Origin of the sequence: Leptospira bandrabouensis, assembly GCF_004770905.1 — a bacterium.
GTDB lineage: Bacteria > Spirochaetota > Leptospiria > Leptospirales > Leptospiraceae > Leptospira_A > Leptospira_A bandrabouensis.
This window is the reverse complement of sequence record NZ_RQHT01000014.1, coordinates 576,716-692,058: the sequence shown is the minus strand read 5'-3', so window position 1 is coordinate 692,058 and position 115,343 is coordinate 576,716. Positions and strand designations below refer to the sequence as shown.

Below are 115,343 nucleotides of genomic sequence, written 5' to 3'. Positions count from 1 at the left end.
GAACAAGATTGATTCGAATTTGGTACTGGTGGGAGGCTGCAAATAGAAACTCATAAAAGTTCTGGTTGGAAAGTAATTTATATTTACTTCGGAGAGAACGAAAACCGTCTATAATTTGACTTGGAACAGAATGGATATGTAAGGACTCAGATAAAAAATCCAAAATGGACTTTGCCAAATCTTCATGGGAAGAAAGTCTCGGGTCATGGATTTCTTCCTTCGCTTTGAAGAGTTGGTTCTTTAAGTGAAATACCAAAAGACTTATGAATTTTAACATGTGAATTGAATGCGAACCTTAGACTGCACTTGACAAAACTTTGTTCTAGGTTTTCTAATTTCAACTAGAGGTTTTTATGAAAATTTTTAACTCCACTTTGGTACTAATCGCACTATGTTTGTCCGCCGAACTGATCGCACAAGAGAATTGTACGTATGAGTATGACCCTAGTCAAACCTCCTTAGAATGGACAGCGTTCAAATTTACAGAAAAAACAGGTGTTAAAGGTAAATTTGATTCTATCAAAGTGACTGGGCAACAAAAAGACAAATCGAAGTTTGGTGCAGTGAAATCAATTCAATTTCAAATTGATACTTCTTCGGTTAATTCAGGTGTACCTGACCGAGATGGAAAAATCAAAAAATTCTTTTTTGGCTCTGTGAAAGGAAATAAAAAAATTTCGGGAAATTTTTCTGAGATAACTCCGGGAGAATCAGGTACTGCAAAATTGAATTTGCGGTATGGAAATTCTAAAACCACGATACCTGTCAATTTTGTTTGGAAAGAAGACCTTGTCGAACTTATTGGAACTGTAGATGCGATTAGTCTTGGTCTTCAAACTGGACTGAATAAGCTGAACGCAGAATGTAACGATTTGCACAAAGGATCGGACGGTGTGAGCAAACTTTGGCCAACGGTTGACGTTAAGGTAGTTTCTACTCTAAAGAAAGTTTGTAAATAATAAAGGATACATAAATTGATTCTTTAAAATTCCAATAGAATGCCGTTATGGATCCAATTTGCATCGATGGATCGATAGTTGCATTCTCATTAGACTTCAAATCCTAATGGCTGCATTTGATGCGATTCAAAGAATCTGATGATATCAAATGATTCATAAAAATGAGAAGGTGATTCCATGAGTAAAGAAATCGAAACCTACAATCAATCGCAATCCCCGATCGATACCGAAATTTGTAATCTTCTATATCAGGAAATTAATCTACATCTACCGAAAGCTCTTAAAAAAATTTGGCATTCTCATCCCGTTTGGTTTTTGGATGGGAATCCTATTGTTGGTTATAGCAAATTAAAAACGGGCATTCGTCTTTTATTTTGGAGTGGGCAAAGTTTTGAAGAAGATGGGCTCACACCGGAAGGTAGTTTTAAAGCCGCCGAAGTTCGTTATACGGATGTGAGTCAAATTAAGAAAAAAGATCTAAAACGTTGGCTCGGTAAGGCCAAAAAAATCCAATGGGACTATAAAAATATTGTGAAACGAAAAGGTGTATTGGAAAGGTTGAAGTGAATTTTTAGATTCTGTCCCGATCAGATATATGTGATTTGTTTATAAGAGTTTATCAGAGTTCCAAATTTAAAATTAGAAAATTGGATTTGATTTTATAAATTCCGCCAGCGCATAACAGCGAAAATTTCCCAAAGGTTCACAAATCTTTAAAAAAACTATAAATACCTCTAGTTCTGTTCTAGAAACTGGTGAATTCCGTTCAAAATGGTTTTAGAAAAAACTTAGCTTTAAAAAAGACTCGAAATCAGATTTGTATTAGTGTTATTTTTGCTTATAGAATGTCGACCAGGGAGCCAAAGAGATTCATGTCGTTACAATGCCTCACAAAAAAAGGACTATTGCGAATTTTTATTAAATAGTGCGTTCCTATTAAATGGAAACGTAAATCAATCTAATGTTCCGAGAGCTGAACTTGCAAAGAATGCAGCATTACTTGAATGTTTTAAATATTATAAAGCCATTGGGGACTGTAAAGAAGAGGAAAAGCAGTTCATTCCAAGTATTTATGGATGAAAGAAAATGACAAAAATGATCTGTGGAAATCGCAAAATTCGAGAATCAAAATCCATTCTCCATTTCGGATATTATGAGTTTTTTACGATATGAATAGAAACATCATGATACTCCTATCTTTGATCTCCTTGGTTACCAATTGTAAGTTAATTGTTGATTCCGAATTTGTTCCCAATCCCAAACCCCTGCGCCAGCGATAGTAGCGGAAATCCTTTCCGTAAACTGATTGATTTTGATTTAATCACAGATCGGAAAGATTGGAGCGGATAGCGCGGTCGTTATTAAATCTGATTTTGGTCGACTAACGGATTCGAGGCGCCCGGAGAGGAGAATTAAATTTTTTTTTAATGATTCCACACATAATGGGAACATTTAACTGGGATTTTTTAATGCAGGGATCACAACTTGGTCAATCAGCGCTATGAATAGGTTTTTGTCTGGTGGTTTTCGTTCGATGAGGGCTCGGTAGGTCGCCATTGAGTTTAAGACTTTACAAACAAGTTCTATATTTGCTTTTTTAGAAATTTCTCCGCGTTCCATTGCGCGTTGCATCAGAGTTCGGTTCACTTCTGTCCAAGGGCCAAAAATTTCTGTAATTCCTTTTTTTTCAATTTCTTCATCTGACCAAAACGTACCGAGTCCACCTAATACGCGTAATTTTGCATTTGCTTCCTCCATTGAATGTGGTTTGAGAATGGCTAGAAAATCATTTCGCAGAGAACCGGTATCTGGAATTTTTTCAAGTTCTAACTGATTACGATTCATCCAAATCAAAGCATCTTTGACAAGTTTGACTTTAGAAGGCCAACGGCGATAACAAGCTGCCTTTCCTGTTCCAACCTTAATGGCAATTTTGTCCATAGTCATACCATCAAATCCTTCTTCTGCAAGCATCTCAAGAGTGGCATTTAAAATGGAGGTATCCAGTGAGGCGTCTCGTTTCCTTCCAAGGACGGGAGTTTGTTTGGTTGGCTTTGAAACAGTTACTTTTTTTTTCTTATCCATCGGTATAATATGATAACCTACAAAATCTTTTTAAAACGATACAGAATTATATTTTTTTCACTAATTTGAAACGAATTTTATCGCTCCTAGTTTGGCAATAGCATTCTGCCTGAAAATCTTTCTTTTTTTCTTGACAGCGAAAATAGAAATTATATCTGTCCAATTACGGAACTGATTAGTTCCGGTACTATTCGGTTTCGTAAATGCCGGCAGACAAAAGACCGTATAGCAGAAGGACTTTCGTGAGTAGAGGTATAAATCATGGAAACAAAGGATAAACGCCTTGCACTTGTATCAGGGGCAAATCAAGGGATTGGTTACCAAGTAGCCAAAGTGTTGGCAAATAGTGGAATGACCGTTATTTTGGGCTCACGTGATTTAAAACGTGGGGAGAAAGCTGCCAAAGAAATTGGGTTAGGTAGCATTGCTGTCCAATTAGATGTAACAGATCGTAAATCGATCACAGATGCTGCGGAATATATAAAAAAAGAATTTGGCCGCCTTGATGTACTTATCAACAATGCGGGAATCTCAAATACAAGAATGCAAAGGTTAGGTTTATCGATGGTTGAATATATGGATTCAGCAAAGGCAAGTATGGCCTCGATAGATGAGATGCGTGTGGTTTGGGATACAAATGTATTTGGCGTACTCGCTGTATATCAAGCAATGTTACCGCTTTTAAAAAATTCCAAAGATGCTCGTATTGTCAATGTATCAAGTACCCTTGGTTCTATGAATCTTAATGCAGATCCTAACTCGGGTTATAGTTCATTTTATAATCCTGTTTATGCAGTCTCAAAAACAGCTCTGAATGGAATCACACTTTCGATGATGCTCGAATTAAAAGAAACAGCCATTAAGGTGAATTTGGTATCTCCCGGTTTTACAAAAACGGCTATGACTAACTTTGAAGGTTATGAGAGCCTTGAAGATGGTGCGCGGGAAGTTGTAAGAGTTGCCTTACTTGGCCCAGATGGACCAACAGGTACTTTTACAACATGGGATAATGTCCATGTTCCTTGGTAAGATTCAAAGTTTGTAGGCACCCATTCACACTAATGCCAGTTTTTTTGGGTTTTAGTGTGAATTTCGTGTATTATTAGGACTTTGGCACAGTTTCAAATTTTGGAAGAGACAAATCTAAATGATCCCAAACATAACCTCGTTTTGTATATGTGACCGCTTGTGGTTGGTAGAGGGTTGGGTCATCTAGACTCGTTGCGTGGATAGTAAAAAGATTGGGCATGGCAGAAAAGGTCATGTAAACTGGTGAACCACATTTCGGGCAAAAACTACTGGTTTTGGTATTGCCGCTATCTCCCACCATATCAAAGTTAGCTGTTTTTCCTTCCAGACTCACAGATTTCCGAGATGGAAATGTGAGATAGGATCCATGTCCTGTTCCGCTTATACGCTGGCAGTCGCGGCATTGGCAATCGTTCATAAACATTGGTTTTTCGTTTATTTGATAACGAATGGCGCCGCAAGCGCAGCCGCCTGTATAAATTAGATCCATCATATTCTCCTTAAGTTTTATATTCCAAAAATTGTTTGTTATGTTTTTATACTATGATTTTGGGATATGTCCTGCCAAGGGGAGACCGGATTCCAAAAATGTTTTGAGGTTGGAAAGAACACTTGGCCATCCTGCGGAGATTCCAGCAAACATTTGTGAATCTAGATCTTTATGAGTGACTACCAAACGGACAAGGCCGTCAGAATAAGGTTCGATATCAAATGTTACATGAGAGTGTTTGGATTCGTCATCGATATCCTTTGGCCTTGACCAGGAGATGACTAACTTGTTAGGTGGGTTTACTTCCAGAACCTTTCCTATAATGTCTACAGTTTTTTCCTCATCCATCTTAACATGTTTCCATTCAGAGCCAACCTTCCACTCGGATACATTGATATGAGCAGGGTTTTTTGATAATGGATCAGACCAGTATTTACTTGTAACTTCCGGATTTACGATTGCATTCCATACCTTCTCAGGTGTGCTGAGTATATAAGTAACATAAACAAAGTTATGTGGTTCCATGGTTCTCTCCTTCGAGTTCTGTTTTTAATTCGTGTAAAAAAGTTAAACGGTTCTCTTCAAATTTTCTAACCCAACGTGCATATACCTCATGAATCGGCACTGGGTTTATGAAATGGAGTTTTTCACGGCCCTTCCATATAACCGTCACCAAATTGGCTTTGATTAAGATTTCTATATGTTGGGTTGCCGATTGCCTTTGCATGTCAAGTTGCTCGCAAAGCGAGGAAAGTGTTTGTCCATTGTTTGCATAAAGAAGATCCAAAACCTTCCTGCGATTTGGATCAGCCATTGCCTTAAAAACCTGATCAGCTCCCTCAACTTCCTTTGGCATACAAATATTATTATGCAGGTAAATGCCTGCATGTCAATGATAAAATTGGGAAGCTGGAAAAGGGTATTTGTAATAATGAATGATATGTGTGATAAGGATAGGGCTAAGAAGGAAATTATGTCACATTTAAGTGCAATTTAGGTTTAGATTATTGCGTGATGCATTGAGTAGATGAAGGGAAGGAGGAAATGGGATATAGCAGTAGGTTAAGAAATAAATATGCGAATGAGTAATAGTCGGCGGGATGGGAGTGCGCGGCTAATTGCCATTCGGATAACACGCGCAAAAGGGTTGTTAGCGGAATATTATATTAGAGAAAATCCAGCAATTGAAGGATTTCATAATATCAAAGTATTGGATGACTCTGGTGATTTTTGGCCAGGTGCTGGATGTGACCTAAAATATTATCGAAAAAAAGTAAACAAATCTATTGATGATGATAGTTTGGATTTAGAACATTGCGATTGACTAGAGCCTCGCGAAAACTATAATAACTAACAAGATGTTTGTCAAGTTAGACGCTAGTTGCAAACGGAAGTCATCGATTACTAGTTACTAACAAAGGCATTGGTCCAAAAATTCATGTTCTGAGGATCTCTGGACTAACGAGCGCAGCGACAACAGAAACTGCCTGTCACCTGATTAATAACGGTTCAAGTTCTTCTCCAAAAATTAATGGAGCTTGCAATCTAAATATGTCTTGTAAAAAGCAATAAAACATTACATTCTTCGTTCATATTTCAGGAAACGGAAGCATTGAATTTACTTTTAGTAGTTTTTGAACATTATCGGAAAAAGAGAAAAGATTTTTCCTTCGACCATTTTAAAATGCAAGTTGATCCTTTTTTCAAGTATTGGATGGTGATTTTTTTGTTTCAGCTGGTTATATTAAGTTACGTGATATCACCAAGCATAATATATTCTTATTTTCTGACTCAAGGGACAACTTTTTTGCAATTTTTTTCCATAACTTCAATAAGAGGGATTATCCGTATTTTTATTGCCTTTGGCTATATATATATATTACCATTTATCTGGACAATGCAGGTTGAAATTATTGAATCTATCCGAAGGAGGATACATGGCTCTTGGTAAATCAAAAACTATCTTATTGATTCTTTTTTTAGTTTTTTAATTTGGCGTGTCTTTCATTTTACTGAACAAAACTTTCAGCAATCCCCAAATTGGAAGATTAGAAACACCTATAGAAATCTTAGACTTTGCGGTAGATAACATCAATGCAAAAGTGCCAATGCTGCTAGACGAATCCACTCGCTTAGATTATGAAACTTCCACTACAAATTTAGAGCTAATTTATAATTATACAATGATTTCCGGTGATCCGTTCGAAATTTAAAAAGTGGATTAATCTTATGGAACCCACAATAAGAAAGAAAATTTCAACAAATAGTGATTTGAAAAATTTTAGTGACAATGGCATTGTAATTATCTATTCATATTTTGATAATGATGGTCGTGAAATTGCTAAGATAAAAATGAAGTAGAATTTACTGAGCCTCGCCAAAACTATAATAGCGAACGAAATGGTCGTCAAGTTAGACGTTAGTTGCAAACAGGAACGATCCTTCAGACAAAAAACAAATGGAAGACATCGATTTCTTGTTATTAGCAAAGACTTTATTCCAAAAATGAGTGTTTCGTTGGTAGCGAGGATATAAGAAATTCTTCTCTTTTATAGAAGAGATTATTGAATCAAAAGCTAACAAACAATAGTAGAAAACCAAAGCATAAAAGAGATTTGTCATTCTTAATCGCTTTTCTTCCAAAAGTAGTTGTGGTAGAGTCCACCTAACACGATAGCAGATTCTAAATGGCAGTTTCCGTCTCTTGGTTTGTGTAGGATCGGTTAGGGATGGGGTTTCCAGGGGAGTCGTGCAGTATTTAATTGCAATACAGATAACCACTTGTCTATTGGGGGTTAAACGCAATTCGTATAGCCGCGCGACATATTCTACAAGTTTATTTGTAGTTCGTATAAATGCCAAGTTGGGATTGGCTGTCAGTATCAACTTGGGACCAACTTATTTTTGTTAACTATACTTAACATTTGGTGTCTAACGATTTCCCTCTTTTCACCAAATGTAAGTTAATGGATGAATGCAAATTTGTAACTAATTTCAAACTCCCTGCGCCAGCGATAGAAGCGGAAATCCTTTCCTTAAACTGATGGATTCTGATTGAATCACAGATCGGAAAGATTGGAGCGAATAGCGCGGTCGGTGGTAGAAAAAAATATCGATCGACTAACGGATTCGAGGCGCCCATTCATCGTTGATAATTTTTTTTATTAAAGTGCTGAGGTCGTCATGTATGTGTAACTATGGATGACACAAGCTCGCGAGTCAAAATAGGAATCCTTTTAAGGCCAGGTGATCCCTTCTTTTTTCAATAATTTTAAAAAATCCGATTCTGATACTAAAGTCACGCCGAGTTCGGTTGCTTTTTCAAGTTTGGAGCCGGCACCAGGGCCGTAGAGAAGGTGAGTGGTTTTGGAAGAGACTCCAGATACTTTTTTGCCGCCGTGTTTTGTGATGAGATCCATTGCTACATCTCGAGGTTGGAAGTTTTCGAAACTTCCTGTCACACACCAACTTTGACCAACAAATGGTTGTAAGTCGCTTTTTTCGGTTTCGTCTGCTTGGAATTTAAGGCCAAGTTTAATGAGAGTGTTTACTAGTTTTAAGGTTTCTTTATCTTTTAAGTGAGCGAGTAAAGCATCGATAGTGCGTGGGCCAATGCCGTGAATTGATGTTAGTTCCTCATTTGCTGTTTTGGATTTGGCTAAAGTGAGAAGTTTATCCCATGAATCATATCCATTTTCAATGAGAATTTCGGTGACCTTGGGTCCAACTTCGTTTAGGCCAATCGAAGGTAAAGTGAATCTGAAATCTTTTTCTTTCGATTTTTCTATGGCATCAAAGATGATTTTGACTGACTTTTCACCAAATCCATCTAACTCTAGTATGGTGTCTTTGTATTTATTTAATGTGTATAAATCAGGAATGTCTTTGACCCAACCTTTTTCAAAGAAAATTTGAATTTGTCTTTCCCCGAGTCCTTCGATATTCATTTGTTTTTTGGAGCAAAAGAATATAAGTTGGTTTAGTTTGCGTTCTGGACAATTACCATTGGTGCAGAAAAAATCAACAGAATCGTCTACCTTTGTTAGTTTAGTTTTACAGGCAGGACATTCATTAGGTAAAACAAAAACAGATTTGGGTGGAACCGTTACTTTTTCCACTGCGGGTATGATTTCGCCGCGTTTGGAGATTAATACTTTTGCACCGATTCCTGCACCAAGTTGGTCGATATAGTCTTGGTTGTGTAAGGTGGCGTAGGTGACTGTTGTACCTGCAAGTGAGATAGGTGTGACTTTGGCACGCGGTGTGATTTTTCCTGTTCTACCAATGGCAAAATCGATTTCTTCAATGGTGGTTTCTTTGAGTAAAGCATCGAACTTGAATGCACGGGCCCAACGTGGAGACTGGCTTGTTTCCCCTAAACTTTCACGTAAGTTGAGGTCATCGAGTTTGATGACAAGGCCATCCACAGGAAAAGGCATTTTATCTTTTTTCTTTCGGAATGATTCAATCTCTTGGATTAGATTTTTTCCTTTGATGATTGTGGAATCAGGAGCCAACGGAAACTTTTCTTTTTTTAATAAAGTGACGATGTCTTTATGTTTGTTAATTCCTTTTCTGGAGGAAGAAAAATATACATCATATACGTAGATTCTTAACGGGCGTTTGGCGACCTCAAGTGGGTCTTTTTGTTTGATAGAACCTGCAGCCAAGTTCCTTGGGTTGGCAAACTTACCGCCATATTCTTCATTGAATTCTTCAAAATCCGCAAAGGTCATAAAAATTTCCCCACGGACCGATAGGTTTAAAGGTTCAGAAAGTGATTGTGGTATGGATTCGATGGTTTTGACGTTTTCGGTAACAATATCTCCGATTCCGCCAGAACCCCTCGTCACACAATGAGTGAGTTTTCCATTTTCATAATATAACAAGATGGAGGCGCCGTCAATTTTCCATTCAAGGGAATAAAGTTCATCGGAGCCAGTTTTTTCCAACCATTCGGAAAGTTCTGTTTCATTATAGGTATTTTCTAAAGATAAAACAGGGACTTTGTGTTTGAATTTGCTAAATTGTGGGGAGAGGTCAGATCCTACTTGTAAAGTTGGTGAGGATTCAACCACCAAATCGGGGTTAGCTTTTTCAAGAGATTGTAACTCTTTGACTAAAAGATCAAACTCTTTGTCTGAGATTTTAGGAGTATTTTTTTTATAATAGAGATCATTGTGTTTTTGAATCTCTTTGCGAAGTTCTGCAACTCGTTTGGCAGGATTTTCTTTCTTAGGCAATCAGTAAACTCCTGCTTGCATATATTGTTCTGGATCTGTTTTTCCTTCTTCGGATATGAATATTTCATAATGTAAATGTGGGCCGGTCACATTTCCAGTAGCTCCCACTTCGGCAATTTGTTCGCCAGCTTTCACTTCTTGTCCTGTCCTTACATAGATTCTTGAACAGTGACCATATAACGTACTAAAGCCGAAGTCATGTTGGATGATGACATGATGTCCATATCCTACATTGGAATAAGTAACACGCACTACACGTCCTGGTGCAGAAGCATATATGGGAGTCCCGGTTGCATTTGCCATATCTAAACCGTCGTGGTATTCCCAATAACCAGTAGTAGGTGATTTTCTCATTCCAAAGGGAGAGGTTAGATTATAAGAATACATTGGGTTAAAGAGAGGAGTGCGGGATAAAATGTCTGATCGTTGGAATAAAAATTGGTAATTGGCTTCCACCAAACGTTGGTAATTATCCATCCGATGTTTTAGTTGCCTGAAGTCATAAATCTCGCTTAAGTACTTACGACCGACATCTAATTGTTTGTCTTCTTTTTCTTCTTTTTGAAGAGATTCCACTGCTGATGTTTCGATCCAATCTTCGGTGGGTATTTTTAAAAGTTCGTCATCTTGTCCATCAATCAAAGTAAAGAGTTCTAACATGTTTTCATTCAGTTTAGAATACTCTTCTTTCATTTCCTCCAATTGGTTGGCATGGGCAATGTATGTATCGAAATAAGTTCCGTAAATTTTGGAGAGTTGGTTGATTTGAGTTTGGGTGTTACTGGAACGAACGATTCCGAAAATAGCAAGACTAAGGAGTCCGACTGTCAAAGCCAAAAAAAATAAAATGGTAAAATGAGAAATTTGAAAGTGGAAAGAACTATCGTATCCGTGAGGAATGACAAGAATGGTCATCCGTTGGTGACCTTTTTCTTTCACCTTATCAATCTGTTTCTTGATTTTCGGATTGTCCTGTGAAAAAACAGACGTAATCTCTTTAATTTTTTTCTTCATGACGAACCGTGCGACCTACATAAATAAGACGCTCCAATTCCTCTCAAGGGTCAAGTGGAAATCCCTATTTCTTGGGTTTGCTTTGATTTTGGGAATTCTGGTTTTTGTCGCATTGGCAACGAATTTGCGGTTTTGGTATATTTACCAAACCTCAATCCATTCAGACCAACCGATGGAAATCCCTGAAGCCGAAGTGGCCATTGTTCCTGGTGCCGCTGTTTATGGAAAAACTCCCTCACCGATTCTTATGGACCGGCTTGTTTGTGGATTGAATTTATATAACTCAGGTCGTGTCAAAAAAATCTTACTTTCAGGGGATAACGGACAATCGGATTACAACGAACTTCGACCTATGTTGGAGTATATGTTAAACCACAAAGTAAAACCTGATGATATTTTTGTGGACCATGCAGGTTTTCGAACCCTAGATACCTTGATCCGTGCCAAAGAAGTTTTTCTCGTAAAGAATGCGATTTTCGTGAGCCAATCTTTCTTTTTGCCCAGAGCCATTTATTTGGGTAAAGAGTTAGAATTAGAGTTATACGGTTATGAATGTAATTTAAGAACTTATAAAAAAGAAACTTATTATTCGTTTCGCGAGTTTTCAGCAAGAATCCTTGCATGGTGGGACATCCAGTGGGACACTCCGCCAAAATATTTAGGTAAACCCTATCCCATCCAAGGAAGTGGCATTTCTACCTGGAAAGGTTCGATTCCGGTATCTTCACCTAAGTAACGTTAACCTTTTTTTGATTCATTCTAAGGTTCAGACAGGTAGAAATTTTTTTTTAGGGTTTAATGTTTTTAATCGAAGCAAATTACAAATTTTTCTGCTATATTTTATGATCAAAAAATTTGGATCCTCTATTTACATTGGTTAATTTTGGGATATTCTGTATTATATGAAAAAACAAATTTTTTTGTTTATTGTTTTTCTTTCCTTTTCCATCGTAAACGCACAATCGATTCCCTTCCCACAACAAAACAACAAATCCCAGGTCACCAAAGAATCACTGAAAAAAAGAAGAAATCTCTTGGAATGGCATCAATTGGCTGGGTTAACCACCTTAGCACTTTGGCTTGCCACAAATTTGGAAGGGGATAAAGCATCTGAGACTTTATATAGAAAATCAGATCAGTTCGCACAAACTCTTTTACTCACAAATCCACAGTATGCAGTGAATGATCCAATGTACTTGGTTGCGATGAGCCCCTTAAACCGACATAGCATTGCGGCCGATTATTTTCTCTTAAAGGATCCAACAAACAACGCAGGATTGTATTTAGCATTAAAGGCAAATGAGGAATGGGAAACTAAACACTCCGCTGCCATGCATAAAAATTTAGCGATGGCTACTTTTGGAATGTATGCCATTACAGCGAGCCTTGCTTTTTTTTCTCCCTCTAAAATCGAATCAGAATCAGAGAATGAAGATGATGGACCTAAAATTTACAGTCCCATTTTTGCTCACAAAGCAATGATCCCCATTCATTTAGCATCTATGCTTTTGTTACCAGGGTTAGGTGCTCGCATTGAAAAAGAAGGTCCCAGGGCAGCTCATCAAATGGAGCAAGTAGGTTGGACCGGATTTGGTGCTATGTCTATTGCATTACTTGTCATTACATTTTGAAGTAAAGTTTAGTTAAGGAAAGGTTAAGTCCTATGAAAAAGATATTAATTTGTTTTGTGATTTTATTCTTTGGAGCAAATATTTTTGCAGCAGAAGTGACAAAAAAGAAAATAGAGTTTTATGTAGAACATACTACAAAAAATGTAACGGGTGTTTGTAATGAAATTCAAATGGACCAACCTAACATCCAAACTTCGGGAAAAGGTTATAGTTTAAAATCTCCTTTTGAAATCAAAATCCCACTTCTGAAGATTTCATCTGGTGATGCAAATCGAGACTCCCATATTCAGGAAATTTTAGGATATCCTGATACTCCAAACATAATCGTAAAAATTGAATCAGTGCAACCAGGAAAGGAACAAACTTACATAGTGAAAGGTAAATTAACCATTCACGGAAATACTAAAGATTTTTCCTCCGAGGCAGTGGTAAAAGAGGAGAACTCCACATCCATTCAGGTAGAAGGATTTGTTTTGGTTAAATTTTCCGAATATGAATTAGAAAATCCATCCCTACTTTTTATGAAGGCAAAAGATGAGATTCGTGTTAAATATCAGTTTGAGATTCAGATGAAATAATAGAAGATAGATAAGAATTATTATTCTTAATCTAAGTTATTTAATCTTTAATTTCCTATTAGTTCAACCAAACGATTGTATTTTAAGATAATTCGTTTGGTCATCTCTTCTCCTTTTTTATTGATATCGGGGTGATATTTTTTTAAGAGTTCTTTGAATTTCTTTTTAACATCGGTAATGGAAGCACCAGGTTCTAAATCAAAAAAAGCCAATAGATCTTTGAGTTCGGTAGAAACCGTTTTTACAACTTTCTTCTTTTTCTTTTTTGTTTCTCTAAATCTACCATATAACTCGTAATAGGTTCTGTCTCTAAATTCACGAGTGATGTCTCGGAAATTTAGAATTTTTGTGGGGATTAAACTTTTTAAATATTCGTATAAAAATTCTTCGGCTCCGTATTCAGGATGGATTTCGAATTTTTCTAAAAATTGGTGGATGGTACGTCTGACAAAAAAATCGATTTCGAATTTATCCATCAAATAGGAATCAACAGCATCATCATAATCCACAGTGGCTGCAGTTAGAAGTAATAATAGTTCCGTGTCTAATTTATGGTTCGCAACTGTTTTTTGAATGAGAGTTTTATAAGATTCGCGAAGTTCATATAACGGACGTTCACTAAAAAAAATTCCCCCTTTCAGAAATTCTTCAGCCACTTCATCCAATTCCAAACTCCAAGCAAGAAAATCGATAAGGAGGTCTCCATCCACTTCATGAAATCCGCCGGATAGAGCCATTTGGGGTTTTGTAGATTTGAATTGATAGACTTTGCGGAGGCATTCTTCCTTTCTGATTTCTAAAAGTTCAGAAAGACGGTCGTAGGATAAAAACCACAACATGGATTCAGAAACGTTCTGCAACTCGAAGATCACATCGTGCAAAATTTGTTTGGATTTTTTTGCTTCTACTCTTTGGACCATACAGAATCGACTCTAGAACCAATTTCAAACCGGGGCGACTTTTTTGCTAGTGAATCCTATTCCTTTTTTTGAACTGGAAGAATGAACCACCATATTTCAGAACATCCATCTTTACAGCCGTTCGATATTTCCGAATACAAGGGAGTTCGAGGTAAAAATTTTTATGATATGGACCCCGCCTTACAAAGAATGGTTCATCGATACTCAGAGAATTTTACCCCAGACCATAAAAAAGCAATGGAAGATCATATCCGAAAATACGGGGAACTTGTGGGTGGGGTTTTGGATGAACTTACGGAAGAGTGCCATAAAGAAGGAAAATATGGAGAGGTTGTAAAGTTTGATAGAACAGGAAAAAGAATCGATTTTATCAAATATTCAGAAGAACAAAAATTGGCGCGAAAAATTTCTTATGATCATGGAGTCGTCAATTTAGACTTCCATCCTGATTGGAAATATGAATTCCCGCATATTCATCGCTATGCGCTGACCTATTTAATGAATATGAATGGAGAAGGTGGTGTGGCTTGTCCTTTGGCAATGACTGATGGAATTATCCTCGCACTCAAAAAAATTGGAACAGAAGAACAAAAGAAAAAATACCTTCCCCTTGTTGCAGGAAAGGGAAGTCCTTCTCATTTTATGGCAGGACAATATGTAACAGAAAGAGTAGGTGGCAGTAATGTTTCTGCCAATCGTACCATTGCTAAAAAACTTCCGAACGGCAAATGGGAGTTAACCGGTGAAAAATGGTTTTGTTCGAACCCGGGAGACCTTTGGGTCACAACGGCAAAGATGGAAGGAACCAACACCGTTGGTATGTTTCTTGTTCCTAGGATTAAAGAAAACGGGGAACTGAATGGACATCATATCCTACGGAAAAAAGATATCATCGGATCTCGAGGAAAACTTACTGTAGAAATTATTTATGACAAGGTAGAAGCCGAAGAGTTTGGTCGCCCAGGTCATGGACTTGTGAACCTCATTCGTTACATCATCAAAACTTCTCGATTGCATGTCGGACTTGGTTCCAGTGGAAACGCAAGAAGGTCAGTGATGGAAGCATCTGAATATGCAAAGTTTAGAACCGCTTACGGGAAAAAGATTTTAGAGTTTCCTTCTTTTACAAAAACCTTAGCGGAAATGCAAATTTTACAAACAGGAAATTGTTTTGTGAACTTTCGTTCGGCTAATTTATCAGAAAAAGATCATGATGCGGCAGAGATTACCGTTCCGCTCATGAAATATAAATCATCTTCCCAAGCAAGTTATATCACACAAAAAGCAATCTTAACTTTAGGTGGAAATGGAATCATTGGAGATTTTTCTCCTCTACCTCGTTTGCATAATGATTCCATCATCAATGAAACTTGGGAAGGAACCCATCTCATTATTACGGACCATTGTTTGCATGCTTTACAAAAACCAAAGGTTTATACGGCCTTCCAATCTTTGTTGGATGAATTAACAAAATCTTCTGGAAACCATCAGGAATTAAAAAATGCATTCGAAGTTTTCCAAACCAAACGAAAGGAATTGGAACACATGATTAAAAACGAGTCAAAAGATTGGAAAGATATGAATCGAGTTTATATTGCTGATGTAACCTATCAAGTATTCCTACTGGCTGAGTTTTTAGAACAAGCAGCTTATGACATGGCAAACAAATTACCTACTAAGTATTTATATTTTGCCAATGGGTATGCCGAGATGGTGCGGGATGGACTCGAAGCACCAAGACAAAAAGAGGGAGTTTTCTTTGATCCTAAAGCCATGGAGACCTTCCTTTCCTTTTAAAGTATGGAAAATTTTTTACTGTTAGGAATTTGTTTTGGATTGGGGTTGTTTTTCCGAAGACTTCCTCAGTTTCCTGAATCCACGCCCAAGGTTTTAAACGGGTTTATCCTTTTTATTTCTTTACCTTCTCTTGTTTTGTATCATGTCCATGAACTAAAAGTAGATGTTACTTCTCTTTTGCCTTCTTCTATGCCTTGGGTGGTTTTTGGGATAGCGGTTGTTTTTTTTCTTGGATTGTACAAACTAAAGTTTTTAAAGTTTCATACTGCAGTCTGTTTGGTGTTAACTGCTGGGCTTGGAAATACATCCTTTGTGGGTTTTCCATTACTTGAAACATATTTAGGCAAAGAATCTTTAGGTTACGGAATTTTGGCAGACCAATTGGGAACCTTTATGGTTCTCAGTTTTCCTGGAATCATTTTGGCTTCGATTGCTATGGATGGAAAATGGGACTTAACCACTCTCGTGAAAAGAGTATTGGGATTTGCTCCTATTTATGCTTTGTTTATTGCTATTCTCACCAGGCAATTTCCTTATCCGGATGCGTTTAAGCTTGTTTTACTTCGATTAGGTGATACTCTCACTCCTCTTGCTTTGGTTTCCGTTGGTTTTATGTTGGATATGCGGACCATTGCAGGCCATGGTAAGGTATTGGCTTTAGGTCTTGGGTTTAAACTTATTCTCGCACCAATCATCGTGTATTGGATTTATTCTCCATTAAAAGAGGATACATTACTTTTCCAAACGATAGTTTTGGAATCGGCAATGGCTCCAATGGTCACTTCTACAGTGATCACAATTGAAAAAAATATTTCACCTCATTTAGCAAGCCTTATGTTGGGAATTGGAATTCCTATTTCCTTTGGCACCACATACGTTCTTAACTTTTTGTTGAAAGGAAACTACATTTGAACCTAAAATTTTTACTTTTACTCATCCTCGCGATGGTCTCTTGGGGAATCTCTTGGCCCATCGGTAAAATGATCGCAGGAACGGTTCCAGTTTCGGTCTTAGTATTTTGGCGATTCCTTGCTACTTTTCTTTCTGTGATTCCTCTCCTTGTTGTGATGAAAATTCCCTTTAAACTCAAAACTGGAAAGGATTATTGGAATGTTCTTGTTGGCGGTATCATTTATACTTTTTACAATCAGTTCTTTTTTCTGGGTTTAAAAAATGGCCTTCCGGGAGCAGGAGGAGTCCTTGTCACTACCCTCAACCCTATTGTAACTTTTTTCATTGTTGTGCTTGTACAAAAAAAACGAATTTCTAAACGCCAAGTCATTGGATTGTTTTTTGGATTTATTGGTGGACTTGTAATTTTACAAGTCTGGAAGATAAGTATCGATTATTTATTGTTATCTGGTAATTTATTCTTTTTGTTATGTTCTTTTGTTTGGGCAACACTTTCTCTCAATAGCCAGTCCACCGGAAAATCGATGTCTCCGGTGACTTATAGTTTTTATGTTTATGCTGTGGGATCTATCATTGAACTTCTATTTTGTTTTAATGATCCGAGTTTTTGGAAAGTATGGGAGGAAGGGTTTTCCTTCTGGGCTTCCATTTTTTATTTAACTGTGATCTCTACTACCTTTGGAACCACTGTTTATTTTTATGCAGCAACTAGACTTGGTTCCGAAATTGCGAGTAGTTTTATCTTTATTGTCCCTCTTTCTGCCTATTTGAGTAGTTATTTGATTTTGAATGAAGTGATACAAATTCCTGTGATCATCGGGGGAGCCTTGGCCATCCTCGCCGTATATTTAATTAATTCGAAACAAAAGAGAAAGGAACCAAATCTTTGAAAAAAATTACATCTTGGAAAAAAAGATTCAAAATTTGGTTATATAACTTTTACCCACCTTACGTAGGAGCTGGGATTCGCATTAAAGAAATTGCTCCAGACTTTTCCTATTTTCGTTCAGAAATGAACTTGCGTTTCTATAACAAGAATTATGTGGGAGTTCATTTTGGTGGATCCTTATATTCCATGTGTGATCCATTTTTTATGTTAATCCTTTTAGAACGATTAGGATCGGACTATATTGTTTGGGACAAAGCTGGAAATATGATTTTTGTCAAACCAGGAATGGGGAAGGTGATCGCCGAATTTCGAATCCCTGATTCAGAGATAAAAAGGATTAAAGAGGAAATCGAAGTTAAGAAAAAAGGGGATTATCTTTTTACCACGGATGTAAAGAACGAAGCGGGAGAGACCATTGCAAAACTAGAAAAGACAGTTTATATTCGCAAACGGGGAAAACTCCCCGTTCAAAATGGATAAATAGTAAAAAAGAATACTTTTTTACTATTTCGTATCTTCCCGTTTAGTATTTTTTGTCTTCATCTTCTGGGATCATACTTGCATAGTATGAAAGTAACGCATCATTTTTGGAATGTACGACTCGATTGGATTCCTCAATCATCTTTCGTTTTTCCAAAATCTTTTTACCTTTTTCCCAAACTTCATCGGCATCTTTGATGAGATAATTCCCATTATGGCGAGAAATAAAATCTTCGACTAACATTTTACTTTGTGTTAGTTCGACAGAAAAATCATTCTCTACCAAAATTTTTGCAACTATTTGATTTGGTAAAATTTTATGATACTGTTTCCAACCTTTTGTAATGCGGTAACTAAGTTCCAATGTTGGATCTTCTGTATGTGCATATTCAGAGATCGGAATTGGATCACAAAACTCTACATATACATTGGAACGTTTAGCAAGAAATCCCGCCATACCCAACTCTTCTGGAATATTGCAAAACTGGTTATCTTCCGGAACAGTTTCATAGGATACAGAAATTGGTACGATGACTATCTCTGTTCCTGAACTACGGAATGCATTCACAGCAGTTGTGAGTAATCCCGTTTTAACAGGAACAATTCCTCCTGTCCTCGAACGAGTTCCTTCTGGATAAACAAGAGATGGAATTCCTTGTTCTAACATCACCTGTGAATACAGAGTAAGACATTCCAAATACAAACTGTTTCGTGTTCGTTCACGATCGACTGCATAGGCACCAAGTGACTTTAACATCCATTCCCAAAAAGGATTGGACATCAAATTAATGCCTGCCGCATAACGAGGAACAGGTAATCCTAAGTGAAATAAGGAATAAGCAACTTCCACTGAGTCTAAATGAGATCTATGTGTAGGAGCATACAATAAATTGTATTTAGAAGACAGTGCTTTTACCACTTCCGTTTTTCCACCGATATGAGGAATCATCGATCCTTTTAGAAACCCACCAGAGAAAAGGCGAATTGGAGCAACAAATCTAAGGATGGATTCTCTTACGGTTGGGCTATAGTTATCTGCAATTTCTGTGACATAGAAACGAACGAGTTCCTTAACGAGAGCATTTTCTTCATCTTTTTGGCAATTTTGGAATCTCTGCCAAATTTCAAGTTCTGATGCAAACTTAACCTCATCTAACTTTTGTTTTTTGCGAGTGGCTTTGGTAAGTCTTTTTTGCGTAGATTCAATAACGGCTGAAGATTGTTTTTTAACACGACCAACAGTACCTGGGACATTGCTGATATGTTTGATAATTCGATCTACAAGCAAATTTTGAAAATCAATTCCAGATGTTAAGTTAAGTCCTACTTTCTTTTGAACCACCAGTGGAATGTTTTTCGATTCTGTTTTTTTACCGCAAATCAAATCAATTAAAGCATCTGGTGGTTGTTTTCTTGTTAGAACATCAAATAGAGTTCTGTGTAAGGTAAACGGCAGACGAATTTCATTGGCAAGTTCAATCAGAATACTAAGTGCATAAGTTCCTTCCACGTTATCATGCCATTTAGTAGATTCTCTTTCGATAAAGGATCTTGGTGCAAAGAATATCTCAATTCTATCTTTGATACTTAGTTTTTCACCACCTGACAAAAGTTCACCGACAATCTTTTGTCCAAATCCACGGTTTCTACTTTTATTACTAGTAGCAGTTGTTATAAAATCGGCAAGTCCTGATCTTCCCATCACTGTGTCGGGTCTTGCACCATAACGCATGGCAAGGTCTCTCACTTCCTGAAATCCTACAGATAAAATTTCTCCAAGTAAGTTTGCACCATAACGAGGGAGGAGAGAAACAATGCCGCTAGCAATGGCCATTGGGTTTTTAGCAACACCAACAATTTCCATTCCTACAACATCATCGGTAACTGATGTATTGATAAAATTTGAAGTGAGGACTTCGGCAAGAAACTCCGATGTTTCTTTTTCGTAAGATCCAATGTTAAAAAAACTAAATTTTTCTTCTAAAATTTCTCCAAGGAGGGAAGGGCCATTGGCTACGGCAACGGATGAATTCGAAAAATTTCTTTCTTTTAGATAGTTTTGTAAATATTGCGAATAAGTAATGAATCCTGTTTTTTTTCTATTTTTGGAATCCAATATACCTTTGGTTAAAAATGAAAACACATAGCTATTGTTTGGTTCTAAAACATCCAAAAGGGAATGGACACTATCTAAAAAAGACCGGGAAGGGACGGCAATATGGAAAACCCAGTCATCTCTTCCAAAAGAATCTAAACTGGAAACAATATCAATATGATCGGGAAGATCTACTGTTTTTCCCATAATCTCTGTTTGACGGCGTTTCTTTAGAACCTCTACAAATTCTTTGTCTGGAATCCAGAGAGTGATAGGATCAAACTTTTGTGCCAGTAAGGAAGCCATAATAATACCCATTGGGCCACTTCCGAGAACTGCATGTTTTAAGTCGTTATAGGCTATTTGCATAAAAAATTAACAATACGAATCGAAGAGAAATCTCACTTTTTTTGTTTGCTTGAAACGATTCGAGTCTATCGAAAAGGTATCAGGAGAGTGTAAATCGTCAAGTCACAATGATTCGAGCTGGTATTGTATTTTTAAGTCTGTCCATAATTCCGGCCCTATTTGGCTGGTATCAAATGTGGCTTGGTCTTTCTGGTCCGCAAGAGGTCAATTTGGCGATTGCTCTCGTAGTTTCCTTTCTTTGGGTGACAGAACTTTTTCCACTCTACGTTACGGGTTTTTTAGTTCTATTTTTGGAACTTGTTTGGTTACTTCCGACTTGGGGACCGGGAGCACCAAAAACGATTACTTTTCTTTCCTGTTATTTTTCAGAGACCATTTTACTTTTCTTAGGTGGATTTGTGATTTCTTCAGCAATCACCTTTTATGGTTTAGATTCTTCGATTGCTAGGTTTGTGATCCAAAAAACAAAAGGTTCAGCCTTTTTACTGGTTCTTTCCTTAGGTTTTGCTACCGCATTTTTGTCCTGTTTTATGAATAATACTGCCACAGCAGCCATGATGCTTGGACTTGTTTCCTCTATGATGAAGTCTTTAGAAGATAATAATCCTTTACGGAAATCACTCCTTTTTATGGTTCCATTCTCGGCCAATTTGGGTGGGATCGGGACACCTGTTGGAACACTTCCCAATGTCATTGGAATTGGATATTTACAGGAAAGAGGATTGGAATTTGGATTTTTGAATTGGATGGGATTTGCTTTTCCTGTATTCATCCTTTCCGTTTTGGCACTTGCTATACTATTGTACATTGTGTACTTAAAAAAGGATCAATCTAGAAATTCAATTTCTTCCATTCAAGTTTCAGTGATCGATGATTCCCTTTCCAAACGAGATAGGTCCATAGCTTTGGGGATTATTTCGATTACGATTCTAGGTTGGATCACCTCTGATTGGCACGGGATTTCTAACGGCACTGTCGCCTTGTTTCCTGTAATTGTATTTTTTGGATTTCGACTATTGGACTTAAAAGAATTTCGTAACCTTTCATGGGATGTATTAATCCTTATGGGAGGAGGAATTGCACTTGGGAAAGCTTTTGAAGAAACAGGCCTTGCAAAACATTTTGTCGAAGTTTTTATGTTAGGCGATTCTGGTCAATTTGGTCTATTTTTATTTTTTTCCTTACTTTCTTTGGGGCTTTCTTGTTTTTTAAGTAACACCAGTGTCGCCAATTTAATTTTGCCAATCACTATGGGTCTTCCCTCGCATCTTATTTTACCAGCTGCCATCGGTGCTACCATAGGGGCTTCGCTTGCCATGCCACTCCCCGTTTCGACGCCACCCAATGCTTTGGCCTTTAGTTATGGTGGAATCAGAAGTATCGAGATGTTGAAGGTAGGGGGTATCATATCCGTGATTGCATGGACCTTATTTGTGTCCATTGGAGGGTTTATGTTACATATCTTGGAGATTGTCGATTTTTCTAAGTTTTAAAAAAAAGACTTTTCCTCTCTCAAACTTCTAGTACTTTACTTTCGAATTATGCGATGTATTCGGAATTTTAGATTTTTCTCCGTATTTGTACCATTTTTTCTTCTCTCCTGTTACAACTATATGAGTGAAGATGTTCCTATCATTTTAAGGCCAGAATTCAAACAACCCATTGCGATTCTTACCATCAAAGTGTCCACTCCAGAAAACGATAAAACCAAAAGAGAAATCACAAACATTTATACAAAATATTTAATGGAAACAGGAAATTTCGGACGAGTGTTATCTGATGGAGTGAGAGCGAATCACCACATTGATTTGTATACAAGTGAGGTGAATGAGTATGAACACTTTTGGATTTCTTCCATTTCCACCTTGTTTATGTTAGGTACTGCTGGTCTTTTGCCATCCATATACTCCAAAGAAAGAGTTTTACATGCAGATTTTTATCTTAATGATAAGCTGGTTGGTCGTGAGAAATATAGGCAGAAACATTCCACCTTATTTGGGGTTCCTTTTATGTTTATTTGGGAAACTGGAATTAAGGAAGCTAAGACAATTCAATTTAACAAAGAAAAAAATCTTATACACAATGTAGTACAAGATTATAATCGTTACTTATAGGAGACTTTATGAAATTTTTTGCACATTTAAAATTAACAAATATTCAATGGAAATGTTTACCTTTGATTTTTGTTTTAAGTATATTTACTTTTGTTTGTAAAACTCCGGACGTAAAAAAAACTCCTGTTGTTGAAGTTAAAAAGCCGGAACCAGTAGAAAAGGTAGTAGAGGCACAAGATCCTAATTTAGCATTTTTAGAAAGTATCGAAGATGGAAGGGAACTTCCAGATTCAGACAAATGGAAAGTAGAACAATACGATGCATTTACGGAAGATACTTTTCCTTCATACGCTCCCGCAAACGCTAATATCGATTTTTCAAAAGTAGATTATCCTTTATTAAATGCGGCAATTTTTTATGTAACTTCGAAAGAAAGAAAATCACTTGGCCTTCGTCCATTTAAGTATTCTGAAAAATGTGAACAGGCTGCTTTTGGACATGCACAAGACATGGTCACTTATGATTTTTTTTCTCATACCAGTACAGTAAACGGAAAAGAAACCTTACGTGATCGTTTAGATTTGGTAGGAATTTCAGATACTTATTCGGCTGAGAATATCATTAGTTCTTTTGGAATTCAATACCAAGGGGGACGTGCCGTTTTTACACCAATACAAAATGGTGGTCCATTTTTTAGTTATACAAAAGCGGGGACTCCCATTCCTAACCATACTTACTTAAGTTTAGCTAAATCTGTTGTTGAAACTTGGTTTAATTCACCAAGCCATAGAAAAAATATTCTTAATCCTGAATTTACTTATATGGGTGCCGGAACTTACTTCTACAAAGACAAAAAATTTTACGACATAGACAAAGTAAAAGCGGTTCAAGTATTTACAGCGAAACCTTAATTTTCCTTTTCAATAATAAATAAAAATAAACGTACAAAAATGGAAATTTATATAGGTTAGATAATTATTGAACCTGCCATTTTTTTTTAAGTTTGAAATAAGGAAGATGTCTTTTTGGAAATCAGCGAATATGATTTTTTAGCAAAATTTGCAGCAAATTTATTTGAATCTAAATATTCGCTGATTGCCTCTTTTGACAGAAACGAAATTTATTTCAATGTGAGTTATGGAATTCCCAAGAATCAAACTCTTGGCTTAGTCTCTCTGTCTTCACAAGTTCTTGAATTAACAAAAGACATTGTTATCATAGAAGATTTCACTAAAGACCAAAGTGTAATAAATTTTCAGAAAGCCAAAGTAGATTTTAAATTAACATTTTTTATTGGCATTCCCTTCTTTCATGAAGATGGATCATTATTAGGCATAATCTCTGTATTGGACAATTGTTCCAAAGAAGTCAGTTCCAAACAAATTGAACTTTTTCGTGAGCTATCCGAGAGAGTAAAGATGTTGTTATGTGAAAAAAATGCGTCTGTAAGTTTACAAACCAATGAATTAATTTTATTTAAAAATACTCCAAGTGAAAAATCGTTATCTGTTTTCGGAACAGAGCAAGCCATTAATGAAATCAAAAAAATGGAAAAAAGTCTACGGATTAGTGAAGATGCTTTTCGAGAAAATTTTGATAATGCAGCCATTGGGATGGCCTTACTCGATGAAACCGGTAGATGGCTAAAAGTTAACAAAAGAGTTTGCGATATCTTAGGTTATTCTGAGTCAGAATTTATGAATCTTACGTTTCAAGACATCACACACCCTGAAGACTTAAATGCAGATTTAACTTATCTTAAGGAACTTATCTCAGATAAACGAAAATTTTACCAAATGGAGAAACGGTATTTCCGGAAAAATGGAAACATCGTGTATGTTATTTTGGCCGTTTCTGTAGTAAAAAATGAAGATGGAAAAGTAATCAATTTTATTTCTCAAATTGTTGATATTACAGAACAAAAGTTAGTTGAAGATAAACTAAAACAAGCTTTAGCAAAAAATCAGGCAATATTAGATGCAAGTACTCTCGTATCAATCATTAGCACAGATACAGATGGAATGATTAGTGGCTTTAATCGTGGAGCCGAAAAGATGTTAGGTTATGATTCTGAAGAATTAGTCGGAAAACATACTCCAAAAATTTTACACATTGACAGTGAAATCGAAGAAAAAGCCAAATTACTTTCCAAAGAATACAATCGAACGTTTGTTGGATTCGAAATATTTACTCACTATGCAAATATTGAAAAACCAATTACCTTGGAATGGACCTACAAGAGAAAGGATGGATCCACATTTCCAGTTTTATTGTCTGTTACAGTTGTAAAACAGAACGATCAAATTGTAGGTTATCTTGGCATCGCTGTTGATATTACTGAACAGAAAAAAGCTGAAGCAGAGATTCAATCTTTATTAGACATTACCAAGGAACAAAACCATCGATTGAAAAATTTCACGAACATTGTGTCACATAATTTGAGTTCACATAGTTTTGGAATTAGCGGAATGATGGAAATTTTGCAAAACTCCTTCCCTGAGTATTTTCAAAATGAAATGATGCAGTTATTATTTGGAGCCACAGAAAATTTAAAACGGACGATAGAAGATCTGACTGCAGTTATTAAAGTAAATTTAACTCAAGAAAATTATGAATTTGTGGATCTTGTTAGAATCATACAAAAAAATGTCGAAAGTTTGAGTTTCCAAATTATAGAATCAAAGTTAAAAATTGAAATCAATTTTCCGAATCAATTATTGGTTCGCGGGATTCCTGCTTATTTAGATAGCATTGTGCTAAATTTGATTACCAATGCCATCAAGTATAAATCGAATGATCGAAATAGTTATTTGAAAATATCAAGTTTCATAAAAGAAAAAATGATTGCGATTCAATTTGAGGACAATGGCCAAGGGATTGATCTAAAGAAACATGGTGATAAGTTATTTGGAATGTACAAAACTTTTCATGAAAACAAAGAAGCCAGGGGAGTCGGATTATTTATTTCAAAAAATCAAATAGAGACCATGGGAGGAAAAATTGAGGTTGAAAGTACAGTAGGAGTTGGTACAAAATTTACTGTATTTTTACCCTATGAATGAAATCAATTTAGCCTGCGTTGTGGAGGATGATCCTGTTCATCTTTTTTTGACAAAACAAGTCATCACCCTTTCCGGTATGGTAAAACAGACCGTAGTTTGCCAAAATGGGAAAGATGCATATGACATGCTTGTCTCTCGAATTTCTAGTTCAGAATCTTTGCCTGATTTGATTTTATTAGATTTGAATATGCCAATTTGGGATGGTTGGCAGTTCTTAGATGAAATCTCTGCTCTTTCGTTGGATCAAAAAATAACCATATATATCGTCACAAGTTCTTCTGATGAGGACGATTTAAAAAGAGCAGAAAAATACAATTTACGAGGAAATTATATCATTAAACCGATCACCATCGATAAACTAAGAGAGATCATTTACGAAATGAACTAAAGTTTGGTTGGTTTCGGTGGGAAGTCAGTAGGTATATGGAGACCATTCAAGGAATGGTTTTCTCTTAAGGAACGATATAAAAGTTATTTTTACTTCAAAGCCATTTTCACTATAATTTCAAATTCTTTTTTGGTTACTGGTTGGATCGATAACCTTGATCCTTTTTGAGTTACCACCATTTTCTCAAGGCCCTTTGTATTACGCAGAATATCCAAAGGAATTAACTCTTTAAATTTGGTATGAGGTTTTAAGTGGACTCCATACCATCTAGGTTCAGTTCCTTTTAATTTGGGATCAAAGTACTTATGGTTGGGATCAAATTGGTAAGGGTCTGGGCTTGCTTCTTTTGCTACTTCTGCAATACCTACAATTCCCGGTGGATCGAGCCTACTATGATAAAATAAAACCAAGTCACCTAATTTCACTTCGTCACGAAGATAATTACGTGCTTGGTAATTTCTAACACCTTCCCAATAAGAGAGTTTTTCTCTTATTAGGTCGTCGATGGAAAATACATCTGGTTCTGTTTTAAAGAGCCAATATTTCATCTATGTGTTTAAGCAGAATATGCTGGTTTTGTTGTCGAAGATCCTTTTCCTTTTTTAGATCCTAATCCCGATTTGGAATCAGAGAACTTATCAAAAGAAGGTTGAACAATATCAGTTAGTTCTTGTGCATCAATCGTTTCTTTTGCAAGAAGGGCTTTGGCAATGGCATCCAATTTCTTTTGGTTCTTTTTCACCAAATCACGACCTTTGTCGAGACAAGTTTGGACGATACGTTTGACTTCTTGGTCAATCATTGCAGCAAATTCTTCCGAGTAAGGTTTACTTGTATGCCCATAGTCTCTTCCCATAAATGGAGAGGTTTCCCCTGAACCGTAATGTATAGTTCCTAGTTTTTCAGACATTCCCCATTCACAAACCATACGACGAGCGATGTTCGTTGCTTGTTGGATATCATTAGAAGATCCATTGGAAGGATCACCAAAGATCAGTTCTTCGGCAATGTATCCACCCATAGACATCACAATGCGATCCAAACAATAGTTTTTGCGATAAGAATGTCTGTCCTCTACAGGAAGAGATTGAGTAAGACCAAGGGCACGTCCACGTGGGATAATGGTTACTTTATGAACTGGTTCGGTATACGGCAGTAAGGTGCCAAGTAATGCGTGGCCTGCTTCATGATACGCTGTCATTTCTTTCTCTTTATCAGAGATAAACATAGACTTACGTTCTGGTCCCATCATCACTTTATCACGAGCTTCTTCTAATTCTTCTTGGGTCACACGTTTTTTGTTACGACGTGCGGCAAGGAGGGCTGCTTCGTTGATGAGGTTGGCAAGATCCGCACCTGTAAATCCAGGAGTTCCACGTGCGATAGAGTTAAGAGATATGTCAGAAACTAAAGGAACTTTTTTAGCATGGACTGCTAAAATTTCTTCACGACCTTTGAGATCTGGAAGGTCCACAATCACTTGTCTGTCAAAACGACCGGGACGAAGGAGGGCTGGGTCAAGGACATCGGCACGGTTTGTAGCCGCCATGACAATCACACCTTCATTCATTTCAAATCCATCCATCTCGACTAACATCTGATTGAGGGTTTGTTCTCTCTCGTCGTGTCCACCACCGAGGCCTGCACCACGAAGACGACCAACAGCATCAATCTCATCGATAAAGATGATACAAGGTGCATTCTTTTTTCCTTGGTCAAATAAATCACGGACACGAGAAGCTCCCACACCCACAAACATTTCGACAAAGTCAGATCCAGAAATGGAGAAGAATGGAACTCCCGCTTCACCAGCAACCGCTTTTGCCAGTAAGGTTTTACCAGTTCCTGGAGGACCCACAAGCAGAACACCTTTAGGAATTCTTGCACCAATGGCTTGGAATTTTTTTGGATCTTTTAAAAATTCAATAATTTCTAGTAATTCAACTTTTGCTTCTTCACATCCAGCAACATCGTTAAAAGTCACTTTGACTTTTGGATCCACATTCATCTTGGCACGAGACTTACCAAAGGTAAATGCTTTGTTGCCAGAGGCTTGGAGTTGGCGCATCATAATGAACCAAATAATACCGAGAGCAAATAACCATGGAATGATGCCAGAGACAACACTCCAAAATTTATTTTCTTCTGTAGATTTCGCAGTAAAACTAAGACGTGACTTACGAAGTTTTGTCACCAAATCATCGTTTACTTGTGCTACGTTTGTTTTGAAAAGTTTTGGTTTGTTGTCCTTACTATTTTCAGGAATATACCAACCTTCAATGAGTTCGCGATCAATGATGATTTGTTGTTTGGCGGAAGTTTCCTTTCCATCTTTGGAAGTAATTTTTCCAATTGGCTTTTTCCCTTCGATGGGTTCCACCATATTCAAAAAATCGGAATAACTGATTTCGTCGGGTTTACCGGCGAAGTCCTGACCTTTATAAACCGTTGCCAAAATGACAAGGAATACGAGTAAAAATAGAAATACGGTTTTGATGTTTTTATTCATGTAAAGACTTCTCGATGATTAGACTGAAATCAAAGGTGATATTTCTGAATCACTTCGTCAATATCCCCCATGGATATGGAACGAATCGCCGCTTCGGCGTCATTGATGATCTGTATCAAACTCAGGTTCTCTAATGGCTCAAAATCTTCACGTAAAAATTCTTCTCTTTTTTTAGGATCGAAGCTTGAATTAAGAACACCGATCCGAATTCGTATAAAATTGGGGGATCGTAATGAGACAGAAACCGAGTTGACCCCAGGGTTGACGTCATTTTCACCACCTTTGGTGACCACAATTTGGCCGAGTTCTAACCCGACGTCCTCATGGATGACAACGATGTCTTTTACCTGGATTTTTAAAAAGGAGGCAATATAGAGAACCGACTCACCAGAAAGGTCACTGAAGGTTTGTGGTTTGAGTAAAACCACTTCGTCCCCTTCGAAGTCACCACGACCGATGAGCGATTTTTTCTTTTTAGTTTTGATTTCGATGCCAATGTTATTCGCTATGACATCGAGAATCTTAAAACCAATGTTAGATCGATTGTTGTTATATTTATCGCCAGGATTTCCTAGCCCTACAATTAACTTCATTGGTTCTTAAAAGTTGTTCTTACTTCTTAGCCGCTTTTTTAGCTGCTGGTTTGCCTTTGCTATCTGCTTCCGCTTTTTCAGCACGTTCAGCAGCAAGGATCGCTTTTGTTTTGTTACAAGAAGCAACAATCGGATCACCATTCACAAGAATTTCCCAAGAAGCAGGGTGTGGTAACTCGGAAACTTTAATCATATTTCCGATATCTAAACCGCTTACATCTAAAGTAATTACGTCAGTTAAGTCTTCTGGAGTAGATTTAACTTTGATTTCGTGAACTAAATGTTCGAACTGTCCACCTGCTTTAGAACCTTTAGCAACACCAGTTGTTTTGATAGCTACTGTTGTAAGAATCTTTTTACCAGGAGTTACTTTAAAGAAGTCGATATGGCGGATTTGGCCAGTGTGTGGAAATCTTTGGATTTCTTTTACGAAAACTCTTTCTGTTTTACCATCAAGTTCGAGGTCAATAAGAGTTGCCTTACGAATTCCTGAGTCGATGAGTCTTTGGATTTCTTTTTCGACAACACTTGCCGATCTTGCTTCACCGTTTCCGATGATGTTTGCCGGTACTAAACCTTCCACACGCATTCTTCTAGCAGGACCTTTTCCTTTAGAAGTTCTTGTTTGTGCTTTGATACTGATTTTTTCCATGATTATGTTCCTTAAAGTTATGAAAACAGACTAGAGATTGATTCTTCGTTATGAATCCGCTCGATGGCTTTAGCAAAGAGTGGGGCGATGGAGAGCGTTTTCAAGTGATTTATTTTTTTGGTCTCCGGAATGACGATAGAATTTGAGAGCACAATTTGTTTGAAGTTGGCTTCATTCAATTTGGCAGGTGCTTCTCCGGAAAGAACTCCGTGAGAGGCACAACATAATACCGATTTTGCTCCATTTTGATACAATGCAGTGGCTGCTTTGGCAATGGTTCCACCTGTATCAATCATATCATCGAGTAATAAGCAGTTTTTATCTTTGATTTCACCAATGACATGCATCACCACAGACTCGTTAGCTTTTGGTCTACGTTTGTCAATGATGGCAAGAGATCCGTTTACTTTTTTGCCAAAGTTACGTGCTCTTTCGGCTCCACCAGAATCTGGCGAAACAATCACAAGGTCTTCCATATTAAGAGAGTTGATGTACTCAGCAAGGACTGGTGAAAAATACAAATGATCCACAGGAATACGAAAGAATCCTTGGATTTGGTCAGCATGTAAGTCCATTGTGAGAACACGATCTGGACCAACAGTTTCGATTAAATCGGCAACCATACGAGCAGAAATCGGAACCCTTGGTTCCACTTTTCTGTCTTGGCGTCCATATCCATAATAAGGAATGACTGCAGTGATTCTACGAGCAGAGGCTCTTCTTGCGGCATCAATAATGAGTAAAAGTTCCATCAAACTGTCGTTTGCTGGAAAGCTAATGGATTGTACTACGAATACATCACGTCCACGAACGTTTTCTTCGATTTTTACAGAACTTTCTCCATCGGAAAATCTTTTGACTGAGATTTGGCCGTTCGGAATGTTTAAGTGTTTACAAATTTCCTCGGCAAGAGGTCTGTTTGCATTTCCAGAAAATACAACTACTTCGCTGGGATTCATACTCCAACCAACCCTTTATCTATATATTGTTTTGCAAGAGCCAAATCATCAGGAGAATTGATACCGTGGCTTTCTAAAGCATTTGCCAAAGTTTTTGCACCGACCTTTTTCCCCAAAGATCTGAAAATTTTGATCACATCTGTCAGGTAATATTCTTTTTGTGCGTTGTCGTTGCCGATTTGTTTTAAGGCAGTAAACAAATCTTCTGTATTAAAACAGTAAGTTCCTGTATTTACTTCGTTAACGGCCTTTTCTTCAGGACTTGCATCTTTTTCTTCTACAATTCTTAAAAGGCTGCCATCATCGGAAGAACGAATGATACGACCGTATCCTGTTGGGTTTTCCATCTTAGCGGAAAGTACAGTCGCAGAATATCCATTGGCTTTGTGAAGCTCTATGAGTTCGGAAAATGATTTAGCTGAAATAAGTGGGGCATCGCCGCAAGCAACAATCGTATAACCAGTGTATGGTGCTAATTGTTTCTCTGCAGAAATCACTGCATGGCCAGTTCCCAATTGTTCGGTTTGTTCTGCAAATTCCACACCGGGAAATGATTTTGCGATATCGGTAACGATATCTTTGCGGTAACCGACAACCACTACCTTTCGGCCTATGCCGGCGGATTCGATATTTCGAAGAACGTGAATTAAAAGTGGAGATTCGTTCAGTACAACCGCAACCTTGGGAAGCTCACTCTTCATTCGAGTTCCTTTCCCCGCCGCCAAAATAACAGCAGTTACAGTATTATGTAGGTTCATCGTTCGTTCTATCGGATCTTTTAAAACTGGCTGGCCTGCTAGGATTCGAACCTAGGGAATGGCGATACCAAAAACCGCTGCCTTACCGCTTGGCTACAGGCCAGTTTCTAAAAAGAGAACGTTCGAAATTCCATATCAGGAAATCGATTAGAGACAATGGAAAGGGCTTCGTCTCTTTCCCTATCGGATGGATAAATGCCGTAAAAGCAAGAACCCGAACCTGATAAAGAGGCATAGACTGCTCCCGACTCATAGAACCCTAATTTCAATTCCTTTAGTAAGGGTTGGGTCTGAAAAGCGATTTTTTCAAACTCGTTCTCGAGCCTGTTTTGCAGGTATGCCCAATCCCCGACCTGAAGACTTCGAATTAAATCCTCTGCCAGAGATTTCCATACTTGGGAACCATAGGGTTTTTGTAAACTTTTTTGAAGGCCTGCGTACATAGAAGCTGTAGAAAGTCCGAAGGGTGGAATGGCCAAAATCCCTGTCCCTTGGCTCACAGTTATAGGTTCGAGCACCTCACCGATCCCACTCACAAAACAAGGGGAGGATTGGAGGAAAAAAGGGACATCGGCCCCAACGGATTTTGCCAGGGAAATCTCCTCTTCTTTGGAAAGTTGGGTCCAAGGAAAGATTTCCTTCAGGAAAAGCCCGGCATTGCTACTCCCGCCGCCAATTCCCCCTTCGGGAGGTAGGTATTTTTTTAGATAAATCGAAATGGAAACAGGTTCCCGAAGGTGGGCCGAAATTTTTTGGAAGGCTTTATAAAGAAGATTTCGAGTAAAATCACCTCTTTCCGAGACTTCTTCAAACTTGGAATGCCGATACCCATGAAGATAATTTTCCGATGTTAGGTGTATTTCCGAATCGGGAGAGTTTGTATTGGCAGTGATTTGGATTTTCATCGGATCCCCAAAACTAATAGGGACAAAGACACTCCGTATTTCGTGAAGTCCATCTTCCCGTTTATAGGGAATCATCAAACCAATGTTAATCTTTCCCTTCGCTATGGTTTCCAAATAAAAATCCTAAGACTGAGTGGTAAGGTTTTGTTTCGATAGTGCGATGGATTGTAAATGAAACCGAATGGATTCTTTAATTTCCAGAGGTTCGGAAACTAGGACAGATGTGCCGTATCCTAAAATAGTTTGAATAAACCAGTTTTGATCTCGGATCGGTGCTTGGAATTCTCGATATAAAGTATCCCCGATTTGTTTTTGGTTTCCTGTTGTTTGTAGGTTAAGTTTCAATCCTAAATGGTAAGAAGCAGAATCAGTAATCCATAACTTTGCATATGTATTGTTTTCTTTATCGTTACCGAACAGTTGTTTAAAACCCTGCAGAAATTCTTCTGCGGTATCAGGAAGAGTTGGGTATTTTGTATCTGCTATGACAATATTTAAAATAAAATCCAAACGAAAGGATCGGAATCCTTCTTTTGTTAAATCATAAGCCAAAAGATAAGAATCATTTTCTTCCCACAACAACCAAGGAGCCAAGGTTCTAGTTTCTTTTTCCTTTGTATCTCTTTTCCAATAAACAATCGTTAGTGTTTTTTTGTCATTTATCGCTTTTATGATGGTTTCTTTTGTTTTTTGATAAGGTGACCAATCACCGGAAGGAATGACCGAATCAATTTTGTTTAAAATGGAACGATTGAGTTCGGAGCCTTCTTTAGTTTTTTGGGAAACCAGAAGAGATCTAAGAAATGACCATTCTTTTGGAGAAAGAGGGAGTGCGGAATCAACGGCAACGGGGAGTCGTATTTTTACTTTCTTCCCATCAAAATCTAAATCCACGGCATCGGTCGGTGAATAAGGATACATCTCAATCATATACAGTTCCCCCAAATCTTTTTTGAGGGCTGCGATTGATTTGTGACCCGTGACACTTTGAATTTCCTCTAACCCAAGCCCTTCCGGATGGGAAGCCAGAAGGCGGATTAAATTTAATTTGGAAGCGGCCCGAGCAGTGGATGGATTCATTATGCTTCTAGAATTACTTTTAATTCCTTTGCATTAGATGCGCATAATGATTGTTTTTCGATATTTTTTGCTTTTAAGTGTCCACCAGTAAGTCTTTGGCTCACAACACTTGGTCCAAAGTCAATGATGGTGTTAATGGCACTGTCATTGAAAATAGGAGCAATCGCCAAATCCCAGTAAAGTGGCTCAATAAGGACCATTTTAAAAAGGATGTCTCGAAGGTTTCCGTCTTTTTGTAAGTTGTGACCATCAAAGATACTATATACAGGAACTTTTAGATCAGCACCAGTGTATGGGAAAGGAACCACAGATGCATCTTCTGCATTGAATTTATCAAGTGATGTTTCCATAAATGGGCAATGGAAAGGTGCAGTTGTTTTCAAATAAACAAACTTAAATTTCTTTTCGTCCATTTCCGCTTTCCATTGTTTACGGAATGCAAGAAGAGATGAAGGAAGTGCAGAAAGAATCATGGAATCTGGAGTGTTGTAAAGAGAAATGAAAACTGTGTCTTGACCTTTGAGTCCAAGAGAATCATTAGTTTTTTTCACTCTTTCTTCTAACTCATCTTTTGTGTAACCAATCACTGCAACCATAGGTGCTGGGTTTTTGTCACCATTGGCTTCATTTTCTTTTACTACTTCTTCTGAGACTACAAAGTTAGGATAAACTTTTTGTCCGTTAAATCCTAAATAAAAAACAAATCTTAAAAAATCAGAATATGCATTTAGGAAATCAGCTCCGTCTTTTCCTAGGCCAACAAGGGCAGAGGCAATCACCCCTTGGCTATGTCCACTGGCAGCACCGGTTGCTTTGATCAGTTCCGCAGTTGGATAACCACGTTTTGAAACCAAAACGTAATTAGCAATTTGAGTCATAAAGATTCCCGGAACAGAAATCGGTGCGCGAGCTAAATAATCTTCAGAAGGAGCGCCGTCTGGATTTTCAATCCAAGATTTGAAATCAAATCCTTCATTAAGGAGTGGACTTTTGCCATCACGAGCAGCAATTTCAGCAATGGTTTTGAAACTTGTTTCGAAAAATTCTTTGAGTTCTGGTTCTGCGTATAATTTTACGAGTTCTTTGAGATAAGGTGAACCCTGTCCTCCAAATTGAAGGAAAAATTTTTGTGAATTTTGGAGGGTGGCAGTAAGGAGTTTGGCCGATGTCATTTAATCTTCCTGAGATATGATTTTTCTGTTACCGTACAGATCGGACTTCCTAGAACAAGGAGAAAATTCCGTAGAGAACCTGGCAGGAAATCCCAGGTTTCTTATGTAAGATTTAAAATTAAGCGGCTTTGCTTTGTTCGAGATTGGATTTAATGCGTTCGTGGTCTAGGGCAAGAAGGACAGTATTTTCGAAATAGGTAGAAAAATCGATTCTTCCAGACGAATAGTCTTCGTGGAGAAGGGCTAAAAGAAGATAGAACATAGATCCTCCTGGTGGTTCCGAATCTATCAATGTGACATAATTCGAAAAGTCTTTTTCGGTCAAAGAGTTACCTTGAATGTCGGTCGGTCTGGAATTTTTTGAAGGAAAATAATCACAAAAGGTTTGGATTCGGGATTTCCTCTTTACAAAGCACCAATTTCTCGTTTCTTACGAGCGTATGTTTGTCACCCTCGCTCCCATCGATTATCTGATTCTTTTGGTTTTTGTTGGATTTATGGTTGTGATTGGGGTTCTTCTCAAAAAGTCCATGAACCAATCGAGCGATTTTCTTCTGGCAGGTCGCATGATTCCCAGTTGGATTACGGGAATTGCCTTTATTTCTGCCAATATCTCTGCCCTTGAACTTTTAGGAATGAGCGCCAGTGGTGCCGAATATGGGTTTTTGACTTTCCATTTTTATTATTTAGGGGCGATTCCAGGGATGATTTTTCTCGGGATCTTTATGATGCCTTTTTATTACTCCTCAAAAATCAGAAGTGTTCCTGAATACCTTCGTTACCGTTTCAATCGACCGGCGCATTTGCTGAATTCACTGATCACTTTACTCTCTTTGGCTCTTGGTTCTGGAATTTATCTTTATTCATTGTCTTTGGTTTTTGAAACCATGTTTGGTTGGAACCCTCATCTTTCTATTCTGTTTAGTGCAGCCATTGTTTTGGTTTATACATACTTTGGGGGTTTAAGTTCATCTATTTATACAGAAGTCATGCAATTTTTTTTAACGGTTCTTGGTTTGTTTCCTCTAGTGATTATCGGTTTAACAAGGTTAGGTGGTTGGGATGGGCTTATGCAAAAAATTCCAAATTCACACAAACATATGTGGCATGGGCTTATCAACGGACAGAATGAACTAGGTTGGGATTTGTTAAGTGTTACGGTGGGACTTGGATTTGTATTATCTTTTTCTTATTGGACTTGTGGTTTTACGGAAGTGCAAAGGGCAATGGCTGCAAAAGATTATAGGGCAGCCAGAAGAACTCCACTCATTGGAGCCATGTTCAAATTGTTTTTACCTTTTTTAACCGTAATACCTGGGTTAATTGCACTAACAGAATTTTCTAAAGAAATGAACGGTGAATATAATAAAAGTTTTTTAATATTATTAAAGAACTTTTATCCTTCGGGAATGTTGGGTCTTGGGACTACAGCACTCCTTGCTGCTTTTATGGCTGGTATGTCTAGTTCCATAACTGCAATGAATACTATTTTTACTTATGATATTTATCAAACATACATTCATAAAAATAAAGAAGATGAAGATTATTTAAAGATAGGAAAACGTTCCACCATGTTTGCGATCTTTTTTGCAATTTTTGCATCTTATATTGCCATGCAGTTTGAGAATATTATGAATTATATTCAGTTACTATTTTCCTTTTTTAGTGCTCCGCTCATTTCTATATTTTTGTTAGGAATGTTTTGGCGGAGAGCTTCCGGATGGAGTGCGTTTTACGGGATGTTACTCGGAACGGGAACTGGGCTTGTTCATTTTCTATTATATTCATTAGAAGTAGTATATTACAAATCGGATATGGTTTCTAATTTTTATGGAGCTATTTATTCTGGATTGGTTTGTTTTGTGACAATGGTGATCGTGAGTTTTATCGAGAAGGAAGATCCAAATAAGGACCTTAAAGGTTTGATCTATTCCGATAGAGACCAATCCAATCCCTTTTGGGATCCAAGAATTTTAGCCTGGGGTGTTGGACTGATTGTCCTCCTTGCTGGTTTTAATATCATTTTTGCATAAAGATTTATAGGAACGTAATAAAATAGTAATTGAATGAGAGTATCAATTTACTATGTTTGTTGCAGTATATACCAAGCCTATGAAGCCAAATCATTACACAGAAATTCCAGCTACATTCGAAATTCAATTGGAACAACTTAAGGATTATGATTCTAAGAAACATATCAGTGCCAGGGGGATTATGTTTTTTCACCCTTATGACATTGAGGTGCCTTCCATTATGAAAATTTCCTTAAAAATGATTTCTATGACCGGTTCTATTGACTTTCTTGTGAAAATATTAAAGTGCCAAAAAGTAGAGAATGAACCTCTATATGAAATCCATTGTAATTTTTATGACACAAATGCCGAAAAAGAAGACGAAGTGTTGAGTTTTATCAGTAGTTTTTAATTTCATAAATTAGAAACTATCGATTAGAGAGTTCCCCCTTTTTCGATTAGATACTGAAAACTCTCTTCAGAAAAGGATTTATCCTTTGGCCCGTACTGCATAAGCCACCTGGTTGGTGGCAAAAAACCATCAGTTTTCAGGGCATATCCCCCACCTAACAACCCACCAATTTTAGAACGGAGTTCGAAATGTAGATGTGCCGGATAATTGCCACCAGCATCTCCAATGGTTCCAATCCATTCTGTTTTTTTTACCAATTGTCCTGGTTCAACGTCAATGGTATGAAGGTGAGCATAAACTGATTCTAAATACCAAAACTTTCCATTTCCTACATTGTGATAATGGACAACCCGAACCACCTTTCCCCAACCACCGCCATAGTCGGCAATTTCGGAAACCACTCCATTCCCAAAGGAATAAACAGGAGCCGCATAATCACTATCACCTCCCGTCATTGCATTCCAATCTTCGCCTAAATGTTTTCTACCACCAAACTTTCCATTTTCGGCTCCGAACTTTTGGGCTAAGTAATATCCTTCTGCATACTTCCCCCCTACAGGAAATTCAAAGTCTGTGGCTTGGAAAGTAGGATAACGTTTTAATATGGGAAAGGGGTCTGTGGTACGGACTTCGCCTGAAGATTCCATCCAACCGAACAAAGGGTTTCCTTGGTAAGAATAACCTTTAGAAACACAACCTGTCCCAAGGAGAGAAAGACAGATTGTGAAAAAGAAAGGAAAATAAAAGTTATCTGCTGCGAACCAGTTTCTTTTTAGAAGATCTCGAAGGTTTAGAAGAATCATGACGTCCTTCCGAAAGGAATTCCGCTCGTGCTTCGATTGGCAAATGGTTTCCGAGTTTTGCCGATCTTTTTTTGCCCATTGCCATTTCTTCTTTCATCTCATAAAGGAATGAATCGTAATCCACTTGGATGGTGTGGCGTGTGCTACTCACATACCTTTTTTGCATTTTTGTTTGGTCGCGTTCGATGGCCTTTTCCATATCCTCTTTAGAAGGTAATACATAATTTCCAGTAAGATATTGGCTTATCCATTTTCCTTGGCATTCTGCGAGTGGCATAATCGCACCTAACGGTTGCATAAGGCCGACAAAAAACAAATTATTAATTCCTGGTTTGATCATTTTGTAATAAAGAGGAATATAATTATTTGGTGCTGATAAAAAATCTTCATCAAAGAAAGGAAACTTAATATTGTAACCCGTACAATAAATGAGAACATCTGCTTCTTCTTCGGTTCCATCGGCAAAGGCGATTTTTTTCCCTTTGAGTTCTGTGATGACTGGCTTTGGTTTGATATCCCCTCGTCCTAACCTAACAAGCAAATCTTGAGAGATGGTTGGGTGGGCGGAACCAAATTTATGATCTGGTTTTGGCAAACCAAAGTCTTCCATTTTTCCAACCCCAAAACGAATGAGTAGGTGAGCAAGTGTTTGTTGGATAAAAAAAGGAACCCAATGTGGTGTGTATTCGGTTAATTTATCTAAAGGTTTTCCAAAAAGATAATTGGGAATGACGTAAGCACCACGTCTTGCCGATAAAAAAACTTTTTTGGCAACCCCAGGCCTCGAAAGTTCCACAGAAATATCCATCGCACTATTTCCCATTCCTAGGACGACTACGTTTTTTCCTTCGCAGTTAACAGGTGTTTTTGGATCAACATAGGAATGTGAATGGATTACTTGACCAGAAAATTTCCCAGGGAAGGCAGGATCCGGCCAACGTTCACTCCAGTGATGCCCATTGGCAACGACTAACGCGTCATAGTATTTGGTTGGTCCTTTTTCGGGAGTGATTTTCCAAAGTCCGTCTTCAGTGCGTTCTGCTTTTTTGATTCCATTTTTGAATTGGATGTGTTTGCGAAGTCCAAAGTGATCTACATAAGATAAAAAATAATTTTGAATAGGTTCGTGATTCGGGTAGTCTGGGTAATTTTTTGGCATCGGAAAGTCGCGGTATTCCATACGATCCCGGTGTGTGTTGATATGAAGGGATTTGTAAATATTACTGAGACCATTGTCGTTTTTGTAACGCCAGTTCCCACCTACATCACTTCCTTTTTCGTAACAATCAAAAGGAATTCCATTTTCCTTAAGTGATTTAATGACTGTTATACCGGAAGATCCGGCCCCAATGACGCAAACTTTAGGAAATGCCATAGTATTTCTCTCACAACTAAAAATAGACTTAGGGAGAGATTTTTACAATATAGAATGTCTTTATCAAGACGATTTTACATTTCCATGTAAAAAATTAGTTTTTTCAGTAAATGTTAGTTTAATGGCATTAAACTTTGAATAGGTTCTCTAAAAACAAATACGAAAATAGCTAATTTATTTGCCCTGTGGTGTTTCCAAAAAAGAACGAATCTCTGTTTCCAAGTTGGTGATTTGAATTTTGGTGATTTTACCGGCTTTTAGCTGAATTAAGGTTAAAGATCCTTTTGTTCTTGGAAAGGGATCTGCTACTTTTTCTTCTCTCACCAAACGAAGAGTATACGGATAGGATTTCATTTTTGGAAGTGCTACAAATTTAGTGATGAGGCTAGGCATTTTATGAATGTCTGAAATAATCACTGCATGTCTTCCTTCCAAATATCCTTTACCTTCTTTTTCTAAAATGGGATGGATGATTTTACTGGCATCCATATCAGAAATAAAGATGACCTTCGTTGTCTCAAGAGGAATGGGGCTTGGTTCTTCCCATTGGTTGGTATAATTGATTTCAGGAAGGGTATTTCCAAGAACCAATGGTGGAGTGGTTGGTTCCTCGGCAAAAAGAGATAAGTTGAAAATAAGGATGGGAAGAAGGATTAGATATTGAATGAAATTTTTGAAAAAGGACTGAGATTTAAAGTTCGAAACAAAGTTATTTTTAAAGATTTGGACTTGGTACATAAACATGTAGGTTGCACTGGCAACCTTCTCCTAAAGGCGATATAAATATTCTAAAACTTGTTCTTTTGTCATCTTACTGGCGTTAGAGAATTCTCCTCCTTTGGTAGAGGTAAGAATTTTTCCTGTTGGGTCAATGACAACGAGAGCAGGGATTCCATTTTCAATCGGGTTCCCTAGTTTTTCATTTAGACTTAGGTTTTTATCAAAGCGGCCCACGTCCACTTTTAGGATTAAAAAATTCTCTGTGAGTAGGGCCTTCGGTTCTGGTTCCCGAAAAATTCCCTCCAACGCTCTGCAATCGGGACACCAGTCAGCACCAAAAACCACGATGAGTTTTCGGTTTGAGTCCTTGGCAATCGCCAGACTTTCTTCGTATTGAGAAAGTATTATGTCACTTTGTTTGGAACAATGGGAAAGGCTTAGGAAGGAAGATCCGAAAAAAAGGAGAGTGAAAAGAATGTGAAACTTGCGTTCCATAAAAACGGTGCGGAAGAAATCTTCCGCCAATCTTATTTCTTAGCGATTTCTTTAAGGATTTCTTGTCTTTTTTTATCTTTCTCAATATGGGAAAGAGACAACCAATCACGTTTCAATTGTTTTTCTGAAACACCTTTGAAGGTTGCATATTTGCCGAGAATTTTTGCTGTTTTTGCGTTCATGCCAACCAGATTCTTTTGCCTCTCCTTTCTGTCAATGCGAACCTTGGTTGCTGTTTCATCCTTGACCCCTAAACTCTTTACGAAACATAGTAAAGTGCAAGAAATCCAAAGACCCTATGAAATCACAGCTACCTGACCGTTACGATCCCGAATCTGTAGAGCCCAAATGGATAAAAACCTGGGAAGAAAAAAAAACCTTCGCGCCTGACTCTTCTCGCAAAGAAACATTTTCGATCGTCATCCCTCCACCAAATGTTACAGGGAATTTACACATTGGTCATGCACTCAATCATACCATCCAAGACATCATCATTCGTATCGAACGTAAAAAAGGTAAAAATGTAGTTTGGGTTCCTGGAATGGATCACGCTGGAATCGCAACACAAGTGGTTGTGGAACGTGAGTTAGGAAAAGAAGGAAAGTCTCGAACTGATTTTACTCGCGAAGGATTTATTGAAAAAGTTTGGGAATGGAAAGCACACTCCGGTGGAATGATTGCCAAGCAACAACGGTTACTCGGTGAATCGGTAGATTGGTCACGCGAACGATTTACGTTTGATGAAGGTCTTTCCAAAGCAGTCATTAAAGTATTTCGTAGTTTGTATGATGAAGGATTGATTTACCGCGGTGAACGGATCATCAATTGGTGTCCTGTCACGAAAACTGCAATTTCAGACATTGAAGTAGAGTATAAAGAAAAACAAGGCAAACTCTATCATATCAAATATCCAAAAGCAGAATTTAAATCGAAAGATCCAAAAACCCTTACCAAAGGGGAATACATCGTTGTCGCAACCACAAGACCCGAAACCATGTTTGGTGACGTGGCAGTTTGTGCCCACCCAGATGATGCACGTTATACGGATTTAAAAGATAAGTTTGTATTTTTACCAATTGCGGGTAAAGAAATCCCCGTTTTGTTTGATTCCTTTGTAGATAAAGAATTTGGATCGGGGCTTGTGAAAATCACTCCGGCCCATGACATCAATGACTATGAAGCGGGACTTCGTTTGAAACTCACTCCAATCAACATTATGAACTTGGATGGGACTCTCAACGAACATACAGGTAAATACAATGGACTCGACCGGTTCGAAGCTCGCAAACGAGTTGTGGAAGAGTTAGAAGCCAATGGTTATATTGAAAAAATAGAAACCCATATCCATAGTGTGGGTCACAACCAAAGAGGTGGTGCGGTCATCGAACCGTTGTTATCGACTCAATGGTTTGTAAAAATTGAATCTCTTGCAAAACCAGCTATTGAAGTTGTGAAATCAGGAAAGGTGCAATTCCAACCAAAAATGTGGGAAAAAACATACTTTGAGTGGATGGAAAATATCCGCGATTGGTGTATTTCTCGCCAACTATGGTGGGGTCATAGAATTCCTGCGTATTATGCACCAAACGGTGAGATGGTGGTGGCTGAATCCGTCGAAGAAGCGGTATCTTTATTTTCTAAAAAAGGAATTTCAGTAACCAAAGAGACCATCAAACAAGATGAAGACGTTCTGGATACTTGGTTCTCTTCCGGGCTTTGGCCTTTCACGGTTTTTGGTTGGCCTGAAAATTCGGAAGAACTCAAACAATACTATCCTACTTCCGTACTCGTGACTGGATTTGATATCATCTTCTTCTGGGTGGCACGGATGATTATGAACGGTCTCAAATTTATGGGGGATGTTCCTTTTCAAAAGGTTCTCATTCATGGCCTTGTTCGTGATAAAGATGGTAAGAAGTTTAGTAAGTCCCTTGGAAACGTAGTCGATCCTTTGGACATGATGACTAAATACGGAACCGATTCGTTTCGATTTTTTCTCGCAGCCGTTTTACCAGAAGGAAAGGACATTCTTTTCGACGAATCGCGGTTAGATGGTTATAGATCTTTTTGTAATAAAATTTGGAACTCAAGCCGGTTTATTTTTATGAACCTACCGGAAGAGTTCGAGGCTAAAGAACCAGAACTTAATTCTTTAGAAGATACTGACCTTTGGATTTTGAATGAGTTTGATCGGATGCTTAGTAAGTATGAAAAAGCTTATTCCGGTTATCTATTTTTCGAAATGGCAAATGCTGTTTATGATTTTGTTTGGGGATCGTTCTGTGATTGGTATTTGGAATTAACCAAAGCTCGTGTGTATGGAAATGTAACTCCCGAATCACAAGAGAAAGCGCGGTTTGTTCTTGTCAGTATATTAAAAAAATCACTCGGACTTCTCCATCCGTTTATGCCTTTCATTACGGAAGAAATTCATTCCTTACTTGAGACTACCGAACTTGCAAAAACTGAATTTCCAAAACCGTATGGAGTTTCTGATTCCGCACCAGCTGTGGTTCGAATGGAACTGGTGCGAGAGATCATCACAAAGATCCGAAACATGCGCGCAGAACTCGGAGTTAAACCTGAGAAAAAATGTAAGGTTATCATCAAGTGCGGCCATAAAGAATTAAAAGAAATGATGGAACGAGAAATTAAATCCATCCTTCAACTTTCTAAAGCAGAGAGTTTGGAATTTTTAGATTCTTATGAAGCAAAAAATACAGATTCCGTAGGTGCTTTTTCGATTGGAGAAATTTTTCTTCCTTTAGAAGGTATTTTTGATTTTGAAAAAGAAAAACAACGATTGGAAAAAGAGAAAAAACAAATCCAATTGGAAATGGAAAAGTTGGAAAACAAAATCAACAATCCATCGTTCTTAGAAAAAGCAAAACCGGACGTCGTAGAAAAAGAAAGAGAAAAGTATAATACCTGGAAAGAGAAACTAGAAAGTACGGTAAGGGCTTTAGAAAAAATTGGATCATAAATTTAAAGTTTTACTCATTGGAAGTGGCGGAAGAGAACATGCGTTAGCGGATGCTATCTCTAAATCAAAATCATTGGAATCTCTTAAGGTGTTTCCTGGGAACGGTGGTTTTGCAAAAGATTTATTATTGGATGCAAATGATATATCCATCACTGATAAATCCAAATTTTTTGATTATCTAAAATCTTCAGGAACCAACCTTGTTGTCGTTGGCCCAGAAGATCCTCTTGTCAATGGACTCTCTGATTGGTGTGCTGAAATAGGTATCCCTTGTTTTGGACCTTCTGCTTATTGCGCGCAAGTGGAAGGAAGTAAACACTTTGCCAAAGAAATGATGAAACGTGCCAAAGTTCCTACTGCCTCCTTTGCTGTATTTACAGATCATGAATCTGCTTGGAGTTATGCCCAAAAAGAAATGTTACCCTTGGTTGTCAAAGCGGATGGCCTTGCTGCTGGAAAGGGTGTCACTGTTGCTTTCGAAATGAAGGAAGTAAAACAAGCATTAGATGAAATATTTTTAGAATCAAAGTTTGGGGAAAGTGGGAACAAGGTAGTTTTGGAATCCTTTTTAGAAGGCGAAGAAGCATCTCTCTTTGTCATCACTGACGGAGAAAGGTATATGTGCCTTCCTGCGGCCCAAGACCACAAACGAGCTTATGATGGAGACATTGGTCCAAACACAGGGGGGATGGGTGCTTATGCACCAGCACCGATTGTGACAGATGTTGTTCTATCTAAAGTTAAGGAACTCGTCATTGAACCAATGTTAGCTGAATTTCGCAATTCGGGCCATCCTTATAAAGGACTACTTTATGTTGGTCTTATGATTACCAAAGAAGGAAACCCCAATGTAGTGGAGTTTAATTGTCGTTTCGGAGATCCAGAAACGCAATGTGTACTTCGTTTGTTGGATGAAGATATTTTACCTATATTTTATGCTTCAGCGGTAGGAAATCTCCCTGAGAGAAATCTAAAACTAAAAGAAGGATCCTCTGCCATTGTGGTGCTTGCAGCGAAAGGATATCCGGACGCCCCACAAAAAGGGATGCCTCTGGAGATCCCACCAAACGAAGGGAATGTGGTGGTTTACCATGCGGGAACGAAAAGCCAAGAAAACCAAATTTTGGCAAATGGTGGACGAATTCTCGGAATCACTTCTTTTGGAAATTCTCTAAAAGATGCCATTTATGATTGTTATGCGTTTTTAGGGAAAATCAAAGCACCAGATACATTTTATAGAAAAGACATAGGAAGGCGTGCTCTCTAATGCCATTTAGTATCTCTGGTAATTTTAAAAATTGTGAACGTGTTAGCCTTCGCAATTTTGAAAAACATCTAGGGATTATTTTGTCTGAAAATCAAACCCAACTCCAACAACATCTTATGATTCGCCGTGCGCTTCAAAACTTAAGTGGATCTGTAAGTGTGCTTTCGGGTCTTAGTCGTCAGGAGTTGTTATCTTTTATTTTTATCTTAACTCAGTTTGGTGATATCATTCGTTCGGAAACTCCACCGGAATACTTGCAATTGGAATCCATTCCTTATGTGATTGAATGGGCTAAAGGCCACTATATGATCCCGATGGAAATTTTAGAACATCTGGCTCATGAAAGGATATTCAAAGACCAAGGTTATTTGTTTGCACTGATACCTGCTTTATCCATCAAAGAAAAAAAATCTTGGATTCGTTGGATCGGTGTGGATTTTGAAAAGGGTGGAGACCGGGATTTAAATTTTGAAATTTATTCCCAGTGTCGTGTTTTGCAAAAACCTTTTCTTGGTAAGTCGCTTGTCCAAGAATCGGAAATTCGTTTGGAACAAATTTGGCCCAAAGGTAAAAACGAATACATCGATTGGTTTTATAAAGGTCTTTCTACTTTTTATTATTCTATGGAAGAGATGAGTCGAAAAGAAAAGGATCCTTTTTTACTCCATGTCATTGAACTCATTAAATCAGGTAAATTCATACTCAAACGTTTACCTGATACTTACGGAAAAGAATCAAGTTATTCTCTTGTGGGAACTGTAGAAGGAAATACTCCGCAACTCAGAGAAACTACATTCCAATGGGAAGTGGAACGACTTCGTAAAGATTCTCTATTTTAAAACTTCCACTTCGGATTTACGCATTATGGATAGATCACTTAAAGACTTAAAAAAACAAACATCAGAAATGATTGAGACTTTCCAATCCTATTGGACGGCACAAAATTTCCAAGAAGACTATGACCGTTTATCCTCACTCATTGAAAAAGCAAACGATCCCAAGTTATGGGATTCACCTGACCAAGCAAAAACAGTCACTCAAAAACGAAACGAGTTACAACTGAAGTTAGATCCTTGGTTGGATTTAAAAAAGGAACTTCTCGATTTTCCTGATTTGATTGAACTCACATCCGAAGAAATGGGTGAGGCAGGTTTAAAATCATTAAACGATGATTTTGATCGCATGTTTGAAACATTCGAAAACTTGCAAATGTTAGATGCCCTTGCCGGCAAAGATGATGGCAAAGCTGCTTTTATCAATATCCATCCAGGGGCTGGTGGAACAGAATCCCAAGACTGGGCAGATATGTTACTGCGAATGTACACAAGGTTTTGTGAACAAAAAGGGTATCGTGCGGAACTTGTGGATTACCAACCAGGCGAAACTGCAGGTATCAAAAATGCTACGTTATACATCCAAGGGGACCATCCCTTTGGTTATTTAAAATGTGAATCCGGAGTCCATAGACTTGTTCGGATCTCTCCTTTTGATTCTAATAAAAGACGACATACATCCTTTGCTTCTGTCTATGTAACACCGGAAGTCGATGATGACATCCAAGTGAACATTGAAGAAAAAGACCTTCGTGTGGATGTGTATCGTTCTTCTGGTGCTGGGGGACAGCACGTCAACACAACAGACTCTGCTGTGCGAATCACACATATCCCTACAGGTGTTGTGGTCTCATGCCAGATGGAACGGTCCCAAATCAAAAACCGTGACACGGCGATGAAGATGCTTCGTGCTCGTTTGTATGAAATGGAAAAACAAAAAGCGGAAGAAGAAAACGCTAAAAAAGCGGGTGAAAAACGTGATATCTCTTGGGGATCGCAAATTCGAAGTTATGTGTTCCATCCATACAATTTGGTAAAAGACCATAGAACCGATTTTGAAACTGGAAACGTCCACGCAGTGATGGATGGAGACTTAGAAGATTTTATCATTGCTTACTTAAAATACCTGACAAACCAAAAGGCAAACGCAAAAGTATAACCAAATGTCTGTAAAACAGGATATTTCCGGTACTCTAAGGAAAATCCAAAAAGAAATTCAACAACTTCCGAATATTACGGATCGATTGAATTTCATTTTGGATATGACTCTGACTTTGTTTGGAGCTTCTACCGGTAGTATTTCGATTATGGACCAGGAAGAAAAAGTCCTCACCATTGTGGCCGCAAAAGGGATGGATTGGGAGAAAAAAATTGCTGCCAAACTTCCATTCAACTTGGGTGTTACGGGTCGCGCGGCTTCCACTAGAGAAATTATCTATGTTCCCGATGTAACTTTAGATAAAGACTATGTAAAACTCATTGAAACGGTTCGTTCGGAACTTGCCATCCCTCTGTTAACAAGAGATTCGACAGTTGGAGTTTTAAACTTAGAATCGGATAAGGTAAATTTTTTCTCATCCGATATCATTAACCAAGCCACACTATTTGCTTCTCAATTAACAATTGTTATTTTGGAAGAACGAATAGCCAAAGAAGCTTTTGAAAAATCCAAAAGAGAAGAAGATCCTGTTGAAGAAATTCTTGGTTATGATCCGAGTATTTTATTTTTAAAACATAGGATTCGTCAAGTGGGGCCCTCCGATACTTCGGTGATGATCATTGGAGAAGAAGGGGCTGGTAAAAAACTAGTCGCCAAAGCCTTACATTATATTTCTCAAAGAAAAAATGGTCCTTTCCTGACTGTAGATTGTTCGGGACTTAGTTATGAATTATTGGAAGCTGAGTTATTTGGATCCCAAAGTGGAAAAATTTTTAATCCAGGAAAATTGGAACAAACCAACGGGGGTTCCTTATACATTGAATCCATTGGGGATTTACCAACCAATTTACAAACAAGGCTCTTTCATACCTTAAGGGATAAAACGATGCCGAATCCTTCGACCAAAAAGAAGGACGAAGTTTTAAATATTCGGATTTTTACAGGTAGCAAAAGAGATTTATTAGAAGATATCCAAAAAGAAACTTTTTCTATGGACTTGTATTACCGCCTAGCGGAGGTTCCATTGCGTGTGCCTCCACTTCGAGAAAGAAGAGGAGATGTTCCTCTTTTGGCACATCACTTTTTATACCAATATAACAAACAGTATGGAAGGAATAAAACTTTTTCAACAGAAGCATTAAAAGCACTTACAGGAATGCCTTGGAGTGGGAATGTTAGACAATTACAAAGTGTGATTCAATATGCGGTTCTTGTCCCACCGGAATCGGTTTTGGAACCTCATTCATTTCTGCAAGATGGGAAAAGGGAATCGGAAGTTTCACCCAAAGTTCAAAATTTTGGAGTAGGAACAGAGATACTTTCTCCTTCTGAAAATCTTTCTCTCAATATAGCCATTGAAAAGTTAGAGGCTATTTGGATCAAAGAGGCCTTCCAACGTGTCTCCACACAGGAAGAAGCAGCCAAACTTTTGGGAATTAGCCGTGGTTCTTTACAGTATAAGATTAAAAATAACCAATTTCTGGACGGATTCAACTCCTAAAGTCCAGAAAAGAATGGATAGATTGGCCAACTCTGTCGATATGATTACTAAGGAGCTTTCACGTGGCAGATAGTTATTACCGTACCATCAGTGGTAAACATTATGATAATGAATTGTTAGAAATCGTTGAGAAAGCAACCAAACGTAGCAAAGCTCCTATTGGCAAAAACATCGCAAAAACCTTATTTGATGCCATCAAAGACGGTGGCGATTATACAGATGTGGAAAAACGCACTGTTAAATACATTCGAGACAATTTTAAGTTTAGCCCCGAAGCAGATGAATACCTTCGTTCCGAAATTCGTAAATGGGCAGCAAAAATCTCGGTTCCTGCTGCAAAGAAAAAATCAGCGACCAAATCATCCGTAAAAAAGGAATCCAAAGTTAAACGAAGCTCAGTCCGTTCCGTAAAGGCTTCGGATGAAGGATTCACTCCTTATGTAGATAGTTATGAATTTGGTGATTCCTCACCAGAGGAAATCGCACCAACGCCTGAATACAATGAACTAGTTGCTTTGAATAAATTTCAAATCACACCAAAACAAAATCGAATTGGAAGAATTGTTTTACTTGGTCTGATAATAGTATTTTTTATTGTTCTGATTATTTTTGGAATCCGTAGTTGCAATCGTAGTTCGAAATCGCAAACTACAACTGCCAGTCAAAATTCCAATCTTTCGCAAGAAACGGGAACTCGCTCTTTGGAACGAGTGGAATTGTCTCCAGGGAAAGTTTCGAACCAGTTTGAATCCAGAGCTTCTGCCATTCGTTATATCAATGACTTACAAATTCGTTTCATCAAACAAAGTATGCAAACTGAAGAGAGTGCGAGTGATAAAATCGCAACCTTAGCAGAAGCATTAAAGGCCTATCCTGGGATTCGTGTTCGAGTGAAAGGACATACATGTTTTATTGGTGAGATGGATGAAAACAAAATCCTATCTGATGAACGTGCTAAGTTTATCTTTGATGAATTAGTAAAAAATGGCGTCAGTGCGACTCAACTCGACTATCGCGGGTTTGGTGAAACAGCAGAAATTGAATCCAATTCTACAGAAGCAGGGCGAATCAAAAATAGAAGGGTTGATTTTACTGTTTTATCGGTAGCCGAATCACCGAACTAGTTACAACATTCGATAGAGCGATTTTGTGAGCATCCGTTTGGTAGACTGAACGGATGTATACAATCCCTCATACAATAACAAAGATTTTTTTGCCACAGCTAACCTGGGATTTTCTTTTTCTTCCAAAGTTAAATTGTCATCATAACCTTCCGTGATAGTTAAAATAATCCTTTGGATTCCTAAACTTAAAATTTCATTCAAACCTTTTTTTCCAGAAACCTGTTCATCAATTGAGTCCATTTGTTTGATGTCTTCTGCAAAAGTTTTGGGATTGATTTGGTTTAATTTGATTTGGTTATAAATCCGCTCTGAAACAATAAGCCCTCGTTTCACAGTGGATGCAAAATCTAATAGACTTTCTGTTGTGGACTTTATCTCTGATACCAATTGTTTTTGATCGAAAAAAGGAATTTCCGTTTTCAATTGAGCATGGATTTGATTTCGAACAGTTTGTACTAAATTGATTTGGATTTTTATTTCGTTTTCATCACTCTTAAAAACTTTTTCAAATTCGGAATGAGGGATTCCTTCTAGTTTGGCACCAAACTTGGTGAGATTGGTCCAAGGATTTTCCTTGGCATGGTCTTCGAACCATTTTTTAAAGATTAACATCTTTTCATTGGTGATATAGGTCTCACCCAAGTTTCCTGTTACTTTTTTTTGGGGCAAAGCAAACAGCTGTTTGTAGTTATGTTTTTCCCTACGAAACTTTCTAGATTCTAAATAGTTCAATCGTTCTTCGAGGACTGCTCCTTTGGAATGAGCAAGACCTTTGGTAAAACTCAAATCTTGCCCCACTAAAAAAACATATTTTGCTCCCATAAGTGTGGCAAGACTGGCTGCATTGGTGGAAACAGAGCCGCCAAAAGGAACTGATCCAATTTCGCCATTACCTGTTCTTTCCAGTAGTCCAATCAAAGGAAAGAGAGAAGAAGTCACAAAACCCTTGTTAGGTCCTTTGTCTAATCGTAAACTTAAATAAGTAGATGTGGGATCAAAAATAAGAATCCCATCTCCAGAATAATCTTCCAAGTATTGGCTATTTAAGGCCTGTGGGTCGACAGAAAAAATCAAATCAGGATCAACACCAAAAGAGGTGAGGATGGGAAGAGCTGTATCTACCGCAAGAAGAAGAAATTGGTTTCTATATTTTGTTAGTTCCGGTATGGATTCGGATAGGCTTGGACCTGCCCCGCAAACCACAATAGAAATTCCTTCTGCAATTCCAAACAGATCGGAAATAGGACGAAATTTAGATAATTCGGGAAGATTGTAACAAATATTTTTAGCCCAGATTTTTTCAAACCGAGTGAGGGTAGCAAGGTTCACATCTTTTTTGTGAAACATCTGTTCGGCGGTATGACGAAGTTTTAAATAATCGGATTCTCTCCATTGCCAAGAGCCGCGATGAGGAACAAAACTAATAGGATGAGTTCCCTTTCCTTTGACAGCCTCGGAGAGTTGGTCTTCTAATCCTTCTCCTGTGATGAGGATTAGGTTTCCTTCTAATAATGGTTTGGAAAAATCAAAAATTTGAAATGCTTCCTTAATGAAAAACTGATGTGGTTCCATCCAAATGATGGTTACTTTTTCTCTTTCTATGAGGTAAGGAAGGATATATCCAAGGCCAGCACCAAACAATAAATAAATGCGTTCGCTACCGTCATGAGGAAGTTCTGTGGCAAATCGTTCTGCTTCTTTTTTGGGATCAAACCGGCTATGGATCCAAACTCCATCTAATTCTAAAGTTGGATCTCCCGTCTTAGATTTTGTTAGTTGGTAAGAGAAATTGGATTCGGAATCTAATGAATTCGTAGGCTCGGATGGATTTTCTAAATTTAGAATTGATTCTGCTACCTGGGATGGTAGTGCCGCTAAATTTTTTTCTAAATTAGATTTGTTCACTTAAGGTTCCAAAACAATTTTGATAGATGAGTTTGGTGTAAGTGAAGTTCCTGCTTTTGGTTCTTGCGATTTCACAAATCCAGATCCTTCCAATTTATATTCTAGTTGCAGTTGTTTTACAATTTGAATGGTTTCGGACGCAGTAAATCCGCTAAGATCCGGCATCACTTTGGGATCGAGTTTATAAATTTTATTTCTTTCACCCTTCAATCGATACACAAGTGCTTTCTCACTTTTTTCCACAATAGGAATGATACTTTCCACCACTTCACGAAAGACAGGTGCTGCAATCCCACCACCCGTATGGGCCTCTCCCCCTGGTTCATCAAATACAATGAGACCCACATACTTTGGTTTCTCTGCGGGAAAAAAACCAAGAAAACTCGCAGTAAAAAGACCGGCTTGGTATCCCGCACCTGCTTTTGCTTTTTGTGAAGTTCCCGTTTTTCCCGCAATAAAGTAGTTTTCTAAATAGGCTTTTTTCCCTGTTCCTTGCGAAACTGCTTTCCCCATTGCATTTAATGTTTTTTTGGCAGCCCCTTCTTTGATTCCGAGTAGTTCATTTTTAATCGAAAACTCATGCACCAGTTCTCCATAAGAATTGGTAATTTGTGAGACAACCGAAGGTTCAAATAAAATCCCACCATTCACAACTGCGGCTGCAGCAGTGATGAGTTGGATGGGTGTGACAGAAAGGCCTTGGCCTATGGATAAAAAGTAAGGTGTACTTTTGTTCCATTTGTTTAAGGGAGGTAAATATCCTTTGGCTTCGTGGATGGAAAAGTTAGTTCGTTTTCCAAACTTAAATTTTTCCATATAATTGTAGTAAGTTGCTTCATCAATTTTTTGTGCTGCTTTGATGATTCCTACGTTACAAGAGTATTGTAAAATTTCATCCAAATTGACATGACCATGATTGTCAGTGCATCGAATGATGGTTTTTCCAATTTCAATATAACCGGGACAATGGAATCTTTCATTGGTGAGGATTTTTCCTTCATTCAGTAACATAAGGGCAATGAAAATTTTCATTGTCGATCCAGGTTCATACACATGGCGGATGGACCAATTGGTATGAGATTCCAATGGAAAATCTTGGAAGTGGTTGGGATCAAAATTTGGATAAGATGCCATCGCCAAAATTTTTCCTGTTTCCGTATCCATAATCATTCCGATTCCACGTTTTGATGCAGTTTGGAGAAAAGCTTTTTGTAAGGATTTTTCCAATCGGTATTGAATAATGCTATCGATTGTTAGGTGGATATTGTTTCCTTTACTGGACTCCGCATCGGGAGTGGATAACAATTCTAAATTGAATAACATCTCAAGGCCTGAGAGTGCTTTGTCGTCATCATAACCAGTAAAACCTAGTAAACTTGCGGCCAAACTTCCTTGTGGATATATTCGTTTGTATTCTTTTTCCACACGAACACCAGGAAGAGACAGAGCTTTGATTTTTTCTGCTTTTGAGAGTTCAATTTCCCTTTTTAATAAAAAGTAATTTTGTTTATCTCTTATGGTATCAATCAGTTTGTTTGAAGGAATTCCAAGAATTGGGCCTAACTCTTGTGCGGTGAGTTCGGGATCATAAATATTTGTGGGATCAATTCCAACGGTTGCAGATTCACGAGAAATCGCAAGTTCAATCCCTCGCCTGTCGTAAATGGTTCCACGTTGCACATACTTACTTGATTTTAGATTGATGATATTATCGTTGAAGTATGTGAGATAAATCACACGGAAGAGTAAAATCCCAAAAAGGGAGAGAATAAAAAGAATAATATACTTAAAACGTTGTTTGTATTCTGTCATCGTTAGAAATAGAAAATTACTTTGCCTTTGATTTTTTCAACAGGGACAAGTCCAAACGAACGGGAGTCTGTTGAATATTGTCTGTTGTCACCTAAGAGGAGATAATAATCAGGTGGAATCCTTCCTTGTTTGTCCATGGCAAGAAAAGGTGAGTTATGACGATTTAGAAAAATAGATGTACTCGGCTCACTTGTATAGGTTCCTTTCGGAAGATAGTTTTCTAATAACTCTTTCGAATCGATAAGCACACGCCCACCTTCAATCGAATAAAATTCTCCTGGCAAACCTATCACTCGTTTGACGACAAGCTCATCCTCTTGGCTCACAAATAAAACCAAATCCAACTTTTCAATTTTAGGATCTGTATAAAGGAGTGGTGTTCCAAAAAATTTGGCAGAAATGGCAAATCCACCTTTCCAAACAAAAACCACAGACCCATGTTCTAAGGTTGGATACATGGAATTTCCTTGGATGGAATAAATTTGGAATAAAAAGATTCTCAAAAATAGTAGGAAACATAGGAAAAGAAAGAGCAAAATCCCTCGGCGAGTGTACCGTTTGAATTTGACCCACCAGCGGGGAGAATGTGTTTCTGTTTCCATATCCATCAAAAAACGATAAAAATCATTCGTGCATTTTTCCCCTTTCTCAAGAATGGAAAAGGAACTTTCCGTAAATCTGAAGCCTAGAGAAGTCTATGTCACTTACAAAATATCAATTCCGAGCACAGTTTCGTTGTACCAATGAATCTTGTGGCAAAACCTATCCCCTCCACCAAGTGATTTATTCCTGCGAAGCTTGCGGGGAACTTTTGAATGTCGAACATGATATAGACAGTCTCAAACAAGTTTCGGCAAACGAATGGAAATCAGAATTTGAAACTCGGTTCCGTTCGAGCCAATTCCCGAATGCTTCGGGCGTTTGGGGGAAAAAGGAATGGGTCCTTCCTGGAATTCAGGATGAAAATATTGTGACTTCAGGGGAAGGAACTACTCATTTGTATGACGCATCCCGGTTTGCCAAAGATTTGGGACTAAAAAGCCTTCATGTCAAACAATGCGGAGTCTCGCATACCGGCTCTTTTAAAGATTTAGGAATGACGGTTCTTGTGAGCCAGGTCAAACAAATGATTGCGGACGGTGTGCCCATCCAAGCGGTCGCCTGCGCATCCACAGGAGATACCTCGGCTGCCCTCGCATCTTATGCGGCTAAAGCCGGAATTCCTTCTATCATTTTACTTCCAGCTAACAAAGTTTCAACGGCGCAGCTCATCCAACCCGTTTCGAATGGGGCCCTTGTTTTGGCACTCGAAACAGACTTTGATGGTTGTATGGCCGTGGTGAAAGAACTCACGAAAGAAAAATCCATATACCTTGCAAACTCAATGAATTCACTGCGAATCGAAGGGCAAAAAACCATTTCGATTGAGATCACACAACAGTTAGGTTGGAAAGTTCCGGATTGGATTGTGATTCCTGGGGGAAATTTAGGAAATGTTTCGGCCCTCGGAATGGGATTTGAAATGATGTTGGAACTTGGACTCATTGACAAACTACCAAGAATTATTTTGGCACAAGCAAAAAATGCAAGTCCGCTGTATGAATCGTTTAAGAAAGGTTTTGCGGACTTTTCTCCTGTGACTGCGGAAAAAACTTTAGCCTCTGCGATCCAAATCGGAGATCCTGTTTCTGTCAAAAAAGCCATCCGTGTTTTAAAGAAGTTCAATGGGGTTGTGGAAGTTGCCACAGAAGAAGAGTTGGCCAATGCCGCCGCACGTGGTGATTTATACGGATTGTATAATGATCCTCACACTGGTGTGGCTCTTGCTGCACTTTTGAAATCGGTAGAATCAGGTGTGGTGGGGAAAGGTGAGTCGGTGGTCGTGATCTCCACAGCGAATGGACTCAAGTTTACTGAATTCAAACTCGCATTTCATGAAGGGAAAATCCCTAACATCGATGAGAGACTCAAAAACCGAATCCAAACTTGTAAACCGAACTTAAGTGGAGTGATGGAAATCCTAGGTAAACAACTGAAGAAATGATAATTCGCTAGACAAATCCCCTACATGTTGGCAAATTTTTTCAGTTTACCGGTATGTCTCAAGAGATCCAACTAACTCCCCAGTTTTTCTCCTCTGTGGATCATGCTGTGGAGTTGGGAAAAAAGATCTCTATGATCACTTATGTGATGGGGGATATTGGTGAGGCAAAACTAAAATACATTCTGTACCGTATTTTGAGTTCTCTTGGTCGTGAAGACTTGATGGAACTCTTTTATACCGCTGCTAAGGAACTCATTGTCAATTCAACCAAAGCGGCAATCAAACGAATCATTTTTGAAGAACTCAAACTCAACATTCAAAATTTGAAAGATTATGAAGAGGGAATGAGATTTTTTAAATCTAGTTTGAATGAAAGAAAGTTTCCTTCTTATAAAAAGAAAATGAGGGAATCTGGACTTTATGTAAAGATCACTTGTATTTATAAAAAGGATAAAATCGACCTGGAAATAAGAAATAATTTCCCATTATTGCCTGTTGAGGCCGAACGAGTAAAAGAAAAGTTTATTAATGCGAAAAAGTATGATAATCTATTCGAGTTCTTTATGGAACACGGTGATAGTACGGAAGGAGCAGGGATGGGAATCACAATGGTAGAAATATTATTGTCTCAGTCTGGCTTTGATCGTCGATTGCTCTCTATATATTCATCAGAAAGGAAAAAGGAAACAGTGGCGCGTGTGGAAGTACATTTAAGTGGATTACCTAAATCTGCTGAGACACAAGAACAATTGTTTATAGAATAATGTCCGAATTAAACTCAAAAGCTGACCAACTCAAACGACAAGCCGACCTTATGGGTCTGACAAGAGAAGCCGTATTTACGGATGAACAAGCCAAGGAAGTTCTTCAAGGCAAAATTACAGATGGTTATCTTGTAAAAGTGAAAATCGATTTGGACAGTTTGAACGGAATGGTTCTCATTCTAGTTTCTTCCATTCGAAAACATATCATGGAATTGTATGCTGTCGTAGGAACTTCTCCCACCTTTCGAAGGATTCGTACCTTTGCCGACCATGTGCAAATCTCCACGGACTTAGGGGATATTGGAAAATCTGGCGGTTATGATCCTGCGATTTCTGAAAATATCGGACGTGCCGTTCACCGAGCATTCACCAAAGAGAAGTTAGAAGAACTTCTTCCACTTTGGCAAAAAAAAGATCCTTCTCATATTTCTGAACTTTTGGAAAACCCAATCCTTATGGCTACCAAAGGTAGAAATATAAAACTTCAAGCAGAGGTGGACAAATTATCCACTGCAAAGTTTCGATATGAAAACCCAATGAAGGGTGTGATTTTACCCATTCCGAAACCTGAAGATGAAGCCGCTGCGGCACAAGAAGTTTCTGTTCCTGGAATTTCCACCGAACCAGCAAAGGGTGAACTCTCTTCATTAGAACGTCAAATCGCGCAATATAGAACTTCCTTCCCAAAAGAATTGAATATGAAAACGGTGATTTCCCCAATCAATGGTGTAGAGTTTGATAACTTAATGGAAGGTATGGAAATTTTATTCCGAGTACCTACAGAAACTCCAGAAGGACTAACTAATGCACAAATCCTTGGACTCATTGATGAAGAAGGAAAAATTTCTAAAGACCCAGTCGTTGGTAAATTTTTAGGGATTGCTGGAAACAAATCAGAATATCATATTTTTGCCGAAGGCCCCAACAGGTATTTACTGCATTCTATAGAAGAACACCCTGTAAAAGTTGCCATTCCAAAACCGACAGCTATGACAGGTGGAACAAACAAAGGACCTGCGGGTCAAAACACTAAGAAAAAAGTCGGAAATGCACAGGCCCAAGATTCAAAATCATCGGGAACCAACTTATTTATGTTAATGGGTGCTTTTGTGACGATTGTACTTTTTGGAGTATTGATATTTGTGATGGTGATCTTGTAAGAGATCACCCAGCCACTACAATATTTACAAGTTTCCCTTTTACATAGATTTCTTTTTTGATTTCTTTACCTTCCCAAAATGGTTTTGCCTTTTCTACGGCTTTGGCAAGAGACAAAACTTCTTTTTCTTCTATGTCACGAGGGGCAAGGAACTCTCCTCGCATCTTTCCATTCACTTGCACCACAATCGTAATATTGGCATCTACCAAATACTTCTCTTCCCATTTTGGATATGGATGGTAAGCGAGTGATTCTTTATGACCAAGTTTTTCCCAAAGTTCTTCGGCTAAGTGTGGGGCAAAAGGGGAGAGTGCGAGAACAAACGGTTCAAAAACTTTTCTGGGTTTTCTAGGATTACTTGTGAATTCATTCACAAAAATCATCATTTGTGATACGGCTGTGTTGAAAGAGAAACTATCGATATCGTCTTTTACTTTTTTAATTGTACGATGAAGTGTTTTGAGTTCTGCTTCATTTGGTTCGATATCTTCCACAAAGAAAGATTCGTTTTCCCCTGAATGAAAGAGTCTCCAAACTCGATTTAAAAATCGAAAGACCCCATCCACTCCGTTTTTACTCCAAGGTTTGGACATCTCAAACGGACCCATAAACATTTCAAAAAGGCGAAGTGTGTCGGCACCAAATTCTGAAACCACATCATCAGGGTTGACTACGTTTCCCCTGGACTTAGACATTTTTCCTTTGTCTTCCCCAAGAATGAGTCCTTGGTGGACTAGTTTTTGGAAAGGTTCTGGAGAAGAAACGTGACCCAAATCAAAAAGAATTTTATGCCAGAACCTAGAGTATAACAAGTGTAATACTGCATGTTCTGCCCCACCTACATACACTTCGACTGGCATCCAAGCTTTTTCGAGTTCTGGATCAATGAGTTTCTCGTTGTTTCTTGGGTCGATATAACGTAAGTAATAATAACAAGAGCCGGCCCACTGCGGCATGGTATTGGTTTCTCTTTTTCCCACTTCACCTGTTTCAGGATCTGTATATACTAGCCAATCTTTAGCTAAAGCAAGTGGAGACTCGCCAGTTCCCGAAGGTTTGAATTCTTCTAAGTCAGGGAGTACTAAAGGAAGTTCTGATTCAGAGAGGGCTTTCGGAGTTCCATCAGCAAAGTGAACGAGCGGAATGGGTTCCCCCCAATACCTTTGTCTTGCAAAAAGCCAATCCCTGAGTTTGAATTGGATTTTTTTACGACCAATTCCTTTTCCTTCGGCCCAAGTCGTCATCGTTTGGAAGGCATCTTTGTAAGATTTACCATCTAACTTAACTTCTGTGGAAGTAGAGTTAATACAAACCGATTCTTTTGAATCAAAAGCAAGGTTCGGTTCCATTTTTCCATCGATCACTTGTTTGATGGGAAGTTGGAACTTCACAGCAAAATCGTAGTCTCTTTGGTCATGGGCAGGAACGGCCATAATGGCACCGGTTCCATAAGAAATTAAAACATAATCGGAAATATAAATCGGAACTTGAATCGTGGAATCTGTTGGCAAACTTGCATAAGATCCCGTAAAAACTCCAGTTTTATCTTTATTGAGTTCGGTTCTTTCTAAATCACTTTTTAAAGAACAATCTTTTTGGTATTTTTCGACTGCGGATTTTTGTTCTGCCGTGGTAAGCTCTGCCACAAGTGGATGTTCTGGAGCAAGGACAAGGTAAGTAGCACCAAAAATCGTATCAGGTCTTGTTGTATAAACAGTGATGTCTTTGGAAACGCGCGGAACATGGAAACTAAGTTCCAATCCTTCGGATTTTCCAATCCAGTTTCTTTGCATTTCCAAAGTGGAAGTCGGCCATTCACAAAGAGCAAGATCATTTAGCAAACGTTCGGCGTAAGCTGTGATACGCATCATATATTGGCGCATGGGTTTTCTTTCCACAGAATACCCTTTGGAGGTCCATTCTTCCACTTCTTCATTGGCAAGAACAGTTCCCAGTGCCTCACACCAGTTGACGGGGATATTGGCCTCATACACTAAGCGGAAATGGGATAAAATATCTTCTTTTTCTTTGCGGGATTTGGCCTTCCAATCAGCAGCAGAGAACTGAATTCCTTTTGGGAGTTCTTTTCCTTCAAAAAACACGGATCCTTCTCTTTCGAAGGTTTGAATTAGTTCTGTAATGGGGAGTGCTTTGTTTAACTTTCTGTCAAAATAGGAATTGTAAATTTGCAAAAAAATCCACTGGGTCCAACGGTAATAGTCAGGATGTGTTGTGGAGATTTCTCTTTCCCAGTCATACGAAAGCCCAAGGCTTTTGATTTGGCGACGGAAAGTATCAATATTGTTCTTTGTTGTGGTGCGAGGGTGGACTCCAGTTGTCATCGCATATCGTTCTGCGGGTAGACCAAAAGCGTCCCAACCCATAGGATGGAGGACTTCAAATCCTTCCATTCGTTTGAGTCGTGAAATGATGTCGGTAGCTGTGTATCCCTCAGGGTGGCCTACGTGTAGGCCAGCGCCACTTGGGTAGGGAAACATGTCTAAACAATAGTATTTAGGTTTAGTTGAGTGGGCGTTTGTGCGAAAGGTCTGGTGGTCGTCCCAGTGTTTTTGCCATTTTTGTTCAATATCTTGGAATGGATAATTCATCGACTAACGTAGAGAAAGTGTAGTAATTCTACTTTCTCACGGAGTCGATGATTTTTACAAGCTTTTTGAAACTCTTGGAGAGACAAACTTTACAGAGATTGTACTGATAAAGGTTAGTGACGGATCCACATTCCGCACAAGGTTTAAGATTGTTGATTTTCACATTCATAAAGTCTGCAGTATTTATCTTTGTATTGCATTCGAGCATTCTATATTTACCTGTATGAGTCCGCTTATCGACAGTGCTGTTCATAACTTCCGAAAAATCCCAAAAAAGGGGATCGGGCAAACACTACGATGAAGTTACTTTATATGAAACCCGCCCTTTGGGGTCAAAAAAAATTAGGATGTACGCTCAAAAAGATAAGTAAAAATTTGTCAGAATTTTTTCTAATCGGTGCAATATAGTTGGAACGAAAATGAAAATTAAAAAAAATATAACTGTTATGGAAAAAATTGAAAAATCATTGTTAGGTGGTATTTTTTCTGGTAAATGCCCGTTATTAGTCATGTGTATTTTGTTAGGCGATAAAATCTTTGGGGGAAAAACCTAGTGTTGGAATTTAAAAATGTGTTCAAATCATTTCACAATGAATCGGAAACGATTGATGTGTTGAAAAATATTTCATTTCGCATTGAAACGGGTGAATTTGTAGCGATTATAGGCCCATCTGGTTCAGGTAAATCAACACTACTTGGTGTAGCAGCCGGTCTAGATAAACCAGATTCAGGGGTTGTGGCACTGGATGGAACCGATGTAACAAAGGAAAATGAATCTAATTTAGCTGATTTACGTGCAGACAAAATTGGTTTTATCTTTCAAAACTTCCAATTACTTCCAGGCCTAAATGCCATTGAGAATGTAGGGATTCCATTGTACTTAAAATCGTCACTCTCTGAGACAGAAATTTTAAAAAAATCAGAAAAAATATTGGAATCTGTGGCTATGTCTCACAGAGCCACTCACTTCCCAAAACAGTTGTCAGGTGGTGAAGAACAAAGAATCGCTATCGCTAGGAGTTTTGTGAACGATCCAAAGATTATTTTTGCAGATGAACCAACTGCCAATTTGGATTTTAAAAATAGTAAAACTGTTTTAGATCTTTTATTATATAGAAACAAAGAACAAGGCACCACTCTTGTTGTGGTCACACATGATCCTGATGTGGCAAAACTGGCCGATCGTGTTTTGGAGATGAAAGATGGGGAAATTATTTCGGATTCAAAGAAAAGTAAGATTTCTAAGTCTAGTTCTTCCAAAAAACTGACTGCAAAAAATACCACCAAACAAAAAAAAACGAAAGTTACTTCTAAGCAGGTGCGTCGATGAAAGCATCTTTGTTTCGATTTTACCTGAAACGTGAGCTCTTTTCTCGGTTTCGGTATTCACTGCTTATCGTTGTATCCATCACCCTTGGTGTGGGATCTGTGATTGGAATCCATTCCTACAAAGACAATACGGCAAATGCCATTAAAAAAGAGGCAAAATCAATTATGGGGGCCGATATTGCCCTCCAATCCCCCCAAGAAATCACAAAAACAGCAGAAAATTTGGTAAATACAAGCCTACCAAAGGGTTCCGAGACCAGTGCCTCCATCCAATTTTTATCCATGATTTCCAATGAATCGGGGGAAGAAAACTCTCTTAGTTTTGTCAAAGCGGTAGAAACCAATTACCCTTTCTACGGGGAAATGAAAACCGAACCAGAAGCTGCTTATCGCAATCTAAAACCAAACCAAGTTTTACTCGATAAATCGCTCGTAGAAAATTTAAAACTCAAAATCGGCGACCGTGTTCGTTTGGGCGATAGTTTACTTGTATTAGCTGGTGTTGTGGTAAAAGAACCGGGTGCTGTGGGTTCATTCGTAGGATCTGCTCCCGGTTCCATCATTTTGCGAGATACTGCCAACAAAACAGGACTTGTGCAACGAGGCAGTCGGATTCGTTATACAATCTATGCGAAATTTCCAGATAACATTGACAGTTTGGGTTGGAAGGACAAAGAGTTTGAAGCTCTCATCAAAGAAGATTTAACCATCTATCACAATACAGAAGTCAATTCGGGATCCCAACAGTTTATCAAAAACACATTTGATTATATGGCACTTCTTGCCTTGGCAGGATTCTTTTTAGGAGCCATTTCTGTTTATACAGCCGTTCGCACTCGGTTACTTGAAAAACGAAATGAAATTGCGATCCTTATGTGTCTTGGTGCCAAACCAAATGCCATTTTACTTTTGGTTTTTGCTGAAATTTTAATTCTTTCGATTTTCGGAACCACTCTTGGGTTAGTCCTTGGGTATGGAATCCAATCCATCTTACCGGATATCAGTGGTCTTATGTCTGTTGAATCAGGTATTGTTTTAGGATTCTCTTTTTCTTCTCTCCTTTGGAGTTTGGTGCTTGGAGTTGTATTACCACTCCTTATCTCCATTCCCCTTGTCTTAGAAACAAGATCTGTGAAACCACTGGCTGCTTTAAAAGAAGTGGAATCACAAACCAGTGGAAAACTTTCCACATCCAAATGGCAATTTGGATCTTTCCTTTTGATTTATCTTTTGTTTACGAGTCTTGCTGTCCTCGAAACAGAAAGTATCTTTAAAGGAATTTTGTTTACATTGGTATTGTTAACCTTACCAGTTCTTGTGTACGGATTGTACATCTTCCTTGGGTTTCTTATCACAAAAATATCAAAATGGGGTTGGTTATCCAAAGAATGGAGCCTTGTGACAAAAAAAGTCACACGTAAGTCGGGAGCCCTTAGGCTTTCCATCATAGGACTTGGATCGGCGCTTTTTATCCTCACCTTATCACTCATATTACAAGAAAGTTTGTTGGAACTGAGTGGGGCCCGTGAGATCGAACGTAGGCCCAATATGTTTTTATTGGACATCCGAGAAACTCAGAAAGAGGACCTTCTAACGGCGATTAAAGAATTTCCTGTGGAGAAACAATTTTTGGCTCCAGTGATTGGAGCAAGACTTTCCAAAGTGAATGGCGAACCCATCAAAAAAGAAGATACCATCAAAAACGCAATGGATCGGAATTGGCGCGCCACCGCACGGACTCGGGAATACTTTTTGTCCTATCGGGATGAGATGTATGATACAGAAGAAGTGACCAAAGGTTCCTGGTGGGACAATGCAGGGCGCAATGAAATCTCCGTAGAAAGGGATTTTGCTGGATATTTGCAGGCGGGAGTGGGCGATGAACTGACCTTTAATGTCCAAGGCCGTGAAGTTTCTGGAAAAATCTCTAATTTACGTTCGGTGAATTGGGCCGATATGAAACCAAACTTTGTAGTTCTATTTTCCAGAGGAATTTTGGAAAAGGCTCCGCGCTTTTATATCGTTTCCTTACTTATTGATTCTGGGGAAAGTAGATACCAATTGCAAAAGGTCATCGTAAACCGATTTCCGAACATCACAGTCATTGACACAGAAAAAACTATCCAAGCCTTTATGGGAATTTTGGAAAAAGTGACGCAGATGATGGCACTTATGACTGCTTTTATTTTAGCTGCTTCCTTTGTTCTCGTATTTACAACCTTATATGCCAGCCAATCCGAAAGAAAACGGGAGTTTGCCCTTTTGCGAGTCATTGGAGCAAACAGTCGTTTTATGGTAAAACATTTCCTGCGTGAAGCCTTACTTGTTTCTGTGATTTCATTTTTACTAGGACTTGTTTATTCCGTTGTATCGAATGAAGTTCTCAATCGTTCCGTTTTGGAGCTGAGAAGTGTGTATCCTTATGGACAACTGAGTTTGGTATTTTTTGGAATTTGTTTAGTGACTGTGAGTTTGTATGGTTTAGGACTTTTTAGTTTCTTTCGAATGCCAACGAAGACGGTTCTAAAAGAAATCAAATAAAGAGAAGATTGGATTTAGAAATTAGATCCTTTCTCTATGCATTCTTGCGTAATCCATTGAAGAGAATTTAACTTAAGAAACATTTTTTTCTATAGTTTAAAAACAAAAAAGCCCGGAGTGTTAAGCCGGGCTTTCTCATTGAAAGAGATGTTTTCGGGATTATTGTGCTACCGAAATAACCTCATCTCGGTTGATTACGTTAACAATATGTTTGTATTCAGGAGAATCTTTTCCATATTTTAACTCAGTGGCACGTAATAAGTGAACGTTCTTTTTGTAACGATACTTGAAGAGCATATCATCTGGACCTTTTGTCTTTTTGATCATGTTTTCTTCGAAGCTATATGCACTTGCAAGATACTTGTGAGCAGGGTATTCTTTCTCGTTGTCATCGATTTCGATGTAAAGTTCAAGAATTGGAATACACTGAGGAAGATTTTGAAGGTCATACTCAGCCATTACCCAAGAACGATAAACATCAGAAAGAAGTCTTTTAAACTCAGGTCTTTCTCTTAAGTCAGGGTTTTTGATTTCATCAAGGTGGTTGATCGATTTAGAGAAGTAGTTAAGAGCGTCTTGTTTCGCTTTCATTTTTTCACGATAAACAATACGTTCTTCTCTAGATTTACGATCTACTTTTTGCCAGTACCATTTTTCATCTAAGCGTTTCTTTTCCGCTTCTTCTTTGCGGAATTGTTCTACCCAATCTCTATTTTTCATAATGGTGTTTACACCGGATTGGTAGTTAGAAAGAGCCAAACGGAATTGGTTGTTTGCGAAAGTTTTAGAAAGTTGGTGTAACTCTTGGAAAGTTTTGTTATACCCTTTATAATCAGGATTCTTCCAAAGAGATTCCTGTTCCATAATTTCTTTCTTTCTCTTTTTTTGGTCTTCTGTGAGTTCTGCATCGTCGTTTTCAGGAACGAGCTCGCCTTTGAGAAGTTCGTCGACTTGATCTTTAGCCGCTTGGCTTTCTTGAGCGTTAGCAGGCTGAGTTTGTGCGAAAAGCACACTGAAGCCGGACACCAGTTGGAGAATAAGGAGATACTTAATAATCTTCATAGTCGTGTGACCCTTTTGTCTCTTTCAATATTTTGAACAAATAGGTTTATCTATTTCTTCAATGAAAGTATCGGAATGGCAAGAGTCAATAATAACGAATTAATACGGAAAAAAACCTAATTGTTAACTTTTTCTTCCGATTCTCTTTGATTTAAAGCGACATAAGTCCTAAATCTCCTAAAAAATCTCATTCCTTGACAGCTTAGTGAATTCGAGAAGATTGCTCCTTGGAGATGAATTTATCCGAAATTACTTCCATCCGAGACGGAAATCCACAGTGTAAAACCTGTGGCGGGGTCGGAATTACCTTAGCAGAACATGTTCGTGGCTCACGTTCTGGGGCCCTAGTCCTTTGCCATTGTATCGGCAGTGACTGTAACACTTGTGAGTCGAAAGGACAAGCTCCCTTTATGACTTTTGACAGGAAGTTGGACAAAATGCTCCCTTGTGTTTGTCATAATGCCAGGTTTTCCCTTCGCAACTTAGAGAATTTAGTCGAAAAAGCCAACATTCCGGCAAGGTATCGGTTCCAATTTTTGTCTACAATCGACATAGGAGACACGGCAAGCGACCCTGATATGTCTTTTATCATTGCTCACGACTGGGCAAATGAACTAGTCCATAAATTTAAAAATGCAGATTTCACTCCGCAGGGGTTTTATCTTTGGGGTGGGACTGGTTCAGGGAAAACACTCCTTGCCTGTGTGATTTTAAACGAACTTATTTTTCGATATGGGATCACTTGTAAGTATGCTAAGGTGAATAAAGACTTTCTGTCTGCTATTCGAGATACTTACCAGTCCGATAGCGAAACACATGGGCAAGAACGTTCCATCGAAAGAGAATTTGCCAACGTGGATGTTCTCGTCATTGATGACTTCGGTGTCCAAAAGGAATCCGAATTCAACAATCGAAAGTTATACGATCTCATCGACAGTCGTTATGAACAAGAAAAACTCACTCTCCTGACATCGAACCATTCACTCATTGAATGGAGAGACCGAGGCCAAGGTAGAATTTATTCGCGGCTCATGGAAATGACCAAAGAAATTGAACTCAAGTGTCCTGATTATCGCACTAAGTTTGTAAAGAGGTAAGATTATGAAATATTCCAACATTGCCTTTTTGTCTCTGGGTTCGAACATCGGTGACAGGCACCATTTTATGGACCAGGCAATTTGGGAAATTTCCACCTTACCAGAAGTTCAAATTTTAAAACAATCCGAACGATTGGAAACTGCTCCACTCGAAAACACAAACCAACCTTACTTTTTAAATCAAATTCTAAAGGTAATGGTTTCTTCTGCTTTCACTCTTCCTTGTTTACTCGATTCTCTCCAAGCTATCGAGGACAAACTCGGTCGTAAACGTAGGTCTTGGAAAGGCCCAAGAGAAATCGACATCGATATTCTTACCTACGAAGCGGTTGTAATGAAAACAGATTTTTTGCATTTGCCTCACCATTCGCTTTATTCAAGACCATTCATCAAACAGTTGTTAACTGATATGGGAGAAATTGGAGTGTATGCACTCTTTTTGGAACTAAACCATGAAAAACATTATTCTACAGTATAAAAAAAAATACGATGCGGGTGAACCTATCTCTGTCATCACTTGTTACGATTATACCTTTGCGACACTTTTCAACAGAACAGAAGTGGATTGCCTCCTTGTCGGTGATTCTCTGGGAATGGTGATCCAAGGAAATCATTCGACTCTTCCTGTCACTTTGGATGAGATCATCTATCATACAAAAGCAGTTTGTAAGGGAGCGCCCGACAAAACCATAATCGCTGATTTGCCGTTTTTATCTTACCAAACATCGATCGAAGAAGGGATTCGTTCTGCAGGCCGTGTTTTAAAAGAAACCAATGCTTCTTGTGTGAAACTGGAAGGAGATTCCGACTTTATCATCGAACTCACAAAACGAATGACGGAATCAGGAATTCCGGTTTTTGCTCACTTGGGTCTCACTCCACAATCGGTGCACACTCTTGGTGGTCACCGTGTCCAAGGAAAAACAGAAGCCGCTCGTTCCAAAATGGTTCGTAAATCCAGAGAACTTGCTGAAGCAGGCGCCTTTGCTTTGTTACTCGAAATGGTGCCCGAATCTCTCGGAAAAGAAATCACAGAATCCATTCGCATTCCGACCATTGGGATTGGAGCTGGAAAATACACTTCGGGCCAGGTGCTTGTGATGCAGGATTTGCTAGGCCTGAATGAAGACTTTCATCCTAAGTTTTTAAAGAAGTTTGGGAATCTCAGTGGGGCAGTAAAGGATGCGGTGAATTTATACCACCGTGAAGTTTCGAAACGTGAGTATCCGTCGGAAGCCCACGTTTTTTCAGACACATAGGTGGTTTGAAGGAATTTACTAAGTCAAAATAATCCTATTTTGTCTTAGTGTAAGTTTGATTCGTCTGAAGAGAGGTTGAAATACTTAGTCTCTCTCAAACGAACCGAACGAAGAATTTGTTTTCCTATTTTCTCTTTCTAGCAGCTTCTGCCAATCTTTCGAACATAGGAACCGTTGTTTCCCAAGAAACACAAGCATCTGTGATGGACTGTCCATAGGTCAGAGGTTTGGCATCGATGGACTGGTTTCCTTCTTTTAAATGACTTTCGATCATCACACCTAGAATATGTTTGCTGCCTTTTGCAAATTGTTCTGCTACGGCATCAATCACAGCTGGTTGTTTACGAAAGTCCTTTTGGCTATTTCCATGGGAACAATCGATCATCACTTTGGAGGGAAGACCTGCTTTTTCAATTTGCGCACCCACTTCATTGACTGACGCCTCATCGAAGTTAGGCCCTTTGTTTCCCCCACGTAATATCACATGAGTGTCTTTATTTCCTGCGGTGCGAAAGATAGCACTACTTCCTTGGTTGGTCACAGAAAGAAAATGATGGCTGGAACTTGCGGAACGAATGGCATCCACAGCGATCTGAACATTTCCATCGGTTCCATTTTTAAAACCGATAGGTGCAGAAAGTCCAGATGCGAGTTCCCTGTGGACTTGGCTTTCAGTGGTTCTCGCACCAATCGCACCCCAAGCCACTAAGTCAGCAATGTACTGTGGTGAAATTACATCTAAAAATTCTGTCCCACATGGGATTCCCATATTGTTAAGATCTAATAAAAGTTTACGAGCAAGTTGGAGCCCTTTGTTGATATGAAAAGATCCATCTAAATCGGGATCATTGATGAGTCCTTTCCAACCAACTGTGGTTCTTGGTTTTTCAAAATAAACTCGCATCACAATCAGAAGTTCTTTTTGAAACTCTTCAATTTTTGGTTTGAGTTTAGATGCATATTCCATCACCGCACCAATGTCGTGGACAGAACATGGTCCTACTACAACTAACATGCGCTTGTTGTCTTTTCCGTGGATGATATCAGAAATTTCACTTCTTGTACGGAGAACTACATCGGAGGCTGCATCCGTCAATGGAAGTTCTTCCATGATGACCGAAGGTGGGATAAGACTATGTTGTTCTAAAATTCTTAAATTGGCTGTAGGTTTCATAATTAATACTTTTGCATGGAAGGATCGACTAAATCGGAATAAGCTAAAGTTCCTCCGGCTACGTTTTTATAGGACTTAAATCCTGCTTGGGCTAAAATTCCACAGGCCATTCCTGACCTTCCACCGGAACGGCAATACACCAAAATTTCTTTGTCGATTTGGTTTTTTAATTCTTCGATTCGAGCTGCAAGTTCGCTTACAGGAATGAGTTTGTCAGTACCAGGAACTAAAGCAATTTGTTGTTCATTTGGGTTTCTAACATCCAATACAAAAAAATCATCTTTTCCTTCTGCACGCGCATCCAGACGTTTTTTAAAACTCACTACATCGATTTCCGGTACCATTATGTGACTCCACCCATTTCCTCTAGTTCTATCGTTATATCCTCCCAACGTTTCGTAAGGAGGCTTATCTCTCTTTTAATATCGTTATAAGTGTCCATTTCCAACTGAAAACTTCTGTTTTTAAAGAACTCTGGATCCTGTAAAAGTTCCTCTTTGTCCTTTTTATTTTTTTCCAGTCTCTCTATTTGGACTTCCAAATCGGCAATTTCTTTCTCTAATTTCTTTCGTTTGTTTTTGCTGGCTTGCGGATTGGCCTTTTTTTCTTCCAATTTAGATTTGTTAGAAGTATTTTGGGCCGGAGATTCCGTTTCCTCTTCCTTATGGAACTTGAGGTAATCATCAAAACTACAATTTAGATTTTGCAAAACTCCGCCGGAAAGTTGGAAGGTGCGGTTACAAAGTCCCTTCATAAAGTCGGGATCATGGCTAATAATGAGAAGGCTTCCTGGAAAATCAATGAGAGCTCGTTTGACTGCTTCCCGGATCACAATGTCCAAATGGTTTGTGGGTTCATCCAAAAATAAACAATTGGAGGGGTGGTTGACGAGGAGGGCCAACCGAAGCCGACTTTGTTCTCCACCTGATAGGTGTTTTACGGATTTAAAAACTCCATCCCCAGGAAAGGCAAAATGCCCGAGGAGGGTTCTTGCCCTTTCTTCACTGAGCTCCGGATATTTTTTTAATACAGTTTCCACTAGGTTCAGGCTTTCATCTAAATCTTCCCCGTGCGTTTGGGAAAAATATCCTAGTTTGGTTTTGGGGCCATAATAGATAGAACCAGAATCCAACTTGTGTTTCTCCAAAAGACAACGCATAAGTGTTGATTTTCCTGCTCCATTGGGACCAACTAACGCCACTTTGTCGCCAGCAGAAATTTCAATTTCTGCATTTTCAAAAATCGTTTTTTTCACACCTGTGTTTTTATCAGGATAAGAAAATGAAGCATTTTCCAAACGTAAGATGATATTACTGGAAGGAAGAAATTGGAATTGGTAGTCTGGTTTTTGGTTCCAGAAAGATTCTTCTGGATTGTCTAGTTTGTCTCTTTTTTCCAATCGTTTGATGACCGATTGGACTTGTCTTGCTTTGGTGGCTTGGGCACGAAATCGTTCCACCCATTCCATGCGGCTTTTGAGATAACTTTCTTCTTTTTCGAATTGTGCTTTTAGTTTTTCTTGGATTTCATTTTTGGCTTCAAAAAATTCTTCCAAACTACCTTGGAATTCAAACGTTCCATGAGGATTGATTTCAATGATAGTATCCACTGTTTGGTTTAAAAATTCAGGATCGTGTGTCACTAACACAAAGGCTTGGTTCTGTGAGACAAGAAAGTCAGCTAACCAAGATTTGGTTTTGTCATCCAAATGGTTTGTGGGTTCATCCAAAAGTAATAAATTATGTGGATTAAGAAGGGCAATGGCAAGACCAATGCGGTGGTGGTAACCGGGGGAAAACTCTTTGGTTTTCCTTTGGAAGTCTGCCGTAGAAAATCCAAGTCCCGATAGAATTTTTTTGGCACGAGCTTCAAGACCGTGTAAGTCGTGTAAGTGGGCAAATTCTTCCAAATCACTTTGTTCGTGGAGGAGTTCCTCAAAAGCGGGATCATCGTGACTTATCGTTTCGAATTTGGATTCGATGAGTTTCCGTTTCCCATCGTATTCTGCATACAGTTTGTTTTCATCAAGGACAGTGTCGATGACAGATGTCTCGGGGTTAAATTCGGGGATCTGTTGGAAAAGGGAAAGGACGGTATTTTTGGAACGAATGACTTCCCCAGATTCGGGTTTCATCTTTCCTGCGGCCATTTGGAAAAGAGTAGTTTTTCCAGAACCGTTGGGCCCAACGATGGCAACCCGGCACCCCGGTTTGATATGCCAACTGAAACCCTCAAAGAGGACTTTGGGGCCAAAGTGTTGATAGATTTGGATGAATTGGATCAATGCGCTTGTGAAAACCCGCCAAACGGCGGGGATTTAGGAGGGACTAACCTTATTTTTTGGCTAGAAGTTCCTCTTTTCTTTCGCGAAGGTGTTTCACATAAAGGCTAGATTCGCCGTTCATAGTTTCCACTGACTTTTTGATGGCCGCATCAATTTCAGCTACCGTCATTTTCGCGATTTTTTTGTTCTTCTTTTCTTTTTCTTCTGACATGGAAGTTTTCCCCTTTTAGGTACGTCACTGAGATTCTTCCAGGGTTTCCTCATGAATCGAGACTGCAAGAAAAATAAGACAAAAATACTGACAAGTTGCAAATTGACCTCATGAAACGACTCCGACGATTTTTCAGCGAAGTTTACCTGTATGATGTCCACGGACTTGCTTCGGAACTTTCCTTTACTTTTCTTCTTACGCTTTTTCCGCTTCTCGTTGTTTTTGTGACCTTACTTGGACTTTTGCAAGATCCAAAAACCATCAATTTGATGACGGATCAAATTGGAAAATTTTTACCGGCTCCCATTTTCCAACCCATTGACAAAAGTGTCGAAAATCTAACAAAAGTTAAGAGTTATAATGTAATTGCTCTTAGCATAGCGATTTCCTTTTTTTCGAGTTTAACGATTTTTGGAACCATATCCAAAGCCCTTCGGTTTATTTCTCGGGATGAAACCAAAGTTGGATTTATCGCATCTCAGTGGATTAACTTTCGTTTGCTTGTGATCTCTCTTGTTTTACTTGTTTTGTATTTTTATTTAACTTATGGAATGGTGCAAACAGAAAGGTTGTTGTTCCAAAAGTTTCGATTTGGTTTTTTTCGAAACCATCCTTATTTATCTGTCTCTCTCATTATTTTACCCTATAGCATTGGACTATTTACATTTTATTATGCTTATATTACCAAAGCAAAAACGACTTTAAAAGAGAATTTACCCGGAGCCATTTTTGCCTCTCTTTTGGTTCTTGGAATGAGTTTTGGATTTCAGTTTTATTTAAAAATGAAAAACGTAGGAGTGAATTATTCCTTAGCTTACGATCTGATTTCTAAAATGGTAGTTCTTATGTTGTATACTTATATCAACTCGACGTTTTTTATTTGGGGATTTTTATGGAACCAAGTCCTTGCCGATGACCGGAATAAAAAGTCTCAATCTAAAAAATAATCAGGCTCTAGAATCCGTGGACAGAACGATATGATAATTCCGAAGTAGTGACGTGCGAGTGAAAAAAAGAGCCACTCTCCACCGGAAGAAAGGATATCATCAGCATCGAGATCTGTGTATCCTTTTTTATGAAATAACTGGTCTAAACTCCAGTTTTCTTCTCCTGGAATGACTTGGACCTTGAGATGGGCATAAAATTTGTTCTCTTGGTGATGATAACGAAATACTAATGCTCTTCCACCTAACGGATTTCTGATGGTAAAGGTTAACCAACTAGGAAAATCATTATCCGGTTCTGAACTCAGGTGGTAAAGTTCCCAACCCACATCTTTAGCATTTCCAAAAAACTCCTGAAAGCTGGATGTAAAAGCAGATTGGTATTCGGCAGTGATTCCCATTTCTTTTTTGATAGAATTAAAATATCGTATTTATTGTAAATTCTATCTATCTTTTTCATTTGAAGTTTTAAGTGGTTTTTTACAAAGAAAAACAAATTCCAGTTTCCCTAAGAATGAGTTCCATTAGGATGGGGACCTGAGGTTTGCAACATGATCGAAACCATCAATATCAATTGGCCAAGCGGTGCAATCGATCCCGTCATCCATTGCCCAGCTTGTGGTAGTTTGGTCTTAAGTCCATTAGAGGAAGAGGGGCCAGGTTGCCACCATATTCAGTTTATCATCGATAGTGAATCAGGTGAATTTAACTACATCACAGAACCCTTCGATGAAATTTTAAAAGAATTTCGTAAACCCGGTGTAGAAGAATTTGATGAATGGGATGCTACAGAAGTTTTTTTAGAAGAAGCAGAATCGAATACATTTTATGTAATGAATTTAATTTTACCTAGCAATGTTTCCATCGAAGATGATCCTGTTTGTCTTCGCATTGGATTTGAATTATTTTTTAGTGAAGACCAAGAAGAATTGTACGAAGAATTAGAAAGAAGACATGATGAGGACGGATTACATGACCACAGCCAGAACTAAAGTTTTTAAAATCGGAATACTTTTCCCTTTATTTTTTATACTCACTAATTGTTTAATCAGTTATAAAGATCATCCTAAAATTCTTCCTTTGCCTGCAGAAGAAAAATCGAATGATGCCAACTTTGTTTATGCTCTGCCAACTTTTCCTCAAATGAATTTAGGGGGACGAGAAGCTTTAAAAAACTATTTTCAAAACAAAACTCGTTTTAAAAACACAGTGGAAGGTGTGGATGTACCTAAATCTGGGTATTTGGTAAATGTAAAGGTTAACTACCGTTCACCGTCTCCAGAAGCAACTGTGTTTCTTGGAATTTCCACTTTGACTGCCACTCTCATTCCTGCTTGGTCCACACAAGATGGGTACGATGTGCAATACCTACTTTATAAAGATGGAAAAAAAGTGGGAACCTATGAATATCATATCTTTAGAAATTATGCGCAGTGGTTACTTTTCATTCCTATTTCTTGGTATAATTTTGAAACGGCTACAGAACGAGAGGTATTCGAAAGAATGACACTCAAGTTTTTTGAGGATGCTAAGGAACATTTCTAAAACCATTGGATTTCAACTTTCAAATATACAATGAATTTGTCTGGGGTTTTTGGCCAGGGATCATAGTTGTATTTGGAGTTGGTTTTTTTGTTGGATATTTAGCTTCCTTTTTGGGACTCGGGGGTGGATTTATTTACACTCCCTTCTTTCATAGTTTTTTTCATTTAACGGCTGTTCAAGCAGTTGCCGTTTCTTTAGCGCAGATGCCTGTGTCTTCTCTTTCAGGACTTTTAGTTTATTACAAAAATAATAAAATTCGTTGGAAACAAGGCCTACTTTTGCTTTGTACATCAATTCCTTCGGCTCAGTATACTGCCTATAAGTTTGGAAGATTTGAAGATACAGAACTCGGCAAACAACTGTATTACGGAATTCCATTATCGGAGTTTATTTATCTCATTGTTTTTACTTTTTTTCTCGGCATCCTCGCAATTTATAATATGATCACTGCTTTAAAGAGAAGAAGGAAATACTTTCAATCGATAGAAGTGCAGTCACAAATTTCAAATCCAATTCCGTCGGTTGGATCTTTATCATCTGGATCAAATCAAAATATAAATTCTCAAAGGGCAACTGATTCGAAAATTAACGAAAACGAGGAAGAATCCTTTTCCTACTCTCCCAAATCTATATCGATAGTTCTTCTTACGGGAATATTTTTTGGTTTGTTCTCTTCTTTATTTGGAATTGGCGGAGGATTTCTCGCTGTTCCATTATTTGTTTATTATTTTCGCATGAGTCCTGTGGAAGCGGTGGCTACGTCTTTTTTAGGAATCTTTCTTACTTCTTTTGGAACCAGTGTGCTTTTTTTTATGCAAGGGAAGTTACATTTGGAATTAGCAATCATTGGAAGTTTTGGTGGGATTTTTGGGGCAAGGATTGGTTCTCTAAAAGCAGTGAATGCGAAACCATATAGTATTCTCCTTGTTACTGCTATCTTTCAATTTTTGGTAGTGGTATGGTATGTACTCGGAAAACTTCCAAAATTCTAATTGCCATTTTTTGTTTCCCATTATAGATTTCGTCTAAGTTATATAACGGCATTATGAAATTAAAATTTCCCGAAGACCAACTAGTTACAACAAAAGAAGGAAAGGTTCCCAAATTATATAGTTGTGCCGAATGCCGCAATGGGGCAGGTTTAGATTTTTCATTTACAATGGCTTTCCAACCCATTGTTGATTGGAACAAAAAAAATATTTATTCTCATGAAGCACTGGTTCGTGGAACCAAAGGGGAATCTGCTTATTCCATACTTTCCAAAGTAAACTCCAATAACAGATATCAGTTTGATCAATCTTGTCGTATCAAAGCTATCCAACTTGCAAGTCAAATTGGGATTCCATCTTATTTGAATATTAACTTTTTGCCGAATGCTGTTTACCAACCAGAGACTTGTATTCGAGCGACCCTTGAGGCAAGTAAAGAATTTCAATTTCCTTTAAATCGATTGGTGTTTGAATTAACGGAAGGCGAAGAGGTGCAAGACCATGATCATATCATTAATATTTTTAAAACTTATAAGCAATATGGTTTTTTGACTGCGATTGATGATTTTGGTTCGGGATACTCTGGACTCAATTTACTCGCTAAATTCCAACCCGACCTCATTAAGTTAGATATGGAACTGATCCGAAACATCCATACCAATTCTGTAGCTCAAAAATTAACCAAAGCCATTGCAAATGTATGCCAGGAAATTGGAATCGCAGTGATAGCTGAAGGTGTAGAGACTACCGATGAATTGAAAGTTTTGGTAGATATGGGAATTTCTCTCTACCAAGGGTACTTGTTTTCCAAACCAGCTTTTGAATCTGCGGGTGAAGTTGTCTATCCCGCTATTTAAATCAGGAAACTACTCAATTCACGTCTAGGGGAATTGTATTCGTACGAACTCCTTCCCATCCTTGCTATCAATTGGATTTGTTCTTTTGATTTTAGACCAAGGATCGTTTTCAATTGTTTGGTGAACTCTCTACTTTCAGGATAATCTTCTACCGATTGGTTCATGGTGTGAAAGGCAACTTCTCTGACTGCACATGCCAAAGTGAGACGCATAAAATCCCGGCCAGTTTCTATCCAAGTTCTTTCCTCATCAGATCCTTCCGTGATGAAAAACACAAGTGCCTTAGAAGAATACACTTGCTTTTGGAACATTTGAATTCCCGCTTCTTTGGCAGATTCAGAGTGCCATGATTCTTTCGATAGATCCACAAAGAATGTTTTTGCAAACCAAAGTTTGATTCCTGAAAGTCCATTTCCTTCTAATGTGAGTCCATCTCGTTTTGTATAAATGTCTTCTTTCGAAACACGAAACCATTTCCGATTCAGTTCGTTGGATTCCGTACGATTGGTTTCCATTGCAAAGGCCGCATCCAAAATAGGAAGTATGGATTCTAATTGTTTTGGATCATTTACGAAGAGTAATTTATGTTTTGTGGGACCCATTAAAATTTTTAAGTCTTCTATTTCTTCCTTGGAAATTAAATTACCAGAATAAACGGAACGGTTCATTCTACGATTGGGGACACCGGCAAATAAAAAATCATGAACACATTTAGTTTTTGGGAAAATTTCAAATTTTGCAACGGGCAAATTAGAAAAGGTTTTTGGTTCCGGTTTGCCTTTTGGGAAGTAGGTGATTTTTGTATCAAACATTAGTTTATCGGCTGTTAAATGAGCAAGTTCCAAAAAACAACCTTGTGTGTGGAAAAATTGTCTGTTGAGAGAATCGATTTCAATAAGTTGTTTTTCTTTATCTCCAAAAAGTAAAAATTCTGAATCGGAAACCTTCTTTATTTTCCATGGTTGCGAATTATGGGAATTGGGTGCCAGGAGAGCTGTGACAAGGATCTGGTCTATTGGTTTGGTTAAACCAAGGGACTCCGCAAATCCTAAGGGATCTTGTCTATGGAGTGTTGCATCTGTAGTGCTATAAGCATATAAATTATTTTGTAATGCAGAGAGTGACACTAGGGCACCTGAGGCCAAACTGTTCCATAAAAAACTTTTTCTTGTGAGCTTCATTATTTTTCCATTTATGGTTCTAAACCTTAATTGGATAGGAGTCTAATATAAAATGTCAACCAACTCTGAACCTTTTTCCATTGATATCGTCTCTGATGTAGCTTGTCCCTGGTGTTATGTCGGAAAAAAGAAACTAGAGTTGGCCCTCCAGACTGTAGGTAACAAAATTGATCCCCAAGTTCGATGGAGACCTTTCCAACTTTCTCCAGAAATTCCTGAATCTGGGATTGATTACAAAGAGCACCTAACACAAAAATTTGGAAGTTTGGATCGGTTGGATGGTGCTTGGCAACGATTGACAGAAATTGGAAAATCGGTAGGCATTCCTTTTCAATTTGAAGCTATCCCAAAAGCTACCAATACACTCATTTTACACGCCCTGGTTGCGGGACTTTCGACTTTAGAAGAACAAGCAAAACTCGTAGATTTGTTTTTTGCCGCGAACTTTACTGAAGGAAAAGACCTTACAAATAAGGAAGTGATTTGGGAAGTAGCAGAACCGATTTATAAAGATCGCACCAAATTTGAAGCCATCTATTCAAATCCTGAACTCAAAGAAAATATCAGACAGGAAATTTCTTATTACCACCAAAATGGAATTAGTGGCGTTCCTTACTTTATCATAGGTGGAAAGTATGCTGTGAGCGGGGCACAAGATGCTTCTGTTTTTGTAGAAGTCATTGAAACTGTATTAAAAGAACGCGAATCAGAAAAACCAAGTTGATAAATTAACGTTTCATCTTGACCCGACATTCAAGATTTTTAGATTGATTCTACCAGCAATCTATTTATGAAAAAAATTATTCATTTCTTCGTCTATAAACCATTAGTTGCCAATTTGGTTTTTATCTTTTTGTTCCTTGCGGGAATGATTTCAGTTTTATCTATGAAACGGGAAGCATTTCCTCGAGTGAATTTTCGCCAAGTGCGAGTCCTTACCGTATATCCTGGGGCAAGCCCAGTGGATGTGGAAAAAAAAGTAACCATTCCCATCGAAGAGAAGTTACGCGAAGTAGAAGGTTTGGATTCGGTTCGTTCCATTTCTCGAAACTCCGAATCCGATATTAGTATCAAAATTGATTTAGAACATAATAACCCCGATGGTGTTGTCAATGATATCAGGCGTGCTGTAGATCGTGTCACCAATTTACCGATACAAGTGAAAGATCGCCCCATTGTCACTGAACAAAAAAGTTCCAACTTTCCCGTGTTAGAAATGGCGATACACGGTGCTATGAATGAAATGGAACTTCAGGAAATGGGTAGGTTTATCGAAGATGAAATGCGCAAAGTAACAGGTGTTTCGCGTGTGGATGCTTTTGGTAAACGAAAAGAGGAATGGCGCATTCGTGTGGATCCCGAGTTAAAAAAACGATATACACTTGGATTTTCTGATATCATCAACGCTATTTCGAAACGAAATATCAGTGTTCCAGCTGGATCTTTTTTACGGCCGATTACACAAGACATACGTGTGACGGGAGAAATTAATGAAATCAATGATATTAAAAATATTCCTATTCGTTCTAATGAAACTGGAAATACAATTTTATTATCTCAAGTAGCAAATGTAAAAGATACTTATGAAAGGCCTCGAGTCATTGCTATTGTAAATGGCGAACCAGCCTATGTTTTACAAATCATTAAAAAAGATAGTGCAGATATCATTCGTACTGTACAAGCTGTTCAGGAAAGAATTAGCGAATTAAAAAAACAAATACCTGCGAATATTCAATTTACAGAATTAAATAATGAAGGGGCTCGTGCCATCAAACGATTGGATGTCGTGATCACCAATTCGCTGCAAGGTTTGTTTTTGGTGGTTGTTGTACTCATTCTATTTTTTAGTTTGAAAGATTCGTTACTCACAAGTCTTTCATTGCCGCTAACGTTATTTGCAACAACCATTGCATTTCCTATCTTTGATGTATCTTTCAATTTAGTATCGATGCTTGGGATTATCATCTCACTAGGGATGCTTGTAGATAATAGCATCATCATTTCCGAAAATATATACAAACATAGATCTCGGAAAATGGATTCAAAAGAAGCCGCCGTTCTTGGTGCAAGCGAACTGTTTGTTCCCATCATTGGTTCTTATTTAACAACCGTTGCGGCATTTTTACCAATGGCATTTATGTCTGGAATTATGGGTAAATTCATCTGGCAAATTCCATTTATGGTGATTGTGGCTTTGACTTTATCTTTGTTTGAATCATTTTTACTACTTCCTGTGCGTTATGCACAGTTTACTTCGCATGAAGTAAAAAAACGTTCTAAACATCGTGATAAGTTTCGATCGATTTTAGACAATGGATTTGATTCTTTAAAGTCTGGATTTACACGTTTCATTACTCGCGTTGTGAATCGTCCATTTTTAACACTTGGTTCCGTTCTCATTGTGTTTCTATCATCCTGCGGGCTTGTAGGGCTGATGAATTTTAATTTATTTCCCAAGGAAGGGATTGATTATGTGATGGTTCGTGCGGAATTTCCGCCTGACTTTTCTTCGCAAGAGACCGCAAAACAACTGCAATATTTCCAACCTATTTTGGATAAAATTCCTAAAAAAGAAGTACAAAGTATTATTTTAAAAATTGGAATCCAACAAACAGATCCTACCGATCCATTAACTCGGATAGGGGAGCAGTTAGGAATGGCACAAATCATTTTAGTTCCTGAAACAGAAAGGAAACGAACCGCTCAGGAAATTTTTGGTGAATTGGAACCCGATTTAAAAAAACTACCGAATGCAGTATCTGTGATGGTGGATTTGGTAGTTAACGGACCTCCTATTGGTGCTGCCGTCACTGTTGCAATAGAAGGAAGGGATTATAAAATCCTAAAACAAATTTCCAACGAGATGCAAGATTTTCTTAGAAAACAAGATGGAGTCATCAATATCAACGATGATTACAAACCAGGTAGAGAAGAAATTCAAATTCGAGTAAAAGATACTGCCTCTGCTATCACTGGAATTGATACTGAAATTACGGCATATTATGTTCGTACGGCAATGGAAGGACTAGAGGCATCTAACTTACGTAAAGGTAAGGATGAAGTTCGAATTATTATTCAAAACGATGACAAGTTTCGAGATGGAGTTGAAGATTTGGATTCCATTCAAATCTCAAACAAATTTGGCCTTCTAACACCGATTACTGCAGTAACAACTAAAACTACTGTCCAAGGAATCGAAGCTTTGTATCATAATGATTATGAAAAAGCAATTACGGTTCTTGCCGATGTAAACGAAGCAATCACAAGTTCTTCCATCGTAAATAGTAAAATTGTAGATGAATTTGGAAACATTGGCAAAAAATATCCTGGTTATAAAATCAAATTTAGAGGGGAACAAGAAGAGACTGCAAAATCAATGGTATCCCTTTTGATTGCTGGAGTGCTTGCCCTTTTTGGAATTTTTGCCATACTTGCGATCATCTTCAATAGTATTAAAAAACCTATACTCATCTTACTTTCCATTCCATTGGGATTTGTAGGAGTTGTGTTCGGATTTTTGATTTCTGGAAAGGCTTTAAGTTTTCTTGCCATGATTGGAATCATTGGTCTTGCGGGAGTGATTGTGAATGCTTCGATTGTACTTGTAGATACAATTCAAGAATTCCAAGCAAAAGGCGAAGGTTTGTATGAGTCTTTGGTTACTGCCTCTTCGGAAAGGTTCCGACCAATTTTAGTTACAACAATGACAACGATGGCGGGTATGATTCCCACTGCATACGCGATAGGTGGATCAGATCCACTTCTCATTCCAATGACATTGTCATTAGCTTGGGGACTTGGATTTGGAACCTTTGGATCCCTTATCTTTATCCCCGCTAGTTTCTCTGCTTATTACAAACTAAAGAAACGAAAATAAAAATTTGTTAGTAATGATTCAGAACGTCTTCGGCAAAACCGAGGATGTTCTCGAGTTTTAGTTTTTTCCCATCATCTAAAATCACTGTTCCATTAAATTTTCCAAACACTTGGTGTTGGACTGTTTTAATCACTAAAAAATTCATATAGGAACTTCGATCCACAATAGGTGTAAAATCCAATTCCAAACGATTGTTATTGGAAGTGAATTTCCAAGGTGCCATATAATTTTTAGTATCGATGATAAAATTTACTTCATCGAGTTTATGAATTTTGCCATCGTAAAAGATGACGTTTTCTGAAGCAGGAGTCCTATCAGTAAACCCATATCCTAAGTTGAGTCCAAAAGGTTTTCCACCTAACCATGCGGATACGGAACCCCAATACCATCTATTTTTATAAGTCCATACTCCGCGTCCCCAATCCAATCCACCAAAATCTTTTTGGGAATCAAATTGATAACTAGTATTACCTACTTGTACTTGGCCAGATGCAGGCATACAATTGATTTTGGTATTATAATAAAATGCCTTTCTGTTTTCTTTCCATGAAGTTGCGATATTCATTGAATCCATTTTTGGTTCACTCAGTTCAATTTTACCTTGGATTCCTTTGCCTCCATCTGGAGCTTCAAAAGACTTAGATTCAAACTCTAATATTCTTTTTCCAGGTATCATTTCAAAACGGATACGAAGTTTTTTGTCCTCGAATTGAACGACTCCACTATGATTCACACGTGGGAATCCAGTTTTACCAAGAGGTAAAACGGAAAGGGTGTCAATTTGTTTGAATATTCCTTTTTTAAAATCCAAAAAACAAATAGCAAATAATCCCGCATAACCCAAATCAGATGCAGTGATTGTAATTCCAAAATCTTTTGAAGGAGATAAAATGGAGTAATAATCCCATTCTTTGATTCTTAGAGCTGAGGCTGCAATGTTTTCGCGATTATAGGTCCATAGAGGTGACCTTGCCCAACCTTCTTCAGTGAGGGTTCCATCGGCATTGAGTAGAGGGATTTGTTTTTTAATCTCTGGCATGAACCGATTTAAAAGGATTTATTACTTTCGGCTAGAAGTTTTTATCAGATTCGATAAGAGCGAATTGACAGAAATCGAATTCCTTTGCAGACTCGGTTTCGCTTACTCACCACAAACAAGGAAAAACGAACCATGAGTCCATCCATTCCAAAAGAACAAAATTTCGATTATGACTTTATTATAGTCGGTTCCGGCTTTGGCGGTTCTGTTTCTGCTTACAGGTTATCACAGAAAGGTTATAAAGTTTTAGTGATCGAATCCGGAAAAAGATGGAAATCTACCGACTTTCCTAAAACCAACTGGAGCCTTCGAAAATACTTATGGATGCCCAAGTTAGGTTTTTATGGAATTCAGAGAATCAATTTGCTCAATGATTTTTTACTAGTAAGTGGATCTGGTGTGGGCGGCGGTTCCTTGGTGTATGCATGTACTTTATATGTTCCTTCTTCCAAAGTTTTAAATTCACCTCTGTATTCCCAAATGGGTGGGGAAAAAGCTCTATTACCATATTATGATGTTGCTAAGCACATGTTGGGAGTGACAGAAAACCCACAACTTTGGGAACCAGATCACCTTCTTTTAGAAACAGCAAAAACATTTGGCAAAGAAAAAACCTTTCGAAGGACCCCTGTAGGAATTTATTTTGGAAACAAAAAAGATCCTAAAGATCCATTTTTTGGAGGTGATGGCCCTGATCGTGATCCTTGTAATTTCTGTGGTGGTTGTATGGTGGGTTGCCGTCACAATGCAAAAAACACTTTGGATAAAAACTATTTATACTTAGCTGAAAAGTTAGGTGCTGTCATCCTACCTGAAACCAAAGTCACTTCTCTAATCCCACTCAATGAAAAAGGCCTACCTGATCCAGAGGCAAGTGGAGAGTTTGGTTATGAATTGGAAACTAAGAGTACAACAGGTTGGTTTGGTTATCCGAATAGAAAATTTCGTTCACAGCAAGTGGTTTTGTCTGCCGGGGTTATGGGAACCGTTGGTTTACTACTTAAGATGCAACAAGAAAACAAAATGATTCGTTTATCTGAGAAGTTAGGTGATACGGTTCGAACGAATAGTGAAACCGTACTTCCAGTCACAGTACCTGCAAACAAAGGTGCGGATTATTCGAGGGGAATTGCCATTACTTCTTCGGTCCATCCTGACGAAAATACTCATATAGAGCCGGTTCGTTATTCCAAAGGATCTGATTTTTTCGGTGTTCTTGCGAGTGTGATGACCGATGGAGGAGGAAAGTTTCCAAGACCTCTTAAATTTTTTTGGACTATGCTTCGCCATCCCATTTACTTTTTAAAAGCTCATAACCCAGTTGGCTTTGCAAAAAATTCGATCATCTTACTTGTCATGCAAACGGTTGACAATAGCGTACGACTTGTACGTAAAAGAAGAATCATTTGGCCTTTCCAAAGAACCATCACTTCCGCTCTTTCCACTGGCGAACCTACACCAACTTATATTCCGATCGCCAATGCTTTTACAAGAAAATTGGCAGAGATTGTTGGTGGAATTCCCAGAAGTTCCTTAAATGATACACTACTGAGCGCACCAGTCACTGGACATATTATGGGAGGTTGTATTGTGGCTGATTCTTCAGAACGTGGTGTGATCGATATGGAAAACAAAGTTTATGGATATGAAAACTTACGAGTTTGCGATGCATCCATGCTTACCGTAAACTTAGGAGTGAATCCAAGTTTGACCATCACAGCCCTATCCGAACGTGCAATGAGTTTTGTGCCGACGAAAGACAAAGCAGCCACTAAATTTTTAACATTTGAAACTAAAAAAGGTTTCGATAAGATTCTTGGATCGGTCCCTAAAAAATCTTCTGTTAAAAAATCGACTTCTGTGAGGAAACGCGTATCATAACCTAAATGAGTTTGATAGACATAGCCAAATCAGGTAGTATTGAAGACTGGGATGTTGCGATCAGTGTTGGTTCAGATCCTAATGAATTAGATTCCTATGGAACGAATGCGCTCTCTTGGATGTTGAAGATGGAGAGTGCTGAGCTTTTCCGTCATGCCATCCAAAAAGGTGCTGATCCATTATCTCCTTACAGCACACCAGGAAACGTAGTCTTTGATGTACTAAATCAAAATAAAGAGTCGTTTCTCCAAATCTTAGTGGATACTGTTTCTGTTTGGAAAAACTCTAACCACCTTCTTACCAGGGATAAACATGGGAATACAATCTTTCATTTGGCAGTCCTTGAGTCGGCGGAATCAATTTTGGAGGTTCTTGTTGATTCATTAACCGAAGAGATAGTTTCCCTACGAAATGAAGAAGGGAGATCGGTATTTTTAGAAGCGGTTGTAGAAGATCGGTTGGAGGTAGTGAAAGGGCTACTTTCAAAGTTTCCGGAAGTGGTTCATCACAAAGACCGGGAAGGGAAAACTGCACTCCACTTGGTAGCAGAAAGAAACTTACATGCGTTATGTTCTTATCTTTTAGAAGAAGGGAATGTTTCATTAGAAATAAAAGACGAATTGGGGAATACTGCCTTATTTTTATCTGCTTCGGCTGATGCGGTGGAATGTTTGACAGACCTTCTTTATGCCGGTGCCAATCCCTTTGTTTGGGGAGAAAACGAAGAATCAATCACTAGGTTACTTGACCGTGAAAAATTTGGTCACTCCTTTAAAACCTGGAAAGACTTTGTGATTCAAAAAGCAATCCTCGGTGCCGGGTATGTACGCCGTGAAGAAATGATTGATTACATTCGAAAAGAAAAACCTTTCAAACCAGAAGAACTAACCAAAGCAAAGTTAGTTGATCTAATTTGATCTGACCTATTTTATATGTGAATCAAACTACTTTTGTGGGGTGGAATCATTCCCTATAAATTTTGGTCCATAGTTTCCTTCTCGGTCCGAATAGGATCTCTCTGATTTGGGACTTTCAAAAGTATAATGTTGTTCTACATTGGTTTTGAAAGGAGCATTCTCTGGAGATTCGCCGTATTGGTGTAATTCTCTAATCCTTAAATCGGATCGTGGATGTTTTCCGAGTCTTCCTTGAAATCGGAAAAAAGAGGATAACCTTGGATCTACTTTATGGTGGCCGTCAGGATCTTTGTCTGCAGGTAACCCCACCCAACCAGGTTCTTCCCAAGCAACTAGTCTTTCAATTCTTTGTTTGATCATTTTCCTGGCATCTACATAACGAGTGGAACTGTGTTGGTTGTCTTCAGAGTTTTCACTGGTTTGTTTTGGTTTATCGATAATTCCTGGGCCAATTTTAACACTCGTTAAATCTTTTTCGGATAAGTCTCTGGGAATGATAAGAATGGAGTTTTCAGGATCAAAACTTGGAAATACATCCCAGGGATCAGAAATATAATTAAAAAGGGCATTCCCTGCGTGAAGTTTTACCGTATAACCACCATAGGCTGATGTAGGATTTCCTCCATCGGAACCCATATTCCCCTTTGCCACATATAGAATGGGATGGTTTTTTAAGGAGTTGATATTACGAAAATCAGTATCAAGTAGGATATGGTCATGGCCAGTAAGTAAAATTCGTTTTGGTTTTCCTTCTTTTGATACAAGCAGAGCATAAGATTCTAAATCCCCTTGGTGGATGTTACCGAACTTGGTTGGTCCTTCATTCCAATCATACCAAATCCAATAAGAAATAACCATGTCGCCGTTTCCAAAATCATACCAATAGTTTCCATTATCTCTAAAACCTGGTAAGGCTATATCTTGTGTTCCCGATACAGTTGATTTGGCGTAACGTACATGATAATACAAATGGGTTTGTTTACCTGATTCTCTTAGGTCTGGAAATTCCACATAGTTCCAAGTGGTCCCCCCAAGGGATTTGCGACGAATGTCTTTATTCGGAAGTGTGTATTCTTTTGGCTGAAAGAAGTCTGCATACTTTTCTATGTTAGTTGGTAAGTATTTTTTATCTTTATGAAAGACAAGGATGGGTGCAAACTTACTTGCTAACTCTTCTTGTTTGCGATCGGGAATTAAATTCTCTTGGCTAACAAAAATAAACTCATGAGTGATGTATGGATTTTTTAAAAATGAATCCGAATTTTGAATCCAAAATGGATTGTGTCCAGGTGAATATTTCCCGTAAACTTTTTCGATTCCCTCTAAACGAATGGAAAGATGTGTCCACTGGTTGGGAATCGATTCTTGAAAAGTCATCTGGTCTGTGAGTCCTTGCAGTGGTTTTGTGGCTTTGTGTGTTTTTATAGAAACTGGAGTATAACAGTCTTTAGCCTGGATATCGGGACAGGAATAAAATTTAAGTGTGTAAAAAATTCTTTCCCCTTTTAATTCCTTTGGAATGGATTTGAGTTTGAATTGGAATCTGACAGGGTTTGGATTTAAATTTGAAATTTCCAAGTCTTTTCCATTGGAACTGGAACAGGAAATAACAAATAGTAAAAATAGAGCTAACGAAAAGTAGGTGGTAGTTTTTGCGATTGGTTTCATTTTATTTTTAGGCATAAAAAAACCCCTGAATCCAGGGGTTTTTCAAATCAAAAATGCTAAGATTACTCAGCGTCTTTTTTTGCTTTTTTCTCTTTTTTGGCTTTCTTAGCTTTTTTAGCCTTTTTCTCGCCATTTTTATTATTCTTTTTCTCTTTTTTCTCACCGTCTTTGTTGTTCATTTTTTCTTTTTTAGGTTTAACGGTTTCGGAAGCTTCTTCAGCTTGCATTGTAGGCTCTTCGTCTGCTTCTGTTTGTGCAAACAGACCAAAAGTGCTGAAAGAGAAAAGAGAGAGAATCACAAGAAATTTTTTCATTTTTTACCTCGTATGGAATGTGGACCTATTAGATACTATTCGGAAGAATAGACAATCGCAAATTTTGAGTTTTTTGTGAATTATTTACCCACACAAAATTTGCTAAAAATTCTCCCGAGGATTTCTTCATTATCCACATGACCATTAACTTCACCAATTTCTTTGAGTGAGGAATTGATTTCCTGGATATAAATTTCCGCAGGTGCTCCGTCTTCCATAAGCCGAATTGCTTCCGATAAACTAGTTTCGATTTTTTGAATATGGAATCTTTGCCTATCTTCTAACAAAACTACGTCTTCAGAGTTATCTTTAGAAATAAGTTTTGTTTTTAAGAGTTCTAATAAATGGGGGATTCCAACTTTGGTTTTACAGGAGATTTCCGTGAATTCTAATTCGAATTCACTCTCTAGTTCCTCGAATTGGTTTCGGTTCCAATCTTTATGTTTTTCGTCTATTTTATTGGCAACAAGGATGGCTCCTCGTAGTCTCTCTTTATGTTTTGTTAAAAACGAACTTTTGTCGAACGGTGCGGAAGCATCGATAAGAAGCAATTTTACATTGGCGCTATCGGCTTCCCGTTTACTTCTTTCAATACCCATCTGTTCAATGTTATCTGATGTTTCTCTAATTCCGGCAGTGTCAACAAGTCGAATCGGGATTCCATCCAAACTCAGTTCTTCTGCAATATAATCCCTAGTGGTGCCAGGAATATCTGAAATTATGGATCTATCTTTTCCAATCAGTAAGTTCATCAAGCTCGACTTACCAGTGTTTGGTTCTCCAAATAAAACAACTGTAGATTGTAAAATTAAAGTTTCTGCCCGTTCCGAATCTTTGATTAATTTGGAACAGAGATTTTTCAAAGAAATCATTCTATTTTTTCTTTCTTCTAAACTTTCAAAAGTTAAGTCTTCGGTTGAAAAATCAATTTCTGCTTCACATTCGGCTTTGAGTGAAATGAGATCACTTCTGATTTTGGAACTTAATTTTGTGATCTCACCAAATACGTTTTTTTGAGCTAATTCTAGTTCATACCGAGAGCGTGCTTCTATGAGTCGCCCGATGGCTTCCGCTCCCGATAAATTGATTTTTCCATTTAAGTAAGCTCGTTTTGTAAACTCACCTTTCTGTGCAGGCCTTGCTCCTTTATCAAAAAGAATTTGTAGGGCACGTTTGAGTAGAATTGGATTTCCATGTAAATGAAACTCTGCTAAATCTTCCCCTGTGTATGAGTTAGGTGAAGGAAAATAGAAAAATACAATTTGGTCTAATGGTTTATCGGCAGAGAAAAAATCGCAGAAAATAGCAGTGCGTTTTTGGTTTTTTATAAATTCTTCAGTAAGGGGAGATCCATTCTTTTGTAGAACGGCAAGGGCAATTGGCAATACGGCAGAGCCCGATACCCGAAGGATGCCAATCGCTCCGGGTCCTTGGGCAGTGGACAATGCCGCAATGGTATCAATCAAGATCTTCTTGGTCTACTCCGTCTGCAAAGTCTTCTACTGGAAGGCCTTTTTTAGATGGATCTTCCAAATCTTTGTATTTATGTTTTTCTTTTGCAGAGATGACACGAACTCTTTTAAAAGTTCCGTTTCCTTCCGATCTTGTGAATACTCTTTCGTCATCTTGGATTGCCATGTGCACAATTCTTCTTTCGAATGGATTCATTGGATCGAGTAGTTTGGATCTTCCAGATTTGATTACGGATGCAGCAACGGATTTTGCCAATCGAATGAGAGATAACTCCCGTTTGTCGCGATATGATTCAATATCCAAAACGATTTTTCGGTTATGACGAATTTTTGGATCAACCATTAAGTTAAGAAGGAATTGAAGAGAATCTAAAGTGCCCCCTCTTTTACCAATGATGAGTCCAGATTCTTTACTGGTAAGTTCGACATAGATTTTTCCATCTACATCACCCATTCCAACAACCTCAGCGGGAATTCCCATTTTTTTCAAAATGGTAATGATCACTCCGTGGATAATTTTTTCGGAAGGGATATCGTTGTTAGCAACAAACGCACGTACAACGGCTGGTTTTTTTTGTGTGATTCCTAAAAATCCGGATTTCCCGGAATCAACTACTTCGAATCGTAAATCGCCTGGTTGGAGACGAAGTGTTTCGAGAGAATATTCTTCTGCCTCACTTTTCGTTTTTCCTTCGGCTTCGAAAATGTAATTATTCATCTGTGATCTTCCTTGTTAAACAATGATTTCATTTTTTCTTTTTGTTTTGGTTTCTAAACCCAGGTCTTGCAACCGTAGAAGCTTTGTTTGCTGGTTCAGGACCATTATTAGTAGGTTTTTTATCTTCCGATTTTCCGAACTTATTCGTATACACTTGTTGTGCGATGGATAGAATGTTTTGCATTGTCCAATACATTGTCACACCAGCAGGCATTGACCAGAAGAAGTATAACATGATTACAGGCATCATATACATCATCATCTTTTGGTTTGGATCAGTGGAAACCGTTGTCATTCTAGATTGAACTACTTGTGTTGCCACCATGATGAGTGGTAAAATGTTGATTCCGAGTGCACCAATGAAGGCCAACTTTGGAGTTGTATAAACAGTATCAGGTTCACTTAAATCTTTGATCCATAAGAATGGTGAGTTCCAAAGATCCACTGTGTCAGAGAACGCAGTATATAGCGCGATAAAGATAGGGATTTGGATGAGCATTGGAAGACAACCCGCCATCGGATTGGTTCCGTTCTTTTTGTATAACTCGACTGTTTTTTCTTGTTTGAGTTTTGGATCATCCGCATACTTTTCATTGATGAGTTTGATCTGTGGAGATAACTCCTGCATCTTCTTCATCGATTCCGCCTGTTTTTTGTTCAGCGGATAAAATGCCAATTTGAAGAGGATAGCAAAAATGACGATTGCCCAACCATAATTAGGAATGACGAGATAAATCTTTTTTAAGATCCAAACAATTCCATTACGAAGTGGAGTTGTAATCCCTTGGTTAAAGGATTTGTCGAGAGAATCACTAAGGCCAGCAAACACAGAGTCTTTGTTGATTTTTGGATCGAGTTTGCTATCGCGGAAAGCGGTTCCATCAAGTTCTCTAACACCGACATACGCCGCATAATCTAAGTTTACTTCCTCACCAGGTCCTAGTTTCCAATTGTCATAAACAAGTAGAACTCCTGTTTCATTCCCTTTGCGGTTATCAAGGAGGACTCCAGATGGGTTATCATTTAATGGGTCAATGACGCCGATGAAATAACGGCTTCCCGTTCCAACAAAATCCACTTTGTCATTCGAACCTTTTTTGATTTCGTAACGAGTATCTTTTCCATCATTGGAACCAAATAGGTTATCAAAAAAACCTTGTGTGCTGGTTCCATCTACGTGGTCTTTAAAACTTCCATCCAAATAGTAATAACGAAAGTAGTGAGCATTGTCACGGTCATTAAAATCTTCTTTTTTCTTAAGAACTGGTCCAAGGGAACTAAAGGATCTAAAGTAAACATCTGATTTAGATGGAGAAATATTGATAGTTTCTGCGGATCTGTTTTTTAGGGATAAATGAAATTTGAAATAGTTTTCTGAAGGAAAAAATTGAAATTTCTTTTGGATTAAAAATTTTCCATCTAACGAAGGTGCTTCGAAGATTACTGTTTTAGTTTCGGCATTGTAACTGGAACTAAAGTTTACTAAGTTGTATGCAGAAAAAGGAATGGTGTCTTTGTCTTCAATGATATTGAAGTCAAAACCTTGTCCTCTTGTGAGTTCTACTGCTTTTTCTGTTTTTCCATCAAACTCAATTTCAAATTTAGGATCTTTTGCAATGACAAACTCGGAACCATCTGGTTCTTTATGATCTTTAATATAATATTCTGTAATCCTTCCACCTAAACTAGAGAAATGGACGAGGAAAGAATCAGTTTTTAACGAAAAGGTTTTTACGTCTTCTGGTTTTACTGGATTTAACTTTGTAGATTCAGTAGTTGGTTTTTTTATTTCAGATTTTGTGTCCGTTGAGCTTTCGTTAGGTTTTACTTTTTCGGAACCTTCTTTGTTCGAAACTTCATCCGCAGTTTTTGGTTTCGGTGGTTGTGGTGGAAAAAAGATATAGTTAATCCCCATCCATACTGCTAAGCTTAGGAATAAAGCGAGGAATAAACGACCTTGTCTGTTAGTGGAATCATTTTGCATAAGTTAACTCTTGTTAAAGGATTTCGGTAAAGGGTCATGTCCACCTTCGTGATAAGGGTGACATTTAGATATTCTGATTACACTAAGAACAAACGCCTTATACCAAGGATAAGTTTCAAACGCTTGTTTGGCGTATTCAGAACAACTGGGGGTAAACCGGCAAGCCGGAGGCAATAGAGGGGACAGCAGTTTTTTGTAGAGGTAAATAAGAACCAAAAACAGCCGATTCATGGGAATTGTTTTAGTACCGAAAGGAACAACACCTCTCGGTCTTCCTTAGATAGTTTCGCAAAATCTTTTTGAACCAGTAGGGCACAATCGTATCCTACTGGTATCGAAGAAAGATATTTCCTGACCAGTTCTCGGAGAATTCGTTTCGAACGGTTGCGAAGAACGGCTGTTTTGTGAGTTTTATCGGGGCAAAATAAAAAACTGGCAAACGGAAGGCCGTTTTTTCGGACAAGCCATCGCATCGGTGGCCTGCCCATTTTTCGATTCTGACGAAAAAGTTCCTGGATCCTGGTTTGGTCGCGAAGGGTCTCCGCTGGAAGCTCCTAAATTAGAACTTTCTCCCGATTTTTTCGTCGGAAACAGTCAGTTTAGCCCGGCCTTTTCTTCTTCTGTTGGCTATCACATTTCGTCCGCCTGGGGTAGCCATTCTGGCTCGGAATCCGTGAGTTCTCACGCGTTTAATTTTACTCGGTTGGAATGTACGTTTCATGAAACACCTAATTAATCTATATATGATCGCAAAAATATGAGGTCTTTTGAAAGGTTTTTGGTACCCCCATGGAAGTCAAGGGGAATTGGGAAAAATGATTGGACACGGTCATTCTTATGAGACATAAGGCAAAAACTTTTCAGAGAGTTCACAGTATTGGCTTTCCCAACGAGTCCTATTCATCTCTTTATCTGATTTAATGGTTTTCTGAATCAAAGTGGAAAAACAAACCTAATTCTATGGCAGGCGAACCGGCAGTTACTTCAAAAATGTACTTACGCACTTGTCATTGGATCAAAATTTCCCTATTGGTTTTCGTACTTTATTGGTTATCGGCTGCTACTGAGGAACTAAATTCAGAACCAACGAACATTGAAAAAAGGTCAGGGATCTTCACTGATTCTAAAAAAAAGCAAACATCCGTTTCGTTTGCAAGTAATCATTTTTCACAAGATATTCGTTTAGATTCCGCATTGAATGAATCCATTTTATATTTTAAGCGTACACCCAAAGATTCAAAATTTCGGTTTGCGCAGACGGAATATTCGAAGGAGGAAGTTCTTCAGTCTCTAGAGGAATTACAACAATTAATACACGATAATACAAATGAAGAAATTCAAAACAAAATCCAAAAACATTTTCACTTGATGGAATTAAGTCCAGCGGAAGGGCCACCTACTATAACAGGATATTATGAAGTACGAATTTATGGGAAAACTAAACGGGAAGGAGAATTCCAATATCCGGCTTTGTCTCCACCTACATCGGATTCTCTTTCGGTTGAAAATCCCAAATTTTTTCCAAGAGAAAGATGGAAAGAAAAGTCTACTTGGGAAAAATATTCCAAACCAATCATTTTCATACGTTTGACAGACTTACATTTAGCACAATTAGAGGGATCTGCTTTGGTCCAAACAGAAACAAACGAAAGGTTTCGTATCAATTATGCTGCCGATAACGGTAAGGATTATATTAGTCCTTCTGTGTTCCTTAAAGGAATATGCCCCAGTCTCAAACCTTATCATCTTTCTGACTGTATCCAAAAAAAACCTAAAGAAGTTTCAGATGCTATTTTTAAAAATCCGAGGTATATCTTTTTTGAGAGAGAAAGTCTATCGAGTTCAAAATCTAAATCTGCCGAATCGGTTTTTGGTCCATTCGGAAGCCAAGGGATTCGTTTGGTTTCCTTCCGATCTGTTGCTATGGATAAAGAGGTTCCTTTGGGATTTCCAGTTCTATTATCTTTTCAATCAAAGGATTGGTCACTCAACCATCATTTGGTGTTTGTTCATGATAGAGGTAATGCAATTTCTGGTGTTGGTAGATTGGATTATTATTTGGGAAATGAAAATGGAGTGGAAGAGGTCGCCAACAATTTGTTAACCAAAGGAAAGGTAATTTTATTACTCCCAAAAAAGAAAAATGAAAAGCAATTAGATAAAGAAAACAAATCCAATGAGAAATTCTAAAAGTAAATGTTCCATTCGGGTATGAATCATTTACTTTTCATTTTTAATTCCTTCATAGAAAATAGAAAAAATAGTTTCCATTTCTTTTTCTGGATCAATTGGATATTTGGGTGCTAATACAAATTTAGTAATTAAAAAACTAGCGGCCAAACTAAAAGAAGCCCTTACAATTTGATTCGGATCTAAATTCTTTCTGATCTCACCCGTTTGCTGGAAATACTCAATGGCTTCTACTGAAGTATCGTATAAATTGATTTTCCAAAGATTCCCAAAGATCTCTGCAAATTCTTTTGAGAAAAGAAGGGCACCGAGAAGAAGTTTTAATTTTTTAGGTTCTTTTGCGACAGCAGTATACCTTGCTTTTAAAATGGAAAGATACCATTCTTTAAAGTTTGGTTTGAGAGTTTGTAATCTTTCTTTGAGGTCTGACATGTGACCAGGAACAATCGTTGATAATAGTAATCCTGATAAAACTCGTCTGTATAAATCATTCTTTGAGGGAAAATATTTAAAGAGAGTTCTTTCTGTAACGTTTGCCTGTTTTGCAAGTTCCGCTGTGGTAGCTCCATCAAATCCTAATTCTGAAAAAACATTTTCAGCCGCTTCTACAATGTCTTTTTCCTTTGTTGAACTCGGATTTTGATACGAATCAAATTCGTTCTGTAATAACTTTAGGGTCAGTTTCATGGGCTCAGCCAGTCTCCGTTTGGATTCATTTTTTATCGCCTGCAGAATTTTTCGATTGATTTTTTGTATAGTATTTACTTTACATTGAAATAGTTGATGTATAGTATTTACTATACATGGAGGCTAGTATGAAAAAAGTTAAATTGGGTTTATTACCAAAATTAGAAATTCGCTGGAATCGGAAGTCTGTAGATTCAGCAGAATCGGGAAGAGAGATACTGGCCGATGGACGGGTCAAATACTGGATTAAACATGATACTATTAGGGGTGTGTATCCCAAAATGTTGGTTTGGTGGTTCCAACATTTAGAAGGTGATATCGAATATGAAGGAAAGATTTACAATCGTTACCATGTTTGGCATCCCGAAGACCATGTACATGTCAGTTATGAAAAAAGAAAACCAGATGGTAGTGTTGGGCCAGGTGCGGAACTTCGAATCGTGGAATACTTGGGAAGGAATAAAAACTATTTAGTGAATGTAGTCAGTCCCATCGAAAAATTAGATGAGGAAGGTTTCATACATAATCCGAAACTTAATGGGTTTTTACCCATAGCAAGAATGGAATATTCTTTTAAAGAATGTCCAGAAGGAACTCGTTATGAAAATTGTTTGATTGTTGGTTGGAAGGGAATTAGTTTTAAGTTTTTACGACCTATCTTTGAGTTTTTGTTTTTTGATAAAAATCACGGTTTTTTTTGGATCAAACATAACATCGAAGAAGTGGGTCAGTTCGAAAGTTTTTTGCCAGATCTTTATAAGAAAGAAAATGAAAATACCATTTAATAGAATATTTATTTAGTATGTAATTCACATTGTTCGGCGTCTGTTTCTAATTCAATGGTTGTATGGATGATATCAAATTCTAATGCAACCATTCGAATTTTTTCTTTGATCTTTGAGAATTCGTTTAGTTTTACATTTTTGTTAATTAACACGTGTAAGGAGGCAACATGATGGTTTCCGTCCAAACTCCAAATTTTGATATCATGTACTGATTGAATTCCTTTAATTTTTTCCCAATGTTCGATAAGATGATTCCGATCGACCGATTCAGGAACTGCTTGTAACATTACAGTCATAACTTGTTTGATGTTACCATAGGCATTCCATAAAATCCATAAAGCGATCGCAAGCGAAAGCAAAGGATCAAACCAAGGCAATTGAAAATACATCATAACAACACTTCCGATAAGGACAGCTATCCATCCGAGTATATCTTCCATAAAATGGAGAAACACCGCCTTTTCGGTGAGTGATTTGCCGTGGTTGAGTCGAATCATGGCAGCACCGTTTACTACCACTCCAATAATAGCTAATACAAACATAATATTTGCTTTTGTCTCTTCTGGAGTGATGAATCTTTTGATAGACTCAATGATCATAAAAATGGAACCAACAGATAGAATGACAGAGATTATCAGGGCTCCGAGAATGGAGAATCGCTTGTAACCATAATCAAAATAATTGTCTTTTGGTTTTGTAGAGATTTTTTGCAAGTACCAAACTAGAGCCAGAGATAGGGCATCGCCAAAGTCATGGAAGGCATCGGAGATAATCGCAATACTATTGGAATAAATTCCACCAACTAATTCTAAGAGAGAAAAACTTAAGTTAAGTGCAAATGCCCACGCCAAATTTTTAGAAGAAGAAGTAGAATGTAGATGGTTATGATTGTGTGAGTGGTGGTCGTGATTAGAATGATTATGACCTTGTCCCATAGGGGATATATTTTTAGATTCGTTTTTTCTCTGCAACTAAAGAAAGAGCAGAAAACAAAGCCAAATAGAAGTTTTGTTATCTTCAATCAAATAGAATTTGAGGTTTTGAATACAGGTAACCTTGTACCACATGGCAAGTAGTTTGCTTTAGGCGGAGTAGTTGTTCTTCGCTTTCGATCCCTTCTGCGATAGTTTTGAGTCCTAAAGAATCGGCTAAATGACAAATAGATTCTAAAAGTAGAAAATTTCGATCCGAACAGGCGATGTCATCTAAAAAAGATTTATCAATTTTTAATTCATCAAATTGTATTTTTTGCATGTAATGCAGGGATGAATAACCTTTTCCAAAATCATCTAAAGAAACGGAAATTCCTTTGGATCTAAGTTCGAATACAATTTTTTGAATCGTTTCTATTTCATCTAAGAATACATCTTCTGTAATTTCAAAGATTAGATTTTTAGGATCAATTTTATGATCCATCAAATAATGAATGATGTATTCATTGAAGTTGGGATATAAAAAAAAAATTGGAGAGATGTTAATCGAGATTTTAATTTGTTTTCCATATAAATCCAATAACCTTGGGATATGAGAAATTACCTTTTCGAAAATACATTTTCCAAATGGAACAATTAAGTCAGAATTGGTGATGATGGGTATAAACTCCTCAGGAGAAACCTCTCCAAATTCAGGTAAACTCCACCTGGCAAGTGCTTCCAGACCAACTGTCTCTTTGGAAGTGATATCCACTTTTTCCTGGTAAGCGATTTTGAAGTTACTGTGATTGACTGCTTTCTCTAAATAGTTTTTTAATTTTTGTTCTCTTTCTATTTTAAGTTCCATCCCTGCTTGGAACCAAACTAACTTTGTTAAGTGTCCCTCTCTTGCTACGTTCATTGTAATCGATAGTTTTCGAATCATTTCATCTAAATTGGTTGCGTCATTTGGAAATTGGAGTCCAGAAACTCGGTATTGTAATCTATGCCCTAAACGATCAGGAGTCAGCAACTCATTGTTATTGAGATCAAAATTTACAATCGCGGTTTCAATTTTTAATTTTGTAGAATTTTCAATCCAAATGATAAATTCATCACCGCCCAAACTGGCAACTAAAATGTCCTGTTTTTCATCCGTATATAACTTTAAAACACATCCAGTTAAGGTTAAAATTTGGTCACCAAATTCGATTCCATGTAACGCGTTGATTACTTTTAATCCTTTTAAGTTGATTAAAAGAAGTAAGGATTCTGATACACCAGAGCTGATTCTATTTTGAATTAATTTGTCGAATAAATGTCTATTTGGTAAATGTGTTAATGAATCGTAAAATGCTAGTTTGTCGATATGTTTTTGAGATTTTAAAATTTTGCTTCTCGATTCTTTGAGATAAACTATATTTTTAATTAGTTTGGAACGAAGTCTTTGGATCAAAAATCCAGTTAAAACAGAAAACAAAATTAAACTGATCGAATTAAAAATCCATTCTCTTGGATTATTGTTTCTGATACCAAGGGAATCAGGAAAACGTATGAATGAAAAATAAATGAGACCACCGAATAATGCGGGTAATAGCGATATGGTTAGTGAAGAAACTAAACTTACTATTGGAGGAAGAAATACATAAAAAGAAACAATGATAAACGCTAAGGATATTTCTGCACTTCCGAGAAGTCCACTTCTTACATAAGAAAATACTGAAATAAACACCGTAGTGCAGATCAAACTAAAAACACGAATGATTAATGGTACTTTGTTCTTTAATAAATATTCTAAAAACAAAATTACTGAGAAACTAAGATCGACGGCAAAGAAAAGATAATCTACTTCACCTTGTCTTGTAAGTAGGGGAAGAAGGTGCAAACCAGAGGCTATGGCAAATAAACCAGAGGCTGCTAAAAGAAATCGGCGCAGTAAAGGACTTGTATCTTTTTGGAATTTGGTCCAATAAACATATTTATTTTTGTCTGCTACCATTGTTATTATGAGACGACAAGAACTCCTCCGGTATACTTAAAAAAGCCTTTTCTTGGCAATTGGTCAAGAGGAAGATATCCTTATTGTGACGAGTCCTAATTCATTACCAGCAAAGTCCCCCCAGGAATCAGCAGTAGAAACGCGGCATATTGTACTTCCCAATGATGCCAATCATTACGGAACAGCGTTTGGTGGTGCTATCATGAGTTGGATCGATTTAATTGCCGCTATGTCAGCCCAGAGGCATTCTGGTCGTGTGGCTGTAACAGTTAGTATCGATCGAATCAATTTTATTACTCCAATTCAAATCGGTGATCATGTAAATTTAAAAGCTATGGTAAATTATGTCGGAACCACTTCCATGGAAGTTGGTGTACAAGTGAACCGTGAGAATCCATATACTGGTGAGATGGTTCGTGCGACTACCGCCTATTTGTCGTTTGTTGCTTTAGATGAAAATAAAAAACCTTGTGTTGTTCCTCCTTTGCAATTAGAAACTGAGTTAGAGAAACGTAGGTTTGCGGAAGGAAAACTCCGGATTGAAATGGCAAAGGAATTTGCTGCCAAAATCAAAGCCGGTAGGAAAATCATTTAGAAGATAGATTTTTTTCTGGAACAAATTTTAATTAATTATTGTTAGTCGGAGCACTCGCAATCATGATTCATTAGTTTGAATCTAAAAATCTTTCATATTCGGCAATTTGGGTCGTACTTTCAACGGAAGGAACAAAATACGTTTCTCTTATTTTTTTGTATTCAGGATCTGCAAAAAAACTAAGTTTCCTTTCTTTATTTTTGAAATATATTAAAAAGACTCGGTTTATAGAATTATCTGTTTCCGATTTTAAAGTTTCTTGGATTTTAAAATCATACCGAAATCCACCTTCATATTTTTCTAATAAATATTTCATTTCAGATCTATACTTTGAATAAAGTTCATCGTCTTTTACTTGAAGACCTACTATGGTTTCTAGTGATAATACTTCTTTTTTCATAATTTATTTTTTAATTCCTTCTATATTATTGTTTTAAAAATTCTAAATACTAAATTTTGCATTGTAACGAATGACGTTTGGTTACTTTCTCTGCTGTTTGGTTTGTATGTAATACATTGTAAAAATAGCAACTAATACCAAAAATGGGATACTCACTAAATTGAGAGATAACCAACCTATTTTATGCTCCAAATAACCTGCGCTATAGGTAGAGAGGATCGCAAACGAATATACAATGGTATCATTGACGGCTTGGATTGTGTTTTTTTCTGAAGGATGGTATTGTTCTACAAGTAAGTTTGTTCCACCTACATACATGAAATTCCAACCGATTCCAAGTAAAATCAGTGCCAGAGCAAAGGGTAAAAAGTCTGTACCTTGTAAGGCGGCAAAACTTTCGAGTCCCATCACCAAGATTCCTAAAAGAATCAAATAAGGAGCTGTCATTTTACGAACCAATTGACCTGAGAAAAAAGAAGGAATGTACATTCCTAACACATGCCATTGTAAAACCTTTGTTGAAGCATGCATTTCGTGGCCATGTGATTTCATTGCCACGGGAACTGCAGACATGAGCATAGCCATCAGTCCAAAACTAAAAGCAGTTGCTAAAATAGATACCCAGAGTCCTAAATTTTGGATATGGTAAGAAAAAGGCCGAGCAACTAATCTTGGTGAAAGATCTAAATTGTCTTTTGAAGAATTCGATATTTCTTTGTTAGGTGTTGGTAAAAATAAAATAAAGAAAAACTGTAAACACAAACTAGAGATTAAAATTAAATAACATCCTAAATATAAAGAGTTTGGAAAAAGTTCTTTTCCTTGGAGTCCAGCCAGTGGACCCAAAAAAGCCGCAGGAATTCCTGCAACCAATATCCATGAAAGAGCATTTGCCCTATCATGCGTAGGTACTGATTCCATAGCTACGAAACGTAGGTATTGGACAAATGCTTGATGAAAACCATATAACAAATGTGCAATGGAAAAAAGGATAAAGTTTTTTTCATACATGGAATAGGAGGCTAGGATTGCACCAAAAATTCCAATGAGGGTTCCTGTGAGTAAACCGAATTTGCTACCTTTCCATTTCATCAATCGAGAAGCAGGCACAAGACCAATGAGTGTTCCTAAAACAACAAAAGAAATTGGCAAGGAAGCAGATTCGGGGGAAGGTGCAATGGTTTGTCCGGCGAGAGCCGAAACTGCCATAATCATTACGGTTCCAATTTGAAATACAGTTTGTGTGATGGAAAAAATCCCAAGAACTTGCAGTTTATTTATAATTTTTTTCATAAAAGGATTCAGGTTTAGGCAATAAGAATTGTTTGTTTCAAAAGTTAGATACCTAACTTTTCTATAATTTCTTTGGCTTGGTTTACAAAATGAACTTCTTCTTCCTTTTGAAAGGGGACAAAAATATTTTTTTCAAAACGAACCGATAAATGTGCGTATTCAATGCAGCCAGCTACGGTTAGTTCTGGTTTCGCTTTGCCAGGAAAAATTTTAATATCAGAACCATTGGGAACTACAAGAGAACGTGGAGGAATTTTTTTCCCACCACGAATCATACAACCAGCTGCGATTTGAGACCCATCACCAATTTCTGCATTGTCGAGAACGATAGAACCAATTCCAACAAGAACTCCTTTTCCAATTTTACAACCGTGAATCATTACATTATGACCAACTAATGTCCATTCGCCGATAGAGATGGGGCTTGTGCTATCGGTATGTAAAGTGGAATTGTCCTGGATATTGACGTAATTTCCTAATTTAATGGTATTCATATCGGCTCGGACTACAGCTCCAGGCCATAAGGAAACAGAAGTTCCATATTCGATCATACCAAAGGCTGTGGCGGCAGGGTGAATGAATGGTTTTGCGAAAACGGGAATTTCGGAATAGGACATGGTATCAAAGTCAACTTAGACTTTGAATTTCGCAACCGATAAATGTGATGTCGTCTTGTTTTGCAGCACCTTCTGTAAACGATGTTAGTTCACTTAGTACTTTTGCCATTGTATGATCCAAACTCATCTTTAAGTTCTCTTTTAAAATTTCATACAGACGATCTTCACCAAAAAGTTCTTTTTCTTCGTTAAATTGTTCAAAAATTCCATCAGTAAAAAGAAAAATACGATCACCTTCTTCAATTTGATGTTCAATGAGTCGGTATTGGGTATGATCCATAAGTCCGATAATTTTTCCAGTTCTTGGAAGGAGTTTTATATCATAAATTCGTTGATGAATTTGGTCTGGATGTCCTGCCGAAGCATAAAAGAGCATTTTGTTTTTTAAATCAATATCACAAACGGAACAAGTAAATATAGTTTGAATATTACTATATTTATTGATAAATATTTGGTTCATGTGAAAGACTAAATCATCAGGATGATCATAAATCATTTTGAGTGATTCGTATTCTGCTTTAATTGCCATTGTGATAAGAGCCGCTTGGATTCCATGACCTGTGGCATCTGCTACAAAAATCCGATAATAGTCAGGTTTTACTTGTGTTAGGTCGTAAAAATCGCCACCAACTTCTGACATTGACTGGTAGAACGAATGAAAGTGAATTCTTGGATCACTTGTTTTAATATCTGAGAATAAAGTTTTTTGAATTTTTTTTGCAACATTCAAATCTTTTTTAATCAAATTTAAAGATTCATCTAAAGTTTTGGTTCTTTCTCTTACTTTCTCTTCAAGTGTAACGAGAGCTTCTGCTTGTGTTTTGGATTTTTCTTCTTTTAATTCATTAATTTTGTTGGCAAGGGCTAACGAAAGAATGGCCGCTTCTAATGTAGAACCAATTTGGTTTCCGTAGATTGTAAATACATTCACTGGTAGAATTCCATTTTGCATCAAAGTATACATTAGAATTCCAAAAAGTAATGTACCCCATCCTATGAGAAACAACCTAGCTTGTTTATTTCCAGTGCTATAATTTACAATGGCTACAAGAAGCACCGATACCACAAATACTTGAGCAATCAAATTTCCCAAACGAACCGCAATGTCAATGGGTAAATAAGAATAAGGAATTAAAATATAAAACAGAACTATAACTTTTAAGGATTGGATCAAACGATGCGACCAAGGATTTAACTCTCTAAGGTTTAAAGTTTGTTGTGCAAATGTCCAACCCGAAAGAGCCGAACAAGTTACAATAATACTTCCAATCCGATTGTGAATTTCTGGGTGATCTAAAGTGAATATTTGGTTTAAAATTCCATTTAAATACATCTGTAACATAAGGTTAAAAAAAATAGAAATGGAATAGGTGATATATGCTTTTTCTTTCAGTATAAAAAAGATAAATAAATTGTAAATGACCATTATAAATATGGTCCCATAGAAAAAACCTAGTATGGTATTTTCTAAATTTTCTTTTAAGTAAAATGTTTCCTTTGAATAAAAACGGATTAAGTAACTAATGTTGGATGATGATTTCGTTTCTAAAATCAATGTTTTGGTTTCATTCTCTTTCCAATCTAATTCGAAGGCAATTGATTTGGAAAAAGCATCCCAATGCGAATGTGCTATAAAATCTCCGCCTTCTTTTAACGGTTCTGGATTCCCTTCCTCATATACACGAACCATATCAAGATGTGGATTTCCTAAATCGAGTATGAGTTTATTAACTGGTGTTGGGTTGATTGCCTTGATTCGTAGGTAAACATGTTCCGATTGAAAACCTAAACTTAAGTTATTTTTAAAGATAGGTGTCCATCTAAGTTTTTGAAAATTAGTTTCTAAGTTTGTCGCAATGGCATAATCAATTTTTTGCGGAACAAAACTGTCATCCGTAATGGATTTTTGAATTTCCAATCGTGAACAAGAAAGAAGTAGGCCCGACAAAATGACTGTTAGGAGTATCCGCATAAACTCGGATGATTACCCGATAAAAATCGGGTTTTGTCAAAGCAATTTTATCTTAAGTTGTATCCGTTCACTTTGGCCGCTTCGACAAGCGAATCGGAAAGTTCTTTAAACCTTTCTTGCGTAAAGGTTTTATCATAGGACATAAGTTGAAATCGATAGGTGACAGATTTTTTTCCTTCTCCTACAGATTCTCCTCTGAAGATGGTCTGAACAAAAACGGATTCAAGTTCTGGAATATTCATTGTTTTGACTAAGTTCGCAAAAGGTTCCGTTGCCTCTTTTTCGTTCATAAGTAAAGAAAGATCAAGTTGGCCTTGAGGGAAGTTAGATGGTGGAATAAAATGTGAATTTCTTCCCCATTTTTCCCAAATTTCTACTAATAATTCCATATTGATTTTGGATAAAATGGCCCTACGTTTTAAGTCATATTCATCCGCATAACGCGTGTGAAGAATCCCTAATTCTGCAATTTCGTTGCCTTCATAAGAAAGAACAAGTGCTGCATTCGGATGGAAATAATTTCTGGTAGTTTTAGACCATTGGAATTTTGGAAGGTTCAGATATTGAAAAAGTTCGGAGATGGTTTCTCTTAATTGTAGAAACTCCAGTTCCACCGCTGTTAGGTCATTGGGTTTATTTTTGGAGAGGGAAAGAATAGACATCCAACGTTTTTCTTCTGCTAATTCTGAACCTTTTCCCTCTTTATGATAAGTTCTTCCCAATTCAAATAGATTAATGGAATCAAATCGGTCTTGGTTGAGTTTCGCTTGTTTAATTAAACCTGGATATAAACTATTTCGCAGTAATGAGTGTTCGTCGGGCATTTCATTTGCAATTTTTAGTGAAGAACTTTCTAAAGTTGCTTCTAATTTTGCATCTGTAGGTGAAGCAAAAGAATAGTTATATACTTCGTTAAATCCAATTTCTAATGCCAGGAAGTTTTTAACTCTTCTTTCTAATTCACGTAATGGATTTCGAATCGGTGTTTCCACTGCCATGGAAAGTGCTTGTGTTTGGATGGATGCATATCCAATAGTCCTTCCAATTTCTTCCACAAGGTCTTCAGGAATGGTGACATCATAGTTTTGTCTGTATTTAGGAACAAGAACTGTTAACTCTTCACCTTCGTTTGTAACAGTAAATCCAAGTCGTTTTAAGATTTCTGTAACTTCACTTTGTGAAATATTTTTTCCTAATTTATGACGTAGGAAACTAAGATTGGTTTTGATCGTAACTGATTTTGATTCAGTATGGTTGAATCCTTGCGGTGAAAATACTTTAATTTTTGGATTTCCATTTTCTTTTAAAAGTTGCACGGCACGTTTAATGACAGGCAAACAAGTATAACTATCTAATCCTTTTTCGTAACGAACCGCAGATTCAGTGCGGATATTGGTTTTGCGAATGGTGTAACGAACATCTTCTCTTTTGAAAACTGCCGATTCCATTACTATATTTTTTGTAGAATCGATAACAGCAGAATCTTTTCCTCCCATAACCCCCGCTAAAGCAACAGGATCTTTTCCATTTTGAATGAGTAGGAGATCTTTTTGTAATTTAGGCGATGTATCATCTAACAGAGGAAATGTGTCACCATCTTTAGATTTTATCACAGAGAAGGTTGTAGATTGTAATCTTTCACGATCAAAAAAATGGGTGGGTTGTCCAAGTTCCAATAAAAGATAATTGGAAACATCTACAACATTGTTAATTGAACGAATACCGCATTTTTCAAGTCTTGATTTGATTTTAGGATTGGACGGGGTTATGTTTACATCTTGAATGGAACAAACGTAATATGCATGTGCATGTTCTGAATCTGTAACCGTAAGTCCGTCATTTCCTGATTCTAATTTTATATCTGCTTGGAAAGGAAAATCGTTTAAAGGCAATTGGAGTTGGGAGGCAAGTTCACGAGCAAATCCAAAATGATTCCAAAGATCGGGTCTATGTGTAATGGATTTATTATCGATTGTGAGAATGGTATCTTCCCATAAAAAAAGTTTGCGAACAGAAATTCCGAGAGTTGTATCTGCAGGAAAAATTAAAACTCCAGAGGATTCGAGAGCCAGTCCCAATTCTTTTTCAGAACAATACATGCCTTGCGAACGGACCCCTCTTAGTTCCGAATCTAAAATTTCTTTTCCATCTAATTTGGTTCCTGGTAGAGCCAAAGGAACGATGTCTCCGGCTTTTACATTCGTTGCTGCAGTGACAATTTGGTAATCTTTAGAACCATCTGTAGCAATGGTGGTTTGCAGTTTTTCTGCATTCGGATGTTTTTCCAGTGATTTGATTTTGACTGTGATAACTGAAGATAGGTGGACTTTAAATTCTTCCACATCATCAATTTCGCAAATGGATGTATTAATTTTTTCCAGAACCTTTTCGAATGGGACCTGGGAGAGCGGGGTAAATTCGTTTAACCAATCAACTGAAAGTTTCAAGTGAAATCCTTAATTGATAGAAACGGTGGGAAACCGAACGGGTCAATCCGAAATTCCAAGTTCTGTCTTCAGAAAATGAAGGCAATCCTCGGAAGTCATCGGTTTAGCAAAGAAAAACCCCTGAATCAGATCCACACCACTTTCTGCAAGTAAACTTACTTGTTCCTCCGTTTCCGCCCCTTCGGCGACTACAATTAAACCAAGGTTATGCGCTAGGTTGGAAACTGCATGAATGATGGTTTTTGAATCTTTGTCGGAAGTGATTTCAGACACAAACGAGCGGTCAATTTTTAAGGAAGAGATAGGTAGTTTTTTCAAATAACCCAAACTACTGTAGCCAGTTCCAAAGTCATCAATGGCAATTTTCGCACCTAGTTTCCGAATTTCTTGCATGGTCCGAACCGCTTCGTCAGCGTTTTCCATTACCGAACTTTCAGTAAGTTCCACTTCCAAGTCGTGTGGATCCACTTTAAAAAGTTTTAAATTTTCTGCGATGGTAGAAATCAATTTCTCGTGTTTGAACTGTTTGGTGGAGATATTTACAGCCATAGAAACATCGTTTATCCCTGCATCTTTCCAAATTCGCATAGTTTGGATGGCAGATTTAATCACCCATTCCCCGATGGCTAAAATCATTCCTGTTTCTTCAGAGATAGGAATAAATACGTTAGGAGAAATAAGTCCTCGTTCTGGATGACGCCAACGTATCAGAGCCTCAACACCCACTGGTTTTTTTGTATAAAGATCTATTTTAGGTTGGTACATCAAAGTAAATTGATTTTCGATGATGGCAATTCGCATTCGGTTTTCGATTTCTAATCGTTCCGCCACAACGGTTTGCAGTTCTTCCGTAAAAAATACATAACAGTTTTTACCTTGGGATTTAGCCAAGTTCAGTGCACTGTCTGCATTTTTGAAAAGTGTGTTGGAGTCTTTTCCATCTGTTGGATAAAGTGCGATCCCGATGGATATGTTTACAAAAATTCTTTCCCCATCAATCACAAAGGGATGTGTCATCGCATCTAAAATTGATTCAGAAATTACCGCAGCATCTCTTTCGTTTGATAAATCGGGTAATACAACGGTGAATTCATCTCCACCTTGTCTACTAATCAAATCATAAACGCGAATGCTTTCTCTAATTCGGTAGGCAACTAATTTGATAATTTTATCACCGAAGTCATGGCCTCGAGAATCATTGATGATTTTGAAGTTATCCAAATCAATCGCAAGAATTCCAACTAGATTTCCGTGTCTTCTTGCTTCTTCAAAAATAGGAAATAGTTTGTCGATAAGGGAATTACGATTTGGTAAGTTTGTTAGTTGGTCAAAAAAAGCCATATAGGCAATTTTTTCTTCTGCATGTCTTCTTTGTGTGATGTCGAGGAAGGCAACGGCAAGTCCAAAGTTTTCAAGTGGAATTGGAGTCGCTAAAATATCAAACCAAGTAATTTTATCTTCTTTGATGAGACCAATTTCCATATTTCGAATGACTTCTTTGTGACGAAGTGCACGCATAAGACTTGATTTACGTGGATAAATTTTATTTCCATTGGGTTGGATAAGAGTATACTTTCGAATGTTTAAAGTTCTGTTTAAAAGTTCTCCATCTTGAATGTTAAAATAATTTCTGGCTGTTTTGTTTGTTTCTACAATTTTACCTTTTTCATCGGTGATGGCAATGCCCATAGGTAAGTTATCAAAAATAGATTTGTACTTTTGTTGTTGGAGAAGGAACTCAAAAGATATATCTTTTTGAATGGTCACATCCCGATCAAAAGCCAAAATGATTTTTGATTCTCGTAATGGGATGAGTAACCAAATGATCCAAACTTCTTCCTTGGATTTTGTAACGAGCCTGTTTTCGAAATTTAAAATATTCGGATTCTCACCCAAACTATCAAAAGTATATTTTGTATTTTCTTTATCGTCTTCTTGTGTAAAATCAAGAATTGACTTACCGGCAATCTCTTTTGGAGAAAATTCAAGAAACTTGGCAAATCTTTCGGTAACGGAAATAAAAGTTCCCTCCCAATCCATGACTTGAAAACTGTTTGGATATTCGGCGAGGAGCGATTTAACTGTGAGTCCGGAGAGAATATTACTGCCTAATGGCTCATTTTGCATGTATTTCTTTGCCTAAAAAGTAAACTGCTTCGATAGATCCAGGAAATTGGAATCCTTCAAAGGGTGACCAACCGGACTTACTTTTAACCATTGATTTTTTAAATTCAACTGGTTTTTTTAAATTTAAGACAGAAAAATTCGCCGCATAACCTTGATTAATAATTCCAACACCCTTCCCAAATTTGTCGGGTAAGTAAGGTGCTACGAACTCTCCCGGATTTTTGGCGCAAATTTTTGCTACAGTAGTCATCGGAATGTTTAGTTTGAGTATCATATAGGTTACAAATAACCCATACGTATCCAGTTGGGAGATTCCACTTGTCCCTTTTTGTTTTTCTTCAATGGAATGCGGGGCATGGTCTGTTGCTAAGTAGTCGATATGTCCATTTAAAATTCCTTGGACCATTGCTTCACGGTCTTCTTTACCACGAAGTGGTGGGTTCATTTGAAACCATTTGTGATTGGTTTCTGTTAACATATCTGTATCAAACATCAAATGAGTGGGTGTCACTTCACAAGTCACATTCACTCCTCTTTTTTTAGCTGCGACGATTTTTGAAAGACCATCCTTTGTAGAATAATGACAGAGTTTTCCTTTCAAATTGTATTTTTCGATTAAATACAAAGCAAAATCAGTAGCTACGGTTTCTGCTTCTTTGGGACGTCTTTTTTCATGTGTGGGTTGTGATTGGTTGGCCACGAGAATCTCTGGATCTTCACAATGAAAACTAATGTCTTGGCCTTCGTAGTGTTTGATCACTTCTTCTAAAGAAGCATTGTCATGAAAAAATAATTCTCCAATGGATGGGCCCATAAACACTTTATAGGGAACTTTTTTTTCCAAAGGTTTGGTATGAGGGCCAATGCCTGCATACAAGGTGATATGAATAGGAGCTTTTTTGGTGAGCGCTTGTTTGGCGGAGTATGACTCATCATCAATGGGAGGAACAGGATTGTTTGGCATATCAGCCACATGAATCACACCGCCGTTGATGGCAGCATTCCCCGCTGAAACAAAATCTTCTTTGTAAGTATGTTTTCCACTTACATCTTCTCTTGCATGGATGTGAATATCACCAAAACCGGGAAAAATCACCGAACCTTCAGAAAACTGATGTGCATCAGGATCAATACCTTCTCTCACTCCTGTGATGAGTCCAGTACTTGAATCAAATTCAATTGTACCTTCAAATTCCCTTTCATGAGTGACGATCTTTCCTGCAATTTTTTCCATTTTGCCCCTATGAATCTGCAGATTCTAAGAGTCATGGAAAGTTTCAAGGGAATTTACTTAGTTCTCAAGTGGGTTTAGAACTTTGTTCATAAATTCTAACACAGTTAGGAAAAAATGTTAATTAGTCCCACTTGGATAAGATTTCAATGATATCATTTCCGAAGCGTTCTACTTTTGCCGGTCCTACACCTTTTGTGGCTTCCAGTTCCGAAAGAGTTCTTGGTTTTCTTTCTGCAATTCGTTTGAGGACAGGATTTTGAAACACCATAAACTTTTTCCATTTGAGTTGTCTTGCTTTCCTGTCTCGGTAATTCATAAGTTCTCTTAAAATTTGAGAATTGAGTGTAGGTGGTTTTTTTAATTTCGATGGTGAAGAATTCGTATCATCAGAGTTAGATGATGTAGTTCGAGATTTAGTTTTTACAAAATTGGGTAAATAGAGTTTGGGGTATTTGGCTCCGGCCACCAAAACTTTTTTTTCTTCCACCCAAGTTTCTAATTTTGCGATCACTGCTTCTTCTGGAATTCCATCCAATTTTCCGTGGAAAGGATTTCTTTCCATCCTGTATCTTAGGACATCTTTTGTACGTTTGCCTACAAGAGTTTTGGCGATGATGGTTTTTCCAAATACGGCAGGATGTTCTTTTAAAAAATTCTGAATGGTTTCTTCTTCCCAATCAGAGAGAGGATAATCTCTTTTTTCATTTTTCTTTTGGACTTTGGCCGCTTCTGATTTTAAAAAATGAGAACGATGGAGGTTGGTTCCCACCTCAGTACAAATATCACAACTTCCACAAGGAGAAATGGTTTCACCAAAGTAGGAACAAAGTTGAACCTGCCTACATTCTTCTTTGTTTGCATATTCCTTAATGTATTTGAGAAGAGTATCTCCCCCTTTGAAGTTTGTTTCTTTGGATAACATAAAGGCTTGTGTGGCCACATCACCCGCTTTAAAAAACAAAACACATTCCGAATCCAATCCATCTCTTCCAGCACGACCAGCTTCTTGGTAATAGGCTTCTAAAGATGCAGGAACTTGGTAATGCACCACCAAACGAACATCAGGTTGATCCATCCCCATCCCAAAAGCATTGGTAGCCACAAGGATGGGTACTTTTCCAGAAGTATATGCATTTTGAGTTCGTTCCCTGATTCCATCTGTTCTGCCGGCATGATATTTTCCCACAGAGAAACCAAAGTCTTTTAGTAGATCATACACTTCGTCAGTTTTTTTCCGAGTGGCACAGTAAACAATCGCACGACCCGGAAATTTTCTTCCATCTTTCCAGGGTTCTAATAGTTCGATGAGTCTATCGGCTTTGTCCCTTTCGGCTGCAGGATATTCCACACTGAATTTTAAATTGGGTCTATAAAAAGTAGAAAGAACCACGTTAGGAGATTTCATCCCCAGTGCTGCTTGCACATCGGATTGCACTTTTGTAGTGGCTGTGGCTGTTAGCGCCAGGATAGGGAAATGGGGACGAGGGTGACGCTCCCGCAAAACGTGTATTTGGCGGTATTCGGGACGAAAGTCATGGCCCCATTGCGAAACACAGTGGGCTTCATCCACAACAAGAGCAAATAAATTTAGTTCTCGAAAGATACGAAGAAATCCATTGGAAAGTGCTCTTTCTGGAGAAACAAGAAGGACTCGAATTTCTCCTTTCACCGATTTAGCAAGGATGGTCATTTGTTCCACTTCATCTTGAGTGGAATTACAAAAAGCAGCAGGAATTCCTTTGGCAAGTAAACTCTCTGTTTGGTCTTTCATTAAGGCAATGAGTGGGGAAATAACTAGCGTTAGTTTGTCTTTTTGGATAGCAGCAGGAAGTTGGTAGATAAGAGATTTTCCAGCACCTGTAGGCAAAATTGCTAAAGTGTCTTCGCCATTCAAAACGGAACGAATGGCCTCTTCTTGGCCTGGGCGAAATTCCGAAAAACCGAATTTGGCTTTGAGTTCCGAATGTAGATCCAAGGTAACTCTCAAGATTTCTGCAAATCCGAACGGGTCAACGATAAGATTCCCCATTTTACCCTCATTTTTTCAATTTTACAGAATCAGCGTTCTGGAAATACTTACGAAGACCGATGCTTTTTAATACCTTTGTCTTTTTGTTATTCTTTGTGGTCGTGTATGCGATCTTCTTGGGATTCGGATGGTTTGCCGGAAAACAGAAATGGGCATACCGCGCACAAAACCTATGGTTACTTCTTGCATCGTATTTTTTTTATGGATGGTGGGAATGGTTTTTTCTCACACTCATTCTCATTAGCACCATCATTGATTATTGTGCGGCCATTCTCATCGAAGGTTCAGAAAACCAAATTCGTCGCCGTCTCTATCTATCAGTTTCCATCATAGCCAACTTGGGCCTACTCTTTACCATGAAGTACTACGATTTTTTCGCAGTGAACCTCATTGATTCATGGAACCAATTAGCATTATGGTTGGGATCTACGGAAGCCACCAATTCCAATACCTATTTACTTAGAAATATCATCCTTCCTGTGGGAATTAGTTTTTATACCTTCCAAACCATGTCCTATACGATCGATGTGTTTCGCAGACAAATCAAAGCAGAAAGAGACTTTTTTGATTTTGCATTGTTTGTGAATTATTTTCCACAACTGGTGGCAGGACCGATCGAAAGAGCACAGGACCTTCTGCCTCAATTAAAAAAACCAAAGTTTCCTACTTTAGACGGAGTTCAGAAAGGACTATATGACATCTTGCTAGGTTACTTTATGAAGGTGTATGTTGCTGATAATTTAGCAACTTATGTAGACCAAGTATTCCTTGCAGGTAAATCTTTATACACTCAAAATCCAGAAATCATTCAAACCTTAGATGGATCCCAAATTTTTGCTGGGGCCGTTTTATTTTTGCCTCAGATTTATTGTGACTTTGCAGGGTATTCCTTTATTGCTCTTGGGATCTCTCGACTTCTTGGTGTCACACTCACTGTAAATTTTGAAACTCCCGAATTTTCTAAAACGCCAACGGAATTTTGGAATCGATGGCATGTAACACTGAATAGGTGGTTTAGGGATTATATTTATATTTCCTTAGGGGGAAGTAAATATGGAAAATTTGCACAATATAGAAACTTGTTTATTATCTTTTTCTTATCGGGACTTTGGCACGGAGCCAATTGGACCTTTATCGCTTGGGGATGTTTGCAAGGTGTGTATACCATTGTCTATTTAGTAGGATTTGCTAAAAAGAAAGAAGAAAAAACAGAACCAGTATCTACTGAATCACCAACCTTAACAGATAAACTTTTCAGTATTCTTTCGGGGACATCTAGCCGGGTTTTGATTTATATGTTGGTTGCCTTTAGTGGAATTGCATTCCGTTCTTATGATGCACAAATGATGTTTCTTTATATGAAAAAATTTCTTTCTTTTTGGAATTGGGATCTTCATCCAAATAACAATATCAAAGATATGGTTGGAATTTTAGGTGAATACTTCCGTATCTTTATACCACTTTTGATTTTAGATGGGATTACCTATTTTAAAAAAGAAAGATATTGGATTTTTCAAATACATCCTTTGTTTCAAGCTTTCCTCTTGTCATTTATGGGTTTTCTCATTCTCACTCGTGGGATTTTTGGAAAGGAGGTAATTTACTTTGCGTTCTAAATTTTTAGGAATTGGTATTTCCCTCTTATTTTTTTTGATTTTGGAACTTGTGGTGCGATTTTTTGGAATCCATTATTTAGAACAACCCGAAATCTTTTTTGTAAACTTAAAGAAAAATTTTGTCGAATCGGGAAAGGGTAATGCCGACATCATCGTGTTAGGTGATTCCAGATCAATGGCCCTTGCTGGGTATCCAAAAGATTCCGAGACGGAATATTCTGTTTATAATCATAGTTTGCCTGCAATGGGCCCAAAATACTATCGTTTCTTTTTGGACAAATATTTAAAAAAGGGAAATACCAAACCAAAAATGGTTTTGTTTGCCGCATCGCCTAAGTTATATTCTACGGGATATGGCCCTCCCCTTTATGATCCCGATGCTAAGTCGGTAAAAGAAAACGAATCCATTTCTGCTTATATGAATCGCCGGTGGAACGAAGGAATCGAAAAGAATTTTTTTCGGACACCCACTCCTAACAATATCATTAGTTACAGTGGAAAACAGGAAGATGCAAACCAAATCCTTTGGGAATTTTTTGGTCACAGATACCTCCACCAATTTACCTTTGCAGAACTTTCCGAACAATATTCTGGTGTGGAAAGGTTGTTTATTCTTTCCAAAGCAGCACCATTGTTATACCAATCTTACAGGTTTCATGGAGCCATTCGCAACGCTCTAAGCCAAACCAATTGGAAAGTAGATAAAAGCTATAAAGAAAAATCTCTCTTTTGTGAGTCTTGTGAAAATGTAGAAGCGGGACTTTGTAAACCTGCTTCTTCACAATTAGAGGACAATCTTACGATCGAGGACCAAATCACTCGTCATTTCGGAAAGTATAATATTTCCAATCGATTGAAACCAGAACTTGTTTTATTTTCCAAAGATATGATTCGAAAAGAATTGGATGAGGAATTAAAAAATCCAAAACCTTATGTCTATGAAAAACCTGACTTTATCGTTTTGAAAGAATTGATCGAATACACAAAAGCACAAGGGATTGAATTTGGATTGGTTTATATGCCTTGGATTTTGGAAAAACAAGAGTCCCAGGAATCTAAGGACCTACTTGCCGATTTAAAACTTTTTTTTAGAGAAAATCCAGAGGCCAAACTCTTTTTCTTTCCCGAATCTTCCTACCCGAGTGACCGGTTTGTAGATAATATTCATTACGACTGCCGGGGAGAAAAACGAGTAAACGAAGAATTTCGCAATTCGGTTCTTCCTCAGGTGTTTCGTTTTTTGCATTCGAAAGAAAAATCCAATTGATTTCCGATTTCTGGTGAGGGAGAATAAGGCACTTCATCCGGATAAGAGGAAACCCAATCATGTTTTCGTTTCGAAACATATTTGTTTGTATTCTAACGGCCTATCTCATCGGATTACCGGTGTTTGGGCAGAACCGCTATGCGTTGTTTATTGGAACTAACTACAAAGGGAACAAGGCAAAAATCCCTGAGTTAAATCTTTGTGAAGCAGACGCAAATTTCTTAAAAGATAAAATCCAAAAAAAAGGAAACTTCAAGGATATCAAAGTCCTGTTAGGTTCTATGGTCACTCGCGACAACGTAAAAAATGCGATTTCCCAATTGGGTAAAGTTGTCGGAAAAGAAGATTCTGTATTTTTATATTTCTCCGGCCACGGAATGTATATGAAAGATGCGAAGGCAAAAAATGGAATGCGTAACTACCTCATTTGTTATGATCGCCCACATATTTCCGATGAAGAACTAAATGAATTTTTAACAGATATCAAATCCCAAAAAACCGTCCTTGTGATGGACTGCTGTTATTCAGGTGGGATTGCTAAAAAAGGAAAAAATACCCGAGGTGCAGCAGAGATTCCAATTGCCCAAGGAAATGACGGGGTGGTGCGTCAAAATGCGGAAGATTATTTTTTCCAAGACAAAGCGGTCATTTCTTCCTCCGATGATGACCAAACTTCCATTGAAGTAGGGGGGACCATCAACCACGGTATTTTTACTTATAACTTTGGAAATGCCTTAGAAAAAGCGGATCTCAATAACGATAGTGTTGTGACGGCTCTCGAAGCCTTCTTTGTGGCAAAAGAAGAAACCGTTAAAATGGCACGTCAGTTCAACCATGAGCAGACTCCCCAAGTTTCCGGGAATGCGGCGGGGATCTTTTTGTCTGGTTCTCCAAAACCACAAAATCCTCCACCAAAACCACCGAATGTTGTGATTAACGTTCCGATCACACCTGTGGAAACAACAACACCGAATAATAACAATACAACTCCCCCACCTGTAGCTCCTGAGCCGGAACCCACTCCTGCCAACGATACTACTGTGGTCATTCCCCCCATCACAGAAGTGGAACCACCGGCACCTCCTTCTATCACAACAGGAAGTATCCTCATTCGTACTTCTATCATCAAAGATAAATCTTATGGGGGAGCGGCCACCAAGTCGCCTTACGACCTTCTCAACAAACAGGGAAAACTAAAATCATCCCCTGCAGAAGACAAAGTCAGATCGATCAAAGTCCTTGTGGATGACCAGGAATATGTATCCCAAGTCACAACTGAGAAATCAAAAATTTGGGGATCCATTTCCAAAAACGGAACCTTAGTTCCGGGTGATATTTATAATGTGAAAATCGATAACCTACCAGCCGGTGTTCACCAAATCGAGATTCGGGCAGATAAATATCCCATTTACAAAACAGCAGCGGCTGTGATTCCGAAACAAACAGTCACAGTAGATGCAATCAATTCCATGGACGGATTTGGTGCCATTCGAGGACGAGTGTTTTACAAAACCTTAGACAACCCGATTGAAAAACACCCGATCTATATGCCGACTGTGGTTTCCACAAACCAAATCTTCAAAGTCACTACAGACAAAGATGGATACTTTTGGTTCACCAACTTAAAACCAGGAAAATATGAAATCCGGGCTAGTTTCATGGAAGAAATGAAATTAGAAAATTCGGAAATCCATGTGAAACCGGGGGAAGTGACCAATGTGGACATCATCCTCAATAAAAAATTGAGTTATACAAAGACCAAATACTAACCAAAAACCTTTCTTCTCCTCTGGGAAAGGTGGAAAAACCCTCTACGGAGGGTTTTTTTATTTTGGGAGAACCGTCTGAATTCCTGTTTCGAACCTGATTATGGGCCCAAAAGATTAAATTTAATCAAGTTTTGATTAAATTTAATCCAAATTTCTCTTTTTTTCCTTTTTTACGGCCTCATTGGGGAAATTCTTGGTAATTTCCGATTGAATTTAATCCCATTCAGAAGATTTTTAGAGTCATAGAATACAAATAGGGAATCGGAAAAAGAGGTTCCCACTCTAGAGAGGATCACATGAAAACAACAAAGATAATCGCAACAGGGATCTTGGCAATGGGACTTGCAACAGCAAACCTACACGCTTTGGATACAAGCGAAAGATTGGAGCTTTTGGAGTCTGCTATGATTGAACAGGCAACCACTCCTGCGCAAAAATCTGCCGTTTCGGAATACCTTGCGAACATCGCAAAAGAAAAAGTAGAGATGGCTCAGGCACTTCGTGACAGAGCAGGATCTACTCGAGGTGGTAAGGCTCTTAGCCAAATGAACGAGAAGAAAGAACTTCTTCGCCGTGCAGAAGCTCTTGAAAAAGACGCCAAAAAATACCAAACTATCTCTATGGATCTCCACGCAGCATCCATGCAGGTAGCACAAAACTAAGCAGCTCAAACTACAGTTTGAGATTCGCGAGAAAGGTCAGGTTCGCCTGGCCTTTTTTTGTACCTTCCTGATAAATGCTTTCCAAACAACCTAACTATGTGACATAATCAATATATGGTTGACACCCCCCAAGAAATCAAAGAAAAACGATTTGGGCGTGTGGTTCCGATTCTTTTAGTCTTTGTGGGCCTTTTGGCTTTGGGACTAATCTATCGTTGGGCAAGACCAGTGAAACCGGTGGAGCGTGTGGAGTGGCAAGGTCTTGTGGCTCTGTCTCCTCCTCTGGTCTTTCAGTTTTTGGGAGTGGATCCAAAAGCTCCAAACATTGGGAATTGGAAGGATTGGGAGAAACAACTTTCGAATCATCCGAGGATTCGTAAGGTAAGAATCACCCGTGATCCCGACGGTTTTTTGATGATCAACATACAGGAGAAAGTCGCCGAATTTGTCATACATGTAGGAAGTTCTCTGTATGAAGTGGATGAAAATCTGGAAATTCTTTCCAGAGACCGAGTATTAGCCGATCATTTAATTGTGATTAGTGGACAGTTCACTGTTGGGGAAAACAAACTAGAAGGCAGACAGATTTTTGATATCACCAAAGAAATGCGACAGGCTCTTTCCTTATACCCAACACTCAAATCAAGAATTTCAGAACTTGTCTCTGAAAGTGATGGAAATTATACCTTGTATTTAAAATCACCTAACTCCATAAAAGTATACTTAGGTGATAAGTTAGAATTAAATATATTTCGTAAATTATATGCGTCCCTCGCATATATGGAATCGGAAGCTGTCAA

At 38.0% G+C, this 115,343-nt stretch carries 103 protein-coding genes, 1 tRNA gene and 2 pseudogenes (2 of these 106 running past the window's edge); 50 read left to right on the top strand and 56 right to left on the bottom strand.

What is annotated here, in order from left to right:
• Positions 1 to 277, bottom strand: the beginning of a protein-coding gene (locus EHR07_RS10400; RefSeq protein WP_135745025.1) for an ABC transporter transmembrane domain-containing protein. The gene continues 1,952 nt to the left of window position 1, outside the view; only the first 277 of its 2,229 coding nucleotides appear in the window; its start codon is at positions 275 to 277; its stop codon lies beyond the left edge, outside the window.
• A gap of 76 nt (positions 278 to 353) precedes the next feature.
• On the opposite strand from EHR07_RS10400, the gene EHR07_RS10395 reads away from it, so the two are divergent.
• Positions 354 to 959, top strand: coding sequence for a YceI family protein (locus EHR07_RS10395; RefSeq protein WP_135745024.1), 606 nt, complete (start codon positions 354 to 356; stop codon positions 957 to 959).
• Positions 960 to 1,136: 177 nt separating this feature from the next.
• Positions 1,137 to 1,526 carry a DUF1801 domain-containing protein gene (locus tag EHR07_RS10390; protein ID WP_135745023.1) on the top strand — a complete coding sequence of 130 codons (390 nt, stop codon included), beginning with the start codon at positions 1,137 to 1,139 and terminating at the stop codon, positions 1,524 to 1,526.
• Positions 1,527 to 2,411: 885 nt separating this feature from the next.
• On the opposite strand, the gene EHR07_RS10385 is transcribed toward EHR07_RS10390, so the two are convergent.
• Positions 2,412 to 3,044 (bottom strand): TetR/AcrR family transcriptional regulator, encoded by a 633-nt coding sequence (locus EHR07_RS10385; protein ID WP_135745022.1) that lies wholly within the window; start codon positions 3,042 to 3,044, stop codon positions 2,412 to 2,414.
• Between the two features lie 261 nt (positions 3,045 to 3,305).
• Here EHR07_RS10385 and EHR07_RS10380 point away from each other — a divergent pair, with 261 nt between their 5' ends.
• Positions 3,306 to 4,073: an SDR family oxidoreductase gene (locus EHR07_RS10380; protein WP_135745021.1), complete on the top strand. Its 768-nt coding sequence runs from the start codon at positions 3,306 to 3,308 to the stop codon at positions 4,071 to 4,073.
• A 73-nt stretch (positions 4,074 to 4,146) separates the two neighbouring features.
• On the opposite strand, the gene EHR07_RS10375 is transcribed toward EHR07_RS10380, so the two are convergent.
• Genes EHR07_RS10375 through EHR07_RS10365 form a run of 3 tightly spaced genes read right to left on the bottom strand, consistent with a single transcriptional unit; the run spans position 4,147 to position 5,419 of the window.
• The gene (locus EHR07_RS10375; RefSeq protein ID WP_135746252.1) at positions 4,147 to 4,563 is read right to left on the bottom strand and encodes a GFA family protein; all 417 of its coding nucleotides are present in this window, start codon (positions 4,561 to 4,563) and stop codon (positions 4,147 to 4,149) included.
• Positions 4,564 to 4,614: 51 nt separating this feature from the next.
• On the bottom strand, positions 4,615 to 5,088 hold the full coding sequence (locus EHR07_RS10370) for an SRPBCC family protein (RefSeq protein WP_135745020.1): 474 nt from the start codon (positions 5,086 to 5,088) through the stop codon (positions 4,615 to 4,617).
• Positions 5,075 to 5,419 carry an ArsR/SmtB family transcription factor gene (locus EHR07_RS10365; RefSeq protein ID WP_135745019.1) on the bottom strand — a complete coding sequence of 115 codons (345 nt, stop codon included), beginning with the start codon at positions 5,417 to 5,419 and terminating at the stop codon, positions 5,075 to 5,077. Before EHR07_RS10365 ends, EHR07_RS10370 begins: the two co-directional genes overlap by 14 nt.
• 225 nt (positions 5,420 to 5,644) lie before the next feature.
• Between EHR07_RS10365 and EHR07_RS10360 the strand changes: the two genes are divergently transcribed.
• Positions 5,645 to 5,887, top strand: a complete 243-nt coding sequence (locus EHR07_RS10360; RefSeq protein WP_135745018.1) for a hypothetical protein — start codon at positions 5,645 to 5,647, stop codon at positions 5,885 to 5,887.
• Positions 5,888 to 7,799: 1,912 nt separating this feature from the next.
• On the opposite strand, the gene ligA is transcribed toward EHR07_RS10360, so the two are convergent.
• Together ligA and EHR07_RS10350 are read right to left on the bottom strand one after the other, a co-directional pair.
• Positions 7,800 to 9,806 carry an NAD-dependent DNA ligase LigA gene (gene ligA / locus EHR07_RS10355; protein WP_135745017.1) on the bottom strand — a complete coding sequence of 669 codons (2,007 nt, stop codon included), beginning with the start codon at positions 9,804 to 9,806 and terminating at the stop codon, positions 7,800 to 7,802.
• On the bottom strand, positions 9,807 to 10,820 hold the full coding sequence (locus EHR07_RS10350) for a M23 family metallopeptidase (RefSeq protein ID WP_135745016.1): 1,014 nt from the start codon (positions 10,818 to 10,820) through the stop codon (positions 9,807 to 9,809).
• Here EHR07_RS10350 and EHR07_RS10345 point away from each other — a divergent pair.
• The 3 genes from EHR07_RS10345 (at position 10,819) to EHR07_RS10335 (ending at position 13,029) form a co-directional block, all read left to right on the top strand.
• A complete protein-coding gene (locus tag EHR07_RS10345; protein ID WP_135745015.1) occupies positions 10,819 to 11,556 on the top strand; it encodes a SanA/YdcF family protein in 738 nt (245 codons plus the stop codon). The genes EHR07_RS10350 and EHR07_RS10345 overlap by 2 nt on opposite strands.
• A gap of 166 nt (positions 11,557 to 11,722) precedes the next feature.
• Positions 11,723 to 12,451: a hypothetical protein gene (locus tag EHR07_RS10340; RefSeq protein WP_208739749.1), complete on the top strand. Its 729-nt coding sequence runs from the start codon at positions 11,723 to 11,725 to the stop codon at positions 12,449 to 12,451.
• Between the two features lie 32 nt (positions 12,452 to 12,483).
• Positions 12,484 to 13,029: a YceI family protein gene (locus EHR07_RS10335; RefSeq protein WP_135745014.1), complete on the top strand. Its 546-nt coding sequence runs from the start codon at positions 12,484 to 12,486 to the stop codon at positions 13,027 to 13,029.
• Between the two features lie 47 nt (positions 13,030 to 13,076).
• On the opposite strand, the gene EHR07_RS10330 is transcribed toward EHR07_RS10335, so the two are convergent.
• Positions 13,077 to 13,949 (bottom strand): molecular chaperone DnaJ, encoded by an 873-nt coding sequence (locus tag EHR07_RS10330; RefSeq protein ID WP_135745013.1) that lies wholly within the window; start codon positions 13,947 to 13,949, stop codon positions 13,077 to 13,079.
• An 81-nt stretch (positions 13,950 to 14,030) separates the two neighbouring features.
• Between EHR07_RS10330 and EHR07_RS10325 the strand changes: the two are divergent.
• From EHR07_RS10325 to EHR07_RS10310, 4 genes and pseudogenes are all read left to right on the top strand, one after another.
• Positions 14,031 to 15,665 (top strand): annotated as a pseudogene (locus tag EHR07_RS10325) (acyl-CoA dehydrogenase family protein); the annotation flags it as partial.
• Positions 15,666 to 15,749: 84 nt separating this feature from the next.
• Positions 15,750 to 16,658: an AEC family transporter gene (locus EHR07_RS10320; RefSeq protein ID WP_135745011.1), complete on the top strand. Its 909-nt coding sequence runs from the start codon at positions 15,750 to 15,752 to the stop codon at positions 16,656 to 16,658.
• On the top strand, positions 16,655 to 17,548 hold the full coding sequence (locus EHR07_RS10315; protein WP_135745010.1) for a DMT family transporter: 894 nt from the start codon (positions 16,655 to 16,657) through the stop codon (positions 17,546 to 17,548). The genes EHR07_RS10320 and EHR07_RS10315 overlap by 4 nt, the downstream gene beginning before the upstream one ends.
• Entirely contained in the window at positions 17,545 to 18,027 is a 483-nt protein-coding gene (locus EHR07_RS10310) for a DUF4442 domain-containing protein (RefSeq protein ID WP_135745009.1), read from the top strand. The genes EHR07_RS10315 and EHR07_RS10310 overlap by 4 nt, the downstream gene beginning before the upstream one ends.
• A gap of 43 nt (positions 18,028 to 18,070) precedes the next feature.
• On the opposite strand, the gene EHR07_RS10305 is transcribed toward EHR07_RS10310, so the two are convergent.
• Positions 18,071 to 20,491: a 1-acyl-sn-glycerol-3-phosphate acyltransferase gene (locus tag EHR07_RS10305; RefSeq protein ID WP_135745008.1), complete on the bottom strand. Its 2,421-nt coding sequence runs from the start codon at positions 20,489 to 20,491 to the stop codon at positions 18,071 to 18,073.
• 107 nt (positions 20,492 to 20,598) lie between these two features.
• Between EHR07_RS10305 and EHR07_RS10300 the strand changes: the two genes are divergently transcribed.
• From EHR07_RS10300 to EHR07_RS10280, 5 genes are all read left to right on the top strand, one after another.
• Complete coding sequence (locus tag EHR07_RS10300) at positions 20,599 to 21,984, top strand: SLC13 family permease (protein ID WP_135745007.1); 1,386 nt, start codon at positions 20,599 to 20,601, stop codon at positions 21,982 to 21,984.
• Between the two features lie 48 nt (positions 21,985 to 22,032).
• Complete coding sequence (locus EHR07_RS10295; RefSeq protein WP_208739747.1) at positions 22,033 to 22,605, top strand: hypothetical protein; 573 nt, start codon at positions 22,033 to 22,035, stop codon at positions 22,603 to 22,605.
• Between the two features lie 8 nt (positions 22,606 to 22,613).
• Positions 22,614 to 23,456 (top strand): CAP domain-containing protein, encoded by an 843-nt coding sequence (locus EHR07_RS10290; protein ID WP_135745005.1) that lies wholly within the window; start codon positions 22,614 to 22,616, stop codon positions 23,454 to 23,456.
• A 114-nt stretch (positions 23,457 to 23,570) separates the two neighbouring features.
• Entirely contained in the window at positions 23,571 to 25,607 is a 2,037-nt protein-coding gene (locus tag EHR07_RS10285) for a sensor histidine kinase (RefSeq protein ID WP_135745004.1), read from the top strand.
• The gene (locus tag EHR07_RS10280; protein ID WP_135745003.1) at positions 25,600 to 25,995 is read left to right on the top strand and encodes a response regulator; all 396 of its coding nucleotides are present in this window, start codon (positions 25,600 to 25,602) and stop codon (positions 25,993 to 25,995) included. The genes EHR07_RS10285 and EHR07_RS10280 overlap by 8 nt, the downstream gene beginning before the upstream one ends.
• Positions 25,996 to 26,084: 89 nt before the next feature.
• On the opposite strand, the gene EHR07_RS10275 is transcribed toward EHR07_RS10280, so the two are convergent.
• From EHR07_RS10275 to EHR07_RS19100, 11 genes are all read right to left on the bottom strand, one after another.
• Positions 26,085 to 26,543 (bottom strand): EVE domain-containing protein, encoded by a 459-nt coding sequence (locus EHR07_RS10275; RefSeq protein ID WP_135745002.1) that lies wholly within the window; start codon positions 26,541 to 26,543, stop codon positions 26,085 to 26,087.
• An 8-nt stretch (positions 26,544 to 26,551) separates the two neighbouring features.
• Entirely contained in the window at positions 26,552 to 28,504 is a 1,953-nt protein-coding gene (gene ftsH, locus EHR07_RS10270) for an ATP-dependent zinc metalloprotease FtsH (RefSeq protein WP_135745001.1), read from the bottom strand.
• 29 nt (positions 28,505 to 28,533) lie between these two features.
• Positions 28,534 to 29,097 (bottom strand): aminoacyl-tRNA hydrolase, encoded by a 564-nt coding sequence (gene pth / locus EHR07_RS10265; protein ID WP_135572293.1) that lies wholly within the window; start codon positions 29,095 to 29,097, stop codon positions 28,534 to 28,536.
• Positions 29,098 to 29,116: 19 nt separating this feature from the next.
• Positions 29,117 to 29,749 (bottom strand): 50S ribosomal protein L25/general stress protein Ctc, encoded by a 633-nt coding sequence (locus tag EHR07_RS10260; RefSeq protein WP_135745000.1) that lies wholly within the window; start codon positions 29,747 to 29,749, stop codon positions 29,117 to 29,119.
• 17 nt (positions 29,750 to 29,766) lie between these two features.
• Positions 29,767 to 30,708 (bottom strand): ribose-phosphate pyrophosphokinase, encoded by a 942-nt coding sequence (locus EHR07_RS10255; RefSeq protein WP_135744999.1) that lies wholly within the window; start codon positions 30,706 to 30,708, stop codon positions 29,767 to 29,769.
• Positions 30,705 to 31,466, bottom strand: a complete 762-nt coding sequence (locus EHR07_RS10250) for a sugar phosphate nucleotidyltransferase (protein WP_135744998.1) — start codon at positions 31,464 to 31,466, stop codon at positions 30,705 to 30,707. The genes EHR07_RS10255 and EHR07_RS10250 overlap by 4 nt, the downstream gene beginning before the upstream one ends.
• Positions 31,467 to 31,493: 27 nt before the next feature.
• Positions 31,494 to 31,569, bottom strand: a tRNA-Gln gene (locus EHR07_RS10245).
• A gap of 4 nt (positions 31,570 to 31,573) precedes the next feature.
• Entirely contained in the window at positions 31,574 to 32,485 is a 912-nt protein-coding gene (locus tag EHR07_RS10240; protein WP_135744997.1) for a 4-(cytidine 5'-diphospho)-2-C-methyl-D-erythritol kinase, read from the bottom strand.
• 9 nt (positions 32,486 to 32,494) lie between these two features.
• A complete protein-coding gene (locus tag EHR07_RS10235; RefSeq protein WP_135744996.1) occupies positions 32,495 to 33,451 on the bottom strand; it encodes a helix-turn-helix transcriptional regulator in 957 nt (318 codons plus the stop codon).
• Complete coding sequence (locus tag EHR07_RS10230) at positions 33,451 to 34,623, bottom strand: ACP S-malonyltransferase (protein WP_135744995.1); 1,173 nt, start codon at positions 34,621 to 34,623, stop codon at positions 33,451 to 33,453. The genes EHR07_RS10235 and EHR07_RS10230 overlap by 1 nt, the downstream gene beginning before the upstream one ends.
• A gap of 118 nt (positions 34,624 to 34,741) precedes the next feature.
• Positions 34,742 to 34,885, bottom strand: a complete 144-nt coding sequence (locus tag EHR07_RS19100) for a hypothetical protein (RefSeq protein ID WP_002972181.1) — start codon at positions 34,883 to 34,885, stop codon at positions 34,742 to 34,744.
• Between the two features lie 178 nt (positions 34,886 to 35,063).
• Here EHR07_RS19100 and EHR07_RS10225 point away from each other — a divergent pair, with 178 nt between their 5' ends.
• Together EHR07_RS10225 and EHR07_RS10220 are read left to right on the top strand one after the other, a co-directional pair.
• Positions 35,064 to 36,656, top strand: coding sequence for a sodium:solute symporter family protein (locus EHR07_RS10225; protein ID WP_135744994.1), 1,593 nt, complete (start codon positions 35,064 to 35,066; stop codon positions 36,654 to 36,656).
• 79 nt (positions 36,657 to 36,735) lie between these two features.
• Complete coding sequence (locus EHR07_RS10220; RefSeq protein WP_135744993.1) at positions 36,736 to 37,047, top strand: hypothetical protein; 312 nt, start codon at positions 36,736 to 36,738, stop codon at positions 37,045 to 37,047.
• A gap of 23 nt (positions 37,048 to 37,070) precedes the next feature.
• On the opposite strand, the gene EHR07_RS10215 is transcribed toward EHR07_RS10220, so the two are convergent.
• The 5 genes from EHR07_RS10215 to EHR07_RS19095 form a co-directional block, all read right to left on the bottom strand.
• Positions 37,071 to 37,850 (bottom strand): M23 family metallopeptidase, encoded by a 780-nt coding sequence (locus EHR07_RS10215; protein WP_135744992.1) that lies wholly within the window; start codon positions 37,848 to 37,850, stop codon positions 37,071 to 37,073.
• A complete protein-coding gene (locus EHR07_RS10210; protein ID WP_135744991.1) occupies positions 37,795 to 39,225 on the bottom strand; it encodes a flavin-containing monooxygenase in 1,431 nt (476 codons plus the stop codon). Before EHR07_RS10210 ends, EHR07_RS10215 begins: the two co-directional genes overlap by 56 nt.
• 174 nt (positions 39,226 to 39,399) lie before the next feature.
• Entirely contained in the window at positions 39,400 to 39,969 is a 570-nt protein-coding gene (locus tag EHR07_RS10205) for a hypothetical protein (RefSeq protein ID WP_420871217.1), read from the bottom strand.
• A gap of 24 nt (positions 39,970 to 39,993) precedes the next feature.
• Positions 39,994 to 40,470 (bottom strand): thioredoxin family protein, encoded by a 477-nt coding sequence (locus EHR07_RS10200; protein ID WP_238777135.1) that lies wholly within the window; start codon positions 40,468 to 40,470, stop codon positions 39,994 to 39,996.
• A 2-nt stretch (positions 40,471 to 40,472) separates the two neighbouring features.
• The gene (locus EHR07_RS19095; RefSeq protein WP_012387282.1) at positions 40,473 to 40,622 is read right to left on the bottom strand and encodes a hypothetical protein; all 150 of its coding nucleotides are present in this window, start codon (positions 40,620 to 40,622) and stop codon (positions 40,473 to 40,475) included.
• 116 nt (positions 40,623 to 40,738) lie between these two features.
• Here EHR07_RS19095 and EHR07_RS10195 point away from each other — a divergent pair, with 116 nt between their 5' ends.
• The 6 genes from EHR07_RS10195 (at position 40,739) to EHR07_RS10170 (ending at position 49,307) form a co-directional block, all read left to right on the top strand.
• Positions 40,739 to 43,423, top strand: a complete 2,685-nt coding sequence (locus EHR07_RS10195) for a valine--tRNA ligase (protein ID WP_135744989.1) — start codon at positions 40,739 to 40,741, stop codon at positions 43,421 to 43,423.
• The gene (purD, locus tag EHR07_RS10190) at positions 43,413 to 44,690 is read left to right on the top strand and encodes a phosphoribosylamine--glycine ligase (RefSeq protein ID WP_135744988.1); all 1,278 of its coding nucleotides are present in this window, start codon (positions 43,413 to 43,415) and stop codon (positions 44,688 to 44,690) included. Before EHR07_RS10195 ends, purD begins: the two co-directional genes overlap by 11 nt.
• The gene (locus tag EHR07_RS10185) at positions 44,690 to 45,529 is read left to right on the top strand and encodes a hypothetical protein (protein WP_135744987.1); all 840 of its coding nucleotides are present in this window, start codon (positions 44,690 to 44,692) and stop codon (positions 45,527 to 45,529) included. Before purD ends, EHR07_RS10185 begins: the two co-directional genes overlap by 1 nt.
• 25 nt (positions 45,530 to 45,554) lie before the next feature.
• Positions 45,555 to 46,682, top strand: coding sequence for a peptide chain release factor 2 (prfB, locus tag EHR07_RS10180; protein ID WP_135744986.1), 1,128 nt, complete (start codon positions 45,555 to 45,557; stop codon positions 46,680 to 46,682).
• A 4-nt stretch (positions 46,683 to 46,686) separates the two neighbouring features.
• Positions 46,687 to 48,183: a sigma 54-interacting transcriptional regulator gene (locus tag EHR07_RS10175; RefSeq protein WP_135744985.1), complete on the top strand. Its 1,497-nt coding sequence runs from the start codon at positions 46,687 to 46,689 to the stop codon at positions 48,181 to 48,183.
• 62 nt (positions 48,184 to 48,245) lie between these two features.
• Positions 48,246 to 49,307, top strand: coding sequence for an OmpA family protein (locus EHR07_RS10170; RefSeq protein ID WP_135744984.1), 1,062 nt, complete (start codon positions 48,246 to 48,248; stop codon positions 49,305 to 49,307).
• Here EHR07_RS10170 and EHR07_RS10165 read toward each other — a convergent pair whose 3' ends face one another.
• Genes EHR07_RS10165 through lepB form a run of 3 tightly spaced genes read right to left on the bottom strand, consistent with a single transcriptional unit; the run spans position 49,308 to position 53,626 of the window.
• Positions 49,308 to 51,212: a motility associated factor glycosyltransferase family protein gene (locus tag EHR07_RS10165; protein ID WP_135744983.1), complete on the bottom strand. Its 1,905-nt coding sequence runs from the start codon at positions 51,210 to 51,212 to the stop codon at positions 49,308 to 49,310.
• On the bottom strand, positions 51,213 to 53,024 hold the full coding sequence (locus EHR07_RS10160; RefSeq protein ID WP_135744982.1) for a penicillin-binding protein: 1,812 nt from the start codon (positions 53,022 to 53,024) through the stop codon (positions 51,213 to 51,215). It lies immediately after the preceding gene.
• Between the two features lie 2 nt (positions 53,025 to 53,026).
• Entirely contained in the window at positions 53,027 to 53,626 is a 600-nt protein-coding gene (lepB, locus tag EHR07_RS10155; RefSeq protein WP_238734719.1) for a signal peptidase I, read from the bottom strand.
• A gap of 95 nt (positions 53,627 to 53,721) precedes the next feature.
• Here lepB and thrC point away from each other — a divergent pair, with 95 nt between their 5' ends.
• From thrC to EHR07_RS10140, 3 genes are read left to right on the top strand one after another with little or no spacing between them, the layout of a single operon-like run.
• Positions 53,722 to 55,068, top strand: a complete 1,347-nt coding sequence (gene thrC, locus EHR07_RS10150) for a threonine synthase (RefSeq protein ID WP_135744980.1) — start codon at positions 53,722 to 53,724, stop codon at positions 55,066 to 55,068.
• A 53-nt stretch (positions 55,069 to 55,121) separates the two neighbouring features.
• Positions 55,122 to 55,832: a hypothetical protein gene (locus EHR07_RS10145; RefSeq protein ID WP_135744979.1), complete on the top strand. Its 711-nt coding sequence runs from the start codon at positions 55,122 to 55,124 to the stop codon at positions 55,830 to 55,832.
• The gene (locus EHR07_RS10140; protein WP_135744978.1) at positions 55,832 to 56,992 is read left to right on the top strand and encodes an LIC10486 family protein; all 1,161 of its coding nucleotides are present in this window, start codon (positions 55,832 to 55,834) and stop codon (positions 56,990 to 56,992) included. The genes EHR07_RS10145 and EHR07_RS10140 overlap by 1 nt, the downstream gene beginning before the upstream one ends.
• A 4-nt stretch (positions 56,993 to 56,996) precedes the next feature.
• Here the strand turns inward: EHR07_RS10140 and leuS are convergent, their stop codons facing one another.
• Positions 56,997 to 59,600 carry a leucine--tRNA ligase gene (gene leuS / locus EHR07_RS10135; protein WP_135744977.1) on the bottom strand — a complete coding sequence of 868 codons (2,604 nt, stop codon included), beginning with the start codon at positions 59,598 to 59,600 and terminating at the stop codon, positions 56,997 to 56,999.
• A gap of 419 nt (positions 59,601 to 60,019) precedes the next feature.
• Here leuS and EHR07_RS19260 point away from each other — a divergent pair, with 419 nt between their 5' ends.
• Genes EHR07_RS19260 through EHR07_RS10120 form a run of 3 tightly spaced genes read left to right on the top strand, consistent with a single transcriptional unit; the run spans position 60,020 to position 63,470 of the window.
• Entirely contained in the window at positions 60,020 to 60,154 is a 135-nt protein-coding gene (locus tag EHR07_RS19260; protein WP_275067012.1) for a hypothetical protein, read from the top strand.
• A complete protein-coding gene (locus tag EHR07_RS10125) occupies positions 60,154 to 60,930 on the top strand; it encodes an ABC transporter ATP-binding protein (protein WP_135744976.1) in 777 nt (258 codons plus the stop codon). Before EHR07_RS19260 ends, EHR07_RS10125 begins: the two co-directional genes overlap by 1 nt.
• Complete coding sequence (locus tag EHR07_RS10120; protein ID WP_135744975.1) at positions 60,927 to 63,470, top strand: ABC transporter permease; 2,544 nt, start codon at positions 60,927 to 60,929, stop codon at positions 63,468 to 63,470. The genes EHR07_RS10125 and EHR07_RS10120 overlap by 4 nt, the downstream gene beginning before the upstream one ends.
• A 159-nt stretch (positions 63,471 to 63,629) precedes the next feature.
• On the opposite strand, the gene fcpA is transcribed toward EHR07_RS10120, so the two are convergent.
• Complete coding sequence (gene fcpA / locus EHR07_RS10115) at positions 63,630 to 64,532, bottom strand: flagellar coiling protein FcpA (RefSeq protein ID WP_135744974.1); 903 nt, start codon at positions 64,530 to 64,532, stop codon at positions 63,630 to 63,632.
• Between the two features lie 233 nt (positions 64,533 to 64,765).
• On the opposite strand from fcpA, the gene EHR07_RS10110 reads away from it, so the two are divergent.
• Genes EHR07_RS10110 through panB form a run of 3 tightly spaced genes read left to right on the top strand, consistent with a single transcriptional unit; the run spans position 64,766 to position 66,888 of the window.
• A complete protein-coding gene (locus EHR07_RS10110) occupies positions 64,766 to 65,629 on the top strand; it encodes an ATP-binding protein (protein WP_167483369.1) in 864 nt (287 codons plus the stop codon).
• Between the two features lie 4 nt (positions 65,630 to 65,633).
• Positions 65,634 to 66,107 (top strand): 2-amino-4-hydroxy-6-hydroxymethyldihydropteridine diphosphokinase, encoded by a 474-nt coding sequence (folK, locus tag EHR07_RS10105; RefSeq protein ID WP_020776805.1) that lies wholly within the window; start codon positions 65,634 to 65,636, stop codon positions 66,105 to 66,107.
• Positions 66,082 to 66,888 (top strand): 3-methyl-2-oxobutanoate hydroxymethyltransferase, encoded by an 807-nt coding sequence (gene panB / locus EHR07_RS10100; protein WP_135744972.1) that lies wholly within the window; start codon positions 66,082 to 66,084, stop codon positions 66,886 to 66,888. The genes folK and panB overlap by 26 nt, the downstream gene beginning before the upstream one ends.
• 124 nt (positions 66,889 to 67,012) lie before the next feature.
• Here the strand turns inward: panB and EHR07_RS10095 are convergent, their stop codons facing one another.
• The 4 genes from EHR07_RS10095 to EHR07_RS19090 are packed head-to-tail and all read right to left on the bottom strand — an operon-like array spanning position 67,013 to position 70,557.
• Entirely contained in the window at positions 67,013 to 68,062 is a 1,050-nt protein-coding gene (locus EHR07_RS10095; protein ID WP_135744971.1) for a 3-deoxy-7-phosphoheptulonate synthase, read from the bottom strand.
• 2 nt (positions 68,063 to 68,064) lie between these two features.
• Positions 68,065 to 68,406, bottom strand: a complete 342-nt coding sequence (locus EHR07_RS10090; RefSeq protein WP_002977207.1) for a rhodanese-like domain-containing protein — start codon at positions 68,404 to 68,406, stop codon at positions 68,065 to 68,067.
• The gene (locus EHR07_RS10085) at positions 68,406 to 70,346 is read right to left on the bottom strand and encodes an ABC-F family ATP-binding cassette domain-containing protein (RefSeq protein ID WP_135744970.1); all 1,941 of its coding nucleotides are present in this window, start codon (positions 70,344 to 70,346) and stop codon (positions 68,406 to 68,408) included. Before EHR07_RS10085 ends, EHR07_RS10090 begins: the two co-directional genes overlap by 1 nt.
• Before the next feature lie 49 nt (positions 70,347 to 70,395).
• The gene (locus EHR07_RS19090) at positions 70,396 to 70,557 is read right to left on the bottom strand and encodes a hypothetical protein (protein WP_004786402.1); all 162 of its coding nucleotides are present in this window, start codon (positions 70,555 to 70,557) and stop codon (positions 70,396 to 70,398) included.
• A 110-nt stretch (positions 70,558 to 70,667) separates the two neighbouring features.
• Between EHR07_RS19090 and EHR07_RS10080 the strand changes: the two genes are divergently transcribed.
• Positions 70,668 to 71,504 (top strand): YihY/virulence factor BrkB family protein, encoded by an 837-nt coding sequence (locus EHR07_RS10080; RefSeq protein WP_135744969.1) that lies wholly within the window; start codon positions 70,668 to 70,670, stop codon positions 71,502 to 71,504.
• Here EHR07_RS10080 and EHR07_RS10075 read toward each other — a convergent pair.
• Positions 71,489 to 71,902, bottom strand: coding sequence for a hypothetical protein (locus EHR07_RS10075; RefSeq protein ID WP_135744968.1), 414 nt, complete (start codon positions 71,900 to 71,902; stop codon positions 71,489 to 71,491). The genes EHR07_RS10080 and EHR07_RS10075 overlap by 16 nt on opposite strands.
• A gap of 150 nt (positions 71,903 to 72,052) precedes the next feature.
• On the opposite strand from EHR07_RS10075, the gene EHR07_RS10070 reads away from it, so the two are divergent.
• The 4 genes from EHR07_RS10070 to EHR07_RS10055 are packed head-to-tail and all read left to right on the top strand — an operon-like array spanning position 72,053 to position 74,892.
• On the top strand, positions 72,053 to 72,493 hold the full coding sequence (locus EHR07_RS10070; RefSeq protein ID WP_135744967.1) for a hypothetical protein: 441 nt from the start codon (positions 72,053 to 72,055) through the stop codon (positions 72,491 to 72,493).
• Positions 72,474 to 73,046: an LIC12231 family lipoprotein gene (locus EHR07_RS10065; protein ID WP_135744966.1), complete on the top strand. Its 573-nt coding sequence runs from the start codon at positions 72,474 to 72,476 to the stop codon at positions 73,044 to 73,046. The genes EHR07_RS10070 and EHR07_RS10065 overlap by 20 nt, the downstream gene beginning before the upstream one ends.
• 5 nt (positions 73,047 to 73,051) lie before the next feature.
• On the top strand, positions 73,052 to 74,038 hold the full coding sequence (locus tag EHR07_RS10060) for a sulfite exporter TauE/SafE family protein (protein ID WP_135744965.1): 987 nt from the start codon (positions 73,052 to 73,054) through the stop codon (positions 74,036 to 74,038).
• A gap of 53 nt (positions 74,039 to 74,091) precedes the next feature.
• Entirely contained in the window at positions 74,092 to 74,892 is an 801-nt protein-coding gene (locus EHR07_RS10055) for an EAL domain-containing protein (protein ID WP_208739745.1), read from the top strand.
• Here the strand turns inward: EHR07_RS10055 and EHR07_RS10050 are convergent.
• A complete protein-coding gene (locus EHR07_RS10050) occupies positions 74,889 to 76,073 on the bottom strand; it encodes an Acg family FMN-binding oxidoreductase (RefSeq protein ID WP_135744964.1) in 1,185 nt (394 codons plus the stop codon). The genes EHR07_RS10055 and EHR07_RS10050 overlap by 4 nt on opposite strands.
• A 52-nt stretch (positions 76,074 to 76,125) precedes the next feature.
• On the opposite strand from EHR07_RS10050, the gene EHR07_RS10045 reads away from it, so the two are divergent.
• Together EHR07_RS10045 and EHR07_RS10040 are read left to right on the top strand one after the other, a co-directional pair.
• On the top strand, positions 76,126 to 76,797 hold the full coding sequence (locus EHR07_RS10045; RefSeq protein ID WP_135744963.1) for a DsbA family oxidoreductase: 672 nt from the start codon (positions 76,126 to 76,128) through the stop codon (positions 76,795 to 76,797).
• A gap of 66 nt (positions 76,798 to 76,863) precedes the next feature.
• Entirely contained in the window at positions 76,864 to 79,950 is a 3,087-nt protein-coding gene (locus tag EHR07_RS10040; RefSeq protein WP_135744962.1) for an efflux RND transporter permease subunit, read from the top strand.
• Positions 79,951 to 79,957: 7 nt separating this feature from the next.
• Here the strand turns inward: EHR07_RS10040 and EHR07_RS10035 are convergent, their stop codons facing one another.
• Complete coding sequence (locus tag EHR07_RS10035; protein ID WP_135744961.1) at positions 79,958 to 80,989, bottom strand: DUF2804 domain-containing protein; 1,032 nt, start codon at positions 80,987 to 80,989, stop codon at positions 79,958 to 79,960.
• A 132-nt stretch (positions 80,990 to 81,121) separates the two neighbouring features.
• On the opposite strand from EHR07_RS10035, the gene EHR07_RS10030 reads away from it, so the two are divergent.
• Together EHR07_RS10030 and EHR07_RS10025 are read left to right on the top strand one after the other, a co-directional pair.
• Positions 81,122 to 82,870 carry a GMC oxidoreductase gene (locus EHR07_RS10030; RefSeq protein WP_135744960.1) on the top strand — a complete coding sequence of 583 codons (1,749 nt, stop codon included), beginning with the start codon at positions 81,122 to 81,124 and terminating at the stop codon, positions 82,868 to 82,870.
• A gap of 5 nt (positions 82,871 to 82,875) precedes the next feature.
• Positions 82,876 to 83,787: an ankyrin repeat domain-containing protein gene (locus tag EHR07_RS10025; protein WP_135744959.1), complete on the top strand. Its 912-nt coding sequence runs from the start codon at positions 82,876 to 82,878 to the stop codon at positions 83,785 to 83,787.
• A gap of 27 nt (positions 83,788 to 83,814) precedes the next feature.
• Here EHR07_RS10025 and EHR07_RS10020 read toward each other — a convergent pair whose 3' ends face one another.
• The 8 genes and pseudogenes from EHR07_RS10020 to rpmH form a co-directional block, all read right to left on the bottom strand.
• A complete protein-coding gene (locus tag EHR07_RS10020; RefSeq protein ID WP_135746248.1) occupies positions 83,815 to 85,455 on the bottom strand; it encodes a hypothetical protein in 1,641 nt (546 codons plus the stop codon).
• Positions 85,456 to 85,517: 62 nt separating this feature from the next.
• Entirely contained in the window at positions 85,518 to 85,769 is a 252-nt protein-coding gene (locus EHR07_RS10015; protein WP_135744958.1) for a hypothetical protein, read from the bottom strand.
• Positions 85,770 to 85,849: 80 nt separating this feature from the next.
• Positions 85,850 to 87,235: a tRNA uridine-5-carboxymethylaminomethyl(34) synthesis GTPase MnmE gene (mnmE, locus tag EHR07_RS10010; RefSeq protein WP_135744957.1), complete on the bottom strand. Its 1,386-nt coding sequence runs from the start codon at positions 87,233 to 87,235 to the stop codon at positions 85,850 to 85,852.
• Positions 87,228 to 87,959 (bottom strand): RNA-binding cell elongation regulator Jag/EloR, encoded by a 732-nt coding sequence (jag, locus tag EHR07_RS10005; RefSeq protein ID WP_135572193.1) that lies wholly within the window; start codon positions 87,957 to 87,959, stop codon positions 87,228 to 87,230. Before jag ends, mnmE begins: the two co-directional genes overlap by 8 nt.
• Before the next feature lie 28 nt (positions 87,960 to 87,987).
• Positions 87,988 to 89,943: a membrane protein insertase YidC gene (gene yidC, locus EHR07_RS10000; protein WP_208739743.1), complete on the bottom strand. Its 1,956-nt coding sequence runs from the start codon at positions 89,941 to 89,943 to the stop codon at positions 87,988 to 87,990.
• Between the two features lie 3 nt (positions 89,944 to 89,946).
• The gene (gene yidD, locus EHR07_RS09995; RefSeq protein ID WP_083901907.1) at positions 89,947 to 90,174 is read right to left on the bottom strand and encodes a membrane protein insertion efficiency factor YidD; all 228 of its coding nucleotides are present in this window, start codon (positions 90,172 to 90,174) and stop codon (positions 89,947 to 89,949) included.
• Positions 90,171 to 90,473 (bottom strand): annotated as a pseudogene (locus EHR07_RS09990) (ribonuclease P protein component); the annotation flags it as partial. The gene yidD and the pseudogene EHR07_RS09990, both read right to left, overlap by 4 nt.
• Before the next feature lie 29 nt (positions 90,474 to 90,502).
• Entirely contained in the window at positions 90,503 to 90,664 is a 162-nt protein-coding gene (rpmH, locus tag EHR07_RS09985; protein WP_081431642.1) for a 50S ribosomal protein L34, read from the bottom strand.
• Between the two features lie 239 nt (positions 90,665 to 90,903).
• On the opposite strand from rpmH, the gene EHR07_RS09980 reads away from it, so the two are divergent.
• Positions 90,904 to 92,133 (top strand): MltA domain-containing protein, encoded by a 1,230-nt coding sequence (locus EHR07_RS09980; protein ID WP_135744956.1) that lies wholly within the window; start codon positions 90,904 to 90,906, stop codon positions 92,131 to 92,133.
• A gap of 30 nt (positions 92,134 to 92,163) precedes the next feature.
• Here the strand turns inward: EHR07_RS09980 and EHR07_RS09975 are convergent, their stop codons facing one another.
• The gene (locus tag EHR07_RS09975; protein ID WP_135744955.1) at positions 92,164 to 92,820 is read right to left on the bottom strand and encodes a TetR/AcrR family transcriptional regulator; all 657 of its coding nucleotides are present in this window, start codon (positions 92,818 to 92,820) and stop codon (positions 92,164 to 92,166) included.
• A gap of 128 nt (positions 92,821 to 92,948) precedes the next feature.
• On the opposite strand from EHR07_RS09975, the gene EHR07_RS09970 reads away from it, so the two are divergent.
• Entirely contained in the window at positions 92,949 to 93,605 is a 657-nt protein-coding gene (locus EHR07_RS09970; RefSeq protein ID WP_135744954.1) for a DAPG hydrolase family protein, read from the top strand.
• An 8-nt stretch (positions 93,606 to 93,613) separates the two neighbouring features.
• Here the strand turns inward: EHR07_RS09970 and EHR07_RS09965 are convergent, their stop codons facing one another.
• Both EHR07_RS09965 and EHR07_RS09960 read right to left on the bottom strand, forming a co-directional pair.
• Entirely contained in the window at positions 93,614 to 94,540 is a 927-nt protein-coding gene (locus EHR07_RS09965) for a cation diffusion facilitator family transporter (RefSeq protein ID WP_135744953.1), read from the bottom strand.
• 82 nt (positions 94,541 to 94,622) lie between these two features.
• A complete protein-coding gene (locus EHR07_RS09960; protein WP_135744952.1) occupies positions 94,623 to 96,515 on the bottom strand; it encodes a putative bifunctional diguanylate cyclase/phosphodiesterase in 1,893 nt (630 codons plus the stop codon).
• An 85-nt stretch (positions 96,516 to 96,600) separates the two neighbouring features.
• Between EHR07_RS09960 and EHR07_RS09955 the strand changes: the two genes are divergently transcribed.
• Positions 96,601 to 97,110 (top strand): acyl-CoA thioesterase, encoded by a 510-nt coding sequence (locus EHR07_RS09955; RefSeq protein WP_135746245.1) that lies wholly within the window; start codon positions 96,601 to 96,603, stop codon positions 97,108 to 97,110.
• A 70-nt stretch (positions 97,111 to 97,180) separates the two neighbouring features.
• Here the strand turns inward: EHR07_RS09955 and EHR07_RS09950 are convergent, their stop codons facing one another.
• From EHR07_RS09950 to EHR07_RS09915, 8 genes are all read right to left on the bottom strand, one after another.
• A complete protein-coding gene (locus EHR07_RS09950) occupies positions 97,181 to 97,510 on the bottom strand; it encodes a DUF1330 domain-containing protein (protein ID WP_135744951.1) in 330 nt (109 codons plus the stop codon).
• Between the two features lie 81 nt (positions 97,511 to 97,591).
• Positions 97,592 to 98,803, bottom strand: coding sequence for an MFS transporter (locus EHR07_RS09945; protein ID WP_135744950.1), 1,212 nt, complete (start codon positions 98,801 to 98,803; stop codon positions 97,592 to 97,594).
• A 44-nt stretch (positions 98,804 to 98,847) separates the two neighbouring features.
• Positions 98,848 to 99,405: a gamma carbonic anhydrase family protein gene (locus tag EHR07_RS09940; RefSeq protein WP_420871226.1), complete on the bottom strand. Its 558-nt coding sequence runs from the start codon at positions 99,403 to 99,405 to the stop codon at positions 98,848 to 98,850.
• Between the two features lie 25 nt (positions 99,406 to 99,430).
• Entirely contained in the window at positions 99,431 to 101,392 is a 1,962-nt protein-coding gene (locus EHR07_RS09935) for a 7TM diverse intracellular signaling domain-containing protein (protein ID WP_135744948.1), read from the bottom strand.
• Between the two features lie 47 nt (positions 101,393 to 101,439).
• Entirely contained in the window at positions 101,440 to 103,839 is a 2,400-nt protein-coding gene (pheT, locus tag EHR07_RS09930) for a phenylalanine--tRNA ligase subunit beta (protein WP_135744947.1), read from the bottom strand.
• Positions 103,840 to 103,881: 42 nt separating this feature from the next.
• Complete coding sequence (locus tag EHR07_RS09925) at positions 103,882 to 105,966, bottom strand: sensor domain-containing protein (protein WP_135744946.1); 2,085 nt, start codon at positions 105,964 to 105,966, stop codon at positions 103,882 to 103,884.
• The gene (locus tag EHR07_RS09920) at positions 105,956 to 107,200 is read right to left on the bottom strand and encodes an amidohydrolase family protein (RefSeq protein ID WP_135744945.1); all 1,245 of its coding nucleotides are present in this window, start codon (positions 107,198 to 107,200) and stop codon (positions 105,956 to 105,958) included. The genes EHR07_RS09925 and EHR07_RS09920 overlap by 11 nt, the downstream gene beginning before the upstream one ends.
• A gap of 121 nt (positions 107,201 to 107,321) precedes the next feature.
• A complete protein-coding gene (locus tag EHR07_RS09915) occupies positions 107,322 to 109,229 on the bottom strand; it encodes a RecQ family ATP-dependent DNA helicase (protein ID WP_135744944.1) in 1,908 nt (635 codons plus the stop codon).
• 59 nt (positions 109,230 to 109,288) lie between these two features.
• Here EHR07_RS09915 and EHR07_RS09910 point away from each other — a divergent pair, with 59 nt between their 5' ends.
• From EHR07_RS09910 to EHR07_RS09890, 5 genes are all read left to right on the top strand, one after another.
• Positions 109,289 to 110,845, top strand: coding sequence for an MBOAT family O-acyltransferase (locus tag EHR07_RS09910; protein WP_135744943.1), 1,557 nt, complete (start codon positions 109,289 to 109,291; stop codon positions 110,843 to 110,845).
• Positions 110,835 to 112,112: a DUF1574 family protein gene (locus tag EHR07_RS09905; RefSeq protein WP_135744942.1), complete on the top strand. Its 1,278-nt coding sequence runs from the start codon at positions 110,835 to 110,837 to the stop codon at positions 112,110 to 112,112. The genes EHR07_RS09910 and EHR07_RS09905 overlap by 11 nt, the downstream gene beginning before the upstream one ends.
• A 59-nt stretch (positions 112,113 to 112,171) precedes the next feature.
• The gene (locus EHR07_RS09900; protein ID WP_135744941.1) at positions 112,172 to 113,881 is read left to right on the top strand and encodes a caspase family protein; all 1,710 of its coding nucleotides are present in this window, start codon (positions 112,172 to 112,174) and stop codon (positions 113,879 to 113,881) included.
• Positions 113,882 to 114,177: 296 nt separating this feature from the next.
• Positions 114,178 to 114,543 carry an LIC_10421 family protein gene (locus EHR07_RS09895; RefSeq protein ID WP_135744940.1) on the top strand — a complete coding sequence of 122 codons (366 nt, stop codon included), beginning with the start codon at positions 114,178 to 114,180 and terminating at the stop codon, positions 114,541 to 114,543.
• Between the two features lie 114 nt (positions 114,544 to 114,657).
• Positions 114,658 to 115,343, top strand: the 5' portion of a protein-coding gene (locus tag EHR07_RS09890) for a cell division protein FtsQ/DivIB (RefSeq protein ID WP_135744939.1). Its footprint extends 46 nt past the window's final position; only the first 686 of its 732 coding nucleotides appear in the window; it begins with the start codon at positions 114,658 to 114,660; its stop codon lies off the right edge, out of view.

Excerpts from the sequence above, each read along its gene's own strand:
- EHR07_RS10395 (WP_135745024.1), top strand. The coding sequence starts at position 354 with ATGAAAATTTTTAACTCCACTTTGGTACTAATCGCACTATGTTTGTCC.
- EHR07_RS10390 (WP_135745023.1), top strand. The coding sequence starts at position 1,137 with ATGAGTAAAGAAATCGAAACCTACAATCAATCGCAATCCCCGATCGAT.
- EHR07_RS10385 (WP_135745022.1), bottom strand. The coding sequence starts at position 3,044 with ATGGATAAGAAAAAAAAAGTAACTGTTTCAAAGCCAACCAAACAAACT.
- EHR07_RS10380 (WP_135745021.1), top strand. The coding sequence starts at position 3,306 with ATGGAAACAAAGGATAAACGCCTTGCACTTGTATCAGGGGCAAATCAA.
- EHR07_RS10375 (WP_135746252.1), bottom strand. The coding sequence starts at position 4,563 with ATGGATCTAATTTATACAGGCGGCTGCGCTTGCGGCGCCATTCGTTAT.
- EHR07_RS10370 (WP_135745020.1), bottom strand. The coding sequence starts at position 5,088 with ATGGAACCACATAACTTTGTTTATGTTACTTATATACTCAGCACACCT.
- EHR07_RS10365 (WP_135745019.1), bottom strand. The coding sequence starts at position 5,419 with ATGCCAAAGGAAGTTGAGGGAGCTGATCAGGTTTTTAAGGCAATGGCT.
- EHR07_RS10360 (WP_135745018.1), top strand. The coding sequence starts at position 5,645 with ATGAGTAATAGTCGGCGGGATGGGAGTGCGCGGCTAATTGCCATTCGG.
- EHR07_RS10345 (WP_135745015.1), top strand. The coding sequence starts at position 10,819 with ATGACGAACCGTGCGACCTACATAAATAAGACGCTCCAATTCCTCTCA.
- EHR07_RS10350 (WP_135745016.1), bottom strand. The coding sequence starts at position 10,820 with ATGAAGAAAAAAATTAAAGAGATTACGTCTGTTTTTTCACAGGACAAT.
- EHR07_RS10340 (WP_208739749.1), top strand. The coding sequence starts at position 11,723 with ATGAAAAAACAAATTTTTTTGTTTATTGTTTTTCTTTCCTTTTCCATC.
- EHR07_RS10335 (WP_135745014.1), top strand. The coding sequence starts at position 12,484 with ATGAAAAAGATATTAATTTGTTTTGTGATTTTATTCTTTGGAGCAAAT.
- EHR07_RS10330 (WP_135745013.1), bottom strand. The coding sequence starts at position 13,949 with ATGGTCCAAAGAGTAGAAGCAAAAAAATCCAAACAAATTTTGCACGAT.
- EHR07_RS10320 (WP_135745011.1), top strand. The coding sequence starts at position 15,750 with ATGGAAAATTTTTTACTGTTAGGAATTTGTTTTGGATTGGGGTTGTTT.
- EHR07_RS10305 (WP_135745008.1), bottom strand. The coding sequence starts at position 20,491 with ATGCAAATAGCCTATAACGACTTAAAACATGCAGTTCTCGGAAGTGGC.
- EHR07_RS10300 (WP_135745007.1), top strand. The coding sequence starts at position 20,599 with ATGATTCGAGCTGGTATTGTATTTTTAAGTCTGTCCATAATTCCGGCC.
- EHR07_RS10295 (WP_208739747.1), top strand. The coding sequence starts at position 22,033 with ATGCGATGTATTCGGAATTTTAGATTTTTCTCCGTATTTGTACCATTT.
- EHR07_RS10290 (WP_135745005.1), top strand. The coding sequence starts at position 22,614 with ATGAAATTTTTTGCACATTTAAAATTAACAAATATTCAATGGAAATGT.
- EHR07_RS10280 (WP_135745003.1), top strand. The coding sequence starts at position 25,600 with ATGAATGAAATCAATTTAGCCTGCGTTGTGGAGGATGATCCTGTTCAT.
- EHR07_RS10275 (WP_135745002.1), bottom strand. The coding sequence starts at position 26,543 with ATGAAATATTGGCTCTTTAAAACAGAACCAGATGTATTTTCCATCGAC.
- ftsH (WP_135745001.1), bottom strand. The coding sequence starts at position 28,504 with ATGAATAAAAACATCAAAACCGTATTTCTATTTTTACTCGTATTCCTT.
- pth (WP_135572293.1), bottom strand. The coding sequence starts at position 29,097 with ATGAAGTTAATTGTAGGGCTAGGAAATCCTGGCGATAAATATAACAAC.
- EHR07_RS10260 (WP_135745000.1), bottom strand. The coding sequence starts at position 29,749 with ATGGAAAAAATCAGTATCAAAGCACAAACAAGAACTTCTAAAGGAAAA.
- EHR07_RS10255 (WP_135744999.1), bottom strand. The coding sequence starts at position 30,708 with ATGAATCCCAGCGAAGTAGTTGTATTTTCTGGAAATGCAAACAGACCT.
- EHR07_RS10250 (WP_135744998.1), bottom strand. The coding sequence starts at position 31,466 with ATGAACCTACATAATACTGTAACTGCTGTTATTTTGGCGGCGGGGAAA.
- EHR07_RS10235 (WP_135744996.1), bottom strand. The coding sequence starts at position 33,451 with ATGAATCCATCCACTGCTCGGGCCGCTTCCAAATTAAATTTAATCCGC.
- EHR07_RS10230 (WP_135744995.1), bottom strand. The coding sequence starts at position 34,623 with ATGACATCGGCCAAACTCCTTACTGCCACCCTCCAAAATTCACAAAAA.
- EHR07_RS19100 (WP_002972181.1), bottom strand. The coding sequence starts at position 34,885 with ATGTTCTATCTTCTTTTAGCCCTTCTCCACGAAGACTATTCGTCTGGA.
- EHR07_RS10225 (WP_135744994.1), top strand. The coding sequence starts at position 35,064 with ATGTTTGTCACCCTCGCTCCCATCGATTATCTGATTCTTTTGGTTTTT.
- EHR07_RS10220 (WP_135744993.1), top strand. The coding sequence starts at position 36,736 with ATGAAGCCAAATCATTACACAGAAATTCCAGCTACATTCGAAATTCAA.
- EHR07_RS10215 (WP_135744992.1), bottom strand. The coding sequence starts at position 37,850 with ATGATTCTTCTAAACCTTCGAGATCTTCTAAAAAGAAACTGGTTCGCA.
- EHR07_RS10210 (WP_135744991.1), bottom strand. The coding sequence starts at position 39,225 with ATGGCATTTCCTAAAGTTTGCGTCATTGGGGCCGGATCTTCCGGTATA.
- EHR07_RS10205 (WP_420871217.1), bottom strand. The coding sequence starts at position 39,969 with ATGTTTATGTACCAAGTCCAAATCTTTAAAAATAACTTTGTTTCGAAC.
- EHR07_RS19095 (WP_012387282.1), bottom strand. The coding sequence starts at position 40,622 with ATGAACGCAAAAACAGCAAAAATTCTCGGCAAATATGCAACCTTCAAA.
- EHR07_RS10195 (WP_135744989.1), top strand. The coding sequence starts at position 40,739 with ATGAAATCACAGCTACCTGACCGTTACGATCCCGAATCTGTAGAGCCC.
- EHR07_RS10185 (WP_135744987.1), top strand. The coding sequence starts at position 44,690 with ATGCCATTTAGTATCTCTGGTAATTTTAAAAATTGTGAACGTGTTAGC.
- prfB (WP_135744986.1), top strand. The coding sequence starts at position 45,555 with ATGGATAGATCACTTAAAGACTTAAAAAAACAAACATCAGAAATGATT.
- EHR07_RS10175 (WP_135744985.1), top strand. The coding sequence starts at position 46,687 with ATGTCTGTAAAACAGGATATTTCCGGTACTCTAAGGAAAATCCAAAAA.
- EHR07_RS10160 (WP_135744982.1), bottom strand. The coding sequence starts at position 53,024 with ATGACAGAATACAAACAACGTTTTAAGTATATTATTCTTTTTATTCTC.
- lepB (WP_238734719.1), bottom strand. The coding sequence starts at position 53,626 with ATGGAAACAGAAACACATTCTCCCCGCTGGTGGGTCAAATTCAAACGG.
- thrC (WP_135744980.1), top strand. The coding sequence starts at position 53,722 with ATGTCACTTACAAAATATCAATTCCGAGCACAGTTTCGTTGTACCAAT.
- EHR07_RS10145 (WP_135744979.1), top strand. The coding sequence starts at position 55,122 with ATGTCTCAAGAGATCCAACTAACTCCCCAGTTTTTCTCCTCTGTGGAT.
- EHR07_RS10140 (WP_135744978.1), top strand. The coding sequence starts at position 55,832 with ATGTCCGAATTAAACTCAAAAGCTGACCAACTCAAACGACAAGCCGAC.
- leuS (WP_135744977.1), bottom strand. The coding sequence starts at position 59,600 with ATGAATTATCCATTCCAAGATATTGAACAAAAATGGCAAAAACACTGG.
- EHR07_RS19260 (WP_275067012.1), top strand. The coding sequence starts at position 60,020 with ATGAAAATTAAAAAAAATATAACTGTTATGGAAAAAATTGAAAAATCA.
- EHR07_RS10120 (WP_135744975.1), top strand. The coding sequence starts at position 60,927 with ATGAAAGCATCTTTGTTTCGATTTTACCTGAAACGTGAGCTCTTTTCT.
- fcpA (WP_135744974.1), bottom strand. The coding sequence starts at position 64,532 with ATGAAGATTATTAAGTATCTCCTTATTCTCCAACTGGTGTCCGGCTTC.
- EHR07_RS10110 (WP_167483369.1), top strand. The coding sequence starts at position 64,766 with ATGAATTTATCCGAAATTACTTCCATCCGAGACGGAAATCCACAGTGT.
- folK (WP_020776805.1), top strand. The coding sequence starts at position 65,634 with ATGAAATATTCCAACATTGCCTTTTTGTCTCTGGGTTCGAACATCGGT.
- panB (WP_135744972.1), top strand. The coding sequence starts at position 66,082 with ATGAAAAACATTATTCTACAGTATAAAAAAAAATACGATGCGGGTGAA.
- EHR07_RS10095 (WP_135744971.1), bottom strand. The coding sequence starts at position 68,062 with ATGAAACCTACAGCCAATTTAAGAATTTTAGAACAACATAGTCTTATC.
- EHR07_RS10090 (WP_002977207.1), bottom strand. The coding sequence starts at position 68,406 with ATGGTACCGGAAATCGATGTAGTGAGTTTTAAAAAACGTCTGGATGCG.
- EHR07_RS19090 (WP_004786402.1), bottom strand. The coding sequence starts at position 70,557 with ATGTCAGAAGAAAAAGAAAAGAAGAACAAAAAAATCGCGAAAATGACG.
- EHR07_RS10080 (WP_135744969.1), top strand. The coding sequence starts at position 70,668 with ATGAAACGACTCCGACGATTTTTCAGCGAAGTTTACCTGTATGATGTC.
- EHR07_RS10075 (WP_135744968.1), bottom strand. The coding sequence starts at position 71,902 with ATGGGAATCACTGCCGAATACCAATCTGCTTTTACATCCAGCTTTCAG.
- EHR07_RS10070 (WP_135744967.1), top strand. The coding sequence starts at position 72,053 with ATGATCGAAACCATCAATATCAATTGGCCAAGCGGTGCAATCGATCCC.
- EHR07_RS10065 (WP_135744966.1), top strand. The coding sequence starts at position 72,474 with ATGACCACAGCCAGAACTAAAGTTTTTAAAATCGGAATACTTTTCCCT.
- EHR07_RS10055 (WP_208739745.1), top strand. The coding sequence starts at position 74,092 with ATGAAATTAAAATTTCCCGAAGACCAACTAGTTACAACAAAAGAAGGA.
- EHR07_RS10050 (WP_135744964.1), bottom strand. The coding sequence starts at position 76,073 with ATGAAGCTCACAAGAAAAAGTTTTTTATGGAACAGTTTGGCCTCAGGT.
- EHR07_RS10045 (WP_135744963.1), top strand. The coding sequence starts at position 76,126 with ATGTCAACCAACTCTGAACCTTTTTCCATTGATATCGTCTCTGATGTA.
- EHR07_RS10040 (WP_135744962.1), top strand. The coding sequence starts at position 76,864 with ATGAAAAAAATTATTCATTTCTTCGTCTATAAACCATTAGTTGCCAAT.
- EHR07_RS10035 (WP_135744961.1), bottom strand. The coding sequence starts at position 80,989 with ATGCCAGAGATTAAAAAACAAATCCCTCTACTCAATGCCGATGGAACC.
- EHR07_RS10030 (WP_135744960.1), top strand. The coding sequence starts at position 81,122 with ATGAGTCCATCCATTCCAAAAGAACAAAATTTCGATTATGACTTTATT.
- EHR07_RS10025 (WP_135744959.1), top strand. The coding sequence starts at position 82,876 with ATGAGTTTGATAGACATAGCCAAATCAGGTAGTATTGAAGACTGGGAT.
- EHR07_RS10020 (WP_135746248.1), bottom strand. The coding sequence starts at position 85,455 with ATGAAACCAATCGCAAAAACTACCACCTACTTTTCGTTAGCTCTATTT.
- EHR07_RS10015 (WP_135744958.1), bottom strand. The coding sequence starts at position 85,769 with ATGAAAAAATTTCTTGTGATTCTCTCTCTTTTCTCTTTCAGCACTTTT.
- jag (WP_135572193.1), bottom strand. The coding sequence starts at position 87,959 with ATGAATAATTACATTTTCGAAGCCGAAGGAAAAACGAAAAGTGAGGCA.
- yidC (WP_208739743.1), bottom strand. The coding sequence starts at position 89,943 with ATGCAAAATGATTCCACTAACAGACAAGGTCGTTTATTCCTCGCTTTA.
- yidD (WP_083901907.1), bottom strand. The coding sequence starts at position 90,174 with ATGAATCGGCTGTTTTTGGTTCTTATTTACCTCTACAAAAAACTGCTG.
- rpmH (WP_081431642.1), bottom strand. The coding sequence starts at position 90,664 with ATGAAACGTACATTCCAACCGAGTAAAATTAAACGCGTGAGAACTCAC.
- EHR07_RS09980 (WP_135744956.1), top strand. The coding sequence starts at position 90,904 with ATGGCAGGCGAACCGGCAGTTACTTCAAAAATGTACTTACGCACTTGT.
- EHR07_RS09975 (WP_135744955.1), bottom strand. The coding sequence starts at position 92,820 with ATGAAACTGACCCTAAAGTTATTACAGAACGAATTTGATTCGTATCAA.
- EHR07_RS09970 (WP_135744954.1), top strand. The coding sequence starts at position 92,949 with ATGAAAAAAGTTAAATTGGGTTTATTACCAAAATTAGAAATTCGCTGG.
- EHR07_RS09965 (WP_135744953.1), bottom strand. The coding sequence starts at position 94,540 with ATGGGACAAGGTCATAATCATTCTAATCACGACCACCACTCACACAAT.
- EHR07_RS09960 (WP_135744952.1), bottom strand. The coding sequence starts at position 96,515 with ATGGTAGCAGACAAAAATAAATATGTTTATTGGACCAAATTCCAAAAA.
- EHR07_RS09950 (WP_135744951.1), bottom strand. The coding sequence starts at position 97,510 with ATGAAAAAAGAAGTATTATCACTAGAAACCATAGTAGGTCTTCAAGTA.
- EHR07_RS09945 (WP_135744950.1), bottom strand. The coding sequence starts at position 98,803 with ATGAAAAAAATTATAAATAAACTGCAAGTTCTTGGGATTTTTTCCATC.
- EHR07_RS09935 (WP_135744948.1), bottom strand. The coding sequence starts at position 101,392 with ATGCGGATACTCCTAACAGTCATTTTGTCGGGCCTACTTCTTTCTTGT.
- EHR07_RS09925 (WP_135744946.1), bottom strand. The coding sequence starts at position 105,966 with ATGCAAAATGAGCCATTAGGCAGTAATATTCTCTCCGGACTCACAGTT.
- EHR07_RS09920 (WP_135744945.1), bottom strand. The coding sequence starts at position 107,200 with ATGGAAAAAATTGCAGGAAAGATCGTCACTCATGAAAGGGAATTTGAA.
- EHR07_RS09915 (WP_135744944.1), bottom strand. The coding sequence starts at position 109,229 with ATGGGGAATCTTATCGTTGACCCGTTCGGATTTGCAGAAATCTTGAGA.
- EHR07_RS09910 (WP_135744943.1), top strand. The coding sequence starts at position 109,289 with ATGCTTTTTAATACCTTTGTCTTTTTGTTATTCTTTGTGGTCGTGTAT.
- EHR07_RS09900 (WP_135744941.1), top strand. The coding sequence starts at position 112,172 with ATGTTTTCGTTTCGAAACATATTTGTTTGTATTCTAACGGCCTATCTC.
- EHR07_RS09895 (WP_135744940.1), top strand. The coding sequence starts at position 114,178 with ATGAAAACAACAAAGATAATCGCAACAGGGATCTTGGCAATGGGACTT.